General features: G+C 60.7%; 103 protein-coding genes and 7 pseudogenes (1 of these 110 only partly in view). 44 read left to right on the top strand and 66 right to left on the bottom strand.

What is annotated here, in order from left to right; genetic code table 11:
- Positions 1 to 418, top strand: the end of a protein-coding gene (gene htpX, locus M1B34_RS21665; RefSeq protein ID WP_123328227.1) for a protease HtpX. 470 nt of this gene lie to the left of the window's left edge; 418 of the gene's 888 nt are visible here — the last part of the coding sequence; its start codon lies off the left edge, out of view; its stop codon occupies positions 416 to 418.
- Positions 419 to 492: 74 nt separating this feature from the next.
- Here htpX and M1B34_RS21660 read toward each other — a convergent pair whose 3' ends face one another.
- Positions 493 to 1,161 carry a thiopurine S-methyltransferase gene (locus M1B34_RS21660; protein WP_268266184.1) on the bottom strand — a complete coding sequence of 223 codons (669 nt, stop codon included), beginning with the start codon at positions 1,159 to 1,161 and terminating at the stop codon, positions 493 to 495.
- Between the two features lie 102 nt (positions 1,162 to 1,263).
- Here M1B34_RS21660 and M1B34_RS21655 point away from each other — a divergent pair, with 102 nt between their 5' ends.
- On the top strand, positions 1,264 to 2,031 hold the full coding sequence (locus M1B34_RS21655) for a DODA-type extradiol aromatic ring-opening family dioxygenase (RefSeq protein ID WP_268266183.1): 768 nt from the start codon (positions 1,264 to 1,266) through the stop codon (positions 2,029 to 2,031).
- A 111-nt stretch (positions 2,032 to 2,142) separates the two neighbouring features.
- Here M1B34_RS21655 and M1B34_RS21650 read toward each other — a convergent pair whose 3' ends face one another.
- On the bottom strand, positions 2,143 to 3,816 hold the full coding sequence (locus M1B34_RS21650) for a DEAD/DEAH box helicase (protein WP_123328230.1): 1,674 nt from the start codon (positions 3,814 to 3,816) through the stop codon (positions 2,143 to 2,145).
- Between the two features lie 110 nt (positions 3,817 to 3,926).
- On the opposite strand from M1B34_RS21650, the gene M1B34_RS21645 reads away from it, so the two are divergent.
- Positions 3,927 to 4,238: a hypothetical protein gene (locus M1B34_RS21645; RefSeq protein WP_185039059.1), complete on the top strand. Its 312-nt coding sequence runs from the start codon at positions 3,927 to 3,929 to the stop codon at positions 4,236 to 4,238.
- The gene (locus tag M1B34_RS21640) at positions 4,235 to 5,026 is read left to right on the top strand and encodes a crotonase/enoyl-CoA hydratase family protein (protein WP_268266182.1); all 792 of its coding nucleotides are present in this window, start codon (positions 4,235 to 4,237) and stop codon (positions 5,024 to 5,026) included. The genes M1B34_RS21645 and M1B34_RS21640 overlap by 4 nt, the downstream gene beginning before the upstream one ends.
- Positions 5,027 to 5,073: 47 nt before the next feature.
- Here the strand turns inward: M1B34_RS21640 and M1B34_RS21635 are convergent, their stop codons facing one another.
- On the bottom strand, positions 5,074 to 5,829 hold the full coding sequence (locus M1B34_RS21635; RefSeq protein WP_123328232.1) for a spermidine synthase: 756 nt from the start codon (positions 5,827 to 5,829) through the stop codon (positions 5,074 to 5,076).
- Positions 5,830 to 5,990: 161 nt separating this feature from the next.
- Here M1B34_RS21635 and M1B34_RS21630 point away from each other — a divergent pair, with 161 nt between their 5' ends.
- Positions 5,991 to 7,337 (top strand): class II 3-deoxy-7-phosphoheptulonate synthase, encoded by a 1,347-nt coding sequence (locus M1B34_RS21630; protein WP_123328233.1) that lies wholly within the window; start codon positions 5,991 to 5,993, stop codon positions 7,335 to 7,337.
- A 34-nt stretch (positions 7,338 to 7,371) separates the two neighbouring features.
- On the opposite strand, the gene M1B34_RS21625 is transcribed toward M1B34_RS21630, so the two are convergent.
- Both M1B34_RS21625 and M1B34_RS21620 read right to left on the bottom strand, forming a co-directional pair.
- A complete protein-coding gene (locus M1B34_RS21625; protein ID WP_268266181.1) occupies positions 7,372 to 8,586 on the bottom strand; it encodes a winged helix-turn-helix domain-containing protein in 1,215 nt (404 codons plus the stop codon).
- 64 nt (positions 8,587 to 8,650) lie between these two features.
- Positions 8,651 to 8,872 carry a DUF1127 domain-containing protein gene (locus M1B34_RS21620; RefSeq protein ID WP_123328797.1) on the bottom strand — a complete coding sequence of 74 codons (222 nt, stop codon included), beginning with the start codon at positions 8,870 to 8,872 and terminating at the stop codon, positions 8,651 to 8,653.
- A gap of 96 nt (positions 8,873 to 8,968) precedes the next feature.
- On the opposite strand from M1B34_RS21620, the gene M1B34_RS21615 reads away from it, so the two are divergent.
- Positions 8,969 to 9,823: a LysR substrate-binding domain-containing protein gene (locus M1B34_RS21615; RefSeq protein WP_268261590.1), complete on the top strand. Its 855-nt coding sequence runs from the start codon at positions 8,969 to 8,971 to the stop codon at positions 9,821 to 9,823.
- Here the strand turns inward: M1B34_RS21615 and M1B34_RS21610 are convergent.
- On the bottom strand, positions 9,813 to 10,562 hold the full coding sequence (locus M1B34_RS21610; RefSeq protein WP_123328236.1) for a sulfite exporter TauE/SafE family protein: 750 nt from the start codon (positions 10,560 to 10,562) through the stop codon (positions 9,813 to 9,815). The two genes, M1B34_RS21615 and M1B34_RS21610, sit on opposite strands and share 11 nt — an antisense overlap.
- 104 nt (positions 10,563 to 10,666) lie before the next feature.
- Here M1B34_RS21610 and M1B34_RS21605 point away from each other — a divergent pair, with 104 nt between their 5' ends.
- The 3 genes from M1B34_RS21605 (at position 10,667) to M1B34_RS21595 (ending at position 12,820) form a co-directional block, all read left to right on the top strand.
- The gene (locus M1B34_RS21605) at positions 10,667 to 11,632 is read left to right on the top strand and encodes a LysR family transcriptional regulator (RefSeq protein WP_123328237.1); all 966 of its coding nucleotides are present in this window, start codon (positions 10,667 to 10,669) and stop codon (positions 11,630 to 11,632) included.
- Positions 11,633 to 11,716: 84 nt separating this feature from the next.
- Complete coding sequence (locus M1B34_RS21600; RefSeq protein ID WP_268266180.1) at positions 11,717 to 12,178, top strand: MarR family winged helix-turn-helix transcriptional regulator; 462 nt, start codon at positions 11,717 to 11,719, stop codon at positions 12,176 to 12,178.
- 222 nt (positions 12,179 to 12,400) lie between these two features.
- Positions 12,401 to 12,820, top strand: a complete 420-nt coding sequence (locus tag M1B34_RS21595; RefSeq protein WP_268266179.1) for an organic hydroperoxide resistance protein — start codon at positions 12,401 to 12,403, stop codon at positions 12,818 to 12,820.
- 84 nt (positions 12,821 to 12,904) lie between these two features.
- Here M1B34_RS21595 and M1B34_RS21590 read toward each other — a convergent pair whose 3' ends face one another.
- Entirely contained in the window at positions 12,905 to 13,477 is a 573-nt protein-coding gene (locus M1B34_RS21590) for an elongation factor P (protein ID WP_123328240.1), read from the bottom strand.
- 48 nt (positions 13,478 to 13,525) lie between these two features.
- Positions 13,526 to 14,659 (bottom strand): elongation factor P maturation arginine rhamnosyltransferase EarP, encoded by a 1,134-nt coding sequence (gene earP, locus M1B34_RS21585; RefSeq protein WP_268266178.1) that lies wholly within the window; start codon positions 14,657 to 14,659, stop codon positions 13,526 to 13,528.
- A 124-nt stretch (positions 14,660 to 14,783) separates the two neighbouring features.
- On the opposite strand from earP, the gene M1B34_RS21580 reads away from it, so the two are divergent.
- Positions 14,784 to 15,182, top strand: coding sequence for a hypothetical protein (locus M1B34_RS21580; protein ID WP_123328242.1), 399 nt, complete (start codon positions 14,784 to 14,786; stop codon positions 15,180 to 15,182).
- Between the two features lie 2 nt (positions 15,183 to 15,184).
- Positions 15,185 to 15,667: a GreA/GreB family elongation factor gene (locus M1B34_RS21575; protein WP_268266177.1), complete on the top strand. Its 483-nt coding sequence runs from the start codon at positions 15,185 to 15,187 to the stop codon at positions 15,665 to 15,667.
- 12 nt (positions 15,668 to 15,679) lie between these two features.
- On the opposite strand, the gene cysB is transcribed toward M1B34_RS21575, so the two are convergent.
- The 5 genes from cysB to M1B34_RS21550 form a co-directional block, all read right to left on the bottom strand.
- Positions 15,680 to 16,654 carry an HTH-type transcriptional regulator CysB gene (gene cysB, locus M1B34_RS21570; protein WP_123328244.1) on the bottom strand — a complete coding sequence of 325 codons (975 nt, stop codon included), beginning with the start codon at positions 16,652 to 16,654 and terminating at the stop codon, positions 15,680 to 15,682.
- Positions 16,655 to 16,766: 112 nt separating this feature from the next.
- Positions 16,767 to 17,267: a universal stress protein gene (locus M1B34_RS21565; RefSeq protein WP_123328245.1), complete on the bottom strand. Its 501-nt coding sequence runs from the start codon at positions 17,265 to 17,267 to the stop codon at positions 16,767 to 16,769.
- 96 nt (positions 17,268 to 17,363) lie between these two features.
- A complete protein-coding gene (locus tag M1B34_RS21560; protein WP_123328246.1) occupies positions 17,364 to 18,269 on the bottom strand; it encodes a 5'-nucleotidase in 906 nt (301 codons plus the stop codon).
- Positions 18,270 to 18,292: 23 nt separating this feature from the next.
- A complete protein-coding gene (locus M1B34_RS21555) occupies positions 18,293 to 19,249 on the bottom strand; it encodes a putative 2-dehydropantoate 2-reductase (protein ID WP_268266176.1) in 957 nt (318 codons plus the stop codon).
- Positions 19,249 to 19,635 (bottom strand): thioredoxin family protein, encoded by a 387-nt coding sequence (locus tag M1B34_RS21550; protein ID WP_268266175.1) that lies wholly within the window; start codon positions 19,633 to 19,635, stop codon positions 19,249 to 19,251. Before M1B34_RS21550 ends, M1B34_RS21555 begins: the two co-directional genes overlap by 1 nt.
- Between M1B34_RS21550 and M1B34_RS21545 the strand changes: the two genes are divergently transcribed.
- Together M1B34_RS21545 and M1B34_RS21540 are read left to right on the top strand one after the other, a co-directional pair.
- On the top strand, positions 19,634 to 20,068 hold the full coding sequence (locus M1B34_RS21545; protein ID WP_268266189.1) for a PilZ domain-containing protein: 435 nt from the start codon (positions 19,634 to 19,636) through the stop codon (positions 20,066 to 20,068). The genes M1B34_RS21550 and M1B34_RS21545 overlap by 2 nt on opposite strands.
- A gap of 140 nt (positions 20,069 to 20,208) precedes the next feature.
- A complete protein-coding gene (locus M1B34_RS21540; protein ID WP_123328250.1) occupies positions 20,209 to 21,285 on the top strand; it encodes a 3-deoxy-7-phosphoheptulonate synthase in 1,077 nt (358 codons plus the stop codon).
- A gap of 62 nt (positions 21,286 to 21,347) precedes the next feature.
- Here the strand turns inward: M1B34_RS21540 and M1B34_RS21535 are convergent, their stop codons facing one another.
- Complete coding sequence (locus tag M1B34_RS21535; RefSeq protein ID WP_123328251.1) at positions 21,348 to 21,629, bottom strand: GNAT family N-acetyltransferase; 282 nt, start codon at positions 21,627 to 21,629, stop codon at positions 21,348 to 21,350.
- Between the two features lie 656 nt (positions 21,630 to 22,285).
- Here M1B34_RS21535 and oprI point away from each other — a divergent pair.
- The gene (gene oprI / locus M1B34_RS21530; RefSeq protein ID WP_013791646.1) at positions 22,286 to 22,537 is read left to right on the top strand and encodes an outer membrane lipoprotei OprI; all 252 of its coding nucleotides are present in this window, start codon (positions 22,286 to 22,288) and stop codon (positions 22,535 to 22,537) included.
- Between the two features lie 127 nt (positions 22,538 to 22,664).
- Here the strand turns inward: oprI and M1B34_RS21525 are convergent, their stop codons facing one another.
- The 3 genes from M1B34_RS21525 to M1B34_RS21515 form a co-directional block, all read right to left on the bottom strand.
- Entirely contained in the window at positions 22,665 to 23,633 is a 969-nt protein-coding gene (locus M1B34_RS21525) for a L,D-transpeptidase family protein (protein ID WP_123328252.1), read from the bottom strand.
- Positions 23,634 to 23,763: 130 nt separating this feature from the next.
- Positions 23,764 to 24,057: a hypothetical protein gene (locus M1B34_RS21520; protein ID WP_025127171.1), complete on the bottom strand. Its 294-nt coding sequence runs from the start codon at positions 24,055 to 24,057 to the stop codon at positions 23,764 to 23,766.
- Positions 24,058 to 24,112: 55 nt separating this feature from the next.
- Complete coding sequence (locus tag M1B34_RS21515; RefSeq protein ID WP_268266174.1) at positions 24,113 to 24,718, bottom strand: arylesterase; 606 nt, start codon at positions 24,716 to 24,718, stop codon at positions 24,113 to 24,115.
- 10 nt (positions 24,719 to 24,728) lie between these two features.
- On the opposite strand from M1B34_RS21515, the gene M1B34_RS21510 reads away from it, so the two are divergent.
- Together M1B34_RS21510 and M1B34_RS21505 are read left to right on the top strand one after the other, a co-directional pair.
- Positions 24,729 to 25,412: an ABC transporter ATP-binding protein gene (locus M1B34_RS21510; protein ID WP_268266173.1), complete on the top strand. Its 684-nt coding sequence runs from the start codon at positions 24,729 to 24,731 to the stop codon at positions 25,410 to 25,412.
- Positions 25,412 to 27,916, top strand: a complete 2,505-nt coding sequence (locus M1B34_RS21505) for an ABC transporter permease (RefSeq protein ID WP_268266172.1) — start codon at positions 25,412 to 25,414, stop codon at positions 27,914 to 27,916. Before M1B34_RS21510 ends, M1B34_RS21505 begins: the two co-directional genes overlap by 1 nt.
- A 31-nt stretch (positions 27,917 to 27,947) precedes the next feature.
- Here M1B34_RS21505 and greB read toward each other — a convergent pair whose 3' ends face one another.
- Positions 27,948 to 28,421: a transcription elongation factor GreB gene (gene greB / locus M1B34_RS21500; protein WP_268266171.1), complete on the bottom strand. Its 474-nt coding sequence runs from the start codon at positions 28,419 to 28,421 to the stop codon at positions 27,948 to 27,950.
- Positions 28,422 to 28,845: 424 nt separating this feature from the next.
- Between greB and M1B34_RS21495 the strand changes: the two genes are divergently transcribed.
- Positions 28,846 to 29,475, top strand: coding sequence for a response regulator transcription factor (locus M1B34_RS21495; protein WP_123328256.1), 630 nt, complete (start codon positions 28,846 to 28,848; stop codon positions 29,473 to 29,475).
- A gap of 75 nt (positions 29,476 to 29,550) precedes the next feature.
- Here M1B34_RS21495 and M1B34_RS21490 read toward each other — a convergent pair whose 3' ends face one another.
- The 3 genes from M1B34_RS21490 to M1B34_RS21480 all read right to left on the bottom strand — a co-directional run bounded on the left by M1B34_RS21490 (position 29,551) and on the right by M1B34_RS21480 (position 32,065).
- Positions 29,551 to 29,859 carry a class I SAM-dependent methyltransferase gene (locus tag M1B34_RS21490; RefSeq protein ID WP_123328257.1) on the bottom strand — a complete coding sequence of 103 codons (309 nt, stop codon included), beginning with the start codon at positions 29,857 to 29,859 and terminating at the stop codon, positions 29,551 to 29,553.
- Positions 29,860 to 30,108: 249 nt separating this feature from the next.
- Entirely contained in the window at positions 30,109 to 30,543 is a 435-nt protein-coding gene (locus M1B34_RS21485; protein ID WP_123328258.1) for a DoxX family protein, read from the bottom strand.
- 100 nt (positions 30,544 to 30,643) lie between these two features.
- Positions 30,644 to 32,065, bottom strand: coding sequence for an MltF family protein (locus M1B34_RS21480; protein ID WP_268266170.1), 1,422 nt, complete (start codon positions 32,063 to 32,065; stop codon positions 30,644 to 30,646).
- Positions 32,066 to 32,300: 235 nt separating this feature from the next.
- On the opposite strand from M1B34_RS21480, the gene M1B34_RS21475 reads away from it, so the two are divergent.
- The 3 genes from M1B34_RS21475 to M1B34_RS21465 all read left to right on the top strand — a co-directional run bounded on the left by M1B34_RS21475 (position 32,301) and on the right by M1B34_RS21465 (position 35,165).
- On the top strand, positions 32,301 to 33,107 hold the full coding sequence (locus tag M1B34_RS21475) for a TatD family hydrolase (RefSeq protein WP_123328260.1): 807 nt from the start codon (positions 32,301 to 32,303) through the stop codon (positions 33,105 to 33,107).
- 85 nt (positions 33,108 to 33,192) lie between these two features.
- Positions 33,193 to 34,674, top strand: coding sequence for a methyl-accepting chemotaxis protein (locus M1B34_RS21470; RefSeq protein ID WP_268266169.1), 1,482 nt, complete (start codon positions 33,193 to 33,195; stop codon positions 34,672 to 34,674).
- A gap of 128 nt (positions 34,675 to 34,802) precedes the next feature.
- A complete protein-coding gene (locus tag M1B34_RS21465) occupies positions 34,803 to 35,165 on the top strand; it encodes a terminase (RefSeq protein WP_268261598.1) in 363 nt (120 codons plus the stop codon).
- Between the two features lie 8 nt (positions 35,166 to 35,173).
- On the opposite strand, the gene M1B34_RS21460 is transcribed toward M1B34_RS21465, so the two are convergent.
- The 3 genes from M1B34_RS21460 to M1B34_RS21450 form a co-directional block, all read right to left on the bottom strand.
- The gene (locus M1B34_RS21460) at positions 35,174 to 35,971 is read right to left on the bottom strand and encodes an acyl-CoA thioesterase (protein WP_268266168.1); all 798 of its coding nucleotides are present in this window, start codon (positions 35,969 to 35,971) and stop codon (positions 35,174 to 35,176) included.
- A 103-nt stretch (positions 35,972 to 36,074) separates the two neighbouring features.
- Positions 36,075 to 36,842, bottom strand: a complete 768-nt coding sequence (locus M1B34_RS21455) for a CHAD domain-containing protein (protein WP_268266167.1) — start codon at positions 36,840 to 36,842, stop codon at positions 36,075 to 36,077.
- A 147-nt stretch (positions 36,843 to 36,989) separates the two neighbouring features.
- Positions 36,990 to 37,268 carry a hypothetical protein gene (locus M1B34_RS21450; protein ID WP_268266166.1) on the bottom strand — a complete coding sequence of 93 codons (279 nt, stop codon included), beginning with the start codon at positions 37,266 to 37,268 and terminating at the stop codon, positions 36,990 to 36,992.
- A 212-nt stretch (positions 37,269 to 37,480) separates the two neighbouring features.
- On the opposite strand from M1B34_RS21450, the gene M1B34_RS21445 reads away from it, so the two are divergent.
- Positions 37,481 to 38,518: a patatin-like phospholipase family protein gene (locus M1B34_RS21445; protein ID WP_123328265.1), complete on the top strand. Its 1,038-nt coding sequence runs from the start codon at positions 37,481 to 37,483 to the stop codon at positions 38,516 to 38,518.
- A 66-nt stretch (positions 38,519 to 38,584) separates the two neighbouring features.
- Here M1B34_RS21445 and M1B34_RS21440 read toward each other — a convergent pair.
- The 6 genes and pseudogenes from M1B34_RS21440 to kdpF all read right to left on the bottom strand — a co-directional run bounded on the left by M1B34_RS21440 (position 38,585) and on the right by kdpF (position 46,597).
- Positions 38,585 to 39,279: pseudogene (locus M1B34_RS21440) on the bottom strand (response regulator).
- 67 nt (positions 39,280 to 39,346) lie between these two features.
- Positions 39,347 to 41,998: a sensor histidine kinase gene (locus M1B34_RS21435; RefSeq protein ID WP_268266165.1), complete on the bottom strand. Its 2,652-nt coding sequence runs from the start codon at positions 41,996 to 41,998 to the stop codon at positions 39,347 to 39,349.
- 79 nt (positions 41,999 to 42,077) lie between these two features.
- Positions 42,078 to 42,629: a potassium-transporting ATPase subunit KdpC gene (gene kdpC, locus M1B34_RS21430; RefSeq protein WP_268266164.1), complete on the bottom strand. Its 552-nt coding sequence runs from the start codon at positions 42,627 to 42,629 to the stop codon at positions 42,078 to 42,080.
- 62 nt (positions 42,630 to 42,691) lie between these two features.
- Positions 42,692 to 44,791, bottom strand: coding sequence for a potassium-transporting ATPase subunit KdpB (kdpB, locus tag M1B34_RS21425; protein ID WP_123328269.1), 2,100 nt, complete (start codon positions 44,789 to 44,791; stop codon positions 42,692 to 42,694).
- A gap of 10 nt (positions 44,792 to 44,801) precedes the next feature.
- The gene (gene kdpA / locus M1B34_RS21420) at positions 44,802 to 46,496 is read right to left on the bottom strand and encodes a potassium-transporting ATPase subunit KdpA (protein ID WP_123328270.1); all 1,695 of its coding nucleotides are present in this window, start codon (positions 46,494 to 46,496) and stop codon (positions 44,802 to 44,804) included.
- Between the two features lie 11 nt (positions 46,497 to 46,507).
- Positions 46,508 to 46,597 (bottom strand): K(+)-transporting ATPase subunit F, encoded by a 90-nt coding sequence (gene kdpF / locus M1B34_RS21415; RefSeq protein ID WP_123328800.1) that lies wholly within the window; start codon positions 46,595 to 46,597, stop codon positions 46,508 to 46,510.
- Positions 46,598 to 46,931: 334 nt separating this feature from the next.
- Between kdpF and eat the strand changes: the two are divergent.
- A pseudogene (gene eat / locus M1B34_RS21410) lies at positions 46,932 to 48,295 on the top strand (ethanolamine permease).
- Positions 48,296 to 48,425: 130 nt separating this feature from the next.
- Complete coding sequence (locus M1B34_RS21405) at positions 48,426 to 48,593, top strand: DUF2897 family protein (RefSeq protein WP_123328272.1); 168 nt, start codon at positions 48,426 to 48,428, stop codon at positions 48,591 to 48,593.
- Positions 48,594 to 48,757: 164 nt separating this feature from the next.
- Here the strand turns inward: M1B34_RS21405 and M1B34_RS21400 are convergent, their stop codons facing one another.
- The 12 genes and pseudogenes from M1B34_RS21400 to mtnA form a co-directional block, all read right to left on the bottom strand.
- Positions 48,758 to 49,090: a ComEA family DNA-binding protein gene (locus M1B34_RS21400; RefSeq protein ID WP_123328273.1), complete on the bottom strand. Its 333-nt coding sequence runs from the start codon at positions 49,088 to 49,090 to the stop codon at positions 48,758 to 48,760.
- A 111-nt stretch (positions 49,091 to 49,201) separates the two neighbouring features.
- The gene (locus M1B34_RS21395; protein WP_268266163.1) at positions 49,202 to 51,196 is read right to left on the bottom strand and encodes a polysaccharide biosynthesis protein; all 1,995 of its coding nucleotides are present in this window, start codon (positions 51,194 to 51,196) and stop codon (positions 49,202 to 49,204) included.
- Positions 51,197 to 52,035: 839 nt separating this feature from the next.
- The gene (gene ihfB / locus M1B34_RS21390; RefSeq protein ID WP_268266162.1) at positions 52,036 to 52,341 is read right to left on the bottom strand and encodes an integration host factor subunit beta; all 306 of its coding nucleotides are present in this window, start codon (positions 52,339 to 52,341) and stop codon (positions 52,036 to 52,038) included.
- Positions 52,342 to 52,495: 154 nt separating this feature from the next.
- On the bottom strand, positions 52,496 to 52,777 hold the full coding sequence (locus M1B34_RS21385; RefSeq protein WP_268261606.1) for a hypothetical protein: 282 nt from the start codon (positions 52,775 to 52,777) through the stop codon (positions 52,496 to 52,498).
- Between the two features lie 160 nt (positions 52,778 to 52,937).
- Positions 52,938 to 54,632, bottom strand: a complete 1,695-nt coding sequence (gene rpsA, locus M1B34_RS21380; RefSeq protein WP_123328275.1) for a 30S ribosomal protein S1 — start codon at positions 54,630 to 54,632, stop codon at positions 52,938 to 52,940.
- Positions 54,633 to 54,753: 121 nt separating this feature from the next.
- Positions 54,754 to 55,442: pseudogene (gene cmk, locus M1B34_RS21375) on the bottom strand ((d)CMP kinase).
- A complete protein-coding gene (locus tag M1B34_RS21370) occupies positions 55,439 to 57,646 on the bottom strand; it encodes a bifunctional prephenate dehydrogenase/3-phosphoshikimate 1-carboxyvinyltransferase (RefSeq protein WP_259740343.1) in 2,208 nt (735 codons plus the stop codon). Before M1B34_RS21370 ends, cmk begins: the two are co-directional and overlap by 4 nt.
- Before the next feature lie 28 nt (positions 57,647 to 57,674).
- Complete coding sequence (gene hisC, locus M1B34_RS21365; RefSeq protein WP_268266161.1) at positions 57,675 to 58,787, bottom strand: histidinol-phosphate transaminase; 1,113 nt, start codon at positions 58,785 to 58,787, stop codon at positions 57,675 to 57,677.
- Between the two features lie 10 nt (positions 58,788 to 58,797).
- Positions 58,798 to 59,892: a prephenate dehydratase gene (gene pheA, locus M1B34_RS21360; RefSeq protein ID WP_123328279.1), complete on the bottom strand. Its 1,095-nt coding sequence runs from the start codon at positions 59,890 to 59,892 to the stop codon at positions 58,798 to 58,800.
- Positions 59,892 to 60,977, bottom strand: coding sequence for a 3-phosphoserine/phosphohydroxythreonine transaminase (gene serC, locus M1B34_RS21355; RefSeq protein WP_123328802.1), 1,086 nt, complete (start codon positions 60,975 to 60,977; stop codon positions 59,892 to 59,894). The genes pheA and serC overlap by 1 nt, the downstream gene beginning before the upstream one ends.
- A gap of 64 nt (positions 60,978 to 61,041) precedes the next feature.
- Positions 61,042 to 63,709, bottom strand: a pseudogene (gene gyrA, locus M1B34_RS21350) (DNA gyrase subunit A).
- Between the two features lie 354 nt (positions 63,710 to 64,063).
- Positions 64,064 to 65,140 carry an S-methyl-5-thioribose-1-phosphate isomerase gene (mtnA, locus tag M1B34_RS21345; protein ID WP_268266160.1) on the bottom strand — a complete coding sequence of 359 codons (1,077 nt, stop codon included), beginning with the start codon at positions 65,138 to 65,140 and terminating at the stop codon, positions 64,064 to 64,066.
- Positions 65,141 to 65,248: 108 nt separating this feature from the next.
- On the opposite strand from mtnA, the gene M1B34_RS21340 reads away from it, so the two are divergent.
- The 5 genes from M1B34_RS21340 (at position 65,249) to M1B34_RS21320 (ending at position 70,179) form a co-directional block, all read left to right on the top strand.
- On the top strand, positions 65,249 to 66,580 hold the full coding sequence (locus M1B34_RS21340) for a TRZ/ATZ family hydrolase (protein WP_268266159.1): 1,332 nt from the start codon (positions 65,249 to 65,251) through the stop codon (positions 66,578 to 66,580).
- Positions 66,581 to 66,643: 63 nt separating this feature from the next.
- Positions 66,644 to 67,342, top strand: a complete 699-nt coding sequence (ubiG, locus tag M1B34_RS21335; RefSeq protein ID WP_045881902.1) for a bifunctional 2-polyprenyl-6-hydroxyphenol methylase/3-demethylubiquinol 3-O-methyltransferase UbiG — start codon at positions 66,644 to 66,646, stop codon at positions 67,340 to 67,342.
- 3 nt (positions 67,343 to 67,345) lie between these two features.
- Positions 67,346 to 68,017, top strand: a complete 672-nt coding sequence (gene mupP, locus M1B34_RS21330) for an N-acetylmuramic acid 6-phosphate phosphatase MupP (RefSeq protein WP_268261608.1) — start codon at positions 67,346 to 67,348, stop codon at positions 68,015 to 68,017.
- A 119-nt stretch (positions 68,018 to 68,136) separates the two neighbouring features.
- Positions 68,137 to 68,877 carry a YciK family oxidoreductase gene (locus tag M1B34_RS21325; protein ID WP_123328803.1) on the top strand — a complete coding sequence of 247 codons (741 nt, stop codon included), beginning with the start codon at positions 68,137 to 68,139 and terminating at the stop codon, positions 68,875 to 68,877.
- Between the two features lie 369 nt (positions 68,878 to 69,246).
- Positions 69,247 to 70,179, top strand: coding sequence for a GGDEF domain-containing protein (locus M1B34_RS21320; protein WP_268266158.1), 933 nt, complete (start codon positions 69,247 to 69,249; stop codon positions 70,177 to 70,179).
- 81 nt (positions 70,180 to 70,260) lie between these two features.
- Here M1B34_RS21320 and M1B34_RS21315 read toward each other — a convergent pair whose 3' ends face one another.
- From M1B34_RS21315 to M1B34_RS21285, 7 genes are all read right to left on the bottom strand, one after another.
- Positions 70,261 to 71,013 carry an iron-containing redox enzyme family protein gene (locus M1B34_RS21315; protein ID WP_279653402.1) on the bottom strand — a complete coding sequence of 251 codons (753 nt, stop codon included), beginning with the start codon at positions 71,011 to 71,013 and terminating at the stop codon, positions 70,261 to 70,263.
- A 76-nt stretch (positions 71,014 to 71,089) separates the two neighbouring features.
- Positions 71,090 to 73,549, bottom strand: coding sequence for an EAL domain-containing protein (locus M1B34_RS21310; protein ID WP_268266157.1), 2,460 nt, complete (start codon positions 73,547 to 73,549; stop codon positions 71,090 to 71,092).
- Between the two features lie 200 nt (positions 73,550 to 73,749).
- Positions 73,750 to 75,621 carry an ABC transporter ATP-binding protein gene (locus M1B34_RS21305; protein ID WP_425273396.1) on the bottom strand — a complete coding sequence of 624 codons (1,872 nt, stop codon included), beginning with the start codon at positions 75,619 to 75,621 and terminating at the stop codon, positions 73,750 to 73,752.
- Positions 75,569 to 76,204 (bottom strand): DsbA family protein, encoded by a 636-nt coding sequence (locus M1B34_RS21300; protein ID WP_123328288.1) that lies wholly within the window; start codon positions 76,202 to 76,204, stop codon positions 75,569 to 75,571. Before M1B34_RS21300 ends, M1B34_RS21305 begins: the two co-directional genes overlap by 53 nt.
- 3 nt (positions 76,205 to 76,207) lie before the next feature.
- Positions 76,208 to 77,149 (bottom strand): oxygen-dependent tRNA uridine(34) hydroxylase TrhO, encoded by a 942-nt coding sequence (gene trhO / locus M1B34_RS21295; RefSeq protein WP_123328289.1) that lies wholly within the window; start codon positions 77,147 to 77,149, stop codon positions 76,208 to 76,210.
- A gap of 188 nt (positions 77,150 to 77,337) precedes the next feature.
- The gene (locus tag M1B34_RS21290) at positions 77,338 to 77,640 is read right to left on the bottom strand and encodes a BolA family protein (RefSeq protein ID WP_123328290.1); all 303 of its coding nucleotides are present in this window, start codon (positions 77,638 to 77,640) and stop codon (positions 77,338 to 77,340) included.
- Between the two features lie 12 nt (positions 77,641 to 77,652).
- Entirely contained in the window at positions 77,653 to 78,168 is a 516-nt protein-coding gene (locus M1B34_RS21285; protein WP_123328291.1) for a DUF2059 domain-containing protein, read from the bottom strand.
- 193 nt (positions 78,169 to 78,361) lie between these two features.
- On the opposite strand from M1B34_RS21285, the pseudogene M1B34_RS21280 reads away from it, so the two are divergent.
- Positions 78,362 to 79,755, top strand: a pseudogene (locus M1B34_RS21280) (class II fumarate hydratase).
- Between the two features lie 61 nt (positions 79,756 to 79,816).
- Here the strand turns inward: M1B34_RS21280 and M1B34_RS21275 are convergent.
- The gene (locus M1B34_RS21275; RefSeq protein WP_268266156.1) at positions 79,817 to 81,001 is read right to left on the bottom strand and encodes a thiolase family protein; all 1,185 of its coding nucleotides are present in this window, start codon (positions 80,999 to 81,001) and stop codon (positions 79,817 to 79,819) included.
- Positions 81,002 to 81,103: 102 nt separating this feature from the next.
- On the bottom strand, positions 81,104 to 82,627 hold the full coding sequence (gene pap / locus M1B34_RS21270; protein WP_123328294.1) for a polyphosphate:AMP phosphotransferase: 1,524 nt from the start codon (positions 82,625 to 82,627) through the stop codon (positions 81,104 to 81,106).
- 199 nt (positions 82,628 to 82,826) lie between these two features.
- Here pap and mnmC point away from each other — a divergent pair, with 199 nt between their 5' ends.
- The 5 genes from mnmC (at position 82,827) to M1B34_RS21245 (ending at position 90,158) form a co-directional block, all read left to right on the top strand.
- Entirely contained in the window at positions 82,827 to 84,806 is a 1,980-nt protein-coding gene (gene mnmC, locus M1B34_RS21265; RefSeq protein WP_268266155.1) for a bifunctional tRNA (5-methylaminomethyl-2-thiouridine)(34)-methyltransferase MnmC2/FAD-dependent 5-carboxymethylaminomethyl-2-thiouridine(34) oxidoreductase MnmC1, read from the top strand.
- 203 nt (positions 84,807 to 85,009) lie between these two features.
- Positions 85,010 to 86,782, top strand: coding sequence for an N-acetylglutaminylglutamine amidotransferase (locus tag M1B34_RS21260; RefSeq protein WP_268261614.1), 1,773 nt, complete (start codon positions 85,010 to 85,012; stop codon positions 86,780 to 86,782).
- A 3-nt stretch (positions 86,783 to 86,785) separates the two neighbouring features.
- Positions 86,786 to 88,531, top strand: coding sequence for an N-acetylglutaminylglutamine synthetase (ngg, locus tag M1B34_RS21255; RefSeq protein WP_268266154.1), 1,746 nt, complete (start codon positions 86,786 to 86,788; stop codon positions 88,529 to 88,531).
- 117 nt (positions 88,532 to 88,648) lie between these two features.
- A complete protein-coding gene (locus tag M1B34_RS21250) occupies positions 88,649 to 89,833 on the top strand; it encodes an osmoprotectant NAGGN system M42 family peptidase (protein WP_268266153.1) in 1,185 nt (394 codons plus the stop codon).
- Positions 89,834 to 89,930: 97 nt separating this feature from the next.
- Positions 89,931 to 90,158, top strand: coding sequence for a YheU family protein (locus M1B34_RS21245; RefSeq protein ID WP_123328299.1), 228 nt, complete (start codon positions 89,931 to 89,933; stop codon positions 90,156 to 90,158).
- Between the two features lie 35 nt (positions 90,159 to 90,193).
- Here M1B34_RS21245 and M1B34_RS21240 read toward each other — a convergent pair.
- Together M1B34_RS21240 and M1B34_RS21235 are read right to left on the bottom strand one after the other, a co-directional pair.
- Positions 90,194 to 90,525: pseudogene (locus M1B34_RS21240) on the bottom strand (YnfA family protein).
- A 64-nt stretch (positions 90,526 to 90,589) separates the two neighbouring features.
- Positions 90,590 to 91,405, bottom strand: a complete 816-nt coding sequence (locus M1B34_RS21235) for an SDR family oxidoreductase (RefSeq protein WP_268266152.1) — start codon at positions 91,403 to 91,405, stop codon at positions 90,590 to 90,592.
- Between the two features lie 325 nt (positions 91,406 to 91,730).
- Here M1B34_RS21235 and M1B34_RS21230 point away from each other — a divergent pair, with 325 nt between their 5' ends.
- Positions 91,731 to 91,889 (top strand): DUF3309 family protein, encoded by a 159-nt coding sequence (locus tag M1B34_RS21230; protein ID WP_177326809.1) that lies wholly within the window; start codon positions 91,731 to 91,733, stop codon positions 91,887 to 91,889.
- Positions 91,890 to 91,969: 80 nt separating this feature from the next.
- Here the strand turns inward: M1B34_RS21230 and M1B34_RS21225 are convergent, their stop codons facing one another.
- The 9 genes from M1B34_RS21225 to M1B34_RS21185 form a co-directional block, all read right to left on the bottom strand.
- Positions 91,970 to 92,917, bottom strand: a complete 948-nt coding sequence (locus M1B34_RS21225) for a fimbrial protein (RefSeq protein ID WP_268266151.1) — start codon at positions 92,915 to 92,917, stop codon at positions 91,970 to 91,972.
- A gap of 185 nt (positions 92,918 to 93,102) precedes the next feature.
- Positions 93,103 to 95,670: a fimbria/pilus outer membrane usher protein gene (locus M1B34_RS21220; protein ID WP_268266150.1), complete on the bottom strand. Its 2,568-nt coding sequence runs from the start codon at positions 95,668 to 95,670 to the stop codon at positions 93,103 to 93,105.
- A 183-nt stretch (positions 95,671 to 95,853) separates the two neighbouring features.
- A complete protein-coding gene (locus tag M1B34_RS21215; RefSeq protein WP_123328804.1) occupies positions 95,854 to 96,594 on the bottom strand; it encodes a fimbrial biogenesis chaperone in 741 nt (246 codons plus the stop codon).
- Positions 96,595 to 96,649: 55 nt separating this feature from the next.
- On the bottom strand, positions 96,650 to 97,189 hold the full coding sequence (locus tag M1B34_RS21210) for a fimbrial protein (protein ID WP_185039062.1): 540 nt from the start codon (positions 97,187 to 97,189) through the stop codon (positions 96,650 to 96,652).
- A 400-nt stretch (positions 97,190 to 97,589) separates the two neighbouring features.
- Positions 97,590 to 99,677, bottom strand: coding sequence for an LTA synthase family protein (locus tag M1B34_RS21205; protein WP_268266149.1), 2,088 nt, complete (start codon positions 99,675 to 99,677; stop codon positions 97,590 to 97,592).
- 339 nt (positions 99,678 to 100,016) lie between these two features.
- On the bottom strand, positions 100,017 to 100,208 hold the full coding sequence (locus tag M1B34_RS21200; protein ID WP_123328306.1) for a PLDc N-terminal domain-containing protein: 192 nt from the start codon (positions 100,206 to 100,208) through the stop codon (positions 100,017 to 100,019).
- A gap of 74 nt (positions 100,209 to 100,282) precedes the next feature.
- Positions 100,283 to 100,813 (bottom strand): hypothetical protein, encoded by a 531-nt coding sequence (locus M1B34_RS21195; RefSeq protein WP_123328307.1) that lies wholly within the window; start codon positions 100,811 to 100,813, stop codon positions 100,283 to 100,285.
- 115 nt (positions 100,814 to 100,928) lie between these two features.
- Entirely contained in the window at positions 100,929 to 101,447 is a 519-nt protein-coding gene (locus M1B34_RS21190) for an ankyrin repeat domain-containing protein (protein WP_123328308.1), read from the bottom strand.
- A gap of 97 nt (positions 101,448 to 101,544) precedes the next feature.
- A complete protein-coding gene (locus M1B34_RS21185) occupies positions 101,545 to 103,383 on the bottom strand; it encodes a long-chain-acyl-CoA synthetase (protein WP_268261618.1) in 1,839 nt (612 codons plus the stop codon).
- Positions 103,384 to 103,577: 194 nt separating this feature from the next.
- On the opposite strand from M1B34_RS21185, the gene M1B34_RS21180 reads away from it, so the two are divergent.
- Both M1B34_RS21180 and M1B34_RS21175 read left to right on the top strand, forming a co-directional pair.
- A complete protein-coding gene (locus M1B34_RS21180) occupies positions 103,578 to 103,811 on the top strand; it encodes a hypothetical protein (protein ID WP_123328310.1) in 234 nt (77 codons plus the stop codon).
- 254 nt (positions 103,812 to 104,065) lie between these two features.
- Positions 104,066 to 104,344 carry a DUF3509 domain-containing protein gene (locus tag M1B34_RS21175; RefSeq protein ID WP_123328311.1) on the top strand — a complete coding sequence of 93 codons (279 nt, stop codon included), beginning with the start codon at positions 104,066 to 104,068 and terminating at the stop codon, positions 104,342 to 104,344.
- A 122-nt stretch (positions 104,345 to 104,466) separates the two neighbouring features.
- Here the strand turns inward: M1B34_RS21175 and M1B34_RS21170 are convergent, their stop codons facing one another.
- The 3 genes from M1B34_RS21170 to aroC all read right to left on the bottom strand — a co-directional run bounded on the left by M1B34_RS21170 (position 104,467) and on the right by aroC (position 107,552).
- On the bottom strand, positions 104,467 to 105,012 hold the full coding sequence (locus M1B34_RS21170; protein WP_123328312.1) for a 1,2-dihydroxy-3-keto-5-methylthiopentene dioxygenase: 546 nt from the start codon (positions 105,010 to 105,012) through the stop codon (positions 104,467 to 104,469).
- A gap of 265 nt (positions 105,013 to 105,277) precedes the next feature.
- Positions 105,278 to 106,426: an MFS transporter gene (locus M1B34_RS21165; protein WP_123328313.1), complete on the bottom strand. Its 1,149-nt coding sequence runs from the start codon at positions 106,424 to 106,426 to the stop codon at positions 105,278 to 105,280.
- 34 nt (positions 106,427 to 106,460) lie between these two features.
- Entirely contained in the window at positions 106,461 to 107,552 is a 1,092-nt protein-coding gene (gene aroC / locus M1B34_RS21160; protein ID WP_123328314.1) for a chorismate synthase, read from the bottom strand.
- Positions 107,553 to 107,693: 141 nt separating this feature from the next.
- On the opposite strand from aroC, the pseudogene M1B34_RS21155 reads away from it, so the two are divergent.
- Together M1B34_RS21155 and M1B34_RS21150 are read left to right on the top strand one after the other, a co-directional pair.
- Positions 107,694 to 108,646, top strand: a pseudogene (locus tag M1B34_RS21155) (alpha/beta hydrolase).
- Between the two features lie 99 nt (positions 108,647 to 108,745).
- Entirely contained in the window at positions 108,746 to 109,537 is a 792-nt protein-coding gene (locus M1B34_RS21150) for a hypothetical protein (RefSeq protein WP_123328316.1), read from the top strand.
- A 51-nt stretch (positions 109,538 to 109,588) separates the two neighbouring features.
- Here the strand turns inward: M1B34_RS21150 and prmB are convergent, their stop codons facing one another.
- Complete coding sequence (prmB, locus tag M1B34_RS21145; RefSeq protein WP_123328317.1) at positions 109,589 to 110,497, bottom strand: 50S ribosomal protein L3 N(5)-glutamine methyltransferase; 909 nt, start codon at positions 110,495 to 110,497, stop codon at positions 109,589 to 109,591.
- Between the two features lie 240 nt (positions 110,498 to 110,737).
- Here prmB and M1B34_RS21140 point away from each other — a divergent pair, with 240 nt between their 5' ends.
- From M1B34_RS21140 to M1B34_RS21120, 5 genes are all read left to right on the top strand, one after another.
- Positions 110,738 to 111,328: a cysteine hydrolase family protein gene (locus M1B34_RS21140; protein ID WP_123328318.1), complete on the top strand. Its 591-nt coding sequence runs from the start codon at positions 110,738 to 110,740 to the stop codon at positions 111,326 to 111,328.
- Between the two features lie 130 nt (positions 111,329 to 111,458).
- A complete protein-coding gene (locus M1B34_RS21135) occupies positions 111,459 to 111,779 on the top strand; it encodes a hypothetical protein (protein ID WP_123328319.1) in 321 nt (106 codons plus the stop codon).
- Between the two features lie 79 nt (positions 111,780 to 111,858).
- A complete protein-coding gene (locus M1B34_RS21130; RefSeq protein ID WP_123328320.1) occupies positions 111,859 to 112,416 on the top strand; it encodes a Smr/MutS family protein in 558 nt (185 codons plus the stop codon).
- A gap of 77 nt (positions 112,417 to 112,493) precedes the next feature.
- Positions 112,494 to 113,039 carry a GTP cyclohydrolase I FolE gene (gene folE, locus M1B34_RS21125; RefSeq protein WP_123328321.1) on the top strand — a complete coding sequence of 182 codons (546 nt, stop codon included), beginning with the start codon at positions 112,494 to 112,496 and terminating at the stop codon, positions 113,037 to 113,039.
- A gap of 101 nt (positions 113,040 to 113,140) precedes the next feature.
- Positions 113,141 to 113,512: a glutathione S-transferase N-terminal domain-containing protein gene (locus M1B34_RS21120; RefSeq protein ID WP_123328322.1), complete on the top strand. Its 372-nt coding sequence runs from the start codon at positions 113,141 to 113,143 to the stop codon at positions 113,510 to 113,512.
- Positions 113,513 to 113,742 lie beyond the last annotated feature (230 nt).

Below are 113,742 nucleotides of genomic sequence, written 5' to 3'. Positions count from 1 at the left end.
GGTGACCCTGGCCCTGGTTCAGGGCGTGGTGAACACCTTCGTGATGTTCTTCGCGCGCATCATCGGCAACTTCGTCGACAAGGTGATCTTCAAGAATGAAGAAGGCCAGGGTATCGCCTACTACGTGGCGACCATCTTCGCCGAACTGGTACTGGGTTTCCTCGCCAGCGCCATCGTCATGTGGTTCTCGCGCAAGCGTGAATACCGCGCGGACGAAGCCGGTGCCCGCCTGGCCGGTACCAGCGCCATGATCGGCGCCCTGCAGCGCCTGCGTTCGGAACAAGGCCTGCCGGTGCATATGCCCGACACCCTGAATGCCTTCGGCATCAACGGTGGCCTGAAACAAGGCCTGGCTCGCATGTTCATGAGCCACCCGCCGCTTGAAGAGCGTATCGAGGCCCTGCGCCGCCGCGGCTGATAGCCACTGGCGCAACACCCAAAAGGGCGACGAAAGTCGCCCTTTTGCATGGCCACCCAAAAACCAGGCGTTGGTTACCCTGCGGCGTGAAGGTCGCCCAGGCGATAGGCCCGCTCTTCCAGACGCGGTACGCCGGCTTGCAGAAACTTCCCGCTCTCGCCCAGGATGTCGCGCTGCCCCTGGACCACCACCTGCCAGCGCGCGCTCAATAGACGCTCGACTTCCTCATCGAGCACGGCAAAGGGTGGTCCCTCGATCAACGCCTGGTCGTAGTCCATGGTAATCAGCAGGCCATCACAGCCCCGGGGAAGAATGGTGCGCAGGTGCGCGGCATAGCGCTCACGCATCTCAGGAGGCAAGGCAATCAGCGCCGCGCGGTCATAGAAGCCGGCAACGCCCGCAACATCCTCTGCGCGCAAGGCAAAGACGTCACCGCACCACAACTGGATCAAACCGTCCTGGTAGACCTTGAACGCCCCCTGTTGAGTGACCGTTGGCGCCAACCCTTGTTCGTGGAAGAAGCCTTCCACCGCTTTCTCCGAGAGCTCTACGCCCAGTACGCGATGCCCGCGATTGGCCAGCCACATCAGGTCCAGGCTTTTGCCGCACAGTGGCACCAACACCTGCGCCCCTTGGGCCACGGCCAACGACGGCCATAACGACTGCAAATAAGGGTTCACCTGCGCCAAGTGGAAGCCGATCTGGTCGCTCGCCCAACGCTTGTGCCAAAACTCCGGCTGCATAAATCCTCCCGTGAATTCGATTAAAAAGCCCTGAAACTTATATTAGATTTAGATCAATGATCTGATTGAAGATGGCGCATCTTAACGCTCAGGACCTTATTCATGCTGCCCAGCCTGTTTATCTCTCACGGTTCACCGATGCTGGCCCTGGAGCCCGGCGCCAGCGGCCCTGCCCTGGCCAACCTGGCAGCACAGTTGCCACGACCCAAGGCGATCCTGGTGGTTTCAGCCCACTGGGAAAGCCAGGACCTGCGGGTCAGCGCCCACCCTCAGCCAGAAACCTGGCACGACTTCGGTGGTTTCCCCCCTGCCCTGTTCGCCGTGCAGTACCCGGCCCCGGGAAGCCCCGAGCTGGCGGCGCAGGTGGTGGAGTTGCTCCAGGCGGATGGCCTACCCGCACAGCTTGATCACACGCGCCCCTTCGACCACGGCGCCTGGGTGCCGCTGTCGCTGATGTACCCGCAGGCGGATATCCCGGTGATTCAGCTGTCGCTGCCCAGCCACCTGGGTCCTGCCCTGCAGACTCGCGTCGGTCACGCCCTGACCAGCCTGAGGGAACAAGGCGTACTGCTGATCGGTTCCGGCAGCATCACCCACAACTTGCGGGAGCTGGATTGGCACGCTGGCCCGGAAAGCATCGAATCCTGGGCCAAGGCCTTTCGCGACTGGATGATCGAGCATCTGGCGGCCAACGATGAGCCGGCCCTGCACGACTACCGGAAACGGGCGCCCCATGCCGTGCGCAGTCACCCCAGCGATGAACACCTGCTGCCGCTGTATTTCGCCCGGGGTGCCGGGGGTGACTTCAGTGTTGCCCACCAAGGTTTCACCCTGGGAGCGTTGGGGATGGACATCTACCGCTTTGGCTGACGATTCACCTGTACAAACCCACTTACTGCCTGGCTGGGCAAACCCCAGGCAAAAAAAATCCCCGAACCAGTCGGGGATTTTTTATGTTCGATCAATCAGCCCGTGGGCGGATCAATCTTCGCGGTAGCGACGCAGCTTCAACTGCTTACCGGCAACGCGAGTGTCCTTCAGCTTGGTCAGCAGTTTCTCCAGACCATCTTCCGGCAGCTCCACCAGGGAGAAGCTGTCACGCACCTGGATGCGACCGATCGCTTCACGTGCCAGGCCACCTTCGTTGAGGATGGCGCCCAGCAGGTTCTTGGCAGCGATACCGTCACGCGCGCCTAGCGCGGTACGGCAGCGAGCACGGCCTTCAGCCAGCGGGATCGGCGCACGACGCTCACGATCACCACGGTCCGGACGATCACCGGTACGCTCAGGACGGTCACCACGTGGTGCGTTGTTCGGCACCAGTGGGCGTTCCTTCTCGATGGCCGCCAGGTTCAGCGCTTGGCCATTGGTGGCCTTGCGCAGCAGCGCAGCGGCCAGGGCACGCGGGCTGCAACCGATGTCGGCGGTCAAGCGATCCAGCAGCTCACCGTGGGTCGATTCAGCATCAGCGACCAGCGGCGACAGGCTGTTGGTCAGCTTCTTGATGCGAGCATCAAGAACGGCCTGGGCGTCCGGCAGGCGAACTTCAGCAACCTTCTGACCGGTTACACGCTCGATCACTTGCAGCATGCGGCGCTCACGTGGAGTCACCAGCAGCAGCGCACGACCTTCGCGACCGGCACGGCCGGTACGGCCGATACGGTGAACGTAGGATTCCGGGTCGTACGGCATGTCCACGTTGAATACGTGGGTGATGCGCGGTACGTCCAGGCCACGAGCAGCAACGTCAGTCGCCACAACGATGTCCAGACGGCCATCCTTGAGGGAATCGATCACACGCTCACGCTGGTTCTGGGCAATGTCACCGTTCAGCGCAGCGGCTTTGTAGCCTTTGGCTTCCAGGGCGCTGGCCAGGTCCAGGGTCGCTTGCTTGGTGCGCACGAACATGATCAGGGCGTCGAAATCTTCCACTTCCAGCAAGCTGAGAACGGCAGAAGTCTTCTGATCAGCGTGAACCAGCAAGTGAGCCTGCTCAATCGCGGTCACGGTCTGGGTCTTGCTCTGGATCTTCACGTGCTTCGGATCGCGCAGGTGGCGCTCAGCGATGGCACGAATCGATTGCGGCAGAGTGGCCGAGAACAATACAGTCTGGCGGGACTCAGGCATGGCCTTGAAGATGACTTCCAGGTCATCCATGAAGCCCAGCTTGAGCATTTCGTCCGCTTCGTCGAGAACCAGGTGGTTCACAGTAGCGAGGACTTTTTCGTCGCGACGCAGGTGGTCGCACAGACGGCCCGGGGTGGCGACAACAATCTGTGCGCCATTACGGATTGCTTTCAATTGTGGGCCCATCGGCGCGCCGCCGTAGACAGCCACAACAGTTACGCCCGGCATTTGCTTGGCGTAGGTTTCGAAAGCGGTTGCAACTTGCAGCGCCAACTCACGGGTTGGGGCCAGGATCAGAGCTTGCGGCTCGCGCTTGGACGGATCGATGCGGTGCAGGATAGGCAGGGCGAACGCGGCGGTTTTACCGGTACCGGTTTGCGCCTGGCCAATCATATCGTGACCGGCAAGGATGATCGGGATCGACTGCTGCTGAATGGCCGAAGGCTCTTCATAGCCGGTAGCGACTACTGCAGCGACAATATTGGGATGAAGTTCAAGAGCGGCGAAGCCGCCGATTTCCTGGGTCATGGGTCTGCCTCTAAGTGCATCCGCAAAGACCCATGCTCCAAAGCTGCGCATGCCGTGTAAGACTCAAGAGTCGCCCTGGCAGCTTTGTCGGCGGGGATTTGCGAAAACGATTGAATGAATGGATCGTCAAGGATAGCCCGCGCAGCGGACAAGCAGCCGAAGCTGACTTCGGGGAATTGCAATACCTAAACGTGGCCCGTCTAAAGGCCGGCGCGCACTATACCGGAATTACTCAAAAAAGGGAGTTTTTTTTATCGGAAAAATCCGCTGAACGCCTCTGTGGAACGGGCTTTGCGCAGCGTCCGGCAAAGGTCTATTTTGCAAAGGCCCGCCCCTGTTGGTCATCAAGCTTAAACGGTTCACCCAGTAGCCTGGAACCGTCGGTCCGAACCCTCTCCGCCACCCGAGGAAATGCGCCATGAGTCAGCCCAGCAGCAGTCGCGTCAGCCGTGAACAGCAGGGTCATCTGTTCCTCATTGGCCTGGACCGGGTCGCCAAACGCAACGCTTTCGACCTGGCGTTGCTGAACCAGCTAAGCCTGGCCTATGGCGAGTTCGAGGCCAGCAGCGAAGCACGGGTGGCGGTGGTGTTCGGCCACGGTGAGCATTTTACCGCTGGGCTGGACTTGGCCAATGTTGGCGCCGCCATGGCCGAAGGCTGGCAGGCGCCGACCGGCGGTTGCGACCCCTGGGGCGTATTTGCCGGGCCCAGGGTCAGCAAGCCGGTGATTGTTGCGGTGCAGGGCTACTGCCTGACCATTGGCATCGAGTTGATGCTCGCTGCCGATATCAACCTGTGTGCCAGTAATACGCGCTTTGCCCAGATGGAGGTCCAGCGGGGGATTTTTCCGTTTGGCGGTGCGACGCTGCGCCTGCATCAGATTGCCGGCTGGGGCAATGCCATGCGCTGGCTGCTCACCGGTGACGAATTCGACGCCCATGACGCCCTGCGCCTCGGGCTGGTCCAGGAGGTTATGGCCAGCGAGGACTTGCTGCCGCGGGCCATTGAACTGGCCGAGCGAATCGCCCGCCAGGCCCCGCTGGGGGTGCAGGCCACCTTGATGTCCGCGCGCCAGGCCCGGCTGGAGGGCGAAACCGCCGCCGCCCAAGGGTTACCGCCCCTGGTGAAAAAACTGCTCAACAGCGAGGACGCCAAGGAAGGCGTGCGGGCCATGGTCGAGAGACGGCCCGGGGTGTTCAAAGGCTGTTGATCGGCGCAACGGGTCATTAAGCTGCGCCAGCCAATCGACGACGGGTATCAGGTGGCCGGACGAATGGCCTTGATCAGTGGCAGCAACGAATAACCCAGGCGCGGGGCCAGGATCTCGGCACGCTCAATCAAGGCCGCTCGGTCCAGTTCCTGGTCCAGATCGGCGGGCACGATCAGGATCACATTACCCTCCTTCACCGGCAGCTCCCAGTAGTGCCGGTGATACAACCCGCGCAACAAGGCCGCCCCCAGCGGCTTGCCATCATCGGTGGCCCACTGGTTGATCACCAGCCAGCCACCCGGGTTGAGGCGTTTCTGGCAGTTTTCCAGGAACCCCCACGCCAAGTGCCCGACGCCCGGACCGACGTCGGTGTACAGGTCGACAAAGATCAGATCGGCAGACTCGGCGCTGTCCAGCAGCTCCAGGGCATCCCCGACTCTTATATAGAGACGTGGATCGTCATCCAGCCCCAAATATTCGATGGCCAGACGCGGCACATCCGGGCGCAGCTCAATGGCTTCAACGTCTTCCAGGGGCAGGAACTTCAGGCACGCCTGAGTCAGGGTGCCGGCGCCCAGGCCGAGGAACAGCGCACTCTCCGGCGCCTCGTGGCACAGGGCGCCAATCAGCATGGCGCGGGTGTAGTCGTACTCCAGCCAGCTCGGGTCGGCAGTGAACACACAGCTTTGCTCGATGGCATCGCCAAACTCGAGAAAGCGGTAGTCCGCCACTTCCAGCACCCGGATCATGCCGAACTCATCATGCACTTCGGCGAGCAGGCGCTCGACGCGCTCCTCAGTCATGTCATCTCCTAGCTGCGATGGGGCTCAACCTCGCCATCGCGATCAACCAGCCGCTCGACCGTGAGCGGGAAAGGCGCGATTGTCGGCCAACCAAGCGGAGCAGGTCACGCACTAAATTACTGCTAACATGCCTGCCCCCACCGTAAACACTTGAGCCGACGATGAGCCAACCCTGGAGTCCTGACAGCTGGCGCGCCTTGCCGATCCAGCAGCAACCCCACTACCCGGACGCTGCACATTTGCTGCAGGTCGAGCAGACCCTGGCCAGCTATCCGCCGCTGGTGTTTGCCGGTGAGGCGCGGGAGCTGCGCCGCCAGTTTGCCGAGGTCACCCAGGGCCGCGCCTTTCTCTTGCAGGGCGGTGATTGCGCAGAAAGCTTCGCCGAGTTCTCGGCGGCCAAAATCCGCGACACCTTCAAGGTCCTGCTGCAAATGGCGATTGTCATGACCTTTGCCGCCGGCTGCCCGGTGGTCAAGGTGGGGCGCATGGCCGGCCAGTTTGCCAAGCCGCGCTCGGCCAACGATGAAACCATCAATGGCGTGACCCTGCCGGCGTACCGTGGCGACATCGTCAACGGTATCGGTTTCGACGAAAAGAGTCGGGTGCCCGATCCGGACCGCCTGCTGCAGTCGTACCACCAGGCCACGGCCACCCTGAACCTGCTGCGGGCCTTCGCCCAGGGCGGCTTTGCCGACCTGCATCAAGTGCATAAATGGAACCTGGACTTTATCGCCAACTCGGCCCTGGCCGAGAAGTACAGCCAGTTGGCCGACCGCATCGATGAAACCCTGGCCTTCATGCGCGCCTGCGGCATGGACAGTTCGCCACAACTGCGTGAGACCAGCTTCTTCACCGCCCACGAAGCGCTGCTGCTGAATTACGAAGAAGCCTTCGTGCGCCGTGACAGCCTGACCAACGACTACTACGACTGCTCGGCCCACATGCTGTGGATCGGCGACCGCACCCGTCAGTTGGACGGTGCCCATGTGGAGTTCCTGCGCGGGGTGCACAACCCGATCGGGGTCAAGGTCGGCCCGAGCATGAACACCGAGGAGTTGCTGCGCCTGATCGACATCCTCAACCCGGACAATGACCCTGGGCGCCTCAACCTGATCGTGCGCATGGGCGCCAACAAGGTCGGCGATCACCTGCCACAGCTGATCCGCGCCGTGGAAGGTGAAGGCAAAAAGGTGCTGTGGAGCTCCGACCCGATGCACGGCAACACCATCAAGGCCAGTAGTGGCTACAAGACCCGGGACTTTGCGCAAATCCTCAATGAGGTGAAGCAGTTCTTCCAGGTGCACCAGGCCGAGGGCAGCTACGCCGGCGGCATCCATATCGAGATGACCGGGCAAAACGTCACCGAGTGCATCGGCGGCGCACGGCCGATCACCGAAGACGGCCTATCAGACCGCTACCACACCCATTGCGACCCAAGGATGAACGCCGACCAGTCCCTGGAACTGGCGTTCCTGATTGCCGAGACCTTGAAGCAGGTCAAGCGCTGAGAGCCCGGCCCGCGCCTGTCGGAAGCGGGCCGGTTTAAACCAGTAGCCCACGCAAACGCTGGGCACTGGCCCGCTGGCAATTGAGCTGGATGTCCGCCAGCCCCAGCCAGTCGGCCAGTTGCCGCAGGTTCAAGGCCAGCGCCTGCATCCCGGCGTCATCCAGCCCAGGCACTTCTTCATGCACCGCGTGCACCGCCAGACGGCCCTGGGCCCGTTCGGCGCGCAGGTCGACACGTGCGGCAATGCGCTCGTGGTACAGGAACGGCAGCACGTAGTAGCCGTAGACCCGCTTGTGCTGCGGGGTATAGATCTCCAGCCGATAGCGGAAGTCGAACAGCCGCTCGGTTCGGCTGCGCTCCCAGATCAACGAGTCAAAGGGTGACAGCAGGGCACTGGCCTCGACCTTGCGCGGCACCTTGGGCGCTGGCAGGCAATAAGCCGGCTGCCGCCAACCTTGCACATTACAGAGTTGCAGTTGGCCATCCTCCAGCAGCTCAGCCAGGCGCGCCCCACTCTCAGCCGGCGTCAGGCGAAAGTAATCGCGCAAGTCCTTTTCCGTGGCCACGCCCAACGCCGTCGCCGCGTGCAGTAGCAAACCGCGCTGCGCCTCAGCCTCGCTAAGGGAGGAACGCTGCAGAATCCGCTGGGGAATCACGCGTTCGGGCACGTCATACAAGCGCTCGAAACCACGACGCCCGGCCACCGTGACTTCGCCGGCGGCAAAGAGCCATTCCAGGGCCATTTTTTCCGCGCTCCAGTCCCACCAGGGCCCGGCCCGTTCCTGCCGGGTCGACAGGCTGCCAGCCCCCAATGCCCCTTGGGTCTCGACCGCTGCCAATACCTGGCGAATGGTCGCCTGCTGCTCAAGGCCAAAACGCGCCAACTGGCCATAAATGCCCTGCCCTTGGCGTGCCTGCTGCATGCGCCAGCCCATCAGCGGGTACATCTCCAGCGGCAAGAGCGACGCCTCGTGCCCCCAATACTCGAAAAGCGTGCGCTGGCGTCCCTGGCTCCAGGCGGCCTGGTCGAGCAACTGCGGTGCGTAGTGGCCCAGTCGCGAGAACAATGGCAGGTAGTGCGAGCGCACCAAGGCGTTGACCGAATCGATCTGCAGCACGCCCAAACGCTCGATCAGGCGGTTGACCTGGGCCGACTTGATCGTTGCCGGCGGCTGGCGCCCGGAAAACCCTTGGGCTGCCAAGGCCAGTCGCCGAGCCTGTTTGAGGGAAAAAGACAGTTCTGCGGGCATCGCATTCTCCTGGTCAGCCCGCAAACTACCTCAGCAAGAAGCGGCTTGTGTAGCGCTTTCGTGCTCATTTTTGCAGCGGGTCATCCCAAAACCGGCGCACCGCTTCATGCTCCACATCGGCCCGACTCAGGCCCAAATCCTTGAGTGCGTCATCGCTCAAGCTGGCCAGCATGGCCCGCTCATTATTGAGCTGATGCCAACGCCACACCCTGTGCCACAACCGGCTGAGGGAGAAGCCCTGAAGCGAGAATTTCTGTGCCAGCACATAACCTTTTTGACCTTTCATCATCTTGCCCTCCGTTGGGGATGACGAAAGTCTCTCGCGAGGAATAAGATCAATCCAACGAATGTTTCTTATGCAATACATCTCGGAGCTTGATGAGTGTCCCAGTTCCCCAGTATCGATACCGACGTCCTGCGCACCTTTGTCGCCATTGCCGATCAAGGCGGCTTCACCAAGGCCGGGGAGCACGTCAATCGCACCCAATCGGCAGTGAGCATGCAGATGAAGCGCCTGGAGGAGGACGTCCTGCAGCGCCAGCTGTTCCAGCGCGATGGCCGTCAGGTCAAGTTGACTGCCGAGGGCCAGGTGCTGCTGGGGTACGCGCGTCGCATCCTGAAACTGCACAGCGAGGTGTTCAATACCCTGCGCGAACCACACATGATCGGCACCGTGCGCATCGGCACCCCGGATGATTATGTAATGCGCTTCCTGCCGGGCATCCTCTCGCGCTTCGCCCAGTCCTACCCGCTGATCCAGATCGAAGTGCATTGCGAGTCTTCCAAGCAACTGCTGCAACGCCAGGACCTGGACCTGTCCATCGTCACCCGAGAGCCGGGCAGTGAAATCGGCCAACTGCTGCGCAAGGAGCGTTTTGTCTGGGCCCAGGCCCAGGGTTTCTGCGCCCACGAGCAAACGCCCCTGCCCCTGGCGATGTTCAACAGCGACTGCTTTTGCCGAGCTTGGGCGTGCAATGCCCTGGATGCCGCCGGGCGCGATTATCGGGTGGCTTACAACAGCTCCAGCCTGTCCGCACTCATGGCAGTGGTCAGCGCCGGGCTGGCGATCACCGCCCAGCTGGAAAGCCTGATCACCCCGGACATGCGCATCCTTGGCGAAGCCGAAGGCCTGCCCCTGTTGCCTGAGGCCAGCATCATGCTGCTGCGTAACCTCAACCACCCTTCGCCCATCACTGAATGCCTGGCCGAGCACATCGTCGAAGGCTTCAAACTTTAAAGGCGAGCATCACCGCGCAGAGCACCAGGAAGCCGCAGAACAGGCCGCGCAGCAGGCGCTCGGGCATTCCATGAGCGACTTTCACCCCCCAACTGATGCTCAGCAGGCCGCCGATGGCCAAGGGCAAGCCGATGGACCAGTCCACCTGATGGTGCACACCGTAGGTCACCAGGGTCACCCCAGTGCTCGGCAGGGCCAGGGCCAGGGACAAGCCCTGGGCAACCACCTGGGTGGTGCCGAAAATACTGGTCAGCACCGGCGTGGCCACCACCGCACCACCCACACCAAACAGCCCGCCCATGGCGCCGGAAGCGGCCCCGAGCACACCCAGCCAGGGCCACGAATAGCGCATCTGTGCCGACGCCGGACGATTACCCACGAACATCCGCACCAGGTTGTATGCCGACAGGACCACCAAAAACACCACAAAACCGATGCGCATCAATTGGGCATCGATGCCGACCGCCCAGATCGAACCGAGCCAGGCAAAGGTGAAGCCCATCACGGCCAGAGGCAAGGCATGCCGCAACTCGATGCGATTGCGCTGGTGGTAGCGCCACAGCGCCAACATGACGTTGGGTACCACCATCACCAGGGCCGTCCCCTGGGCAATTTGCTGGTCCAGGCCAAACCAGACGCCCAGCACCGGAATTGCGATCAAACCGCCGCCAATCCCGAACAAGCCACCCACGGTGCCCAGCGCCGCGCCCAGTAACAAATACATCACTAACTCAATCAATGTCGCACTCCTCGCCTCAAGCCTCGCATGCTACCCAGTCAGCACTGGTGCGGAAACGCACAGCAACGCACAATGGCTGTGCCAATCTCGCACAAGCACATGCCATGAACCCCAATACCCTTACCGATCAGCTCGGGCTGTTCCTTGATGTCATGGAGGCCGGCAGCTTTTCCGCGGCGGCCCGCCGCCACCCGCTGACCCCTTCGGCGGTGGCTCGGCGCATCGACACCCTGGAAAACGCACTGGGCAGCAAGCTGTTCATGCGCACCACCCATGCGGTGGTCCCAACGCCCGCTGGCCAGGCCTTCGCCGAACGAGCACGACGGATTGTCGCCGAGTTGCAGTTGGCCCGGGCAGAGGCGGTTTCCCTGAGCCATGCGCCGGAAGGGCTGATCCGCGTGGACGCACCGGCAGCGTTCGGTCGCCGCCACCTGGCGCCCGCCATTGCCGACTTTCTTGGGGTTTACCCCGGGCTGGACGTACACCTGCACCTGATCGATAGCTTCGTCGACATGCAGGGCTCGCATTTGGGCAAGGTCGACCTGGTGCTGCGCGCCGGGCAAATGGTCGACACGCGGATGATCGCCACCCCGCTGGCGAGCATTGTGCGTATCGCCTGCGCCAGCCCGGAGTACCTGAAACGCCGCGGCACGCCGGCTCATCCAGGCGAGTTACGGGAACATGACGGCCTCGACTGGGATGGCCTGGCCCCGCTGTTCGCCTGGCGTTTCGAGCGCGATGGGCAACTGCACAGTCATCGCCCGAACCGCATCCGCATGAGCGCCAACAACGCCGAAGCCTTGCTCTCCGGGGCCTTGGCGGGTCTGGGCATTGCCCACCTGCCCACCTGGCTGGCCAGCGAGTACCTGCTGCGGGGCGAATTGCTGCCTCTGTTTTGTGACAACGGCCTGCCCAAGCCCGAAAGCGCCGGCATCTACGCTTTGCGCCTGGAACAACACACCAACGCCCGCAGCCGTTTGCTGCTTGAGTACCTCAAGACCCGCTTCAGCCCCATTCCCCCCTGGGACTTGGCCCTGCAAAGCAGCATGGGCGGAAACGGTGAGCAATGAGCGACGAACACCGCCGGTAGAATTACCTGGCGCATTAAAGATTTGCCCGCTAGATTCAGGACGCTTAATGATCAAGGCCCTCAGATGACCACTGAACGTTCCACCCCGGATAACTGCGACGACCTGCTGCTGGATAATCAGGTGTGCTTTGCCCTGCACTCCACCTCACTGTTGATGACCAAAGTCTACAAACCTCTGCTCCAGGCCCTGGGACTGACTTATCCACAGTACCTGGCGATGATGGTGCTCTGGGAGCGAGACGGACTGACCGTCGGCGAGATCAGCAGCCGCTTGCTCACCGATCCCGGATCTCTGACCCCGCTGCTCAAGCGCCTGGAAGCCGAAGGCCTGCTCAGCCGCACCCGCAGCCGTGAAGATGAACGGGTGGTGATTGTTGAACTGACAGACCAGGGACGAGCCCTGCGAGACAAAGCCCGTGGCATTCCGCAGTGCATCCTGGGCGCCAGCGGTCAGACCCTGGAGCAATTGCGCCAATTGCAGGCCGACCTGCTGACCCTGCGCAGCCATCTGCAAGGCAGCCTTTAAGCCAGGCGGTTACTCCGTGACCGACCAAACAGGGTCGATCGACAAAATAGTGCTTTTTAAAAACATATATAAATCAATTACCTGTAACGATTTTCAGGCCATGGCGAGGCGATTTCAAAAAATATATCTTGCGCACTAAATATTAGCGCTATATATTTTCTTCGTACTTACTTAGCGCACAAACATTTAGCGCAAATAATCACACTGACAGAGGTTACCGCCATGCAAACTCTCTACACCGCCGTCGCTACTGCTACAGGTGGCCGTGATGGTCGCGCCGTTTCCAACGACAACATCCTCGACGTCAAACTCGCTACTCCCAAAGAACTGGGCGGCGCAGGTGGCCAGGCCACCAATCCCGAGCAGTTGTTTGCCGCTGGCTACTCGGCCTGCTTTATCGGCGCCCTGAAATTCGTCGCCAGCCAAAGCAAACGCAAGATCCCGGATGACGCCTCGATCACTGCCCATGTGGGTATCGGTCAGATCCCTGGCGGTTTCGGCCTGGACATCGACCTGCACGTCAGCCTGCCCGGCCTGGAACAAGCCGACGCACAAAGCCTGGTGGACGCCGCCCACCAAGTCTGCCCGTACTCCAACGCCACCCGTGGCAATGTCGATGTACGCCTGCACGTCAGCGTCTGATCCTGATTGCAAACGGCAAACGCCAGGCACAAAAAAGCCCGACTCAATGGTCGGGCTTTTTCGTTCGCGCGGTTTAAGCCAGGCTTAGACCTTGGCGCGGCCCTTGTAGGAGCCACCTTCGCGGGTATCGATCTCGATCCAGTCGCCGATTTCAACGAAATCTGCAACGCTCAGCTCGGTACCGTTTTTCAGTTTGGCAGGCTTCATCACCTTGCCCGAAGTGTCGCCGCGAGCGGAACCTTCGGTGTAGTCAACCTGACGCACGATGGTGGTCGGCAGGTCAACGGAAACCAGACGGTCGTCGAAGAACACCGCTTCGCACACGTCAGTCATGCCTTCTTCGATGAACGGCAGAACCGCTTCGATGTCTTCGGCGTTCAGCTCGTACATGGTGTAGTCAGTGGTATCCATGAACGTGTAGGTGTCGCCGCTGATGAACGACAGGGTCGCTTCTTTGCGATCCAGGATCACGTCGTCCAGTTTGTCGTCCGCACCGTAAACGGTTTCGGTCTTGTAACCGGTCAGCAGGTTCTTCAGCTTGGTCTTCATGATCGCGCTGTTACGACCGGACTTGGTGAATTCAGCTTTCTGAACCAGCCAAGGATCGTTGTCGATACGGATCACGGTACCGGGTTTGAGTTCTTTACCAGTTTTCATTGCGAATATCCGAATTTGGATGGGATTTACAAAAATCTAGGCCGCGTATCATATCCAATTTAGGTAAAACTGCACCAGCGCCGCAGCAAGATCGGCCTGCAAGGCTTGTTCCAGACACCACTGTTCACTGTGGGCAGCGACTTCGGGCCAGTGTTGCAGCAGGTTTTTCCAGCTCGCCGCCATGTTTGCCTCGGTGTTCCACGCCTGCCACAGGGCGAGCACTGCACTCTTGGCTTCTGCCGATAAACCCCGTGTGTAGCGTTCAAGAAAGGCGTCGAGCTTGTCCAGGTGGATGTCGTCGTCCTGCCGATAGATGTGCCACAGCATGGGGCGCCCCGCCCATTGCGCACGGACGAACGAGTCTTCGCCGCGCACGGCGTTGAACTCGCAGCACCATAGCAGCCGGTCGTAATCGTCCTGACGGACGAATGGCAGCACTTGCACGGTCAGGGCGTCGCGCGTTTGCAGGGTGCCGACGGCAACCTCCCCCTCCCCCAGCCAGCGCTGCACATCCGCGAGAATCCGCCCCTCGGGCACCAGCAGATGAGTGGGACGACTGTCAGCGGCCAACGCATCCAGCCAACTGGCCAGGCCGCCATTCTCATAGGCGAACAACGAGATCAGGCGCGCTTGCGCGGCGGGGAAAACCTGCAAACCCGCCAAGAATGCCTGCTGCTGTGAAAGGTCTTGTTGAAAGCTGCGACGCCGCTCAAGCAACCCGGCCTCACGCAGCAATCCACCGGTTCCCGGCTGGAAGCCGGGGAAAAAGAAGTACTTTTGTACCTGCTTGTATTTGACCGACGGCAAGCCGTGGCAACCGCTGACCCACTCCTCGGCGCTGAGGTAGTCCAGGTTCAACCACAACGGGCTCTGCGCGCGCGCGGCCATGGCTTCCATATAGACCGAGGGCAATTGGCAAGCGAACGCGGCGATCACCACGTCCGCCGCCGGCACAGCAACCCAATCGGCCGACCAATGGCATACTTCGACGCCGGCCTGCCATTGGCGGGCCAGGTCGGTATCGATCTGCGGGCACATACGCTCGAAGGCACGCAAGTCATCGACCCACAAGCGCACCTGGTATTGATGCTCGGCCACCAACTGTCGGGCCAGGCGCCAGGTCACGCCGATATCGCCGTAGTTATCGACGACACTGCAGAAAATATCCCAGGAGGCTTTCATTCCGGGCTCCGATTGGCAAAGGCGCCGATTGTCCGCATAAATCCCCCTGCGCAGAAGAGCCAACGTCGATTAATCTTCGTGCGACAATCAGGCCTCGCAACCTATCACCCGCCAGGAGGCAGCCATGCCCTATCGCACCCCACCTCGCCGCGCCCTGAGTATCCGCCTGAACGGGCTGGCGCTGAGCGGCAGTATCGCCCTGGGCCTGTGGCTGGGTTTTCTGGCAATCGCCCTGACCTGCTGGCTGGCCTCACGTTTTCTGTTCGAGCAGCAACTGGCTCCGGTGGCTCAGGCGGTGCAACAACTGGCCAAGCCACCAGTCGTGGTGGAACCGCCGGCAGCGAACCCGATGTTCGAGCAGTATCAGGAAAACCTGCGCAAAAACGAGCAACAACAGGCCTTGGATAACGCACGCAATAGCCTGCGTAACCAGTCCAACCCCAAATGCCAGTTCTGGCTGCAGCAGGACCAGACGGCGCCCACCGAAAAAAGCCGGGCCAACGTCCTGCAATTCTGCGACTGACCATGAACAAATCCGCTGTCCATCAACTGATTCTGGAAAAGCTCCGGGACGATCTCGACATTGCCCAGCGCGCGGCGCAAACCGCTTACGAAACCGCGACCCACGAAGAAAACATCGCCGAGAACAAGTACGACACCCTGGGGCTTGAAGCCTCTTACCTAGCGGCCGGTCAGGCCAAACGCGTCGAAGAAATTCGCCAAGCGTTGACCCTCTGCCAGAACCTGACCTTGCGCCCCTACGATGAGCAACAGGGTATTCAAGTCGGTGCGTTATTGGGGTTGGAGGACGAACACGGCCATGAACAATGGCTGTTTCTCGCGCCGGATGGGGCGGGATTGAAAGTCTACGTGGTGGGGCAATTGATCACCGTCATCACCCCGCGCTCGCCGCTGGGTAAAAACCTGCTGGGCAAGTTCGAAGGGGATGACGTGGAGATTGTGGTGGCGGGTACTCGGCAACAGTTTGCTGTCACCGAGGTCAAGTAGGCCCGACGGGAATCAGTGCACCGGCAATTCAACGCCGTCGAACAGCTCTTCCAGTTCCTGCTTGTTGTGGCACTGGATGGCCTTGGCCATCACTTCGCGGGTCAGGTGCGGAGCGAACTTCTCGATGAAGTCGCACATGAAGCCACGCAGGAAGGTGCCGCGACGGAAACCGATCTTGGTGATGCTCGACTCGAACAGCTCGCTGGCATCCAGCACCACCAGGTCATTGTCGAGCTTGGTGTCGACCGCCATCTTGGCGACGATGCCTACGCCCAGTCCAAGGCGTACGTAGGTTTTGATGACGTCGGCGTCGGCGGCGGTAAACACCACTTTCGGGGTCAGGCCGCGATGGCTGAAAGCCTCGTCGAGCTTGGAACGCCCGGTGAAACCGAAAACGTAAGTCACAATCGGGTATTCAGCGAGTGCTTCGAGGGTGAGTTTCGGCAACTTGGTCAGCGGGTGCCCCTGAGGCACGACCACGCAACGGTTCCAGCGGTAGCACGGCATCATCACCAGGTCACCGAACAACTCCAGAGCTTCGGTGGCGATTGCAAAATCCACCGTGCCGTCAGCGGCCATCTCGGCGATCTGCATCGGCGAGCCCTGGTGCATGTGCAAGGCGACATCGGGGTACTGCTTGATAAAGCTGCTGATCACCGGCGGCAGGGCATAACGAGCCTGGGTGTGAGTGGTGGCGATCGACAGGGTGCCCTTCTTCTCGTTGGAGAACTCCTGGGCGATCTGCTTGATGCTTTCGACCTTGCGCAGAATTTCGCCAGCGGTGGTGATGATTCGCTCGCCGGCCGGAGTGACGCGGGTCAGGTGCTTGCCGCTGCGGGCGAAGACTTCGACGCCCAGCTCGTCTTCGAGCAGGCGGATCTGCTTACTGATACCTGGTTGGGAGGTGTAAAGGCTTTGGGCGGTAGCGGAGACGTTGAGGTCGTGGTGCGCCACTTCCCAGATGTAGCGCAATTGTTGAAGCTTCATATGAATCCCTCAAAGCAGGTAGACGCCACGGGTATCAGCGACGAGATATAACTATATTAATGGTTGAATGAATAAATCTAGAACTTTTTTATCAGATTTTTCCAATCCATCCCTATAGATCTCCGAGACGCCGCCGCTGCACCAACGGCACCAGGTACACCGGCACTTTGGCCAGTTGCAAGACCCGTGCGGCGGTTCTGCCCAAAGGCGTTTCAGCCCCTGCGCCATGGGTGTGACTTCCTACGATCAACAAATCCACAGAGAGTTTCGCCGCCTGCTCGAGAATGACCTGGGAAGGATCGCCCTGGAAAACCCGCACAGACTGAATCAGCGTCAGCTCCTGCAAATCCTCACCCAACTCCTCTCGAAAGCTGTCGAGCACTCGCTGCTCGATACTGGCCATGACCGTGCTCAGCCCCTGCTTGTGGAACTCGTTCAGCGCTTGCTCGTCGAGATAGCTCTGCAGCACGGACTCGGCAAATAGCCCCATGGGCTCCACGGCGTGCACCACATGTAAGTCGGCATTGAACGTTCGAGCCAGTTCCAGCGCGTGCTGCATCACATAAGGTGCATACAGACCGAGGTCAGTGGCATACAGCATCGAACGAATCATATGACCTCCTCAACTGCCAAGATGGCGGAGATTGATTCAGCTTAGCAGCGCCCGGAAGACTGCGAGGCCTGGCGCAAAACCTTGTGCTGCGGGGCTTTACGCCTGGCTCTCGTTACTGATGCCGTGGGGCACGTGACCGGTGGCAACCACTTCACGAGCCAACTCGCAGTGACCCGCCTGATCATCGAAAAACACGTCGGCAGCGAATGCCTCAAGAAACGCCGCCTTCTCCAAGCCGCCGAGGAACAGCGACTCATCCAGGCGAATGTCCCACTCACGCAAGGTACGAATCACCCGCTCGTGGGCCGGAGCCGATCGCGCCGTGACCAGGGCCGTGCGAATTGGACAGGCATCGTTGGGAAATTCGCCCTGCAGCAGGTTCAGTGCCGCCAGGAAGCCTTTGAACGGGCCGCCCGGTAACGGCTGGCGTGCCGACTCACGCTCATTGGCCTGAAAGGCTTCCAACCCACCCAGTTGATAGACTCGCTCCGATTCATCGGAGAACAGCACCGCATCGCCGTCGAAGGCGATGCGCAATTCGGCATTGGCCGCCCGTTGTGCGCCGCCGGACAGAATCGTCGCCGCAGCAAACCCCGCACCCAGTGCATTGCGCACATCTTCCGCATGGGTCGACAGAAACAGGTCGCAACCGAACGCCGCCAGATAAGGATAGGGGCTACGCCCGCCGACAAAAGCCGCTCGGGAAATATCCAGGCCGTAGTGCTGGATTGAGTTGAACACCCGCAGACCAGTGTCCGCACTGTTGCGCGAAACCAGCACCACCTCGACCCGTGCGCGCCCCAGGCTGGCATTCAGGCTGAGCAGCTTCTTGACCAGGAGAAAGGCATCGCCAGGCTCGAGGACCTCCTCTTCATGTTCGATCTGATACTGCCGGTAGGCTTCGACCCCCTCGGCCAGATAGACCTTGTGGCTGTCACTCAGATCGAACAAGGCTCGCGATGAAATCGCCACCACCAATTTGCCACCCAAGCCCTTTGCCATGCCTTACTCCCTGCCTGACGGCGTCAAGCGTTGTGTCGATCGATAAAACTCAAGGCCTGGAACAAGGCCTCGATTCTCGGCAACTCGCAGCCCGCCGCCCGAGCAGCCGCCAGGGGCGCCCCATAGATGGCAGCCAACTCCAGCGCACGTTTATGCACATGGTCGTGATACATGCTCGGCCAATAATCAGGCATTTTTTCGGTCATGTTGAACAGCTGCTCCGCATAACCGTCAGGCAGGTGGTGGCCGCAGGCTCTGGCGCCCTGTACCACTTCGTCCATCAAGGCCAGGATCAATGCGCGGCTGCTGGCATCAGCCATCAAGGGCGCCGTGCTGGCCTTGAGCAACACCGACAAGCCGTTGTAAGGCACGTTCCACACCAGCTTTTGCCAGCGCGCCTGTTGCAGGTTGCCCATGGCCAGAGCGTCGACGCCCGCCTGGCGGAACAGCGCAGCGCCCTCCTCGACGATCCCCTGGCGCAGAGGCTCGTTTTCGGCGGCAGGACCGCTGTGGTAACCCAGATGAACCGCCCCCAGCGCCTGATGCTCGATCAGGCCGGCCCCAGAGCGACTCACGCAAATAAAGCACAGACCGCCCAGCAGGTGCAGCGAGTCGGGCAACAGGCGCCGCAGGTCCTCTTCAACATCGAGGCCATTTTGCAGCAACAGCACCTTTGCACCCGGAGCCGATGCCTGAACGATCGTCGGCGCCAAATCGATATTGCCCGTGGTCTTGGTGCCCACCAGCAGCCAATCACAAGGCGGCATGTCTTCAGCAGCGCGGTAGGCCTGGACCGGGTTCAGGTTCAACGCACCATGCACGGCGCTGTTAAGTTGCAGCCCGTACTCGACCACGGCGGAGAAATCACTGCGCAGCAGAAAGTGCACATCGAGACCTGCTCGGGCCAGCATCAGCCCATAAAACCCACCGATCGCACCGGTACCGATAATGCCGATACGCGGCTTCTGGTTTGACTCCATCAAGGCAACTCCTCCGGGGTTCTGTTCAGCGCCTGCTCCAGGGTTTCGCTGAGCTCACGGGCATTCAGCCGCGAATGCACGGCACCGTAAAACTCGCCATCGCGCACCACGAACAACGCGGGCAAATGAAAAACCTGATAACGCTGCACCACGCCACCGTTGTTCCCGGCATCGATCCAGCACAAACGGTCGATTGGCAATTTCAGGCCTGGAAGTTGCTGACGAGCCCAGCGGCAACTGGCACAACCGGGGCTGGTGAAAATCACCAGCGAAACCCCGCTCAACGCCAGCAACCGTTGGTCTGCATCGAAATCAGTCAGTTCCAGTTCGGCCACTATACTGGCTGAAACAATGTCAAATAGCTGAGACTTGGAGTCCACGCTCATGGGACGTTTTTTACCTCATCCTGATGATGTTCCGGTCGAGCTGACCTTACGTAAACACTCGTGTATTTCCCGTCAGCGGCTGCACACTATCAGCCTCGGCGGCATGGCTTGCAATTACCACCGGGCCTGGCGCCGCGGTACGGCGCTGGAGGTACGCATGCCCTCTCTGGGCGAGCACATCTGTTATCACGGTTATGTGGCCTGGTGCCTAAGGCGCAAGCATGGCTACCTGGTGGGCATCGCCTTTGTCGATGAACAGACCCTGTTTGGTGCGCGAATGGGCGAACAGGTTTTCCAGATCGAGCGCTATTGCCGCATGCATGAACCCAAGGCCGAACAACAGCAGATGCAGGCGCTGGCACTGGAGTGGGTTCAGCAGCATGCCGAAGATTTTTCCCATGAACAGGTCCGTCAGGCTTTTGTGCAGCCTTAGCGGGATAAAACCCCTGTCTGCCCATTGTCGAGTCACCGGGTAACGCGCTAAGGTTCGGCTCCCCGACGCGCTTAAATCCGCTGTGCTCCGCCGCGCGGGGATCGCTGGCGGCCGGCACCCGTGACCTGACGAGTAACACGATGGCTGATTTACCGATCAACGACCTTAACGTCGCCTCGAACGAGACTCTGATCACCCCCGATCAGCTCAAGCGAGACATCCCTCTGAGCGACACTGCCCTGCGTACCGTAACCAAAGGTCGCGAGGTGATCCGCAATATTCTCGATGGCACCGATCACCGCCTGTTCGTCGTGATCGGACCGTGCTCGATCCACGATATCAAGGCGGCCCACGAGTACGCCGAGCGATTGAAAGTCCTGGCGGCTGAAGTCTCCGACACGCTCTATATCGTCATGCGCGTCTACTTCGAGAAGCCGCGGACCACCGTCGGCTGGAAAGGCCTGATCAACGACCCGTACCTGGATGACTCGTTCAAGATCCAGGACGGCTTGCACATCGGTCGTCAACTGCTGCTGGACCTCGCGGAAATGGGCCTGCCCACCGCCACCGAGGCCCTGGACCCGATCTCCCCGCAGTACCTGCAGGACCTGATCAGTTGGTCGGCCATCGGCGCACGCACCACCGAATCCCAGACCCACCGTGAAATGGCGTCCGGCCTGTCCTCGGCCGTAGGCTTCAAAAACGGTACCGATGGCGGCCTGACCGTGGCGATCAACGCCCTGCAGTCGGTTTCCAGCCCGCACCGGTTCCTGGGCATCAACCAGGAAGGCGGCGTGTCCATCGTCACCACCAAAGGCAACGCCTATGGCCACGTGGTATTGCGCGGCGGCAACGGCAAGCCGAACTACGACTCGGTCAGTGTCGCCCTGTGCGAGCAGGCCTTGGTCAAGGCCAAGATCAAGCCGAACATCATGGTCGACTGCAGCCACGCCAACTCCAACAAGGACCCGGCACTGCAGCCACTGGTGATGGAGAACGTCGCCAACCAGATTCTCGAAGGCAACCAGTCGATCATCGGTCTGATGGTCGAGAGCCATCTGAATTGGGGCTGCCAGGCCATTCCGAAAGACTTGGCCGAACTGCAATACGGCGTGTCGATTACCGATGCCTGCATCGATTGGGAAAGCACCGAGAAAACCTTGCGCAGCATGCACGCCAAGCTCAAGGACGTGTTGCCGAAACGCAATCGCAGCTGATTGCTTTTGGCAGACACAAAAACGCCGGGCATTGCCCGGCGTTTTTTATGGAGCGGCCTCGATCACAGCTTCGCGGCGTGGCGCTGATGACGCTCCATATAGCGCTCGACATAGGAGCATGACGGAATGACCGTATAGCCCATGCTCTCAGCGTAATCCAGCGCCTGCTCGGTCAGCGCAGCAGCAATGCCGCGGCCACGCAGCGCATTGGGTACAAAGGTCCGATAGATATCCAGGGTCTGCTTACCCAGGTCCATATAGGTCAGGTAGGCACGATGACCGTCCACATTGGTCTCGAACTGATGACCAGCCTGGTCATGGTGGATGGACAACGCCTCGCTCATCACTACTCCTTGCGGGTCTGGAATTATGACCCCTACCTTACCGATGTTTTTCCGGCGAAGGAACAACTACGCCACCCCGTGCCAGTTGGACACCGAGGAGAGCTATCGCTCTCGAACAACGAGCACGATACAAATAGTAGGCGTCATTGGCGCAAATGCTCAAGGCACGCTCGTCTTGGCAATCCATGACACAAGACCGCCAAGCCCCGATCAGCGTGTCACACAGATAGCACAATGAAAGCACTGCCAAATGGCCCACGGTCCAAACATCGCCGGATGTTGAACTTTAAGACGAGCGCACCTTCTTAAAGTCACCTCAACATGGATAAAGATACCTGGAGAGCGGTTGGCAAATCTGAAGAAAAGTGTAGCCCAGGCAATATAAAGCGACTCTAGCCTACACTCCGAAACTGCGACCTGGCTGGCCCGACAGAGCTATCACAGCGCGGGCCACAGCCCCCGGCCAGGCCTTGCCGTTGCATATTTTTTATACAACTGAATGAAAAGTTGCCCTAAAAAGATTCACCGCCTAGAATTTTTTTTGCTTCTTGCGCTACGTCAGTTTACTTACTACAAGTAATGGGTAGTATGTACGCCGGCTATTTCCTCACTCTGGGGTGATAGCTATTAATAGAAAGTCCTTGAAGGGGAACACGATGAACAACGTTCTGAAATTCTCTGCTCTGGCTCTGGCCGCAGTTCTGGCTACCGGTTGCAGCAGCGTAACTAAAGAAACCGAAGCTCGTCTGACTGCTACTGAAGATGCAGCAGCTCGTGCTCAGGCTCGTGCAGACGAAGCCTACCGTAAAGCTGATGAAGCTCTGGCTGCTGCTCAAAAAGCACAACAGACTGCTGACGAAGCTAACGAGCGCGCTCTGCGTATGCTTGAAAAAGCTAGCCGCAAGTAATAGTCCCTCGGGATTGTTATAAAGCCGATCCATTTTATGGGTCGGCTTTTTTATGGCCCGGACTTTCCTCCAGCCATAAAAAAACCCGCCGACACCCTCAGGTATCGACGGGTCTCTGGCCCATCGCTTACTGCTGCAGATCGATAGGTGCGCTAGACACGACTGGCGCATTGTTGGGTATGGCGATCTCTACCGGCAGGCCGTCTTCCGCTGCCACGACGTCACGCACCACGTCCCAATTCATACGCAGGTTATTCGCCAGGTCCTCACGCTTGAGCAAGGCGTTGATCACCGCCGTGTGCTTGTCCACCACCGACGGGTTGCCCTTGTCATCCAGCGGTGTATGGGCTTCCAGATAGACCTTGCCGGCGCTGATGCCGAACTTGTACGGGTCGTTGATAATCCGCACCGACGTACCCACCGGAACCATCCCGGCCATTTCCAGCACGTTGTTGTTGAACATGCGGAAGCAACCATGGCTGGTGCGCATGCCGATACCAAACTTCTTGTTCGAGCCGTGGATCAGGTAGCCAGGCGTACCCAGGGTGAACTTGAAAGGCCCCAGGGGATTGTCCGGGCCCGCCGGCACCACATTCGGCAGAGGATCACCATCGGCCGCATGCTCCGCCTTGATCGATGCAGGTGGCGTCCAGGTCGGGTTCGGCGTCTTGGCGGTGATGCTGGTGTGGGCGATAGGCGAGCCCCAACCTTCGCGACCGATCCCCAAGGGGAAGGTGTAGACCACGTTCCGGCCCTTGGGGAAGTAGTACAAACGGTACTCGGCCAGGTTGATGACAATGCCTTCGCGAGGCCCTGGAGGCAGGATGAAGCGCGTCGGCAACACCACTTCGGTGCCCGCACCGGGCAACCATGGGTCCACCCCCGGGTTGGCCGCGACCATCTCCAGGTAACCCAGGTCGTAGGTCGTGCCCAGGTCAGCAAAGGTGTCTTCGTATTTGGCCTTGATCACCTGCACCTGGCCGACAATGTCTTCGCCAGGCGGTGGTAGAGGCAATTCCAATGCTGCAACGGGGCCGGCCACACACAGTGCAGCAAGGGTCAGGCAGCGGGTGACGGCGGGAAAACGCGGCAACATCCGGAAAATCCTTCGCATGATCAACGGGAAATAAAAACGATTGTACACCGCCACCCAAGGCTGAGGCAGCCGCCTGGGCAGAAGCGCAGTCAGACGAAATCCCTGTCGAAATACCAGCAGTCGCGATGGCCTAGAGTTCGAAGCGCAACTCGGGCCAGATCGGTGGCGTGCCGCGCTTCTGCGATTCCAGAATCGCCCGACACAGTGGGCAGAGTCGCTGGTCCTGGAAAATGGTTCGGTCCACGCTCGACCAGCGAGGTTGCGCCGGCAACAAGGTGCCGCACAAGGTCCGGTCGGCGGACCCACCCAACTCCAACTGCCGCGTGACCAGATGCACCTTAACTTCCTGGCAAGCGAACAGGTCAAGCTGTTCATCAGGCTCGATCAGTTGATAGGCAAACAGGGACCAGGCGGGACGCGGCATCGGGGGCTCCAAATCGGGGCGCCACATTAGCCGAAACACTGCCGCTAGAAAAGCGTCAAAGCAGCGGTTTTAGCGTCGGCCAGACATTTTCCAGCAACTTGCCCTGAGCGACTGCGGCGGGGTGCAGACCATCGGCCTGCATCAGCTCGGGAATCCCGGCAATGCCCTCCAGGAAAAATGGCACCCAAGCGACCTTCTTCTCGTCGGCCAGGTTGCTGTACACCGCCGCAAACGCCTGGGTGTAACGCACGCCATAGTTAGGTGGAATGCGCATGCCCAGCAGCAGCACCTTGGCACCGCTGGCCCGGGAGCTGTCGATCATCGACGCAAGATTTTGTTGCAATTGCTTTGGCGGCTGCCCACGCAGGCCGTCATTGCCCCCCAGCTCCAGGATCACCAGCTCGGGCTTATGCTCTGCAAGCAGCGCCGGCAGGCGCGCCTGGCCTCCTGCACTGGTGTCGCCACTGACCGACGCATTGACCACCTGGTCATCGAAACCTTCGGCCTTGAGCCTCTGTTCGAGCAATGCGACCCAACCTTGTCGGGTATCCAGGCCGAAAGCCGCACTGATACTATCGCCAACGATCAGGACTGTACCCGCCGCTGCGTTATGGGCCATGCACATCAGGGCCAAGCCAGCACTCAAAAACCACACACGCATCGGACTCTCCATGGGCGCAAGCATTCTCACTGCGCGGAACCTTAGCAAAGTGGTTCCCAGCGCGGAAGGTGAACTGACCATCCTGCACGAACTCAGCCTGGACCTGAACCAGGGCGACAGCCTGGCCATCGTCGGCGCCTCGGGCTCCGGCAAATCCACCCTGCTTGGCCTGCTGGCCGGGCTCGACCTTCCCAGCAGCGGCGAAGTCACGCTCGCCGGCCGCGCCCTGAGCACATTGGATGAAGATCAACGAGCGCGAATCAGGGCTGAACATGTGGGGTTCGTCTTTCAGTCCTTCCAGTTGCTCGACAGCCTCAACGCCCTGGAAAACGTCATGTTGCCGCTGGAGCTGGACGGTCGCAAAGATGCCCGGGAACGCGCCACACAACTGCTGCAACGGGTCGGCCTTGGGCAGCGCATGAGCCACTCGCCACGGCAACTCTCCGGCGGCGAACAACAACGCGTCGCCATTGCCCGAGCCTTCGCCGCCGAACCCGACGTGCTGTTTGCCGACGAACCCACTGGCAACCTCGACAGCCATACAGGCGAGCGCATCAGCGATCTGTTGTTCGAGCTCAATCAGGAGCGCGGCACCACCCTGGTGCTGGTCACCCACGATGAACGCCTGGCCCATCGCTGCCGGCGCCTGATCCGTCTTGAAGCGGGCCTGCTGGTCGCCCCTCTGGAGCCTTGATGGCACGCTTGCCACTGTTGCGCCTGTTCAGCCTCGCCCTCCGCCAATTGCTGCGCGACACCCGCGCCGGCGAACTGCGGGTCCTGTTTTTCGCCTTGCTGGTGGCCGTTGCGGCCAGCACCGCCATCGGCTACTTCGGGGCCCGTCTCAACGGCGCGATGCTTTTGCGTGCCACGGAGTTCCTGGGGGCGGACCTGGTGCTTGAAGGCAGTTCGCCGGCGCGCGCTGAGCAGCTTAACAGCGGCCGAGAGCTGGGCCTCGAACACGCCCGCATCGTCGAATTTTCCAGCGTCATCGCCACGGACAACAGCATCCAGCTGTCCAGCATCAAGGCCACCGATGAGGCCTACCCCCTGCGCGGCCAACTAAAAAGCGCTGCCGCCCCTTATGCCGCAGAAGAAGCGGGAGGCGGCCCCAAACCGGGCGAAGCCTGGGTGGAGTCGCGCATATTGACGGCCCTGGACCTGAAGATTGGCGACAGCATCGACGTCGGCATGAAAAGCCTGCGCCTGACCCGGGTCCTGACCTATGAACCCGACCGTGCCGGCAACTTCTACAGCCTGACACCCAGAGTGTTGATCAACCTTTCGGACTTGGACGCCACCGGTGTGGTCCAGCCCGGCAGTCGAGTCAGCTACAAGGAACTGTGGCGCGGCCCCTCATCAGCCCTGGAAACCTACCGGCAATTGCTCAAGCCTGGCCTGGCGGCCAACCAGCGCCTGCAGGATGCCCGGGACGGTAATCAGCAGATCGGCGGTGCTCTGGGCAAAGCCGAGCGCTATCTGAATATGGCCAGCCTGGTGGCCGTGCTGCTTTCCGGGGTTGCGGTCGCGTTGTCGGCCAACCGTTTTGCCGCCCGTCGCTTCGATGCCAGCGCCTTGCTGCGCTGCCTGGGCCTGTCACGGCGGGAAACCCTGCTGCTGTTCAGCATGCAATTGGCCGTTCTCGGTCTACTGGCCAGCCTAAGCGGCGCCCTGCTTGGCTGGCTGGCCCAGTTCGGCCTGTTTTCCCTGCTCCACGACCTGCTGCCCAACGACGTGCCACCCGGCGGTTTACTGCCAGCCATCGCCGGCATCGGCACCGGGCTGGTCGCCCTCGCCGGCTTTGCCTTGCCGCCCTTGGCGGCCTTGGGCCGCGTGCCGCCCCTACGGGTGCTGCGTCGAGACCTGCTGCCGATTCCCTCCAGCACCTGGCTGATCTACGGCGCCGCGCTCTTTGCCCTGGGCCTGATCATGTGGCGCTTGAGTCTGGACCTGGTGTTGACCTTCGCCCTGCTCGGCGGCGGTGTAGTGGCGGCGGTGATCCTGGGCGGGTTGCTGCTGCTTCTGTTGCAAAGCCTGCGACGCTTGCTGGCCCGCTCGTCCCTGCCCTGGCGCTTGGGCCTGGGGCAGTTGTTGCGCTACCCATTGGCCGCAGCCGGACAATCCCTGGCGTTTGGCTTGATCATCTTGTCGATGGCGCTGATTGCCCTGTTGCGCGGCGAGTTGCTGGACACCTGGCAGAACCAGTTGCCGAAAAACGCCCCCAACTATTTCGCCCTGAACATCCTGCCCGCCGACAAACAAGCCTTTACCGAGCGCCTGGTGCAACTCTCCGCACCGTCGGCACCGCTTTACCCGGTGGTGCCGGGAAGGCTGATCAGCATCAACGGTGAGGCCGTCCAGGAAATCGTCAGCAAAGACTCCAGCGGCGATCGCGCCGTGCAGCGCGACCTGAGCCTGACTTGGGCCGCCGACCTGCCGGCGGGCAACAGCATTACCGCAGGCACTTGGTGGTCGGCACAGCCCAGCGCTGATCTGCCTGGCGTCTCGGTGGAAGGCAAGGTTGCAGAGAGCCTGAAGCTGAAACTGGGGGATCGCCTGACGTTCACTGTGGCGGGCGTCAACCGAGAGGCCCAGGTCACCAGCCTGCGCAAGATCAACTGGGATAACTTCCAGCCGAACTTCTTCATGATCTTCCAGCCAGGTACCTTGAAAGACTTGCCGACCACTTACCTGACCAGCTTCTACCTCGGCGCCGGTAACGATCAGCAGATCGTCGAGCTGTCTCGGGCCTTCCCGGCGGTGACCATTCTTCAGGTCGAAGCCTTGCTCGAGCAACTGCGCAGCATCCTCGCCCAGGTCACGCTGGCCGTGGAATACGTGTTGCTGTTTGTCTTGGCGGCGGGGTTGGCTGTGCTGTTTTCCGGCCTGCAAGCCACCCTGGATGAACGTATTCACCAGGGTGCACTGCTGCGGGCACTGGGCGCGGAACGACGGTTGTTGGTCAAGGCACGCCGGATCGAGTTCGGCCTGCTCGGCGCCATGAGCGGCCTGTTGGCAGCCCTGGGTTGTGAGGTAATCAGCCTGGTGCTTTACCGCTTCGCCTTCGACCTGCCGTGGCACCCTCATCCCTGGTTACTGCTATTGCCATTGATCGGCGCATTGCTGGTCGGGAGCGCAGGGGTATTCGGTACACGCCGCGCCCTGAACGCCAGCCCGCTGACGGTGCTGCGCGAAGGCTGAAGAGCTCAGCCCGCCGCACCTCGGGGCGGGCTTAGCGGTTGTACTCGATCAGGTTGATCCACCAGCAGGTCTCCCCCCCTGGCGTCTGAACCAACGCCTCATCGCCCACTTCCTTCTTCAGCAAGGCCCGAGCCATGGGTGCGTCGATAGAGATGTAGTCGTTACGCCCGTAAATCTCGTCGTAACCGACGATGCGAAAACGCTTGGTCTCACCCTCTTCGTTTTCAACTTCGACCCAGGCTCCAAAAAACACCCGTCCCTCCTGCTCAGGGGCATAAGGAACAACTTTCATGTCCTCCAGGCGCTTGCGCAAATAGCGCACCCGGCGGTCAATCTCTCGGAGGAGCTTCTTGTTGTACTGGTAGTCCGCATTCTCACTCCGATCCCCCAAGGAGGCGGCCCACGTGACTTTTTGCGTAATGTCGGGGCGATGTTCCCGCCACAGATAATCGAGCTCTTTCTTCAGAGCTTCGTAACCTTCCTGCGTAATGAGCTTGGTACTCAATTGGCTAACCACCCTGGTGCTTTGAAGTCGCTGTTGCGCTGCCGAAACAAGCCCTTATAACCGATTCGCGCCTCACTTCTGAATGCTCGAAGTCTTGCGCTGCCTTGCTAAAAACCTCAGTCCAGAGCCACCTCGGTTACGCCGCTGGGTAAGTTACCTTGCCGGGCCCGGATAATAAATCAACGCCGCCTGGCCGGCCCGCTTCGACAGCGAAAACCCTACCCGCAACAAGCCTTCCACGACCCTCACGGCCCCTCTCGACAAACCGGACACAACTATCAGATTTGTCCGATTTAGATTTCAGAGAGGTCAGACAATCATAAGCCTGAACAACAGCAACACGTTCAACCCAAGACTTAGCAACGACTTCCCGGCGCAAGCCACGACCACCCAAATGTTCAACCCACCAAAGGGAACGTACTCAATGGGAAACATCATTATCGTCGACGACCACCCGCTGATTCGGCTAGCGATAAGATCCATACTCGAACCCCATCACCACAGGATTATCGCCGAGGCCGACAACGGCGCCGATGCCGTTCAATTGGTGCGCAAGCACCTTCCGGACTTGCTGATACTCGACCTGGGCATCCCCAAGCTTGACGGTTTCTCGGTCATCGCCCACATCAAATCAGCCGGGCTGCAAGTCAAGACCCTGGTCCTGACCTCCAGCGATTCCAAGAACTTCGCGCTGCGCTGCCTTCAAGCGGGTGCGGCAGGGTTTATCTGCAAGACTGAAAACCTGCATGAACTGGCCAGCGCCGTCAAAGCGATTTTGGCGGGTTACAGTTACTTCCCGGAAGACACCATCAACATCCTGCAGCAGAACACCAGTGCCGCAAGCCAGGAAAGCGTCTTGATCTCCCGGCTCACAGACCGAGAAATAACCGTCCTCAAAATGTTGGCCACAGGGCTCAATAACCAACAGATCGCTGAGACGCTGTTAATCAGCCACAAAACCGTCAGCACTTATAAAGTGCGACTGCTCAAACGGTTCAATATCTCCAACTTGGTGGCCCTGGCAGAGTTGGCCAAGCGCAACGCCGTCGTTTGAGGTAGGGATGTTTGCACCACTCGTTCGCTGTGCCGGTGAGCACCGTGCTCACTGGCGAACGATCACCGGGTGATATCAGCGCCGAGTCAGCAATCCCTGGCGAGCAATGCGGGTCAGATGCTTGATGACATCGGCGGCCTGCTCGGCATTGGGTGCCTGAACCACCGCCAGATCGAAGCTGTCGTTGGCAAAGCGCGCCAATGATTCGCCATCTTCGACAAACTGAATCAGAAAGGCCGCCGGGCCTGCATTTCGCCGTGGCCAGCCGTCGAGATAGCGCAGCAGTGTGGGCTGATGAGTGCCCGAGAGAAGGATTTTGGGATTGCGCAAGGCGAGGTTCGCCGTGATCGGCTCAAGACGTACAAAGGGGCGTAGTGCATTCATCGTGTCGTGTCTCTGCCTCAAGTTTCTGCCGGGCAGGTGAGAGGCAACACCGAACCAGCGCTTTAGCGGTATTTCGAAGCCTTGTTCAAGCTTCTATCGGTGGTCTTCTGACTCACCTGGCGCCCCGCAAGTAGCTGTTTAAATCGGCGCATGGGCAGCATCCTAGAGAAACGGGTAGGACAGTGTCAAGAATCTGCTGCAACGAAAAAGGCCCGCATTGGGCGGGCCTTTTTTGTTCAAACTCCGTGTTTACTTAATGATCGCGCCGTCCAGCGACAGCTTGCCAGCGCCTTCGAACAGGACAGCGATGGTGCCCCCCAGCAGAGCCAGGGCGAACTCATAACCGTTGTTGGCCATGAACAGGCCGTTGCTGATATGCACCGAGAAAATCGCCACCAGCAGCGTGAACGACAAGCCCAATGCCGCCGGCCGTGCCAACAGGCCGATGATCAATGCCAGGCCGCCGAAAAACTCTGTACCGCCCGCCAGCAGCGCCATCAAGTAACCCGGCGCCAAGCCGATGCTCTCCATCCATTGCGCGGTCCCGGCCAAGCCATAGCCACCAAACAGACCAAAGAGTTTCTGCCCGCCGTGGGCGGTAAAAATGATACCGACAAAGATTCGCAGGACAGTCAGGCCATAGCCTGCGCGGGTGCTCAACAGCTTAGTGATCAGAGTGCTCATGGGGTGTTCCTTGTGTTTGGAGAAGAATTGGTCGCCATACTAATCAGTTTTTATAATGATAAAAGCCGAAAAAATCCGTCAAAACAATCAGATTTATCGATTATTTGCGTGAGGCAACTTTTCTCTCCTGAGGCTCCAACGAGTCACGCTCCCGATCGAACGCCAAATAGTATTTATTGACGCTATTAACATAGCTGACCGCCCCCATTCCCACCTGCTCCATGGCGATGCGCTCCACCTGGAAGAACCACTGGTTCGGGTTCAAGCCCCTGCGCTTGGCCTCGGTGCGCATCCCTTGTACCCGCTCCGGCCCCATGTTGTAGGCCGCCAGTACAAAGGCCATACGCTCGCGCTCATTAAGCTTGGGACTGGCGAAAAACTTGCGGCGAATCATCGCCAGGTACTTGGCGCCGGCTTGCACGTTGTCATCCAGGGACTGGATATTACTCACCCCCACCCGCTGCGCCGCCGACGGCGTAATCTGCATCAACCCGGTGGGGCCGCTGCCGCTTTTGGCATTGGGTTGCAGCGCTGACTCCTTGAAGGCAAGCGCTGCCAGGTTCAACCAGTCCATGCCCTGTTCACCGGCATGCTTCTGCAACACCGGACGCAGCTTCTCCAAGCGCTGGCGATCAGCCCGAGCCAACGGGTAATGCACTTGGTAGAGACGGCGGTAGATACGCAAGAAAGCCACGTCCAGGTCGGCCGGCGTTTTATAGGTCTTGAGGAAGCGGTCGATACTGGCACGCAACATTGACGCGTCACGCCGCACGAACCAATGCTCCTGCCCCGGTTCACTGATCTTCAGTTGCTTGTCAAAACGCAACTTGGGCAGGATCTTGCTCCAGCGCTCGGCAATCGGTTGCTCAACGATGGTCAGGTGGAATATCCCGCCCTGGACCATTTCCAGAACATCCTCGACCGCCAGGCTGGGATCGACCCACTCCACCTTGATCGGCGCCAACTTGTGCAGGGCCAGTTGTTGATTGAGCAGGCTCACCGAATCACCTGCGGCGCTGCCCGTGGTCAGCGCCAGAGTCTTGCCGGACAACTGCTCGACCCGGGTGTAACGACGCTCGCCCTTTTTCCCCACCAACAACAGTGGAACATTGCTGGCAATGGGGTCACTGGGACTGACAGCCTGCCCGGACTGAGCCTCCAGAAGTTCCCCGGGCGCTACCAGGTCGCCCTCTCCTCGCTGCAAGGCACCCAGCAGTTGGTCCTTGGCTTTGGGAATAATCTTGAGTTTGATGGCCTGGCCGTCACGGGCATACCCATTGAGGTATTGCTCAAAGGCCCTCAAGCGGTGGTACTCGACGCCAATGGCCTGGCCTTGGACCTCGCCGGAGCTGTTGCGACTCTGATTGACCAGCACCCGCAGCACCCGGCTACTGCGAATCTCCGCCAGGTCGCGAACCTGGCCCGCCGCAATGACTTCCGGCGGGCCAGTCAAGCGCGCAACCGCCGGCAAGGGCAGCAGCCACAAAAGGCACAGCACGAGTAAAACAGAGGGTCGGGTCATCCGCTCTCCGGAAGAATACGGGGTCAATCCTTCGTGTTTCTTGAAGAATTGCTCGAAAGAAACAGAGCGCCTGGAGCGCTGGCAACGTGCGAAAGACGGAGCGCGGCACGTGTGGATATCACAGGCAGTGCGTTGTTCCGGCAGCAACAGACAGCTTCAAGTCGTTGTAGTTCTTGGCTTTTCTTATAAATCCACAGCTCTGATATGCTTTCCGGCCGCAGGCGGAGGTAGCACCATGCAACTCATCGATATCGGCGTCAACCTGACCAACTCCAGTTTCGCCGAAAAACACCAAGCCGTTCTCGACCGAGCCTACGCGGCTGGCGTCTGCCAACTGGTCCTGACCGGCACCAGTATCGAAGGCAGCGAGCAGGCCCTGGAACTGTGCCTGCAACTGGACGAAAGCAACCAGCGACTGTTCTCCACCGCCGGTATCCACCCCCACTCCGCCAAGGACTGGAATGCCGACAGCGGCCGACGTCTACGTGGCTTGTTGAGTGAACCGCAAGTGCGGGCAGTGGGCGAATGCGGGCTGGATTTCAACCGCGACTTTTCCCCGCGCGCGCAGCAGGAAAAAGTCCTGGAAGAACACCTGGCCCTGGCCGTCGAGTTGCAATTGCCGGTCTTTCTCCATGAGCGCGACGCCAACCAGCGCATGCTGGAGATTCTGCGGGACTTTCGCGACCGCCTGCCGGCCGCGGTAATTCACTGCTTCACCGGTGAACAGCGAGCCCTGTTCAGCTACCTGGACCTGGACCTGCACATCGGCATCACCGGCTGGATTTGCGATGAGCGCCGAGGCACCCACCTGCACCCGCTGGTACGCGACATTCCTCGTGGACGCCTGATGCTGGAAAGTGATGCGCCCTATCTATTGCCACGCAGCCTGAGGCCCAAGCCTAAGAACGGGCGTAACGAACCGGCCTATCTGACGGAAGTCCTGCGCGAAGTGGCCCTGCATCGTAACGAAAGCCAGGAAGACCTGGCGGCCCACAGCACAGCGTGCTCACGAGCCTTCTTCGGTTTGCCAGAAATAGCTTGACCCATATCAAGATTCGTCTGACTGAGTAGCGGCAAAATAATGGCACCTTGCCAATACTGTTCCGCTCAATCAGAGAAGACCTTCCATGGGTGCCTGGCTTAGCAATATCTCGCTGAAGTACAAATTCTGGGCGGTCAATGCGGTCGCCTTTGTCACCACCCTGCTCCTGGTGCTGTACGCAGTACAGCTTGAACAACAAGCACGCAGCCAGGCCTCGCAACAATCCGCCCAGGCCCAGGCGCGATTGCTCAGTGCCTGGCCAAACGGGCAGCCCTTGCCCACTGCGGACCATCTGCTGAGCATTCATCAGGGCCAGACACCCAGCCTCAACCAACAACCGCTCCCGGAACTGAGCACCGCCAAAGGCTGGGTCGAGCTCAGCTACATGCCGCTGTTCGGCGACAACCCGTTGATGGGGGCCGAAGTGGTCAGCCGAGCCGACGGTCAGCAGGTGGCGGTACTGGCTTACGGTCCTAGCCTGAGCCAGGTGTTCGGCGAGCGTTTTGCCAACTATGCGGTGGCGGTGTTCATCCTGATGCTGGCGATGCTCGGGGCCTCCCAATTACTGATCCGCTTTCTCCTCAGCCAACTCAACACCCTCAAAGACGTGATGCTGCACGTGGAGAAAACCGGCGATCTGTCGGCCCGTGTCCCCCTAGCCTGCAAGGATGAAGTCGGGCAAATGGCCAACGCCTTCAACGCCATGCAGGCCGGTTATCAGCGGGTGGTCAACACCGTGGCCAACACCGCCCGGCAACTGGATCAAGGCGCGGCGCGCCTGGCCTCCAGCATGAACGAGGTGCGCCACGGTATGCTCGGCCAGCAAAGCGAGACCGATCAGGCCGCCACGGCCATCAACGAAATGTCCGCCACCGTCTACCACATCGCACAACACGCGGGCGCCACGCGGGACCTGTCAAAAACCGCCGATACCCTCGCTGGCAGCGGCCAGGAAGTGGTCAGCCGGGTACAAAAGTCCATCGCCGGCCTGTCCAGCGGGGTCCAACAAACCGCAGAAATGATTCAACGCCTGGCCGAAGACAGCCAGAAGATCAACAGCGTGGTCAGCGTGATCCACAGCATCGCCGAGCAAACCAATCTCCTGGCCCTGAACGCCGCGATCGAAGCCGCGCGAGCCGGCGAGATGGGGCGCGGTTTTGCCGTTGTGGCCGACGAGGTGCGAAACCTGGCCAAACGCGTACAAGCCTCCACCGACGAAATCACCACCATGGTGTCGGCGCTGCAAGCCGGAACCCGGGACGCTGTGGACTTCATGCAGGAAAGCTCGTTCAAAGCTGACGATTGCGTGCAACAGGCCCAAGAGGCGGGTGCAGCGCTGGCAGACATTACCGGTGCCGTGGCACAGATGCGTGAAAGCAATACTCAGATTGCGGTCGCCGCCGAGCAGCAAAGCCAGGTCGCGGAGGAAATGAATCGCGCGGTGGTGAGCATTCGCGATGTCACAGAAAACACGGTGCAACAGACCGTCAACTCGGCCACCACCAGCAACGAACTGGCGACCCTGGCCGGCGAATTGAGCAAAGCCATCGGTCAGTTGAAGCTGTAGCGGCATCCCACTCGCCCCGCTCTCTGTCGGGCGGGGCCTATGAACCCGATAGCCAGCCTTGATTCGTCGAGGCCACGGCGGCGAACTATTCTTGGCTCACGAGTTTTCATGAACTAAGGATGATCACCATGGGCAAACGTCACCCCAACCTTCCAGCCTGGCAATGGCGCGCCTACCCGGACAATCACCGCAACCCGACCAACCTGGTGTTGCACCTGATTGCCGTGCCGCTGTTCATCATCGGCTTCCTGTTGATTGCCTCGGGGATCTTCTCGTTGAGTTTCTTGAGCATTGCCATCGGCGTGGTCGGATTGCTCGCTGCACTGGGTTTGCAGCGCCACGGCCACAGCCTGGAGGCGCAAGCAGCCGAGCCTTTCAGCGACCGCAAAGACGCCGTCCAACGCCTGTTGCTGGAGCAGTTCCTGACCTTCCCGCGCTTTGTCCTCAGTGGTGCGTGGTGGCGGGCCTGGCGCCAACGCCACCACCGTTGACTGCGGCTTCAGCCGAAAACCGTCACCGTCTGCCGGCTCAAGGCGATCAGTTGGCCGTCGGGGCTCCACAAGGTGGCAGCGGTGTGTCCATAACCGTCGCGGCCATGTTCGATCTCTACCCGGTACTTGCACCAATCCAGGGTGCTTAACGCCAACAAGGGCTGCACAAACTCAATGGTCCAGGTCAAGGTGCTGCCCGCCGCCGGTTTGTTCAGGTGCGGCAACAGCGCCGGTGGCCAGGCATCCACCAGGGCCAGAAGATGGGCCTCGGTCAGCGGCTCCTCTTTGACGTCACCGCGCAAGCGCACCCAACCGCCCATTTCGCGGGATTGACTGCCGGTAAACGGCAGGTCGCCCAAGCCCCAGCGCATCGCCAGATGACGCAGGAACTCCGGGGTCACGCCCTTGATATAAGGCAGCTCCTGGCATTCATCCCAGTGTTTCATCGCAGGTGCAGGCAGCGCCGGAACCGTGACTTCGGACGGTCTTGAGGCACCAAAACTGCCTTGCACCAAGGTCACCACCTGCTCCTTTTGCATGACCCGTCCCAACACTTGGCTGACTGCTTTGCCTTCGCGCAGCACGTCCACCTCAAAGCTCACCGGCACCTCCGGCTCCACCGGCCCGACAAAGGTAATCGCCAGAGAACGCAATGGCCGATCGAGCGGCACCTTGGCGCGCATCGCCTCGTACTGCAAGGCCACCACCAATCCGCCAAAACTGGCACGGCCCTGGGCCCACTCAGCCGGGATCGACAATGCCGATGGCTGGGCGCGAACAGCTTCGAGCAAATCGTAAAAGCGCATGCAAACCTCATGGCGACAGAAAAAGACCCTGGGATCTTAACCAGCAGCGCACCGCCACACAGCCATTATTCCTGCCAAACCCGCGGACAGATAAGCCGATGTGTCAGCGCTTGAAGCAATCGCGGCTAAGCCTGGCGAGGACCTTATCGGCACGGGCTTCGGCTTTGAGCATGGTGCTGCGCCAGACCGGCACACAGGGCAGCAGGTCGGGTTCGTGTTCGGCTCGCGCCAGCCATTGCCAGCAATCATGCCAATCCCCCAGCGCGCCTTGGGCAGCCTTAAGTCGAGACATGGCTTTGGCGGGCAACTGCCCCAGTTCCGGGTAGGCGTCAGCCGCGTAGCGCACGCGCTTGATCAACAAACGCAGGCGATGGCGATCATGGGCCGGGTCATGCAGGGTCTGGTCCAAGGCGTCCCACTGCTTGGCCAAACGCTTTTCAATGCGCTGGCGCAAGCCCCGCAGTATCTTCTGGCGCTGCGCGGCCCGTAAGAATCGTGGAAACGCGTCCAACACCAAGAGCAATTGTGCCAACTCCGGCCCTTGCGCCACATTCGGATAGGCTTCGGCCATTTGCGCCATGCGCCGTGTGGCTGCCTCATGCTGGCCGTGCTCATGCAGGTAGGCGGCCAGCACCTCTCGGTCGCGCAAAGGCGTGGTCACTTGGCCCACCGCCGACGCGGCCGCTTCCAGTTGCTCCACGCCCGGCAAACCACGCAGCGGGCGCAACAGGCTGCGCAAGCGACGCACCGTAGTGCGCAAGTCATGCAACGCTTCCGGATCGGTGGCCACTGCCAAACGCGCCTGACACGCCAACAAACGGACTTCCAGGCCCAGGACCTGAGCCACCAAACGATCAACCAAGGCAGACATTATTGACCCTCGAATCGAGCAATCCGGAGGACGGCTCCCTGCCGCCGCCCCAGTTGTCTCAAGAATGACACCGCAGGATGCCACAGCATTGCGCTGTGTCATAAAGGCCTGCGGAGCCCACAGCGTGAGCCCGAGGACCGGCCCGCATCAGCGGCCGGCGCGGGATTCGCGAATGTAGAAGCGTGCTTTTTCGGCTTTCTTGGCGCAACCCTCGAACGCCTCGAACTGCTGCTGAGTCTTGGCGCCTGTCAGCAACGACAGGGCTTTGGAGTAGCTGACCGTGCCGGCGAAACCCTCGGCCTTGGCCAGGTCCAGCTCATGCCAGGCCGCGTCCAGCTGGGTGCCGCAGCTGTCACGGTAGGCGGTTTTACCTGCGCAACCTGCCAGGGCCAACGCAATCAGGGGTAAACAGATCCAGGCTTTCATCGATGACACCTCAAAAGAGCAAACAGTCGTACAGCTTAAGACGGTGCCGACACTGAAAAGTGCCTAGCCTCCACAACGGAAAATCCGACAGGCCAGAGCATAGCCGGACGTTGGCATCGCCCCTAGAAAAACCCGCGCTGCTCGCGGCCGGGAATTGAACCCAGGCACCCAATAGGTGCATTGTTGCAAACTGATTGCCGAAGGGATGAGTCATGAAAAAGCGCGTTGCATTGGTCCTGGGCTCTGGCGGCGCCCGGGGATACGCCCATATCGGGGTCATCGAAGAAATCGAAAAGCGCGGTTACGACATTGCCTGCATCGCCGGCTGCTCCATGGGCGCAGTGGTGGGTGGGATCTACGCCGCCGGCAAGCTCAATGAATACCGGGACTGGATCGAAAGCCTGGACTACCTCGACGTGCTGCGCCTAGTGGATGTCAGCTTTCGCCTGGGGGCCATTCGCGGGGAAAAGGTCTTCGGGCAAATCCGCAAGATCGTTGGCGAAATCAACATCGAAGAGCTGCGCATCCCCTACACGGCCGTGGCCACGGACCTGACCAATCAGCAGGAAATCTGGTTCCAGGAGGGCTGCCTGCACCAAGCCATGCGTGCCTCGGCAGCGATTCCCAGCCTGTTCACCCCAGTGATGCAGGGCAACCGCATGTTGGTGGACGGCGGCCTGCTCAACCCACTGCCGATCGTGCCGGTGGTGTCCAGTCATTGCGACTTGATCATTGCCGTCAACCTCAACTCCACCAACCAGCGCCACTATCAACTGCCGGTCATCCAGCGCCCGCCGGCCTTCAAAAGCCGCTTCGACAGCCTGATCAACTCCCTCGGCTCGCACCTGCCGTTCCGCCGCAAGCAGGCCGAGCAATTGTTGCTGCTCGAACAGGAAGCACTGAAGGCCCAAGCTGCCGATATCAACCCATGGATCGAGTCCGCCGAGCCCGAGGCCCAGCAACCGGCCGCGGCTCCGGAGTCCGAAGGCGCGCCGAAGTCGGCCAGTGGCTCGTTCATCATCGATAACGTCGGCCCGGCGTCCCTGCTGGACCTGATCAACCAGAGCTTCGAGGTGATGCAGACGTCATTGGCGCAGTACAAGATCGCCGGTTACCCCCCGGATATCCTGATCAACGTGCCCAAGCGGGTGTGCCGCTTCTTTGAGTTCTACAAGGCCCCGGAGCTGATCGCGCTGGGACGGGAAATTGCCCGCGATACCCTGGACCGCTACGAGAACGATTTGCCTTGAATGCACCGGCGGCCAGCCAGGCCCTGCCATGTTTTGCAGGCCGCGGAGAGCGGGTCATCAATGCCCTCAACCCTCGCCTGCCAACAAGCGGTAACCCACCCCCGCCTCGGTGACAATGAAGCGCGGCTGGGTCGGGTCATCCGCCAGTTTCTGCCGCAGATGGCCCACCACAATCCGCAGGTAATGGCTGTCCTCGGTGTGGGTTGGGCCCCAGATATCCTTGAGCAATTGCTGTTGGGTGATCACCCGCCCCGGGTGCCGGGCCAACTGCGCCAGCACCGCATATTCCTTGCGGGTCAGAGCCACCTCGGCCCCGTCCAGCAACACACGGCGATAGGCCAGGTCCACAGTCAGCGGGCCCACTTGCAACGCCGCTTCCTGGGCCTCGCCCGCCGGTGCCTGACGCAACAAGGCGCGGATCCGCGCCAGGAATTCCTGAATGCCGAAAGGCTTGGTCACATAGTCGTTGGCGCCGCCGTCCAGGGCTTGGACCTTCTGCCCTTCGCTGGCCCGCACCGACAGCACCAGCACCGGCACCGCGGACCACTCGCGAAATTCACGCAGCACTTGCTGCCCGTCCATGTCCGGCAGGCCCAGGTCGAGCACCAGCAAGTCCGGTTTGTTCAGCGCCGCCTGGGCCAGCCCCTCGGTACCGGTACGGCTTCCAGCACTTTGTAGCCCTGGGAGGCCAGGCTGATGCGCAGAAATTTGCGAATCTGCGGTTCGTCGTCGATGACCAGGATGGTCGCGATCTGGCTCATGGTCTGAATTCAACGCTGATAAAGGGCTGCAGAGTAGCGCAGCCAGCGGCGACACGGGGCTTGGCATTCAAGGTTCGCCCTCCAGCCCGGGCTGGGTCGGCAAAGGCAGGTGCAAGGTGATGCAAGTGCCATGACCCTCGATGCCGTCGCCAACACTGATGTGCCCGCCATGGGCACCGACCATGCCCTTGCAGATGGCCAGGCCCAGCCCCGTGCCTTGAGCGCCCCGATCACCTCGCGCCGCCGTATAGAACATGTCGAAAATCTTGCTGCGCTCCTCGGGCGGAATCCCTGGTCCCTCGTCACTCACGGCAAAGCACAGTTCGCCGTCAGCGGCCGCGACCCGCAGTTGCAAGCGCCCCTGGACCGGGGAGAAGCGTGCGGCGTTTTCCAGGACATTGACCAGCGCCTGCTCAATCAGCGCGGCATGCACATAAAGCAGCGGCAACGCGGCCGGCACCTCGGTCGTGACGTGCAGGGGCGCCAACACCGCTCGCAAATGGCCCAGGGCGCTGCCGACAATATCGCCGGGGGCCACCCAATCGCGGGCCAGCTTCAAGGCGCCGTGGCCCAGGCGCGTCATGTCCAGCAGGTTCTGGATGTAGCGATCCAGGCGCTCGGCTTCATCCCGGGTGCCCTCCAGCAATTCGCGACGATCCTCCAGGGGAATTGCCTCGCCCAGGGCCAGTAGGCTGTCGATGCTGCCGCGCATCGAGGTCAACGGCGTGCGCAGATCATGGGACACCGAGGCCAGCAAGGCGCTGCGCAGTTGCTCGGTTTCCCCGTGCAGGCGGGCCGCTTCCAGGTCTTCGGCCAGTTGCGCCCGGGCCAGGGCCTGAGCCAAGGGCTGGCTTAGGGCAGTCAGCAGGCGCCGCCGCTGACCACTGAAGGTCTCGCCCTCTTGGGGACAGACACCCAGCAACCCCAAAGGTCCGTCCTCCACGGACAACGGCCACCACCACCAGCGCCCGGAAGGCAGGGTTCCGGTGCCCAGCCCGGCGGGCTGATCGTGCTGCCAGGCCCAGTCCGCGGCCGCCCGCTCCGACTCGGAAAACACCAAGGGCCCACCGGTTTCCACCTTCCAGCCACCTTGGCCGTCACGGTTGAGCAGGCAGAGCTGCACCTCCTCCCAGCCATTCAAATGCTGGGCGGCGGCGCTGATGACGGCTTGCCGATCCGTGGCGGCAGTCAACTTGCGCGACAGATCCAGCAATTCACTGGTTTCTTCCTGGGTATCACGCAGGGCCTGCAACTGCCGGCGCTGGCGCGCGGCCAGGTTGCCGGTCAACGCCGCCATCATCAGGAAGAACAACAGGGTCAGGACATCCTCTTCGCGCTGGATGGAAAACGAGAAGTTCGGCGGGATAAACAGAAAGTCATAGGTCAGGAACGACAGCGCCGCGCAGGCCAAGGCCGGGCCCAGGCTGCTGCGCACCGCCACCAGCAACACCGCGGCGAGGAACACCAGGGAGATATTGGGCAACGGCAGGACACTGGCCACGCCCCAGGCCAGGGCACTGGCCAAGGCCGTCGCCACCAGGGCCAGGGCGTAATCAAACCAGATCGGGGAAGGTCGCACCCGCAGCCCCGGGGCTTGCTGTTGCAGTTCCGTGTCGAGGACGTTGATTTCCAGGCCCCGAGCATGGCGCAGCAGGCGCTCCGCCAACCCCCCACCGAACCAGCGACGACGAAAGCGTTGCCGCGACTGGCCCACCAGCACCAGGCTGGCGCGGCGCTCAGCGGCGTGTTGGATCAGGGTTTTCGCCACCTCGCCGGCGCGCAACAGCACCACCTCGCCACCCAGGCGCTCGGCCAATTGCTGGGCAGCCTGCAGACGCAAGCGTGACTGCTCATCGGCCGCCCGGCCGTTATCCACGTGCACCAGACTCCAGGGCAGGTGACGCCGCTGGGCCACCCGGCTGGCGTGACGCACCAGGCGTTCGGCCTGGTCATCGCCGTCCACACCCACCAACAGACGCCCACGAACCGCCGGTGCCGCCTGCCCCAACTGGCGATAGCCCTGGGCCAGATCGTTATCAACCTGGGCCGCCGCCGTCTGCATGGCCAACTCACGCAGGGCCGTGAGGTTGGTCTGTGTAAAGAACGCATCGATGGCAGCCCGCGCCTGCTCCGGCACATAGACCTTGCCATCGCGCAGGCGCTCCAGCAGTTCCCGTGGCGGCAGGTCCACCAGCAGCAACTCATAGGCTTCTTGCAGGACCCAGTCGGGCAGGGTTTCCCGCACCTGGACACCGGTGATCCCGCGCACCTGGTCGTTGAGGCTTTCCAGGTGCTGGACGTTGACCGTGGTGAATACATCGATGCCGGCGGCGAGCAGCTCCTGGATGTCTTGCCAGCGCTTGGCGTGGCGGCTCCCCGGGGCGTTGCTGTGGGCCAGTTCGTCCACCAGCACTAGGCTTGGCCGCGCCTTGAGCAGACCGTCGAGGTCCATCTCTTCGAGCATCACGCCGCGGTATTCGGAACGCACCAACGGCTGCTGAGGCAAGCCGCCCAACAGGGCTTCGGTTTCCGCCCGGCCGTGGGTTTCCACCACCCCGGCCAGGAGCTTCACCCCCTGGCGCAATTGGGCATGGGCCGCCTGGAGCATGGCGTAGGTCTTGCCGACGCCGGGGGCGGCGCCCAGAAAGACTTTGAGTCGACCACGACCGTCCCGGGGCAAATCAGCTAACAGCGCATCGGCGCGGTCGGAATCACTCATGCCATTCTCTCTCTGAACTCAAACCTATCCATCCTGCTGCGAGCCTGTGGTTACCTGTGTAGCGCAAGCCTGCCCGCACCTACAACGCTAGCCGTTGCAACGCCATGTTCAGCGCCAGCACATTGACCACCGGTGGCCCCACCAGCGGTTGTTCGGTGTGGGCCGCGACCAGTTGCTGCAAGGTCGCTGGCGGCACGTTACGCGCCGCGGCGACCCGCGCCAGTTGATAGTTAATCGCTGCGGGAGGCAAGTGCGGATCCAGACCGCTGCCCGACGTGGTCAGCAACGCCAGGGGCACCGGCCCCTGACCGGGTACCTGCAACTTGTTGGCGTCGTCGATCACCCGCGTGGCCAGGGCCGGGTTGCTCGGCGCCAGGTTGCTGGCACTGCTGGACACCGTCGCAAAAGCCCCCGCCGAAGGACGCGGGTGAAACCAGGCATCGCCGGTAAAATCCTGGGCGATCAGGGCCGAGCCCCGTACCTTGCCGTCGGCATCTCGCACCAGGCTGCCATTGGCCTGATCCGGGAACGCCACCTGGGCCACACCCGTCACCACCAAGGGGTAGACCACGCCAGTGATCAGGGTCATCAACACCATCAGGCTCAAGGCCGGACGCAATACGCTAGACATCTCTCAATCCTCGATTCAGTCAGTCCCTGCAAGAGCCGGCGAACCGGCCCCTGCAAAAAGGGTTACACCAGATGCAGTGCGGTGAGCAGCATGTCGATCAGCTTGATGCCCACGAACGGCACCACGATCCCGCCCACGCCATAGATCAGCAGGTTGCGCCGCAGCAGATGCGCCGCACTCGCCGCCTGCACCCGCACACCGCGCAGGGCCAGGGGAATCAGCACTACGATGATCAGGGCGTTGAAAACAATGGCCGAGAGAATCGCACTCTGCGGGCTGCTCAAGCCCATGATGTTGAGCACGCCAAGCTGTGGATAAATCGCCGCGAACAGGGCCGGCAAAATGGCAAAGTACTTGGCCACGTCGTTGGCAATGGAAAAGGTGGTCAGGGCGCCACGGGTAACCAGCAGTTCCTTGCCGATCTGCACAACGTCTAGCAACTTGGTCGGATCGCTGTCCAAGTCCACCATATTGGCGGCCTCGCGGGCGGCCTGGGTGCCGTCGTTCATGGCCATGCCCACATCCGCCTGGGCCAGGGCCGGGGCGTCGTTGGCGCCGTCACCGCACATGGCGACCAGGCGCCCGTCGTTTTGCTCATGACGAATCCGTGCCAGCTTCTTCTCCGGAGTGGCTTCGGCCAACACGTCATCCACTCCCGCTTCAGCGGCGATGGCCGCAGCGGTCAAGGGGTTGTCGCCGGTGACCATCACCGTACGAATCCCCAGCTTGCGCAGCTCGGCGAAGCGCTCACGAATCCCGGGCTTGACCACGTCCTTGAGGTGGATGGCGCCCAACAACCGGCCCTCGGCACACACCAGCAACGGGGTGCCGCCACTCTGGGCAATCTTGTCGATTTCCCGCGACAGGGCCGGCGCCAGGTCGCTGCGTTGCTGGCCGACGAAGCTGAGTAGCGAATCCACCGCCCCCTTGCGGTAAACACGGCCTTGGTAATCCACCCCCGACAAACGGGTTTCGGCGCTGAACGGCACACCAATCAATGCATCGGCACCCGGCTCAGGCTGTGGATAAAGTCCGCGCAGGTAGTCAACGATGGATTTGCCTTCCGCCGTGTCGTCGGCCAGGGACGCCAACAAGGCGCCTTCGGCCATTTCCTTGGCGGTCACGCCCGGGGCAGCATGAATCGCCGCACAACGACGGTTGCCAAAGGTGATGGTGCCGGTCTTGTCCAGCAGCAGCACGTGCACGTCCCCCGCCGCTTCCACCGCGCGGCCGGACTTGGCGATCACGTTCAGGCGCACCAGGCGGTCCATGCCGGCGATGCCGATGGCCGACAGCAGGCCACCAATGGTGGTAGGGATCAGGGTCACCAATAAGGCCACCAGAAACACCAGCGGCAGGCTGCCGTTGGCGAAGTGGGCGAAGGGCTGCAGCGTCACGACCACCAGCAGGAAGATCAGAGTCAGGCCGATCAGCAGGATGTCCAGGGCCACTTCATTGGGGGTTTTCTGGCGTTTGGCGCCCTCCACCAGCGCAATCATGCGGTCCAGGGTCGACTCCCCCGGGTTGGCAGTGATCCGCACCAGCAGCCAATCGGACACCAGCCGGGTGTTGCCGGTGACGGCCGAGCGGTCGCCCCCGGACTCACGAATCACCGGCGCAGATTCGCCGGTGATCGCTGCCTCGTTGACCGCCGCGATGCCTTCGATGACTTCGCCGTCACCGGGGATCATCTCCCCGGCCTCAACCCGCACCACATCGTCTTTGCGCAACTGAGCGGCCGGGACAATCTGGAAGCCACCATCGGCTTGCCGACGCCGCGCACTGAGGCCCTCACTGCCCGCTTTAAGGCTGTCGGCACGAGCCTTGCCACGACCTTCGGCCAAGGCTTCGGCGAAGTTGGCGAACAGCACGGTGAACCACAGCCACAGGGCGATCTGCGCCGCGACGAAGGTCGGCACCGCGGTGTCGGGAATAAAGCACAGCACGGTGGTGAGGATCGCCGTCAGCTCGACCACCAGCATCACCGGCGAGCGTTGCAACTGGCGCGGGTCGAGTTTGACGAAGGCTTGCACCAGCGCCGGGCGCCAGAGCGCTGCGATGGAGGTTTTCTGTTGCTCGGAGGCGCCGTGCCTGGCGTTGGTGCGCTGGCCCTCGGCAACCTGGGAAGCGGCCTTGTTCGAGGCTGGAATCTGCATATTCATGTTGGAATCCTCAGAAGCCCATGCTCAGGTGTTCGGCGATCGGGCCCAACGCCAGGGTCGGCAGGAAGGTCAAGCCGCCCACCAGCAAGATGGTCACCGTCAGCAACGCCACGAACAGCGGGCCATGGGTGGGAAAACTGTTCTGGCCGATGGGCGCGGTTTTCTTCAACGCCAGGCTGCCGGCCAGGGCCAGTACCGGAAGGATGTAACCGAAACGGCCAATCAACATGCCCAACCCCAGCATCAGGTTATGAAAGGGCGTGTTAGCGCCAAAGCCGCCAAACGCCGAACCGTTGTTGGCACTGGCAGAGGTGTAGGCGTAGAGCAACTGGCTGAAGCCGTGGGCCCCGGGATTGCTGACTGCGGCCACCGGCCCAGGCAGGCTGGCGGCAATCGCACCCAGCACCAGCACGCCGATCGGCATCACCATCAGGGTCAACACCAGCAGTTGCACTTCCTTGGCCTGAAGCTTCTTGCCCAGGTATTCGGGGGTACGACCGATCATCAAGCCGGCCAGGAACACCGCGATCAGCACGTTGAGCAACATGCCGTAAAGACCGGCCCCAACACCGCCGAAGATCACCTCGCCAACCATCATGTTGATCAACGCCACCATTCCGCTGAGGGGGTTGAGGCTGTCGTGCATGCCGTTGACCGAACCGTTGGACGCCGCCGTGGTGGTCACCGACCAGAGCACGGTGGCGGTGGTTCCGAAGCGTGACTCCTTGCCTTCCAGCGGCGCCGCTTGCTCGACCGCCGGGTTATTCAGCGCCGGGTTGGGCTGGTATTCGGCCCACAGCGAAGTGGCACCGCCAATCAGGAACAAGGCCAGCATGCAGGCGACGATGGCCCTGCTCTGCCGCAGGTCTTTCACGTAGTGACCAAAGGTGAAAACCAGGGCCACCGGAATGAGGATGATCGAGGCCAGTTCGAACAGGTTGCTCCAGGCGGTCGGGTTCTCGAAGGGATGGGCCGAGTTGACACCGAAAAAGCCCCCGCCATTGGTGCCCAGTTGCTTGATCGCAATCTGACTGGCTGCCGGCCCCAACGGGATCACTTGATCGGCGCCCTGCACCGTCAACGCATTCACATACTGGGCAAAGGTTTGTGGCACCCCCTGCCAGACCAGGAACAGCGCCAACAACAGACACAGAGGCAACAGCCCATAAAGAGTGGCGCGAGTCATGTCGACCCAGAAGTTACCCAGGGTCTGTGCCGAACGCCGGCCGATACCGCGACACAGGGCCACCAGCACCGCAAGCCCGGTGGCAGCGCTGACAAAGTTCTGCACCGTCAGGCCGGCCATCTGGCTGAGGTAGCTCAGGGACGCCTCACCGCTGTAGGACTGCCAGTTGGTGTTGGTCATGAAGCTGACCGCCGTGTTGAAGGCCAAGGTCCACTCCTGGCCCGGCAAGTGCTGCGGGTTGAGGGGCAGGTGATCTTGAAACAACAACATCGCGAACAGCAGGAGAAAACCTGCAAGGTTGAACGCGAGCAAGGCCAGCGTGTACTTCTGCCAGCTCTGTTCAGCCTGCGGATCAACCCCGGCCAGCCGATAACAGCCCCGCTCCACAGGACCGAGCAACGGACTCAGCCAGGTGCGCTGCCCCTCCATGACCCGGTAATAAAAACGCCCCAGGAAAGGGGCCGGCAACAGCACCAGGGCAAAGAAGGCGAGGATCAGCCAATAGTCATTACTGTGCATAACCGCAGCTCCTAGTTCCGATCCGCGCGCAACAGCGCAACCAGTAGATAAACGAACAGCCCCACTGCCAGCAGCAGTGACACCCCGTCCAGAACGCTCATGGAATTTCTCCGTCGTACGGCGATTGCCGCGTGTAGGGGGATTGTCCCCAGGAGCGCCGTAAAGGAACGAGAGCGAGGCCGCGCACAGGGCATAAAGAAAGCGTAAAGACTGGCCGCATTGCCCGGCCTGTCGGCGATCTGAGAGCGATGGGCGTTGATCACGATGCCCTTGGGCGTTGCATGCCCCTGCACCACGCTGAGCGCTTTTTCCTGGGAAATAGCGCTGAACATCCTCGATACGACAGCTTTTCAGCCTTTGCGACGCTTTTTTGCAGACTGGCACAGCCGATGCACAGCCCCTTTGGAGCACTTCAAACCGTTCAGGGAGCAACCGATGAACACACAACTAAAACCCACCTTGGGGACGTTGCATTTATGGGGCATCGCGGTCGGCCTGGTGATCTCCGGGGAATACTTCGGCTGGAGTTATGGCTGGGGCGTCGCCGGGACATTGGGCTTTCTGCTCACGTCACTGATGGTCGCGGCCATGTACACCTGCTTTATCTTCAGCTTCACCGAACTGACCACGGCGATTCCTCACGCAGGTGGCCCATTTGCCTATAGCCGCCGGGCTTTCGGCGAAAAAGGCGGGCTGATTGCCGGGCTCGCGACCCTGATTGAATTCGTCTTCGCCCCACCAGCCATTGCCCTGGCCATCGGCGCCTACCTGAACGTGCAGTTCCCCGCCCTGGACCCAAAGCACGCCGCGGTTGGCGCCTATTTCGTGTTTATGGGCCTGAACATCCTCGGGGTAAAACTGGCCGCTACCTTTGAGTTGGTGGTGTGCGTGTTGGCCGTGGCCGAACTGCTGGTGTTCATGGGAGTGGTGGCGCCGGCCTTCAGCTTCAGCAATTTCGCCCTCAATGGATGGGCCGGCTCCGATACTTTTGGTGCCCCGGCGATTGCCGGCATGTTTGCCGCCATTCCCTTTGCCATCTGGTTCTTCCTGGCCATCGAAGGCGCCGCGATGGCGCCGAAGAAGCCAAGGACCCTAAACGCACCATTCCCAAAGCCTACATCAGCGGCATCCTGACCCTGGTTTTCCTGGCGATGGGGGTGATGTTCTTCGCCGGCGGCGTGGGTGACTGGCGAACCTTGTCGAACATCAACGATCCCCTGCCCCAGGCCATGAAAACCGTGGTCGGCGACAGTTCCGGCTGGCTGCACATGCTGGTGTGGATTGGCCTGTTCGGCCTGGTGGCCAGCTTCCACGGGATCATTCTTGGTTACTCACGGCAATTCTTCGCCCTGGCCCGCGCAGGCTACCTGCCGGCCTCGCTGGCCAAGTTATCGCGATTCCAGACCCCGCACCGCGCCATCATTGCCGGCGGGCTGATCGGTATCGCGGCGATCTACAGCGACGGCCTGATCAACCTCGGCGGCATGACCCTGACCGCGGCGATGATCACCATGGCAGTCTTCGGCGCCATCGTGATGTACATCATGAGCATGCTCAGCCTGTTCAAACTGCGGAAGACCGAACCCGATTTGGAACGCACCTTCCGCGCTCCAGGCTACCCGCTGGTACCGGCCATCGCCTTGGTCCTGGCCGTGGTGTGCCTGGTCGCCATGGCTTGGTTCAACACCCTGATCGGCCTGATTTTCCTGGGTTTCATGGCCGCAGGCTTCGTCTACTTCCAACTCACTGCCCAGTTGCGTGCCGATGCGCCGGCAGACGCCATGTTGACCGGGCTGTAAACCGCGCCAAAGCGGGGCCAAAGGATCAGGCATACAATGGAACCACTGTGAAATACCTTCACTCAAAGTGGTACAGGCAGGCCCGCGAGCGAACCCCTTCGCCACCCGGCCTGCTGTTAAGGAGAGCCCTATGCCCTGGTATGCCTGGTTGATTCTGGTGATTGCAATCGGTTCGATTGTCGGCGGCTTGATGATGTTGCGTGATACCGCCAACAAGGTAGAGCTGACCGATGAGCAACGTAAGCGCGTGGCCGAACGCAACGCACAAATGGACGCCAAGGAAGCGCAAGACCGTTAACCTGCAAAGCCCCTGGCTGCAATGGCCAAGGGGCTTCTGGATACTTCAAGGCAAGGCTTGAAGCTTTAACGACACTCCAGACACTTGAACAATGTGTAACGCACAAGACGCTTAAACGGTTGAAGGCCGGTCATTGACCGGCCTCCGCCCAAACCAACGCTCCGTCAATTGACCTCGAGTTTGTCCCGGTTGCGCTCCAGGAGCGTCTTGCCAATGCCTTTGACCTCCAGCAACTCATCCACGGAGGCAAAAGGCCCATGGCTATCGCGATAGTCGACGATTGCCTTGGCCTTGGCCGCACCAATACCGAACAGCTCACGCTGCAGCGTCGGCAAATCTGCGGTGTTCAGGTTGACCTTGTTTACCCGGTCGGCGGCAGTGGGCGCCTCGATCACGGCGGGGCTTGTCTGAGCCGAAACAGCAGGGGCAGCGTTAACGACCAGGGAAGTGCTGGCCAACAGAGCGAAGATCAGCGAGGAAAAATAAGGGATACGCATAGGTGACACTCCATGACATCGATTGGGAAAGCAGCTTTTCCAAAGCTGCCTCCCTAACCTAGGTGATGCCACGAGCAAGTCAAAAACCACTGAGTTACAGCTTATGTAGGCTCAAGGTTCCAAACGGCGCTGCTGATGAATCCAGTCGACAATTTCCCCGTCAGGCGAGTAACCGCTGACCGTTTCCCGAAGCAACTGACGCACCCTCGGATAGTCGTCTTGATCAATGGCAGCAAGGAGTTCGCTCAACTTAGCCTTCAAGACCTCCCACGGCAGGTGATCTTCGTTGGCGCTCATGATCATCGGGTGCTGAGTGGCAGAAACGTTGTCGCCAATCAGTAACTCCTCGTAAAGCTTTTCACCAGGGCGCAGGCCGGTGAACTCAATGGCGATATCGCCTTGCGGATTCTTTTCCGAGCGCAGGCTAAGTCCGGACAGATGAATCATTTTCTCTGCCAACTCAGCTATTTTCACCGGTTCGCCCATGTCCAGGACAAATACGTCTCCGCCCTGCCCCATGGAACCAGCCTGGATGACCAGTTGCGCCGCTTCGGGGATGGTCATGAAGTAGCGGGTGATCTTGGGGTGCGTGACTGTCAGCGGCCCTCCAGAGGTGATCTGTTTGTGAAACAGCGGAATCACCGACCCGGAAGAACCCAATACATTGCCAAAGCGCACCATGGTGAAACGGGTTTTGTTGACTCGGGAAACATTGAACCTGTCACCAAAAAAAACCGGGGCAACTTCACGACTAAGCGCCTGCAATGTGAGTTCGGCGAGGCGCTTGGTGCTACCCATAACATTGGTGGGGCGTACTGCTTTATCCGTAGAGATCAACACAAAATTCGCCACTCCAGCCTGCAAGGCGGCTTGTGCGGTACTCAGCGTGCCAATCACATTATTAAGCACGCCCTCGGCAATATTGTGCTCGACCATAGGCACATGTTTGTAAGCCGCTGCGTGATAAACGGTATCAACTCTCCACGTTTTCATAATATCCAACAACTTATTCTGATCTCTTACAGAGCCGAGAATAGGTAGTAGTCGAACAGGCAAAGACTCCCGCGAGATACGGGGCTCGAGCTCAGAAAGAATATTATAAAGATTGTATTCACTGTGCTCATACAGCAGCAGCGTTTTAGGCTTGAGAGAGAGAATCTGGCGGCAAAGTTCAGACCCTATCGAACCACCAGCGCCTGTCACTAAAACGGTTTGATCGACAACGCAAAGTTCTAGTAAATCCGCTTGAGCTGGCACAGCGTCCCGTCCAAGCAGGTCAGCAATGTCCACCTCTTGAATGTCATCGACCTTCACTCGACCACTGGCCAGATCCATAAATCCGGGAACACTGCGAACGTGCAAGGGAAATTGTTCGAGCAACGTCAAAATTTCACGTCGACGCCCTCTCGAGGATGAGGGGACAGCCAGGAGGATTTCCTCCGCACCGGTTACATCGATCATCTGCTGGATGTACTTCGGCTTGTACACCTGCAAACCTGAAATCACCCGGTCTGCAATACTGCTGTCATCGTCGATAAACGCCACCGGCCGCATCACTCGCCCCATTCGCAAAGCGGCGACTAATTGATTACCGGCGGCTCCTGCGCCGTAAATCGCGACTTTGGTCAGACCATTGTCGCGATTGGCAAAAGGAACATATTGAGAGGCAGTAAACCAATCGCCCAGAAAATACTGGCGCATCATCAATCGCAGGCCACCGATCATGACAAGGCTGAGCCACCAGTAGTTGAATACGATGGAACGAGGCACCACGGCTTCGTGATTGCTATACCAGAACACCACCAACGCCAGTAGCAAGGCTGAAAGGCTGACAGCTTTGCAAATGGTAATCAGTGCATCATTGCCAAAATACCGCATGACGGCACGGTACATGCCAAACCGGATAAAGATAGGTATGGCAACGACCGGTGCAGACATAAAGAGCCAAAAATGGGTTTTTATAGGCCCTAGCAAATCCTCAATCCCAAGACGAACGAGGAACGCCAACCACAGGGCAAGCCAAACCAGTAGAACATCCGTGACCACCTGAACTGCACGCTTGTGGCGCTTAGGTAATCCCAACATGCCTGCTCGTAGCTTATCCATTAACCCTTCCTGCACCAGCCCTCTCCTAAAGTAAAATCAGCATTTGCAACGCTATCGCGCTTGAATCCCACAGCGACGCCTGCCGCTTAACGTCGTCATATTTTAAACCGTTCTGAAGCCCTCAAGCATGAAACTTCACGACTAAAACCACTGACGCCCCTCAAAGCAAGGTTCAGGATCGACTTAGCCCCATCCAACTTTTTTGGTCATTTTGTGGTCATTGGATCAACATGATGGCACCTCGGCGATGCACCACCGTCAATTTTATTTCCTACTTAGCCCCCCAAAACTTGATTTTTTGGTTACACCTTTATTAGGCGATAGCTTTGCTGTAATCACCGACGAACAGCGGATATAGGAATAGCCACTTTTAATCCTACACGAAAACCACGACCTACACTTAAACTCAACTGAAGGTAACGATTCAATCAGAAATTCTAAACTTCCAAATAGAGAGCGCTTTAGTAAAAAATCTTTATTAAATTAATTTAGAAAAAATCTAAAAAACAACCAAAAGAATTAAAAATAAATTTTCAGAAAACGAAGAAAAAAACCAAAAATTAGATATTAAAAAACAACAAACCCCAAAAAATTAAAATATTAAAACTACAGACCACCCAATAAACACCTCTAAACAGATCAAACAACCCGACAAGAAGCTTATTAAAATGCAGACCCACTATTTTTTTGCATCAATGACTTTTAAATTCGCCAAGAGCAACCTAAGAACCAGCCACTACAAAAATTAAAAAAACTGCCAAGCAATCACTAGCAGCGTTATAACTTACGAGTTCACTTATCGTAAGCACAACTGACCTACATCGACACCAAGCAGGTGATTAATGAAAATCCACACCCTCTTCCTCATCCTCATTCACTCGATCCCTGAGCTCCTTTCCTGGCTTGAAGTGAGGAACAAACTTGCCATCAAGGCTAACGGACTCTCCGGTCTTTGGGTTGCGGCCGACTCGCGGTGCTCGGTAATGCAAAGAGAAACTGCCAAACCCGCGAATCTCGATGCGATCCCCCGTCGCTAGACATTGAGACATCTGCTCAAGCATCGTCTTGATAGCAAGTTCAACATCCTTGGATGAAAGCAGCCCCTGATGGGTAACAATTCGCTCAATCAACTCCGACTTGGTCATATTTTTCCCTTCTTTTTCAAGCAGCTAGGAAAGTTCTCAAAAGGTTTTAGCATGCCGAGACGACTTTGAACAGCCCACCTATTGACTTATCTTCACTTAACCAGCTTGTACCTCCAACACCCCGGCTGAAGCTCTAGAAAGCCCTAAACTTCTACTACTTACACATGACCAGCATGGTGCGAGTCAGGTATCCCGCCGGGTTCCAGCCAAAGGGGTAGTCTCCCTCCTCTTCTTTTGCGTCATCAGACCGGGTAATGACCTTATAGCCCTGAAGCTTGCATTCGCGTGCTGCACGCTTGTGACACTGCTCCCAGGTGCCCCCCAGGCCTGAACAATCAACCTCTATACCGCTCACCCCGCGCACCGCATGGGTCTTTACATTGGTCGTGCACCCCACCAAGAGAGCCAAGACAACAACGACACTTAGCTTGCTCATTCTCATCCCTATGCAGCAGGCGCTGCTCTGCCATCACTCAGGTGAAGCCTAGACTTGAATGAGCAATTAGCTCATGGATAAAAGCGCGTTCCGATCCCGCAAAAAATTCCAGGCACAAAAAAGGGCGACCGAAGTCGCCCTTTTTATGGTCTGACAGAACTTAGTTCTGTTTTTCCATCTGTGCACGCAGCAGGTCGCCCAGAGTGGTAGGACCAGCAGCGATATCCGAAGTGGCTGGCTTGTCGCGCAGGCTTTGGATAGCTTCTTTCTCGTCTTCAACGTCTTTCGACTTGATCGAGAGCTGGATTACGCGGCTCTTACGGTCAACGCTGATGATCTTGGCTTCAACTTCTTCGCCTTCTTTCAGAACGTTACGCGCATCTTCGATGCGGTCACGGCTGATTTCGGAGGCTTTCAGAGTAGCTTCGATATCGTTGGCCAGGGTGATGATGGCGCCTTTAGCGTCAACTTCTTTTACAACCCCCTTAACGATTGCGCCTTTGTCGTTCTCTTGTACGTACTCGGAGAACGGATCGCTTTCCAGCTGCTTGATACCCAGGGAGATACGCTCACGCTCTGGATCAACAGACAGGATGACGGTGTCGAGCTCGTCGCCCTTCTTGAAGCGACGGACGGCTTCTTCGCCCACTTCGTTCCAAGAGATGTCGGACAGGTGAACCAGGCCGTCGATGCCGCCGTCCAGACCAATGAAGATACCGAAATCGGTGATCGACTTGATGGTGCCGGAGATTTTATCGCCCTTGTTGAACTGGCCAGAGAAATCTTCCCATGGGTTAGATTTGCACTGCTTGATGCCGAGGGAGATACGACGACGCTCTTCGTCGATGTCCAGAACCATAACTTCCACTTCGTCGCCGACTTGTACGACTTTCGAAGGGTGGATGTTCTTGTTGGTCCAGTCCATTTCGGAAACGTGTACCAGACCTTCAACGCCTTCTTCCAGCTCAGCGAAGCAGCCGTAGTCGGTCAGGTTGGTTACACGAGCGGTAACGCGGGTGCTTTCTGGGTAACGAGCCTTGATAGCGACCCATGGATCTTCGCCCAGTTGCTTCAGGCCCAGGGAAACACGATTGCGTTCGCGATCGTACTTCAGAACCTTGACATCGATCTCGTCGCCAACGTTGACGATTTCGGAAGGATGCTTGATACGTTTCCAAGCCATGTCGGTGATGTGCAGCAGGCCATCGACGCCACCCAGATCGACGAATGCGCCGTAATCGGTGAGGTTTTTGACGATACCTTTGACTTGCTGACCTTCCTGCAGGGATTCCAGCAGAGCTTCACGCTCAGCGGAGTTCTCGGCTTCGAGGACGCTACGGCGGGAAACGACAACGTTGTTGCGCTTCTGGTCGAGTTTGATGACTTTAAACTCGAGCTCTTTGCCTTCCAGGTGCGTGGTGTCGCGCACTGGACGGACGTCAACCAGAGAACCTGGCAGGAACGCACGGATGCCGTTAACGTCGACAGTGAAGCCGCCTTTAACCTTACCGTTGATAACGCCCTTGACCACTTCTTCGGCTGCGAAGGCTGCTTCCAGAACGATCCAGCATTCAGCGCGCTTGGCTTTTTCACGGGACAGCTTGGTTTCACCAAAGCCATCTTCAACCGAGTCCAGCGCAACGTGAACTTCGTCACCGACGTTGATAGTCAGGTCGCCAGCGTCGTTGTAGAACTGCTCAAGCGGGATGAGTGCTTCAGACTTCAGGCCAGCGTGAACGGTTACCCAGCGAGCTTGGTAATCGATATCAACGATAACACCGGTGATGATGGAGCCTGCCTGAAGGTTCAGGGTTTTTAGGCTTTCTTCAAAGAGTTCCGCAAAGCTTTCGCTCATTTTAATTCCTGTTGATAAGGGCGAAGAATACGCCCATCTGCCACATCCCAGACGATGTGGGTTACGTTCATATAAAAGAAAGACCGCAGGACTATGACTGGTCCCCTGCGCCCTTTCTTGTTCATCCGGCGATATCGCGAATGGCGATTTCACTCATGATGCGTTCAAGCACCTGATCGATGGACAACTCCGTAGAATCCAGCAGTATGGCGTCAGCCGCCGGCTTGAGCGGGGCTACTGCGCGCTGGGTATCACGCTCGTCGCGTGCACGGATCTCATCTAGCAGACTCGACAGACTAACACCATCGACTTTTCCCTTCAACTGCAAGTAACGGCGACGGGCACGTTCCTCGGCGCTGGCGGTCAGGAAAATCTTCAATGGAGCGCCGGGAAACACCACGGTGCCCATATCGCGACCATCAGCCACCAACCCAGGGGGCTCTTGAAAGGCCCGCTGACGCTGCAGCAGTGCGTCACGCACTGCCGGCAGCGCCGCCACTTGGGATGCCCAGGCACCAACCTGCTCATTGCGCAGGTCGTCGGTTACATCATCCCCTTCAAGATGATGCGTTGCGGATGACCTTCGGTCGCCCCAAGAAATTGCACGTCCAGATGAGCCGCCAGCAGCTTCAGCGATTCCTCATTGGTCAGATCCACACCGTGATTCCGGGCAGCGAACGCCAGCAGGCGATACAGGGCACCGGAGTCCAGCAGGCACCAGCCCAAACGCTTGGCGAGAATGCCGGCGATAGTGCCTTTGCCAGACCCGCTTGGCCCATCGATGGTGATCACGGGTGCCTTGATGTTCACGACTTGGCCTCTTGCGCAACGCGGATACCGACTTGGGCGCACAAGGCGAGGAAGTTCGGGAAAGAGGTGGCAACGTTGGCGCAGTCGTGAATACGGATCGGCGCATTGGCCCGCAACGAGGCCACACTGAACGCCATGGCAATACGGTGATCGCCGTGACCGTGTACTTCACCACCGCCAATCTGGCTACCGTCGATGATGATCCCGTCCGGGGTTGGCTCGCACTTGACGCCCAAGGCCAGCAGGCCATCAGCCATCACCTGAATACGATCCGACTCTTTTACCCGCAACTCTTCCGCGCCGCGCAGCACGGTACGGCCTTCAGCGCAGGCCGCCGCCACGAACAGCACCGGGAATTCGTCAATCGCCAATGGAACCAGCTCTTCGGGAATCTCGATCCCCTTGAGCTTAGCCGCCCGAACCCGCAGGTCCGCTACTGGCTCGCCACCGACTTCGCGCTGGTTTTCCAGGCTGATATCCGCGCCCATCAAGCGCAGGATGTCGATCACCCCGGTACGAGTCGGGTTGATGCCGACGTGCTCAAGCACCAACTCGGAACCTTCAGCAATGGAAGCAGCCACCAGGAAGAATGCCGCGGAGGAAATGTCCGCCGGCACTTCAATATGGGTCGCCTTCAGCTTGCCGCCAGACTCGACCGACGCCGTAGCGCCCTCGACGGTTACCGGGTAGCCGAAACCACGCAACATGCGCTCGGTATGGTCCCGCGTCGGCGCAGGCTCAGTGACCGTAGTCTTGCCTTCAGCGTACAAACCAGCCAACAGCAGGCAGGATTTCACCTGGGCGCTGGCCATCGGCATGGTGTAAGTCAGGCCCTTGAGCTTGTGACCACCGCGAATGACCATCGGTGGACGGCCCTCCGGTGCGGTTTCGATGACCGCGCCCATTTCTCGCAACGGGTTGGCTACGCGATTCATTGGACGCTTGGACAGCGAGGCATCCCCGGTCAGGGTGCTGTCGAAGTTCTGTGCGGCCAGCAGGCCCGACAACAGACGCATCGAAGTGCCGGAGTTACCCAGATAGATCGGGCCCGGAGCAGGCTTGAGGCCGTGCAGGCCAACGCCGTGAATGGTCACGCGACCATGGTGCGGGCCTTCGATCACCACCCCCATATCACGGAACGCCTGGAGCGTTGCCAAGGCATCTTCACCCTCGAGGAAGCCTTCGACTTCGGTAGTGCCTTCAGCCAGGGAGCCGAGCATGATCGAGCGGTGAGAAATCGATTTGTCGCCTGGTACACGAATCCGCCCATTGAGGCGGCCACCAGGATTTGCCAGGAAAATCAGGTCGTTGGAATTCATAGCGTCCACATAGGCCCGGCGGGCCAGGATTTTACTGAAATGCTCGCGGGCAACCCGGGCGCGAGTGAATACGCCCAACAGCTGGTGCCCGTCCCCTGCATCGACCGCGTCGCGCAAGGCGTCGAGGTCGTTGCGAAATGTATCGAGTGTGCGCAAAACCGCTTCGCGATTGGCGAGGAAGATGTCATGCCACATGACCGGGTCACTGCCGGCGATTCTCGTGAAATCGCGGAAACCGCCAGCAGCGTAACGGAAGATGTCGAGATTTTCACTGCGCTTGGCCAAGGAGTCGACCAAACCAAACGCCAACAAGTGCGGCAGATGACTGGTCGCGGCCAACACTTCATCGTGACGCTCAACCTGCATGTGCTCGACATCCGCCCCCAGCTCGCGCCAAAGCCGGTCGACCACGGCCAGTGCGGTCGGATCCGTCTGCGCCAGCGGCGTCAGAATCACCTTATGTCGACGGAACAACTGGGGGTTGGAGGCTTCGACACCGCTCTGCTCGGAGCCGGCGATCGGATGCCCGGGCACGAAGTTCGCGGGCATGGCACCAAAGGCTTCGCGGGCAGCACGCACCACGTTGCCCTTGGCACTGCCGACGTCGGTCAGGATCGCCTGCCCCAGATCCATGCCCGCCAATAGGGCCAGCAACTTTTCCATGGCAAGGATCGGCACCGCCAGCTGAATCACGTCAGCCCCCTGGCACGCTAGCGCCAGGTCTTCCTCACATCGGTCCACCACCCCCAGCTCAACCGCCAACTGACGGGATTGCGGGTCGAGATCGACGCCGACCACTTCACGACAAACACCGCTTTCACGCAGGCCTTTGGCAAAGGAGCCGCCAATCAGCCCCAGGCCGACCACCACTAGGCGACCGATCATAGGCTTGGCAGATTGCATTGAAATGACATCACCCACGAGCCAGAACCTTGGTCAGCGCTTCGAGGAAGCGGCTGTTCTCCGCCGGCAGCCCGACGGTTATACGCAAGTGGTTCGGCATGCCGTAGTTGGCCACCGGCCGCACGATCACGCCCTCACGCAACAGGCCCTGAAACACCGGCGCCGCCACCTGCCCCAGGTCCACAGCAATGAAGTTGCCCTTGGAAGGGATCCAGCTCAGGCCCAGCGCCAGGAAGCCGGCCTCCAACTGCTGCATGCCCGCCTCGTTCAGGCGCCGACTTTCCGCCAGGTAATCAGCGTCCTGCAATGCTGCACAGGCGGCAGCCAGGGCCAGGCTGTTGACGTTGAAAGGCTGGCGCACGCGGTTCAGCACATCGGCCACCACCGGCGTCGACAAGCCATAACCCACACGCAAAGCGGCCAAGCCATAGGCCTTGGAGAAGGTTCGCGAGACCAGCAGGTTCGGGTAGGCCGCGAGGAAATCCAGGCCGTCCGGCAGGTCGCTGCCCTCGGCATACTCGATATAAGCCTCATCCAGCACCACCAATACGTGGGCGGGCACGTCTTGCAGGAATTCGTCCAGCGCCTCGGCACCGAACCAGGTCCCGGTCGGGTTGTTCGGGTTGGCGATGAAGACTACGCGGGTGTTGGCGTCGATGGCCTGGAGCATGGCCGGCAGGTCGTGCCCCCACGCCTTGGCAGGCACTACGCGCACGTCAGCCCCGACGGCCTGAGTCACGATCGGATACACCGCAAACGCGTGTTCGCTGAATACCGCATTCAAACCAGGAGCCAGGTAGGCACGGGCCACCAACTCGAGGATGTCATTGGAACCGTTGCCCAAGGTCACCTGGTCAAGCTCTACCCCACAGCGCTCGGCCAGCAGGGTCTTGAGGGCGAAGCCGTTGCCATCCGGATAGCGGGTCAGCTCCGCCAGCTCATCACGAATCGCCGCCAACGCCCGCGGGCTGGCGCCCAGAGGGTTTTCATTGCTCGCCAGCTTGACGATCCGCGACGGATCGATGTCCAGCTCACGCGCCAGTTCGTCCACAGGCTTGCCCGGAACGTAAGGCGAAAGTTGTTGCACGCCTGGCTGGGCCAGCGCGAGGAAGTCGCCACTCATTGTCAAAGCCTCAGAGAACCGCTTTCGGGTAGGAACCCAGCACCTTGAGTGCCACTGCTTCCTGACTGATCTTCTCCAGCACACCCTTGATCAACGGATCACGGTGATGGCCAACGAAGTCGATAAAGAACACATAGGTCCATTTGCCGCTGCGCGAAGGTCGAGTCTCGATCCGCGTCAGGTCGATGCCATTGTCATGAAACGGCACCAGCAGTTCGTGCAGCGCACCCGGTTTGTTGCTCATGGAAACGATGATCGAGGTTTTGTCGTCGCCCGTGGGCGGTACTTCCTGATTGCCGATCATCAAGAACCGCGTGGAGTTGTCCGGACGGTCTTCGATTTTCTCGGCCAGGCGAATCAGACCGTACAAGCCTGCAGCCATGTCGCCGGCGATTGCCGCGGAGTTCCACTCGCCCTTGACCCGCTTCGCTGCCTCGGCATTGCTGGACACCGCCACGCGTTCGACATTCGGGTAATGAGCGTCCAGCCACTTGCGGCACTGCGCCAGGGACTGAGCGTGGGAGTAGATCCGGCTGATGCTGTCGGTCTTGGTGTTTTCACCCACCAGCAGGTGGTGGTGAATGCGCAGCTCGACTTCGCCACAGATCACCATGTCGTGCTCAAGGAAGCTGTCGAGGGTGTGGTTGACCGCGCCCTCGGTGGAGTTTTCCACCGGAACAACGCCAAAATTCACCGCACCGGCCGCCACTTCGCGGAACACTTCATCGATCGCCGCCATCGGCTTGCTGATCACCGCGTGGCCGAAATGCTTCATGGCCGCCGCTTGGGTGAAGGTGCCTTCCGGGCCGAGATAAGCCACTTTCAGCGGCTGTTCCAGCGCCAGGCACGAGGACATGATTTCGCGGAACAACCGCGCCATCTCTTCGTTGCCCAGCGGCCCCTGGTTGCGCTCCATCACCCGCTTGAGCACCTGAGCTTCACGCTCAGGACGATAGAACACCGGCACTTCGCCTTCGGCCAGCGAGGCCATCTTGACTCGCGCGACTTCCTGGGCGCAGCGCGCACGCTCACTGATCAGCTCCAGGACTTTGGCGTCCAGAGCATCAATGCGTACGCGCAGTGCCTTGAGTTCTTGCTCAGACATTAGCCGTGTTCCTTCTCGAACTCTGCCATGTACGCCACCAGCGCGTTGACCGCGTTGATGTCGACGGCGTTGTAGATGGAGGCGCGCATGCCGCCGACCGAGCGGTGGCCCTTGAGGTTCAGCAGGCCGCGAGCTTCAGCACCGACCAGGAATGGCTTGTCCAGACGATCATCAGCCAGACGGAACGGCACGTTCATCCACGAGCGATCCGACTTGTTGATCGGGTTGCTGTACAGGCCGCTGGCGTCGATGAAGTCGTACAGCGTGCGCTGCTTGACGTCATTGAGCTTGCCGATGGCCTCTACGCCGCCCTGCTCCTTGAGCCACTCGAACACCAGGCCCGAGAGGTACCAGGCCAGGGTTGGCGGAGTGTTGTACATGGAGCCATTGTCGGCCGCGACCTTGTAATCGAGCATGGTCGGGCACAACGAACGGGCACGACCCAGCAGGTCCTCGCGAATGATGTTCACCAGGATGCCGCTCGGGCCGATGTTTTTCTGGGCACCGGCGTAGATCATGCCGAAACGCGAGATATCCACAGGACGGGAGAGGATGTCCGAAGACATGTCGGCCACCAGCGGTACATCGCCGGTTTCCGGGATCCAGTTGAATTCCAGGCCGCCGATGGTTTCGTTCGGTGCGTAATGCACGTAAGCCGCGTCCTTGGACAGCTGCCATTCGTTCTGGCCAGGAATGGCGAAATAGTCGTAAGGCTTGGCCGTCGCCGCCACATTCACGTGGCCGTAGCGCGAGGCTTCTTCGATGGCTTTCTGCGACCAGATACCGGTGTCGATATAGTCGGCCTTGCCAGTTTCGGGCAACAGGTTCAGAGGGATCTGAGCAAATTGCTGGCTGGCGCCACCTTGCAGAAACAGCACTTTATAGTTCGAGGGGATATTCAGCAGGTCACGCAGATCCTGCTCGGCCTTGGTGGCAATGGACACGAACTCATCACTGCGATGGCTCATCTCCATGACCGACAGACCCTTGCCATGCCAGTCCAGCAACTCGGCCTGGGCACGCGACAGGACAGCTTCAGGTAGCGCAGCGGGACCTGCGCAGAAGTTATAGGCTCGTTTGCTCACATCCACTCTCGCTATGCATTCACGGTAGCGGACAGAGCAAACACTCTGCCCTGCTACGATTTAATTAGTCTTGCGACTCTTCTTCGCCTGCGGCATCTGCCTGTTGGCCTTCGGTTGCGTCATCCGCATCGGTCACCGCATCCAGCACGGCTCCTTCGAATTCGGCACCCTCTTCGCCTTCCAGCTCGTCGCCTTCGACTTCCGATGGCTCCTGCACCCGCTCCAGGCCCACCAGGGTTTCATCACTGGCCAACTTGATCAGGGTCACGCCCTGAGTGTTGCGACCCAGGCTGGACACTTCGCCCACACGAGTACGCACCAGAGTGCCCTGGTCGGAAATCAGCATGATCTCTTCGCCATCCAGCACTTGGACCGCACCGACCAGACGGCCGTTACGCTCGTTGCTGACCATGGCGATCACACCCTGGCCGCCACGCTTGTACTCTGGGAACTCGCTGATAGCCGTACGCTTGCCGTAACCACGCGCCGAGGCGGTGAGGATCTGGCTGCCTTCTTCCGGGATCAGCATGGAAATCAGCTTCTGCCCTTCCGGCAGGCGCATACCGCGCACACCGCGAGCGGTACGGCCCATGGCACGGACGTCGGACTCTTTGAAACGAGTGACCTTGCCGCCATCGGAGAACAGCATGACTTCACGCTCGCCATCGGTGATGGCGCCGAGATCAGTACGTCACCTTCATCCAGCTCCAGGGCGATCAGGCCCACGCTGCGCTGACGGCTGAAGGATTCCAGCGGGGTCTTCTTCACGGTGCCCTTGGCGGTGGCCATGAAGATGAAGTGACCTTCGGTGTACTCGTCGACCGGCAGCATGGTGGTGATGTACTCATCACTGTCCAGCGGCAACAGGTTGACCAGCGGACGACCGCGAGCGGCACGGGATGCTTCGGGAATTTCGTAAGTCTTCAGCCAATACACCTTGCCCTTGCTGGAGAACAGCAGCAGCGTGGTGTGGCTGTTGGCGACCAGCAGGTGAGCGATGTAGTCCTCATCCTTGACGCCAGTAGCCGACTTACCTTTACCGCCACGACGCTGGGCCTGGTACGCAGCCAGTGGCTGGGTCTTGGCATAACCACCGTGGGAGATGGTCACTACGCGCTCTTCTTCCGGGATCATGTCACCCAGGGTCAGGTCGAGACGGGCATCGAGAATTTCGGTGCGACGCACATCGCCATACTCCGCACGGATCACTTCCAGCTCTTCGCGGATCACTTCCATCAGGCGCGTGGCGCTGTTTAGGATGCGGATCAGCTCGCCGATCTGATTGAGAATCTCCTGGTACTCGGCCAGCAGTTTTTCATGCTCGAGGCCGGTCAGGCGGTGCAGGCGCAGTTCCAGGATGGCTTGCGCCTGCTCCGGGGACAGGAAGTACTTACCGTCGCGCAGACCGTATTGCGGGTCGAGGTTTTCCGGACGGCAGGAGTCGGCGCCGGCGCGCTCGACCATGGTCATCACCGCACTGGATTCCCAAGGGGTGCTGATCAGCGCTTCCTTGGCTTCCGACGGCGTTGGCGAGGCTTTGATCAGGGCGATGACCGGGTCGATGTTGGACAGGGCAACGGCCTGGCCTTCAAGGATGTGGCCACGCTCACGCGCCTTGCGCAGTTCGAACACGGTACGACGGGTCACCACTTCGCGACGGTGACGAACGAAGGCTTCCAACAGATCCTTGAGGTTAAGGATCCGTGGGCGGCCATCGATCAGCGCGACGATGTTGATACCGAATACAGCTTGCAGTTGGGTCTGGGCGTAGAGGTTGTTGAGGATCACCTCCGGCACTTCGCCACGACGCAGCTCGATCACAACGCGCATACCGTCTTTGTCGGACTCGTCGCGCAGCTCGGTGATGCCTTCGAGCTTCTTCTCTTTCACCAGCTCGGCGATCTTCTCGATCAGACGGGCCTTGTTCAGTTGGTACGGCAACTCGGTGATGACGATCTGCTGGCGGCCGCCGACCTTGTCGATGTCTTCGATAATCGAGCGGGCGCGCATATAGATGCGACCACGGCCGGTGCGATAGGCCTCGATGATGCCTTCACGACCGTTGATGATCGCCGCGGTCGGGAAGTCCGGACCGGGGATGTACTGCATCAGGTCGTCGACAGTCAGTTCGGGGTTGTCGATCAGCGCCAGACAACCGTCGATGACTTCACCGAGGTTGTGCGGCGGGATGTTGGTCGCCATGCCCACGGCGATACCGCTGGAGCCGTTGACCAACAGGTTGGGGATCTTGGTCGGCATGACCGCCGGGATCATTTCAGTGCCGTCGTAGTTCGGCACCCAGTCCACGGTTTCTTTATGCAGGTCGCCAGCAGCTCGTGCGCCAGCTTGGTCATGCGCACTTCGGTGTATCGCATGGCCGCCGCGTTGTCGCCGTCGACCGAACCGAAGTTGCCCTGGCCGTCTACCAGCAGGTAGCGCAAGGAAAATGGCTGGGCCATCCGAACGATGGTGTCGTACACCGCGGTATCACCGTGAGGGTGATACTTACCGATCACGTCACCGACAACACGGGCAGATTTCTTGTACGGCTTGTTCCAGTCGTTACCGAGCTCGCTCATCGCGAACAGCACACGCCGGTGCACGGGCTTCAAGCCATCGCGCGCATCAGGCAGTGCCCGCCCGACAATTACGCTCATCGCGTAGTCGAGGTAGGACTGTTTCAGCTCGTCTTCGATATTGACCGGGAGGATTTCTTTGGCCAGTTCGCCCATGAGAAGCCTGATTCCTTTTTCTGGTGAAACTTCGTCACATCCATATGGGACGAACGAAGCTCGCCGCTGCAGGCTTAGTGCCATGCACCGACTTACGACAAATCAACAAGTTAGACCATGGATTTGCGCAGTGAAGGCAACCCCGCAGGGCTGCCTTGGAAACCGCCGGATGTTATCACAATCGCCGCCACGCACCTATCCCCCTGACAAGCATGGAACATAGTTAGTTGACCGGTGACAGCCTTATAGGCGGCCAGAGAAGCTCAGAGGCGGATTTCGCGATAAAATGCCGGTTTTTTCCTGACCGAACGACCTGCCAAAGGAGCAATCAGCGAAGCCTTTCGAGGAAAAACCTCAATGCAGGCGCTTGCGGCACATCAATTGGGCCATTTTTGCAGTATCGGGACGCTCGACAATGCCCTTTTCAGTGACGATCACATCAATCAGATCGGCCGGCGTGACATCGAAGACTGGATTGAAGGCCTCGACCTCTGCCCCCAGGCGCTTGCCGCCGACTTCCAGCAACTCAATGCCGTCACGCTCTTCCAGAGGAATTTCATCGCCACTGACCAGGCTCATGTCGATGGTGGAGCTGGGGGCGACAACCATGAAGCGCACGCCGTGGTGCATGGCATTGACCGCCAGTTGGTAGGTGCCGATCTTGTTCGCCACATCGCCGTTGGCGGCAATCCGGTCGGCACCGACGATCACCCAAGTAATGCCCTTGGTCTTCATGATATGGGCCGCGGCGGAGTCGGCATTCAGGGTCACAGGAATGCCTTCATTGACCAGCTCCCAGGCGGTCAGCCGTGAACCTTGCAACCAGGGCCGGGTTTCGTCGGCGTAGACCCGCTCCACCATGCCTTCCAGCCAGGCGCCGCGAATCACCCCCAGGGCCGTGCCAAACCCGCCAGTGGCCAAGGCTCCGGCATTGCAATGAGTCAACAGCGCCTGGGCATTGCCTTGATGACGGCGGATCAGGTCGACACCCAGTTGGGCCATGGTCAAGTTGGCCTCACGATCGCTTTCGTGAATCGCCAGGGCTTCGGCCTCCAGAACCGCCAACGGGTCGGTGTGATCCCGAGCACGCTCCAGGCGCTCGCGCATGCGATTCAAGGCCCAGAACAGGTTGACCGCAGTCGGACGCGAACCGGCCAGCAGGGTGAAGTCTTCCTCCAGCGCCGTCTGCCAGTCACCGCCGGCTGCGCGGCGCGCTCGTGCCGCCAGCACCATGCCATAAGCGGCGCTGATGCCGATCGCCGGAGCGCCGCGCACCACCATCGTGCGGATGGCCTCGGCCACCTCGGCGGCACTGGTGCAGGGAATCCAGGTTTCCTCAAACGGCAAAATGCGCTGATCGAGCAGATACAGGGCGTTGTCCCGCCAATCGATGGCTTTCACCTTCTCCGCCGCCAACAGTCGATCGCGCATCCTTCACCCCGCACTCATGAACAAAAGCCGCCGATTATAGCGATCCCCCGGCGAAGACGCTCGGGTATACTTCGCCATCCCTCACAAAAGCACTGGACCCGATCTTCGATGCCAAACCCTGTCGTTGCGCTCGACTTACTGCTGTTGCCGACTTGGTTGGTGCCTGTCGAACCCGCCGGCGTGGTCCTCAAAGAACACGGGCTGGGTATTCGTGACGGGCGCATTGCCTATATCGGTCCACGCGCAGAAGCCTTGAAGCTCGCCGCCAGTGAAGTCCGAGAGCTGCCGGGCATGCTGCTCAGCCCCGGGCTGATCAACGCCCACGGCCACGCGGCGATGACGCTGTTCCGCGGCCTGGCCGATGACCTGCCGCTGATGACCTGGCTCGAAAACCATATCTGGCCCGCCGAAGCCAAGTGGGTCGACGAGGCCTTCGTCCGCGACGGCACCGACCTGGCCATCGCCGAGCAGCTCAAAGGCGGCATCACCTGTTTCTCTGACATGTATTTCTTCCCGAAGGTCGCCAGCGAGCGGGTGCATAACAGCGGTATTCGCGCACAGATCGCCATTCCAATCCTGGACTTCCCCATTCCAGGCGCAGCCAGCGCTGACGAGGCCATCCGTCAGGGGGTGGAATTGTTCGGCGACCTCAAGCATCACCCGCGGATCAGCATCACCTTCGGCCCTCATGCACCCTACACCGTCGGTGATGAGAACCTGGAGAAAATCCGCGTGATCGCCGAGGAGCTGGACGCCTCGATTCATATGCACGTTCACGAAACCGCCTTCGAAGTGCAACAAGCGGTGGAGCAGCATGGCGAACGCCCGCTGGACCGCCTGGCACGCCTGGGTTTGCTGGGGCCGCGCTTCCAGGCCGTGCACATGACCCAGATCAGCGATGACGACCTGGCTTTGCTGGTAGAAACCAACAGCAGCGTCATCCATTGCCCGGAATCCAACCTCAAACTGGCCAGCGGCTTCTGCCCGGTGGAGCGTTTGTGGCTAGCCGGGGTCAACGTAGCCATAGGCACCGATGGCGCCGCCAGCAACAACGACCTGGACCTGCTCGGAGAAACCCGTACCGCCGCCCTGTTGGCCAAGGCAGTAGCTGGTTCGGCCACAGCGCTGGATGCCCATAGGGCCCTGCGTATGGCCACACTCAATGGCGCCCGAGCCATGGGCCTGGAAAGTGAAGTGGGCTCGCTGGAAGTGGGCAAGGCCGCTGACCTGGTGGCCTTCGACCTCTCCGGGCTGGCCCAGCAACCGATTTATGACCCGGTGTCGCAGTTGATCTATGCCACCGGCCGTGACTGCGTGAAACACCTGTGGGTCGCCGGCAAGCAATTGCTCGACGACCACCGCCTGACCCGCCTGGACGAAGAGCAGCTGTGCGCCACCGCCAGCGCCTGGGGCCGACGCATCAGCGGGCATGCCGAATAGAACCTCCCCTTGAGCCCTGCCTCAAGGCTGACAGCCGATTTTTTTAGATTTAGAGGATGACCCATGAGCAACGTCGACCACGCTGAAATCGCCAAATTCGAAGCCCTGGCCCATCGCTGGTGGGACCGCGAAAGCGAGTTCAAACCCCTGCACGACATCAACCCGCTGCGGGTCAACTGGATTGACGAGCGCGTCAACCTGGCTGGCAAGAAGGTCCTCGATGTCGGCTGCGGCGGCGGCATCCTCAGCGAAGCCATGGCCCAGCGTGGCGCCACGGTCATGGGTATCGACATGGGCGAAGCGCCCCTGGCCGTGGCCCAACTGCACCAGCTGGAATCCGGGGTCAGCGTCGAATACCGGCAGATCACCGCCGAAGCCCTGGCCGAAGAGATGCCTGAGCAATTCGACGTCGTCACCTGCCTGGAAATGCTCGAGCACGTTCCCGACCCGTCGTCGGTGATCCGTGCGTGCTTCCGCATGGTCAAGCCCGGTGGCCAGGTGTTCTTCTCCACCATCAACCGCAACCCCAAGGCCTATCTGTTCGCCATCATCGGTGCGGAATACATCATGAAGCTGCTGCCGCGCGGCACCCATGACTTCAAGAAATTCATCCGCCCTTCCGAACTCGGCGCCTGGAGCCGCTCGGCCGGCCTGACCGTCAAGGACATCATCGGCCTGACCTACAACCCCCTGACCAAGCACTACAAGCTGGCGGCGGACGTGGACGTCAACTACATGATCCAGACCCTGCGGGAGGAATAAGCCATGGCCATCAGAGCAGTTCTTTTCGACATGGACGGCACCCTGCTCGACACCGCGCCGGACTTTATCGCGGTCTGCCAGGCCATGCGCGCCGATCGCGGCCTGGCGCCGATCAACGACCAGCACATCCGCGACGAAATCTCCGGTGGCGCCAAGGCCATGGTGGCCGTGACCTTCTCCATGGACCCCGAATCCCCAGGGTTCGAGGAGCTGCGCCAGGAGTTTCTCGAGCGCTACCTCAAGCATTGCGCCGTCGACAGCAAGCTCTTCGACGGCATGGCCGAACTGCTGGCCGATATCGAAAACGCCAAGCTGATCTGGGGCGTGGTGACCAACAAGCCTTTGCGCTTCGCCGAACCGATCATGCAGCAACTGGGGCTGGCGGAGCGCTCGGCCCTGCTGATCTGCCCGGACCACGTGAAAAACAGCAAGCCGGACCCTGAACCCCTGATCCTCGCGTGCAAGATGCTCGACCTGGACCCGGCCAGCGTGCTGTTTGTCGGTGATGACCTGCGAGACATCGAGTCCGGGCGCGATGCCGGCACCAAAACCGCGGCAGTCACCTACGGCTACATCCACCCCGACGACAACCCCAAGCACTGGGGCGCCGACGTGGTCGTCGATCACCCGCTGGAACTGCGCAAGGTGCTGGATAACGCACTCTGCAGCTGCTGACCCTGCCCCTGCAGGAGCTGGCTTGCCCACGCTGGCGCCTTTGCCTTTGAATGAGCCTCATGGCTCAAGGGCCTCAGCACCAGCAAGCGGCTTCCTGCCATGAATTCTTGAGGTTGTTTATGTTTGATTACTCCGCACGCCCAGAACTGCTCAAAGGCCGGGTGATCCTGGTGACCGGGGCCGGTCGCGGGATCGGCGCAGCCGCGGCAAAAACCTATGCCGCCCACGGCGCCACCGTCCTGTTGCTGGGCAAGACCGAAGCCAACCTGACCCAGGTCTACGATGAGATCGAGGCGGCCGGCCACCCGCAGCCGGCAGTGATCCCCTTCAACCTGGAAACCGCTCAGCCCCACCAGTACGACGAACTGGCCGCCATGATCGAGACCGAGTTCGGCCACCTCGACGGGCTGTTGCACAACGCCTCGATCATCGGCCCGCGTACACCGCTGGAGCAGTTGTCCGGGGAAAACTTCATGCGGGTCATGCAAGTCAACGTCAACGCCATGTTCATGTTGACCAGCACCCTGTTGCCGCTACTGAAGCTGAGCCAGGACGCTTCGGTGGTGTTCACCTCCAGCAGTGTCGGCCGCAAAGGCCGCGCCTATTGGGGCGCCTACGGTGTGTCCAAGTTCGCCACCGAAGGCCTGATGCAAACCCTGGCGGACGAACTGGACGGCGTAGCGCCGGTACGTGCCAACAGCATCAACCCCGGCGCTACCCGCACCAGCATGCGCGCCCTGGCTTACCCGGGGGAAAACCCCAGCAACAACCCGGCGCCCGAAGCAATCATGCCGGTCTACCTGTACCTGATGGGCCCCGACAGCACCGGAATCAACGGCCAAGCCTTCGACGCTCAGTAACACCCTCCGTTCGTCGCGACGGAATACCGTCGCGACGCGCCACCATCCGTCTTTTAGCCCCCAGCCCCTGCCAAATAAATGACCGTCCACGGTAAAAGCCCGCCTGGACCGCCATTCAAGCATCTGAATTAAAAGACATTTCTATTTCAAGCTAACGAATGGCACGACTTTCGCTCTGGCTTCGCTCAGACACGCAGCCGATTGGCGCAGAGGGCATCCCCGCTGAACCGGGGCTTATAAGAGGCAGTAAAGCGGCATAGACTGTTCAGAAATGTCCTATGGGACTGATGGAACAGTACGACGCGCTGCCCCGAGCCGCTCTCACCCAGCCAGTCAGACTGCATTCAGTGCTCAGGGGGCTCACGCGGTATGAAAACACCCACCCAGACCAACGCCATTGATTTCGATAGCGCCAAGTTACAGCGCCTGGGTTTTGGCCAGCAGTCTTCCTCGCCACTGCTGCAGCGCCCGATCACTCCAGCTCAACTGCGCCAGCAACTGGGCCTGCAATTGCAAGCCAGCCTGGACCCACAACGCATCCTGGGGCAGTTTTTCCGTGAGGTTCAGCGCCTGGTTCCCCTCGACGCCCTGTCCTACCAGTACAAACCCAGCGACTTGCGCCTGGATTTCGGTCAACGCGGCCATCACTCCATCAGTTACAACCTGAGCCATGAAGGCGAGCCCATGGGCGAGCTGGTGTTCAAGCGCTACCAACGCTTCAGTGATGTCGAACAGGGTTATCTGGAGTCTCTGCTGTGCGCCCTGCTCTACCCCATGCGCAATGCCTTGCTCTATCGCGCCGCGACCCGCAGCGCCCTGCGTGACCCGCTGACCGAGACCGGCAATCGCGTGGCCATGGACCAGACCCTGCAACGGGAAATCGACATGTCCCGACGCCACCAGCAGCCGTTGTCGCTGCTGATGCTGGACATCGACCACTTCAAGAAGATCAACGACAGCCACGGCCACAGCGCCGGCGATGATGTGCTCAAAGCCGTGGCGGCCGCCATCAAAGGTCAGCTACGCAATGTGGATATGGTCTTTCGCTTTGGCGGGGAAGAGTTTCTGATCCTGCTCTCCAACACTGGACGCGAGGCCGCGGCCCTGGTGGGGGAGCGCCTGCGCCATGCGGCACAGGCTCAGGATTACAGCGCGGACGGCAACCTGATCGAACTCACGGTGAGCCTGGGTTGCTCAACACTGTTACCGGGGGAGTCCGCCGAAAGTCTATTGCGCCGGGCTGACAGCGCGCTGTACGTGGCCAAGCGCGAAGGCCGCAATCGACTGGCCATGGCGGGCTGACTCCGACTTCAACGGCCCTCTTCGGAGCCCCTCGGTTACGATCCTGAATCCCGGCAGGCCATGGCTGGCCCACCGGTGCCATCAACCTTCCGCCAATGCCAGTCGCTCACGGCTCACAGTGGACTTTTCCTGTTGCATGCAGCGCTCAAGGAACAAGTACATATAGTCGTAGCTCTTGCACACCGCTTGGCGCAGCTCGGCCTGCAACGCCTTGCTCGGGTTCATCCCGGCCAGGGTGCAGATGATTTCCAGAGCCTCCCAAGGATGGGCATCGTCATACTGGGCATGCATCTTCAGCCACTTCATGGCGCGCTTGCGTTCCTCTTCCGGGAAAGCCGCTGCATACAGACCGTTGGAGCAGACCAGCGCCGACCACTCACCCGTCGCCCCTTCAATGGCGTAGTTGGTGGCCGCGACCGCCACAATCAACGAGTCCGATGAGCTGGTGTGCCAGCACCAGTGACTCAGCGCGTGCAGCTCCGGCGCCACGTGCTGGGCTTGCAGATCCTCCAGGGTCACGCCGTGGGCGCGACTCCAATTCACCCAGTAGTCCGCATGGTTGAGTTCCACACGAATGTTGCGCATCAACCAGCGTCGCGCCATGTCCTCACCCGGGTGCCGGGCAAAACGGGTCTTGGTCAGGTTCTGGGCCATGTACAAGGCAAACTGCTCCACCACAGGCCAGCCACCAATCAGGTACTGGCGCATGGTCTTGGCACTGAGTTTGTTGTCGCGCATGCGCTGATACAGCTCATGTTCCACCACACGACGCTTGCTCTCGCTGCAATCCTGGATCAGTTGCTGAGCCCAGGCGGGGTAACTTGCGGCTTCCATGAGCGGGCCGGTTCGGTTGAATGTATCGATCACTGTCGGGCTCCTTTTTATGTGATTGGCTGATCAGTAAGAGATTTCAACGGAACGTGCCAGGCGCCTTGAATAACAGGGGCTGTGGTCGTACGGGTCGACATTGCAAGCTGTCACAGGTAAACAATTGCGGGCGTTCGATAACGTACCCTTGAGCGTAATCCACGCCGATCTCCAGCAATGCCTGCTCAATCTGCGGTGTTTCAACAAACTCGGCAATCGTGCGCTTACCCATGACATGGCCAATATGGTTGATCACCTCGACCATGGCACGGTTAATCGGGTCGTCCAGCATATCCTTTACGAAACTTCCATCGATCTTTAGGAAGTCTACAGGCAAATGTTTGAGATAAGCGAACGACGACATTCCCGCACAAAAGTCATCCAGCGAAAAGTGGCATCCCAAGCCTTTGAGTTCATTAATAAAACGGATCGCACTCCCCAAATTAGTGATCGCGCTGGTTTCAGTAATTTCAAAACAGATCATCTCTGGCGGAACGCCATAGGCGGAAAACTGGCTCCGCAAGAAGCCCAGAAAGTCGTCATCGCCGATGGTCGTGCCCGATAGATTGATGGCGCACATGGCCGTCGGCCCTTTACGCCCCTCGGCCATGCACTGGGCAATGATCTTGAACACGTTCTCTACCACCCAACGGTCCAGCGAGGTCATCAGGCCGTAACGCTCCGCCGCCGGGATGAAGCTGTCCGGCAGGATCATCCGACCGGCCTCGTCATGCAGGCGCAGCAGAATCTCGATGTGCCCGCCGCCGCTCTCGGTGTGGCCAAGGGCAAAAATCTCCTGGGCATAGAGACAGAAACGGTTCTCTTCCAGGGCCATATGCAACCGTTGGACCCAGGCCATTTCACCAAAGCGCAGGGACAACTCCGAATCGTCGGCATGGTAGACCTGCACCCGGTTGCGGCCTTTTTCCTTAGCCATGTAGCAGGCCATGTCGGCGGCCCGCAGCGAGGCTTCCAGCGTCGTAGGCGTCTGGGCCACGTGCACCAGGCCGATACTCACGGTGGTCACGAACGGCCTGCCCTTCCAGACAAAATGCAGGTTCTGCACAGTCTGGCGCAGGGCCTCGGCAATCTTTTCCGCCGCATCCGGCGGGCAGTTCTCCAGAAGGATGCCGAACTCATCGCCACCGAGGCGCGCCAGGGTGTCGCCCTCACGCAGGCCGGATTGCAGCAGTGCGCAGATATGCCGCAGCAGTTCGTCACCCGCCGCATGGCCGCAGGTATCGTTGACCAGCTTGAACTGATCCAGGTCCAGGAACATCAGCGAATGCCTGCCCGGCTGGCGCACCAGGTTCTGCAGGGCCTGTTCGAGGCGGAACTCGAACTCGCGCCGGTTGGCCAGCCCGGTCAAAGCATCATGGGTCGCTTGCCAGGACAGGTTGGCGATGTACTGCCGCTCCTGGGTCATGTCATGCAATACCAGCACAGTGCCGCTGACCTTGCCGGCATTCTGGATCGGCGCACCGACCAGGGTCACAGACACCGTGCTGCCATCAAGCCGCTGGATCAGCTTGGAATGCTCGCTGCCGCCACTGAGCTGGCCGCTGAGGATGTGCTCGATCAGGGTGAACCCGTCGGTCTGGGCGTTTTCATCCAACAGGTTGAACAACGAGGCCAGCGGCAACCCCGTGGCCTGCTCGGCTTTCCAGTGGGTCAGCGCCTCGGCCGCCGGGTTCATATAGGCGATAGCACCTTCGACATCGGTGGTAATCACCGCATCGCCAATGGACTGCAGGGTGATTTGCGCGCGCTCTTTTTCCAGTTGCAGCGCATCGGCAAAGGCATGGCGCTGGGCCAACAATTTGTGGGTACGCAGCAACGCCAGGGCGATCAGAATCAGCGCCGTGGCCAGGTTGGTGACCAGCAGAAGACGCAGGATCACCCGCGACCCCTCGCCCAGGGCGTCACTGAAGGCCTTGGCCGCCGGGGTCACGCCGTCGTTGATGGCCAGTATCTGGCTCTTCCAGCGATTGATATCGGCAGGGTCGGCACGACCGCTGGTAATACTCCGGTGCATCTCCTGCGCCACGTCATCCAGCTGCACCAGGTAGCTGTCACCTACGGTCCATAGGTCGATGGCCTTCTCCAGGTAACTGAAGTGGCGAAAGTTGAGGTACAGCCAGATCAGGCTGGAAACGTCATCCGGGTGGTTGCCGCCCTTGAGAATGCCCAGGCGCGCGGCTTCAAGGTCCGGCGGGTGACGGTCCAGCGCCAGGCGCAACTCGTGCCCACCCTGGGGCACGGCGATCGCGTTCTGGTATTTGAGGAACGTCGACTCGTCACGACCGTCGGCGTAAAGGTTGAGGTAGTAGATGGCATCTTTCTGCCCCTTGGACCACAGGCTTTCGCCGGCCACATAGCCGCGCACAGCCGATAGCACATAGAGACTGAGACCACCCAACAACGCTTGAAACACCACCACGGCGATAAAAGGCCAAACGATGCCCAATAACCGTGGGGTTCCGAGAGTTCGCTTTTGCTTCATGAGGCCCCTTGCATAAGCACTGCCAGATGAACACCCGAGTGATCCCACTCCTGAACCAACAGATTAGGCTACTTTGCATCTAGCAGAAGGCCAGCCTGTAAAGCGCTATAGGTTGTCGACGGGGGAAACTGCGACAGTGCCGAATTGAGTGGTCGTCCCCAGAGGAGACTTCATCATCAAGCCGATGAAAACGGCAGTATTCAGGGTTGCTGTACTTGCTGCAAATGCCCGTAAAGCTTGGCGTAGAGGCCACCATCGGCAATCAACTGTTGGTGATCGCCATCTTCGGCAATCTGCCCGCCATCGAACACCAACACCCGATCAGCCTGTTTTACCGCAGACAAGCGGTGGGCAATGATCAGGGTAGTCCGCCCTCGCAAAAAGCGCGTCAGGGCCTGGTGCAAGTTGTACTCGGTGGCAGCGTCCAGGGCCGACGTGGCCTCGTCGAGAATCACCACTTTGGGCTCGGCCAGGACCATGCGCGCAATGGCCAGGCGCTGGCGCTGGCCTCCGGAAAGTCGCACACCAGAACGCCCGACAACGCTGTCCAGGCCCTGGGGCAGGGCCCGGACCGTGGCATCCAACTGGGCAATTTCCAGCGCCAGCCAACAGGCGGCGTCGGTCCGCTCCCGGCCCATGGTCAGGTTGGCGCGGATGCTGTCGTTGAACAGGGCCGGATGCTGCAGGACCACGGCGACGTTTTCCCGAACGGTTTCCAGGCCAATGTCCTGCTGGCTCGCACCGCCAAAGCGGATCACCCCGGCGCGCGGGGTATAGAGCCCCAGCAGCAGTTGCACCAGGGTACTTTTGCCACCGCCGCTGGCGCCCACGATGGCGACCTTTTCACCCGGCGCGATGGACATGTCCAGGTGGTTGAGCACCAGTTCATCGCCATAACCGAAGCTCAGGCCGCGCACGTCGATGCCGACGGTTTCCCGGCCCTGAAACGGGTTGCTGCCACCGGCGTATTGCGGCTCGTCGGCGCGGGCCAGCAATTCGTTGATCCGTGTCAGAGCGCCACCCGCCGCGTAAAAGGCGTATTGCAGGTTCAGCAACTGCTCCACCGGGCCGATCATGAACCACAGGTAGCTGAACACGGCCAGCATCTGCCCGATGGACAAGTCCGAGAACAACACCGTAAGCATCGCCGCGGCGCGAAAGATATCGATACCGAACTGAAACAACAGCCCCGTGGCGCGGCTCGAGGCGTCGCTTTTCCACTGCGAGGCCACCGCATAATCACGCACTTCCCGGGCCCGCTGCCCCAATCGCCCAAGGAAGTAGCCCTGGCGATTGCCGGCACGCACTTCCTGGATCGCATCCAGGGTTTCAGTCAGGGCCTGGGTGAAACGCGAGGTGCTGTCGTTTTCCAGCTTCTTCAGGTGCTTGACCCGCTTGCCCAACTGCACGGTGGCGTAGATCACCAACGGGTTGAACAGCAGAATCAACAGCGCCAGTTGCCAGTGCATCCACAGCAAAATCCCCGCAGTGCCCACCAGGGTCAGCATGGCCACCAGGAAGCGACTGAGGGTTTCACCGACAAACTTGTCCACCGTGTCCAGGTCGGTGACCAAGTGGGTGGTCACGGTGCCACTTCCGAGGCTTTCGTATTCCCCCAGGGAAATACGCTTGAGGCGCTCGATCAGCCGGGTGCGGATCCGATAGACGATGTCCTTGGCCAGGCCGGCAAACAATCGGGCCTGCACCACGTTGAACACCAAGGCACAGCAGCGCAGGCCCAGGGTCGCCAGCAGCATCAGGCCGATGTAACCCGGGGCGCTCTGCCACGCGAGCGGCAGCGCCCGGTTCATCACCTGCAGCGCGGCGTCACCGTGGCCCAACAGGACTTCATCTACCAGCAAGGGCAACAGCAAAGGGATCGGCACACTGCACAGAGTAGCCAGGACCGCCACGGCGTTGGCCACCCACAAACCTTTGCGATGGTGCAACGCCAGCCGGCGAATTTCCGCCCAGGTCAGGCGATCGACAGGCTTGGCAGGCGCGGACGTCTCGGTCGGGTCATACACAGGCAGCCCGCTCCAGCCAACGGCCGAGCAACGGGGACAGCACATCAAGTGGCTGGTAGCCGTTGGTCAACAGCGCCAACTGGCCGTTGCGCTCGGCGAGCAAGGTGGGGAACCCGGCAATCCCCAGGTCCTGGACCCAGGTGAAGTCTGCTGCGGTGGCGGCGTGCTGCTCGGCACGGTCAAAGGCTTCGGCGAACTCGATACGCGGCACGCCCGCCTGCTCTGCCAACTCCACCAGTACGCTGGCGTGGGTGACATCGCGCCCCTCTACATAGAACGCCTGCTGGATCAGCTTCAACAGGTTCCAGGCGCAATCGGCCGCCAGGCTGCGGGCCGTGACGATTGCCCGGCAGGCCGGTTCGGTGTCGTAGACAAAGCCTTCGGGCAAGGCGCCCTCGAAGCTGAACGGCTGACCGGTGGTCTCGTTGACCGCCTGCCAGTGTTCAAGAATGTAGCGCCGGGTCGTGGGTTCGAGGGCCGAACCGCTGCCCGTGCGCAAGCCGCCCACCACCAGGTGCACTTCCACACCGGCAGCCTGGGCCTGCTCGACCAGCGCCTGCGCCACTGGTGCAAAGCCCCAGCACCAGGAACACATCGGATCCATTACGTAGAGCAGGCGGGCAGACATGGCTCAGGCCTCGGAGGGTGATTGCTTGTAGTTGAAACCGATCGGGTGCGGCTGGTTACGCGCCTTGGCCAACTCGATCTGCTTCTGCCGGTCGATGGCACTGCGGCGAGTCTTTTCGCTCAGCTTGTCCCAACAATGGGGGCAACTGATTCCGGGCACATAGTGCTCGGACGCACGATCCTCGACACTCACCGGCGTGCGGCAGGCATGACATTGATCGTAGTCGCCTTCACTCAAGTCGTGACGCACAGTGACCCGGTTATCGAAGACGAAGCAGTCGCCCTGCCATTTACTCTCTTCCTGCGGCACCTCTTCGAGGTACTTGAGAATCCCACCCTTAAGGTGGAATACCTCATCGAAGCCTTCACTGAGCATGAAGCTGGAGGCTTTTTCGCAACGAATGCCGCCGGTACAGAACATGGCGACTTTCTTGTGCTTGCTCGGGTCGAAGTGGGCTTTGATGTAGTCGGGGAATTCGCGAAAACTGGTGGTCTTCGGATCGATGGCGCCCTCAAAGGTACCGATCGACACTTCGTAATCATTGCGGGTATCGATCAACAGCACTTGCGGATCGCTGATCAACGCATTCCAGTCCTGTGGATCGACATAGGTCCCCACCTGTTTGTTGGGGTCGACGCCCGGCACCCCCAGGGTGACGATTTCTTTCTTCAGTTTGACCTTGGTGCGGTAGAACGGCTGCTCGTCGCAATACGACTCTTTGTGGTCGATGTCGTCCATGCGCGGATCGTTCTTGAGCCAGGCCATCAGCCCGTCAATGCCTTCGCGGCTGCCGGAAACCGTGCCGTTGATGCCTTCTTCGGCGATCAGCAAGGTGCCTTTGATGCCGTTGTCGAGCATCGCCTGCAGCAGGGGCTCACGCAGGGCGACGTAATCTTCGAGAGTGACGAACTTGTACAGTGCCGCCACGACAATGGGTTGTGTCATGGGTAATCTCCAGGTGGCTACCCTCGTAAAGGGTGAACCGGATACGGCAGATGCGAGCTTTTCGCTGCACGCTGCAAATAGAGGCAAAAAAAAACGCGCCGACTTGAGCGGCGCGTTGCGGATTGTAGCAGGAAGGCGGTGCTGAGCTCCAAGCGACAAGCTCAAAGCCTCAAGCTTGCCGCTGCGGCTTATCGCTTGCCGCTACCCCCCGCACACGTCGGCGAAGCTGGAGCCGCGCCGATTTTGAGCCATTCTTCCGGCGTATAGGTGTGCAGCGCCAACGCATGAAACTCACTCATCAGATCGCCCAGGGTGGCGTAGACCTTCTGATGGCGCTTGACGCTGTTGAGCCCGGCAAACTGCTCGCTCACCAGCACCGCCTTGAAGTGGGTCTGCAGGCCGCGGCTGTGCATATGACTTTCGTCCAGCACTTGCAGATGCTCGGGCTGCAAGGCCCCAAGGGCCGATTCAATACGTTGTTGCATGGTCATTCCTGGCTCCGCTTACTTCTTCTTGGCCGGTGCAGCCTTAGGCTCGAGTTCGGTGGTCATGTCCGCCAGCAGCTTGTTGACCACGGGCACGGCGCTTTCCAGCTTGGCCTGGGTCATTTGCGCCGATTGCTGAGTCAGCTGGGGCATTTTTTCCAGGACTTTCTTGCCCAGTGGCGACTGGTAGAACGCCACCAGGTCCTTGAGCTCGGATTCGCTGAAGTTGGTGGTGTAGAGCTTGACCATGTCCGGCTTCAGCTTGTTCCAGCCAATGGCTTGGTCCAGGGCGGCGTTGGCCTTGGCCTGGTAGGTTTCCAGCAGGGCGCGTTTCGACTCGGGGGCTTTGGTTTGCTCAAAACGCTGGGCAAACATTTGCTGCACTTGCATGTACACCGGGGTACCCAGCTTGTCGGCGTGGGCCAGGGTCAGGAAGGCTTCGGCACTGGCGTTGTGGCTGGCGGTATCGGCAAGAACCTGGCCGCTGGCGCATACCAGAACAACCGCGGTACAGATGGCACGAAGACGGGTCATCGAGTTTCCTTTTCTAGCAGGCGAGGTAAAACCCCAAGGGCGACCATTCTGCGCCTAATAAACTCCGGGGCTCAACCCCAGGCCTGATGCCGCCTGGTTTTGCTCGACCAAAGGAAGCAAAACACGCTTTACGGAACCCGGGCCACGGATCACGACCTAAACTTCGCAATCAGCCCAACAGGAGAGTGAACCGATGAGCCGTATCGAAACCGACAGCCTTGGCCAGGTCGAAGTCCCGGATGACGCCTACTGGGGGGCACAGACCCAACGTTCGCTGGTGAACTTCGCCATCGGCAACGAGCGCATGCCGCTGTCGGTCCTGCACAGCCTGGCGCTGATCAAGAAAGCCGCCGCGCGGGTCAATGACCGCAATGGCGACCTGCCCGCCGACATCGCCCGGCTGATCGAACAGGCCGCCGACGAAGTCCTGGCAGGCGAACATGACGACCAGTTCCCACTGGTGGTCTGGCAGACCGGCAGCGGCACCCAGAGCAACATGAACGTCAACGAAGTGCTCGCCGGGCGGGCCAACGAACTGGCCGGTAACCCTCGCGGCGGCAAGACCCCGGTGCACCCCAACGACCATGTGAACCGCTCGCAAAGCTCCAACGACTGCTTCCCCACCGCCATGCACATCGCTGCGGCCCAGGCCGTGCAGTCCAAGCTGCTGCCGGCGATTGCCGAACTGTCCGGCGGCCTTGCCGAGCTTTCGGCCCGGCACATGCATCTGGTGAAAACCGGGCGCACCCATATGATGGACGCCACCCCCATCACCTTCGGCCAGGAACTCTCGGCCTTCATTGCCCAACTGGGTTACGCCGAGCGCGCCATCCGCGGGGCCTTGCCGGCGGTGTACGAACTGGCCCAGGGCGGCACCGCCGTGGGCACCGGGCTCAACTCGCCCCACGGTTTTGGTGAGGCCATTGCCGCCGAACTGGCGGCGCTGTCCGGCTTGCCTTTCGTCACCGCACCGAACAAATTCGCCGCCCTGGCCGGGCACGAGCCGCTGACGACTCTCTCCGGCGCCTTGAAAACCCTGGCCGTGTGCCTGATGAAAATCGCCAACGACCTGCGCCTGCTCGGCTCGGCCCGCGGGCCGGCCTGGCCGAAGTGCGCTTGCCGGCCAACGAGCCCGGTAGTTCGATCATGCCCGGCAAGGTCAACCCGACCCAATGTGAAGCGCTGTCCATGCTGGCCTGCCAGGTCATGGGCAACGATGTAGCGATCGGCTTTGCCGCCAGCCAGGGGCACCTGCAGCTCAACGTGTTCAAACCGGTGATCATCCACAACCTGCTGCAATCCATCACCTTGCTGGCCGATGGCTGCAGTAACTTCCAGGCCCATTGCATTGCCGGCCTGGAGCCCGATGCCGGGCAGATGGCCGCACACCTGGAACGTGGCTTGATGCTGGTGACCGCGCTCAACACCCACATCGGCTACGACAAGGCGGCAGAAATTGCCAAGAAGGCCTATGCGGAAAACCTGACCCTGCGTGAATCCGCGCTGGCCTTGGGTTACCTGACGGATGAGCAATTCGACGCCTGGGTCCGTCCCGAAAACATGCTGGAGGCCGGAAAGCAGGGCTAGAAACAACACCGGCGCCTACCCAAACCTGGGTAGACGCCGGCCTGATAAAAGGACTGGCCGCCTAACGCACCGCCTCGAACAGCCCGGTGGCGCCCATGCCTCCGCCCACGCACATGGTGACGATGCCGTAGCGCAGGTTGCGCCGTTGCAGCTCGCGCACCAAATGGCCGACCTGACGCGACCCGGTCATGCCGAACGGATGGCCGATGGAAATCGAACCGCCATTGACGTTGTAGCGTGCGTTATCGATTTCCAGGCGATTGCGGCTGTACAGGCACTGGGAAGCAAAGGCTTCGTTCAACTCCCACAAATCGATATCGGCCACGCTCAGTCCCTTCGCCTTGAGCAGCTTGGGCACCGAAAACACCGGGCCGATGCCCATTTCGTCCGGCTCGCAACCGGCCACGGTAAAGCCGCGGAAAAACGCCTTGGGCTTGAGCCCCAGTTCCAGGGCCTTTTCCAGGCTCATCACCAGGGTCATCGAGGCCCCATCAGACAACTGCGACGAGTTGCCCGCCGTCACCGAACCGTCCTCGGCAAACACCGGTTTCAGCCCGGCCAGGCTCTCCAGGGTGGTGTCCGGGCGATTGCAGTCGTCACGATCGACCACACCGTCAAGCACCTGCACCTGGCCGGTGTTCTTGTCCTCGACCTTGTACTTGACCGCCATGGCGACGATTTCATCATCGAACAGCCCGGCCGCCTGGGCCTGTGCGGTGCGCTGCTGGCTTTGCAGGGCATAGAGGTCCTGTTCTTCGCGGCTGACGTTGTAGCGTCGAGCAACGATCTCGGCGGTCTGGCCCATGGGGAAGTAAATACCCGGCACCTGCTCCTTGAGCAGCGGGTTGACGAGGTTGTCTGTGTTGACGCTTTTCATCGTCAGGCTGATGGACTCGACGCCCCCGGCGACAATGATGTCGCTGCAGCCGGAGGCAATCTGGTTGGCGGCAATGGCAATCGCCTGCAACCCCGAGGAACAGAAGCGGTTGAGGGTCATGCCCGCCGTGCCGGTGCCCAGTTGCGAGAGCACCGCTACGTTGCGCCCAATGTTGTAACCCTGGGCGCCTTCGTTGGAGCCGGCGCCGACGATGCAATCCTCGACGCTGGCCGGGTCGATGCCGTTGCGGCTCAGCAGCGCATTGACGCAATGGGCGGCCATGTCATCCGGACGGGTCTGGTTGAACTTGCCGCGAAAGGACTTGGCCAGGCCAGTCCGCACGCTATCGACGATCACCACTTCACGCATGGCACACCTCATTGTTGTTGTCGGTTGGAAGTGGGCCGAGCATAAGTCTGCCCCTTCACCGACCGCGACAATCATTCACCCCGCGTATGCGCGACCATCGCTCTATTTCTTGTCCTTCTTGCGTTTTTTATCGTCCTTGTCGGACTTTTCGAACGCCTCTTCCAGGGCGCGGTTGAGGGTGCGCAATACCTTGATCCGGGCCCAGCGCTTGTCATTGGCTTCCACCAGGGTCCAGGGCGACACCTCAGTACTGGTACGGTCAACCATGTCGCCGACAGCGGCGCGGTAGTCGTCCCATTTTTCGCGGTTGCGCCAGTCGTCTTCAGTGATTTTGAAGCGTTTGAAGGGGATCTCTTCCCGGGCCTGGAAGCGCTCCAGCTGGGTCTGTTTGTCGATCGCCAGCCAGAACTTGACCACGATCACCCCTGCATCGGCGATCTGCTCCTCAAAGTCATTGATCTCGCCATAGGCCCGCAGCCAGTCGGCCGGGGAACAGAAACCCTCGACACGTTCCACCAACACCCGACCGTACCAGGAGCGGTCGAACACGGTGAATTTGCCCCGGGCCGGAAGGTGCCGCCAGAAACGCCAAAGATAAGGCTGCGCGCGCTCTTCTTCAGTGGGCGCGGCAATCGGCACGATGCTGTATTGGCGTGGGTCCAGTGCTGCCGCCACCCGCCGGATCGCCCCGCCCTTGCCCGCCGCATCGTTGCCTTCGAACACCGCCACCAGGGCGTGCTTGCGCATGCGTTTGTCCCGCAGCAGCCCGGACAGGCGCGCCTGCTCGGTAATCAGCTGTTCCTCGTAATCGTCCTTGTCCAGGCGTTGGGTCATGTCCAGGCTGCCAATCAGGGTCACCTGATCGACGCTGGACGGCAGCGGTGCAGCGGTCACCAAAGCCGTCTTGCCAACGGGGCGGTTCAGTGCGTTCTGCAACCCCTCCAGCAGGATCTTGCCCACGGTCAGGCTGCGGTAATAAGGGTCCACGCCCTCGATCACGTGCCAGGGTGCATAGTCGCGGCTGGTGCGGCGTAACACCCGCTCACCGTATTTGACGAACTTGTCGTAGGTTTCTGACTGCTGCCAATCCAGGGGGCTGATGCGCCAGCTGTGCAACGGGTCGTCCTGCAGGGCCTTGAGCCGGGCCTTCATTTGTTTCTTGGACAGATGAAACCAGAACTTGAAGATCAGCGCGCCTTCGTCACAGAGCATTTTCTCCAGGCGTTCGGCGGCGTTGATTGCCTGATCCAGGCGCGCGTCCTTGAACAGACCATGGACCCGCCCCTGCAACATCTGGCTGTACCAATTGCCGAAAAATACCCCCATGCGCCCCTTGGCGGGAAGCATCCGCCAATAGCGCCAGGCCGGAGGACGGGCGAGCTCTTCATCGGTCTGCTGGTCGAAGGTGCGCACTTCGATCAGCCGCGGGTCCATCCATTCGTTGAGCAGCTTGACCGTCTCGCCCTTGCCTGCGCCTTCGATCCCGTTGATCAGCACAATCACCGGAAACCCGGCCCTCTGCTGCAACTCGAACTGCGCTTCCAGCAACGCCTCGCGCAAGGCAGGCACTTCGGCTTCGTAGGTGTCTTTGTCGATGGCGTGACCGATTTCGGCAGATTCAAACATGGACGGCTCCCTTCCAAGAATTTTCCAAGACTAGCGGATCGACAACGGCCGCAGGAAACAAATCCCCGGGCAACCCGAGGCTGGCCAGCAAAAGCCGGCGGCGGATTTTCCGCGCCCCGGAGGCAGCGGGCCTTGTCATGGGTCAATCGCACCCGCGGCGATCAGCTAGAATGGCCGCCTTGCCGATTTCGAGCCGAACATGACTCCCGTATTGCCCCATGCCCAACTCGACTGGGACGACCAAGGTCGCCCGCGTTCCAAGGTCTTCGACGATGTGTATTTCTCCACCGAGTCGGGCCTGGCCGAAACACGCCACGTGTTTATCGAGCAGAACCGCCTGACGGAACGCTTTGCCGCGCTCCAGCCGGGCGAGCGCTTTGTGATCGGTGAAACCGGCTTCGGCACCGGGCTGAATTTTCTCTGCGCCTGGCAGTTGTTCGAGGCCCAGGCCGATGCGGATGCCCGCTTGCATTTCGTCAGCGTGGAAAAGTACCCCCTCAGCCCCGACGACCTGCGACGCGCCCTGGCCCTATGGCCGGAACTGGCGAGCTTCGCCGAGCGCTTGCTGGCGTCCTATGTGGCGGTGCACCAGGGGTTCCAGCGCATCGTGCTGGATGCCGGCCGGGTCACCCTGACCCTGCTGATCGGCGATGCCCTGGAACAGTTGCCGCAACTGGATGCGCAGATCGACGCCTGGTTTCTCGACGGTTTTGCACCGGCGAAAAACCCCGACATGTGGACCGCGGAACTGTTCGCCGAACTGGCCCGCCTGGCGGCGCCCGGCTCGACCATCAGCACCTTCACCAGCACTGGCTGGGTTCGACGCCTGTTGAACGCCGCCGGGTTCAAGATGAAACGCACCCCGGGCATCGGCCACAAATGGGAGGTGCTGCGCGGCGCATTTCTCGGCTGGCCCGAGGACGCAGCGCCGACACCGGCCGTCAAACCCTGGTTCGCCCGGCCCTCGGCACCGCAAGAGAAAACCGCCCTGGTGATCGGCGGTGGCCTGGCCGGCTGCGCCAGCGCCGCCAGCCTGGCGGCTCGGGGCTGGCAGGTCAGCCTGCTGGAGCGCCACGAGCAACTGGCCCAGGAAGCCTCGGGCAACCCCCAGGGCGTGCTCTACCTCAAGCTATCGGCCCACGGCACCGCGCTGTCGCAGATGATCCTCAGCGGTTTTGGCTACACCCGGCGGCAGCTTGAACAACTGCAACGGGGCCAGGACTGGGACAACTGCGGCGTGCTGCAACTGGCCTTCAACCCCAAGGAAGACGAGCGCCAGGCCCAATTGGCCGACGCCTTCCCCACTGATCTGCTGCAACGGCTGGACCAGCCCCAGGCCCAGGCGCGCGCTGGCGTCGACCTGGCCTGGGGCGGCCTGTTCTACCCCGAAGGGGGCTGGGTGCATCCGCCGGCCCTGTGCCAGTGGCAAGCCCGCCATCCGAAAATCCAGGTCTTGCAACGGCACAACGCCCTGGAACTGCGCCAGGTCGATGGGCGCTGGCAAGCCTGGGACGGCGAACACTTGCTGGCCAGCGCGGCAGTGGTGATCCTCGCCGGCGCGGCCGACATCAAGCACTTTCCAGCCAGTGCCGAGTTGCCCCTCAAACGCATTCGCGGGCAGATCACCCGCTTGCCGCAAACCCCGCGCAGCCAGAGCCTGGCCACCGTGGTGTGCGCCGAAGGTTATGTCGCACCACCGCGCTTGGGCGAGCACACCTTGGGTGCCAGCTTCGATTTCAAGAGTGACGACCTGACGGCCACGGTCGCCGAGCATATCGGCAACCTGGCCATGCTGCGGGAAATTTCCAGCGACCTCAGCGAACGCCTCGGCGCCGAGCAACTGCCGCTGGAAACCTTGCAGGGCCGTGCTGCGTTTCGCTGCACCAGCCCGGACTATTTGCCCATCGTCGGGCCCCTGGCCGACCCGGCCCTGTTCGCCGACACCTACGCCGCGCTGGCCAAGGATGCGCGGCAAGTACCGGACCTGCCCTGCCCCTGGCTCGACGGCCTGTATATCAACAGTGGCCATGGCTCCCGCGGCCTGATCACCGCACCGCTGTCCGGTGAGTTGCTGGCCGCCTGGCTGGAAAACGAACCCCTGCCCCTGCCCAGAAGCGTGGCCGAAGCGTGCCACCCCAACCGCTTCGCCCTGCGTCGGCTGATTCGCGGCAAAGCCTGATAGACACTGGCGGCGCGTCGCAAAAACGCGCCGCCAAAGTCAGGCAAATCAGCAGCTTGACCAGCCCAGCAACGCACTTGAACCCACTTTCTTATAACCGATCGATCTAAAACTCCCGAGTTATGCACAGGTCAGTTTCCTGGTACCCGCCCTTTTGGTGGCTACGGATTGACTCTCCCCAACGGAAAAACCGGTAAGGACTTATGTGCGGACTAGCTGGCGAACTACGCTTTGATCATCAACCTGCCGACCTGGCAGCGGTTGAACGAATCACCCATCACCTGGCCCCCCGTGGCCCCGACGCCTGGGGCTTTCACAGCCAGGGCCCGATCGCCCTGGGCCATCGACGCCTGAAAATCATGGACCTGTCGGACGGCTCGGCGCAGCCGATGATCGACAACGCCCTGGGCCTGTCCCTGGCGTTCAACGGGGCCATCTACAACTTCCCCGAACTGCGGGCCGAGCTGGAAAAACTGGGTTACGCCTTCCATTCCGGCGGTGACACCGAAGTGCTGCTCAAGGGCTATCACGCCTGGGGCACCGACCTGTTGCCCAAGCTCAATGGCATGTTTGCCTTCGCCATCTGGGAGCGCGATGCCCAGCGCCTGTTCATCGCCCGCGACCGCCTCGGGGTCAAACCCCTGTACTTGTCACGCACCGGCCAGCGCCTGCGCTTCGCCTCAGCGTTGCCGGCGCTGCTCAAGGGCGGTGATATCAACCCGATCCTCGATCCAGTGGCGCTCAATCATTACTTGAACTTCCATGCCGTGGTGCCGGCGCCGCGTACCTTGCTGGCCGGCGTTGAAAAACTGCCGCCGGCCACCTGGATGCGCATCGAAGCCGATGGCCGCACCGAGCAACAAACCTGGTGGACCCTGCCCTACGGCCCCCGCGCCGACGAGCTCAACCTGACCTTGGAAGACTGGCGCGACCGCGTGCTCGACAGCACCCGTGAAGCGGTGGCGATTCGTCAACGGGCGGCGGTGGATGTCGGTGTGCTGCTTTCCGGCGGCGTCGACTCCAGCCTGTTGGTGGGCCTGCTGCGGGAAGTCGGGGTGGAAAACCTCTCAACCTTCTCCATTGGCTTCCAGGATGCCGGTGGCGAGCGCGGCGACGAGTTCCAGTATTCGGACCTGATCGCCAAACATTACGGCACCCAGCATCACCAGTTGCGCATCGACGAGCGCGAAATCATCGAGCAGTTGCCGGCCGCCTTCCGCGCCATGAGCGAGCCGATGGTCAGCCACGACTGCATCGCCTTCTACCTGCTGTCGCGGGAAGTGGCCAAGCACTGCAAAGTGGTGCAAAGCGGCCAAGGCGCCGACGAACTGTTCGCCGGCTACCACTGGTACCCGCAAGTGGACGGCGCCAGCGACCCGTACGCGGCCTACCGAGCGGCGTTCTTCGACCGCAGTTACGACGACTACGCCGCCACCGTGCAACCCAAGTGGCTGACCGCCAACGATGCTGCCGGCGACTTTGTCCGTGAGCATTTTGCCCAGCCCGGTGCCGACGCACCTGTGGATAAAGCCCTGCGCCTGGACAGCACCGTGATGCTGGTCGACGATCCGGTCAAGCGTGTGGATAACATGACCATGGCCTGGGGCCTGGAGGCGCGCACGCCGTTCCTCGACTACCGCCTGGTGGAGTTGTCGGCCCGGGTGCCAGCCCAGTTCAAGCTGCCCGACGGCGGCAAGCAAGTGCTGAAAGAAGCCGCGCGCCTGGTGATCCCCAGCGAGGTGATCGACCGCAAAAAAGGCTACTTCCCAGTGCCGGGCCTCAAGCATTTGCAGGGCGACACCCTGAACTGGGTACGTGAACTGCTGCTGGACCCGAGCCAGGACCGTGGCCTGTTCAACCCCGCCATGCTCGACCGCCTGCTGACCGACCCGCAAGGCCAGTTGACCCCATTGCGCGGCTCCAAGCTCTGGCAGTTGGCGGCACTGAACCTGTGGCTCAGCGAACAAGGAATCTGACCGATGAAAGCCCATGCCACGGCTTACAGCCAACGCTTGCTGCGCGGCCAGGCGCCTTCTTACGAACGCTTGCAGGCACGCTTCGCCGAGGACGGCAGCGAACTCGGCGCCGCGCCCATTGCCGTGCATTGCGGGTGGGGGCGGCTGCTGATCGGCCACACCTTCCCGGACCCGGCGAGCCTGGCCGAAGAGCTGCTCAACGAGCAGCCCGGCGAGCGCGACATCGCCCTCTATGTCGCCGCACCGCAACAGGTGCTGGGCCTGGAGCCCGCGCAGCTGTTTCTCGACCCTTCCGACACCTTGCGCCTGTGGTTCAGCGATTACCGCCAAGCCACCCGGGTATTCCGCGGTTTCCGTATCCGCCGGGCGCAGAATGAAAGCGATTGGCAGGCCATCAACCAGCTGTACCAGGCCCGGGGCATGCTGCCCATCGACCCGAACCTGCTGACCCCGCGTCACCAAGGCGGGCCGGTGTACTGGCTGGCGGAAGATGAAGACAGCGGCGCGGTGATCGGCAGCGTCATGGGCCTCAATCACCACAAGGCCTACCAGGACCCGGAACACGGCAGCAGCCTCTGGTGCCTGGCGGTGGACCCCCACTGCACCCGCCCGGGGGTAGGTGAAGTGCTGGTGCGCCACCTGATCGAGCACTTTATGAGCCGCGGCCTGAGCTACCTCGACCTGTCGGTGTTGCACGACAACCGCCAGGCCAAGAACCTCTACGCCAAGCTGGGTTTCCGAACCCTGTCGACCTTCGCCATCAAGCGCAAGAACGGCATCAACCAGCCGCTGTTTCTCGGCCCCGGCCCCCAGGCGGACTTCAACCCCTACGCACGAATCATTGTCGAGGAAGCCCATCGCCGCGGCATCGACGTGCAGGTGGATGACGCCGATGCCGGGCTGTTCACCCTTAGCCACGGCGGGCGCCGTGTGCGCTGCCGGGAGTCCCTGAGCGACCTGACCAGCGCCATCAGCATGAGCCTGTGCCAGGACAAGAGCCTGACCCATAAAGTCTTGAAAGGCGCCGGGCTGCGCTTGCCCGCGCAGCAACGTGCAGGCAACGCCGACGACAACCTGGCGTTCCTCGACGAGCACCAGCGGGTGGTGGTCAAGCCTCTGGACGGCGAACAGGGCCAGGGGGTCGCCGTGGACCTGCGCAGCATTGAAGACGTCCAGCAGGCCATCGAACACGCCCGGCAGTTCGACAGCCGGGTGCTGCTGGAAAGCTTCCATGAAGGCCTGGACCTGCGCATCCTGGTGATCGGCTTCGACGTGGTGGCCGCCGCCATTCGGCGCCCGGCCGAAGTGATCGGCGACGGGCAACACTCCATCGGCGCCCTGATCGAAGCCCAGAGCCGCCGACGCCAGGCGGCCACGGGGGGCGAGAGCAAAATCCCTCTGGATCACGAAACCCAACGCACCCTGCACGCCGCCGGTTTCGATTACAGCGACGTATTGCCGGCAGGCCAGCGTCTGTTCGTGCGGCGCACCGCCAACCTGCACACCGGCGGCACCCTGGAGGACGTCACCGGCATCCTCCACCCGACCCTGGTGGATGCCGCCATCCGCGCAGCCCGGGCCCTGGACATCCCCATGGTCGGCCTGGACCTGATGGTGCCGGCGGCGGACCAGCCGGAGTACGTGTTTATCGAAGCCAACGAGCGCGCCGGGCTGGCCAACCACGAACCGCAGCCCACGGCGGAGCGTTTTGTCGACTTGCTGTTTCCCCACAGCCAACCGGCGCCTTGAGCCTTCGCCCACAAGCCCGCTCCTACGCGTCTGACGCTAGGAGCGGGCTGGCCAGCGAAAGCGTCCGAACACCCCTTCATCGAAACCATCGATGCCCTCTTCCCATCAGGAGTTTCCATGACCCGTACAATCCCCGAACCGGACCTCAACTACCTGCAGAAAGTCCTCCTGGAAATGCTCGCCATTCCCAGCCCCACAGGCTTTACCGACACCATCGTGCGCTACGTCGCCGAGCGTCTGGAAGAGTTGGGCATTCCCTTTGAACTGACACGCCGCGGCACCATCCGCGCCACCCTCAAGGGCAAGAAAAACAGCCCGGATCGAGCCGTGTCAGCCCACCTGGACACCATTGGCGCCAGCGTGCGTGCGGTCAAAGACAACGGCCGCCTGACCCTCGCGCCCGTAGGCTGCTGGTCCAGCCGCTTTGCCGAGGGCAGCCGCGTCAGCCTGTTCACCGACAACGGCGTGCTGCGCGGCAGCGTCTTGCCGCTGATGGCTTCCGGGCATGCCTTCAATACCGCAGTGGATGAAATGCCCATCAGTTGGGACCACATCGAACTGCGCCTGGACGCCTACTGCACCACCCGCGCCGATTGCGATTCCCTGGGCATTGGCGTCGGTGACTTCGTGGCCTTCGACCCCTTGCCCGAATTCACCGACAGCGGACACATTAGCGCCCGTCACCTGGACGATAAAGCCGGCGTCGCAGCCTTGCTCGCAGCGCTCAAGGCCATCGTCGACAGCGGCGAGCCCTTGATGATCGACTGCCACCCGCTGTTCACCATTACCGAGGAAACCGGCAGCGGCGCGGCGGCGGCCCTGCCCTGGGACGTCAGCGAGTTTGTCGGCATCGACATCGCCCCGGTCGCACCCGGCCAGCACTCCAGCGAACATGCGGTGAGCGTGGCCATGCAGGATTCCGGCGGGCCCTACGACTATCACCTGTCCCGACACTTGCTGCGCCTGGCCGCGGAACATGAACTGCCGGTGCGCCGTGACCTGTTCCGCTACTACTTCAGCGACGCTCACTCCGCCGTCACCGCCGGCCACGACATTCGTACCGCGCTGCTGGCCTTCGGCTGTGATGCGACCCACGGTTACGAACGGACCCATATCGACAGCCTGGCCGCCCTGAGCCGCCTGCTCGGCGCCTACATCCTCAGCCCGCCGGTGTTCGCCAGCGATGCCCAGCCGGCCCAGGGTTCGCTGGACCGCTTCAGCCATCAACTGGAGCACGATGCACAAATGGAGAGCGACACCCGGGTGCCGTCGGTGGACAGCCTGGTAGGCAATAAAGCGTGAAGCCACCAGGCATGACGCAACGGGGCCTGGGCAGCGGTTTGGCTGGCGGCACAGGCCCCGGCGCAGTAGCATCCGGGATTGTTTGCCGGAGGCCCCCATGCTGATTCCCCACGACCAACTTGAAGTCGACACCCTGACCCGTCTGATCGAGGACTTTGTCACCCGTGACGGCACCGACAATGGCGATGACACGCCCCTGGAAACCCGCGTATTGCGCGTGCGCCAGGCGCTGACCAAGGGCCAGGCGCTGATCGTGTTCGATCCGGACAGCGAGCAGTGCCAGTTGATGCTCAAGCACGATGTGCCCAAGGAGCTGTTTGACTGAATGCCGACGGGCTCATGACCTGAGTCCGTTGCAGATTACGGCGCGGAAAAACGCGGCCCGAACAGAATGACGCTGGCGCCGATCACACAGAGCGCCACGCCCAGCCAGTCAGATGTCAGCGGACGAACCCGCTCGACCATTCCCAACCAGGCAATCGACGCCACCACGTAAATACCGCCGTAGGCCGCATAGCACGACCGGCGTAGGTGGACTCGACCTTGGTCAGCAACAGCGCAAAAAGCGTCAGGCTGAGCAACGCCGGGACGATCCACCAGGCGCTCTTGCCCTGGCGCAACCACATCCAGAAGCCATAGCAGCCAGCGATTTCAAACAGCGCCGCAAGGAAAAACCACAGGTAGTTGAGCATGCAAGGTCTCGTCAGGATGGCTGGATGCCGGCCATCCTGACGACGGCCTCGCGCGGGGGCAAGTTCAACTGGCGTTTTGCTTGGCCTTGGCGCGCATCTTGTCGGCCATCAGGGTCATTTCGTTGTACAGCGCTTGAGGGTTCTGCTGCTTGAGTGCCCACGCCATGCGGCCCTGCTCATGGGGCAGGATCATGAACTCTCCGGCGCCGACCTGGGTGTAGATGTAGTCCGCGATATCGGCGGCACTGATCGGCGAGCTTTCCAGCAACTTGCCCACCTGGGCCTTCATCGCCGGGGTCGGGCCGCGGAAGGAGTCCAGCAGGTTGGTCTGGAAGAACGACGGGCAGACAACGTGCACACCGATTTCCTGCTGTGCCAGTTCAATCAACAGGCTTTCGGACAGCGCCACCACACCGGCCTTGGCCACGTTGTAGTTGCTCATCGCCGGGCCCTGCATCAGGGCCGCCATGGATGCAATGTTGATGATCCGACCGCGGCTCTGTTCCAACAACGGCAGGAAGGCTTTGCAGCCCTTGACCACGCCCATCAGGTTAATTGCGATCTGCCAGTCCCAATCCTCCAGGGACAACTCGCTGAAAAAACCGCCCGAGGCTACACCGGCGTTATTGACGATGATATCGATGCCACCCAACTTCACCTCGCAGGCTTGGGCAAACGCCGTCAGTTGGCTGTAATCACGCACATCGCAGCGCTGGATAAAACCATCGCCACCCGCCTCGCGAACAAGTTTCAGGGTTTCCTGAAGGCCCGGTTCGCTGACATCGGACAAGGCCAACTGCCAACCTTCACGCGCCCAGCGCAGAGCGATTTCACGACCCAGGCCGGAACCGGCGCCAGTGATCATCATGCGATTTTGCATAGGAGTTGCCTTGTTGTTCTGGGGAAGATCGGCCGAGTGTAGCGAAGGACCCAGCCCGACCCACGCACCATCAGACTGCTGAATGCCCCAGGCAAACTTGAGCCTCGGTGCGACGTTGCCCCGTATCAATAGTTCCGTACGGGAGCAACTTGTACAGGCCGCGGAAAGTAAATAAAACGGAATAACCCAAGCCGCAAAAAACTTTAAAAAAACTTGGAATTATCTCGCTGTGCCCAGAGTCGGAATTATTAAGCGGCTCGCTCATTAGTTAAAACGAGCCCGTCATTAAACCAGCCACGTACGTGATTAAAACTTTAATAAGGAAATCGACATGGGCACCATTCTCATCGTTATTCTGATTTTGCTACTGGTCGGCGGCCTGCCAGTCTTCCCACACTCCAGAAGTTGGGGTTACGGGCCATCGGGCATCATCGGCGTGGTGCTGGTAGTGCTGCTGGTACTGCTTCTGCTCGGCAGGATATAACGCTGCGGCTCGATTGAGTGCGCCATAAAAAACGCCAGTGTTGTCACTGGCGTTTTTTTGTACTGCCTTTGGGTCGCACCTTACTCGTAGATCAAGGTCACCGTGGCACGGGTAGCAATAAGCCCGGCCTTGAGATCGGGCGAGGTTCGATAGTACCTGGCAGCCAGCGGGATAGAGACCGCCTGGCCGTCCTCTGTAGTCGGCACCGTGATGACGTCGGTGCGTGCACCCAGCAATTGCAGCGTGGTACTGGCGGCGTCCCCTCGCAGCAACTGCAAGCCAACGCCTTGCGCCATACCGGCTCCTGCGTCATTGAGCAGGATGTGATCACGGCTGTTGATGCCGTCGACCCGGTAGGCAATCTTGACGCCTTTATCGCAGGTCAATTTAATCGCAAACCCCTTCGCTCCCGCCGACGAACCAACGCTGGGCAAGGCGCGCTGGTGAATCGGGTCAAGTTCGACTGACTGAACGGGCTCCGCCACTTTGCAGCCCATGTTGCTGATCGTCAGTTGGGTGTTGCTGAAGCTGATCTTGTGCACCAGGGCATCGCTGTACCAGATATCAACGGCCAGGTCCTTTGAGTGGCCGGAAGACATCGGGCCGGTCTTGATCAGTTCGAAGGTGAAACGGTGGGGCGAGAAATACTCATTGAGCCCGCGGCCCAGCGGCACGGACTTGAACGGCCCCATGTAAATGCCTCCCAAGGGACCAGCCTCTTTAGGGTTATCCCAGAGCACACGCATGCCTACGCCCGGGATCCCGGTCGCGTATACATGGTTCCCCAAGTCCGTCAAAGGACCAGTCAGTGCCATACTCAGGTTGTAATTACCCAGCCGGCTGCACACCACACGGATGGGAGCCTTGGTGATTTCTTCCTTGAAAAATGTGCTGTTGACCGGGAGGTCACGAGCGATCGAAAGACTCAGATTGACGTAGTTTTTGTGTTCTCTCGCGCTCTCGCAGGTAGCCGCACGACTGACCCCGGAAAACAGCAACAGCCCCAAAACCAAAAGGATGATGTTCATCGTAAGTTCCTGTGCCCTGCGGCTTGTGTATTGACCACGCGGGCCCAAGCAGCGGGTGAGTAGGAAAGATCCGCAACGCCTAAGGCGTTGCTCGTGAAAAACGTTCGCGGGGGCAGCGGGACGATAGGACGCAAGCACCCTAAGGCCCGCACCCAGCCTCCAGCACCGGGTGATCGAGAACCGCGTCATGGGCTGTCCACCCGCTTTTGAGCCTCGCTCAGCAACTCGCACGACAACTCCACCTGTTGGTAATACGCGTCCTTGTCCGGCTCGGTGGCCGGCAGCCGGTAGGGCGCAAGGCACTGCTGGTCCTGAAGCGCTCCCCACCTGACCCGCAACCGCCCTTGGGCCTGCAAACCGCGTAGGAAGGCTCGACCGCCCTGCCCCACCTGGCTCAGGGATTCATCCTCGGCATTGAGAATCTGCGCCCCCAGAGGAATGGGCTCGCCGTCGCTACGTCGTAGTTTGAGCAAGGTGGGCCGCCCGACCACCGTCGGGTAATTGAGCATCACCACCGCCCCCGCCCGGGGCGCTACTTGCTGGGAGGTCATCTCCAGCTCTACATCCGGAGAGGTGCCTTTGGGGTCGAGGGCCACTTCGTTGCGGCGATAGGGCGTCAAACCGGCGACCACTGCGTAGCCACTGCCGGCAATCCTCCCCGACGCACTGCTGAGTACCTGGGCGCCTTCGGCCCCCGGCGCAACCAGCACTGCCATAGTTTCACCCTGGTCCTGGGTGGCACTGAGCCCGCCCGGGTGTGCAACCAACGTGCCCTGCATGCCGAAGTTGGCCTGACGATAGTTTTCCCCACGACTGGCCCCGACGTGATAGCTGGCCTGTGCGGTGTCGTAGTGCAGGCTGCCCCCGTAGTTATGACTGGACTGGCCTTCACCGTTGTCGCTCGCGCCATAGAGGCTGTAGCCGATTTGATCTTCTTCACCGGCTCGCCCACTCAGCGTGCTGTTGATGCCGTGGCTGCGACGCCCGTCGTAACTGATCGACGAGTTCAGGTAAGGCGAGTGCCGGGAGCGCCCCAGGGGCACGCTGACGCTCAGCAGGTATTGAGTGTCCAGCCGACCGTTGGCACTGCGTGTACGACTGGCGTTAAGGCCGAAACTGCCCCAGTTGAACCCGTTGGAGTACCCCACTTGAAAGGTGATGTCGCTGCCCTGCTCACGGCTCCAATAGTTCTGGGCCATGCCGGAGAACGTCAGGTGGCCGCGCTGCTCGCCAATGGGCTGGCTGAGGTTCAACTGGAGACGACTGCGTTGTTTGTACAGCGTGGTTGCCGGCTCGGTGCTGCGCAGACGGGCGAACTCACCAAAGTCCAGGTAACCCTCGCTGGAAAAACGGTAGGCGGCGAGGCTGAAGTTGGTCGCCGTGGGCTCGATCAGCTTGCTGTAGGTCAGGCGCAGACTGCGTCCACTCATGTGCGCCTGACTACTTGGCAACTCGTGGTTGAGCCCGGACGCCTGGGAATGGGTCAGGTCGGCAGCCACCGCGCCCAACAAGGTGCTCAGCGCCAGCCCACCCTGCAGCGCCCGGTAGTCTTGCCCGACCACCGTGCCGCCATAACCGGTCAACATATTGGACAGGCCACGCTGGTACGTGCCCTGGAGAAAATCGGGAGGTGCCCGAAGGCTTTCATCCCGATAGCGACCCGCGCTGAAACTGAAACGAGAACTGTCCGGGCGCAGCAGTTGCGCCACCGAGGCATAAGGCATCACAAAGCGCTTGATGCGCCCGTCCGCCTCCGTGATGGTCACGTTCAGATCGCCGGCATACCCGGTGTTGTACAGGTCGTCGATGGCAAAAGGACCGGGCGCCACGGTGGTTTCGTAGAGTAGGTTCTGCCCCTGACTGACACTGACCTTGGCCGTGGTGTCGGCGACACCTCGCACCACCGGGGCAAAACCACGCATGGAGTCCGGCAGCATGCGTTCATCGCTGCTCAGTTGGAGGCCGCTGTAAGGCATGCTGTCGAAGAAGTTGCCCGGTGTGTAGTACTGCCCCAGGGTCAACTGCGCACTCAGCGGCGTGACATCACGCTGCACGTAGCTGCTCAGCGCGGTGTAGTGACTGTTCTGGCGAGTGTCTGGCTGGTCGTCGTAACGGTAAGACCCGTTGTGCCTCAAGCGCCAATCCCCCAGGTTCAGGCCGCCATTCAGGCTGCTATAGAACTGACGATTGATTTGCCCGCTGAAGCGGTTGTCGGAGAGGTTGTTCGAGTACCCGAGAAAGCCCGCATTGACCCCTGAGTCCCAATCCTTGGGTGACACGTAGCCGCGCTTGCTCAGGTTCAGGTACAGCTGCGGAATCGAAAGGTCAGCCTGCAGCTCTGACATGTCCACATCAAACCGGCTGTGGGGCGGCAAGCCGTCGACCGAGAGGCATTCAGCCGCCAGGGCCGCGTCGCCTTGCTCGGCTGGCAACTTGCGAAAGTCCACCCCCAGTTGTACCAGCACACTGGGCGGCAGGCAGGGCTGCGGCGGTTGCCCTTCCTCGACGGCGGCGCGGATACGGATGTCCTGGCGCCCCACCCAGTTTTGGTTGAGGTACAGATCAAGGCGATAGGTGCCTGGCTCCAGCGGGTTGCTGCGCTGGAACTTGGACAGGTCCACGGCTTGCCCTCGGCTGTTGCCAAAAAACGCCGGGTTGAACTCGACCAGCTCGCTGGCCTCACTGAACGAACAGCCCAGGCTCGACAGCAGCAGGGCCAGACCACTGGAAAGCCGCCAGGCACTCCCTGCCACATCAGATGTTTCTGCGGACGAATACCCAGGTCGAATAAAGAAGAAAAAACACAATGAGCTCATGAGACCTACCCGGACGTTGAACAGGATGGGCCAGCAGCAACCAATGCACGGCTGTCGTCGCTGCACAAAAGGGTCTGGACGGCTAAATCAGTCAGTGCCCAATCACCGGACCTGCTCGGTCTAGGGAGCAAGCCGGGTTTCCTGAAGGACGGTGGCGCCGTAGTCGTTGATCCACTCGTACACCACACGGCCTTCAGCGCCGGACAGGCCCTGGGCCTGTTCAAGCGCAAAATCCGCAGTGGAGCGTGGGGCGAGCATGCGGCTGTGCACCTTAAAACTGCGGCCATCCCTGAGCTTCAACAGCACCGTGTTGAAGGACACGTGAAAGGCACCGTCGTTACGCACCTGCAAGGCCATGCCCGTGGCTGACTTGACCAGGCGCCAATGGAGCTGTTCTGCCGTATCAATGGCACTGCCTGGCAGTTCGAGCGGGCGAAAAAACACTTTCAGGCGACTGCGAAAAGCCAGTTGCATATGGTTCGTTGTTTGCACACTGGGCAGAGGTGGAACGTCGAGAATGTTGAGCCAGAACACCGACTCCCGGTCCTTGGGTATTCCCGGTTGCGGTGTATAGGCCAAACGCAAAGCCTGACCTTTACCCGGATCAATCCGCACCATGGGGGGCATGACAATAAAGGGCACGTCCGCATCATCCGGCTTGCCATCGGGGTTGCCGGCATCGATCCAAGCCTGGACCAAGGCAGGCTGCGCCCCCTGGTTGGTGAGCCTGACGCTGACTTCACGCTCCTTGGCCGGATAAACCACACGGGTTCCGCCCACCACGACATTGGCCTGGACGCCAAGGGACTGAAAAAGGATGGCGCTACAGAAAAATAAAAAAGACCAGAAACGACGGGACATGGTGTTCATCACTCGCAACAAACGGCCCCGGAGCTTTCGCTCCGAGGCAACGGCTTCACTCGTAGATCAAGTCCATCGAGACGCTGGTCGAAACATCACCGGCCGTGGTGCCCGCCGTTGATGCGAAGTACTGGGCGTAGAACTCAAGGACTGCGCTCTGGTCGACGATGCTGACCGTGTCCAACAGCGGCCCCTGATTGAGATTGAGCGGCTGATGCTTGCTGTCGAGCAGTTGCACCTGAACGTTGGAGCCCGATGGGGTTTGGTTGATCAAGGCGCCGCTCTGCGGATCCACCGTCTCACCGGTGTTGAACTTGGCCGTCACCTTACTGCCGCTGCAGTCCTTCAGTTTGAGGTGGACCAGGGTTTTACCCGCAACGTCATCCTTCTGGCTCAAGGCCCGGGTACTAACGCTTTTGAGGGGCACGTTCTTGACCATGCTGCTGCCACTGCCCGAGGTCGTGTCATCCTGGACGATGTCGCAGGTTTCCGGATTGACCTTCCCCGTGAAGTTCAGCGTTATATCCACGGCCCAGGCGCTACTCGCCGCCAAAACCAGGCTGGAAGCCATAGCCGCCACAAATAGGTTTTTCATTTCACTCTCCATTGACCGACATCGTGGCGCACTGTCTGACGCACACTTATTGATTCGACGCTTGCGAGCCTGATCCGAAGGATGTGTAGGCCGAAGCGGAGAGGGATCATTACAGTCTGTTAGGGACGCTGGAATCAGATGAATCCTAAAAACCAGGGCTCCCCACTGCCGCACCAGCGGCCTTTCTTGATGCGCGCAAGCAATGTCTGACGATCACCACTGAAACCGCCTGGACTCAACCGAGCCACGTCCCCCTAGTGCTGATAAGTGCCCGTATCCCGCCTCCCGCAGACTTTTCTCAGGGCAAAAAAACACCCCTGCGAGAGGGGTGTTCAGAATGACGCGCGGTGCAGGCCTTGAGCCTAGGGTCCGTCAGCAGGCCGCTAGGCTCTGGCCCCCATCAGTCGGGCTTGCCGTCGATCACACCGGCGGTGTTATCCAGCAGGCTCTTGGTCGCGGTCTGCAGGAAGGACTCCAGCTTCTGCTTGAGCTCGGCTTCATCGGGTGAAGCAGGAATCAGCTCGCCCTTGGGGTTCGCACCCAGCTCATACTGGTAGAGCTTGGCCGGCATTTCCTTGGGCAGCACCAGCACCCGGTCAGCGGTCAGCAGGGCCACCGTCTGATCGCTACCGGAAGGCTTGATCACGCCGAAGCCCTTGTCGCCTTCCGGCAGGTTCAGCAGGTCACGACCCCAGCACTGATGCAGTACATCGCCCCCCAGGCGACCCATGATGGTCGGCACGATGTCGATCTGGGTGCCGACGGTGTGGTCACGCTGACCAAACTTGTCCTGAATGCCCGGGGCGATCATCAGCATTGGTACGTTGAAACGCCCCAGGTCCATTTCAGTGATCTGCTGTTCGTTGCCGAAACCATGGTCACCGACTACCACGAACAGGGTTTCCTTGAAGTAAGGCTCCTTGCGGGCCTTCTCGAAAAACTGGCCCAGGGCCCAGTCGGAGTAGCGCATGGCGGTCAGGTGTTCATTCAGCCTGCCGCGGTCAGTAACGGGTTCCACCGGCAACGGCGTCGGCAAGGCGTAAGGCGTGTGGTTGGACAAGGTCTGCAGCAAGGCATAGAACGGCTTCTTGCCCTCCCGAGCCTTGAGCTCTTCGAGCCCGCGATTGAACATGTCCTGGTCGGATACACCCCAGGTAGGGTCGGAGAACACCGGATCAACGAAATCATTGCGACCAATGAAGTTGGTCATGCCCTGGTTGCTGAAGAAGCCCGCCTGGTTGTCCCAGGCAAAATCGCCGTTATAGACATACACGTCGTCGTAGTTGCGCGCGCTGAGCAGCTGCGGCAGGCCGGACAGTTTGTGGCTGCCTTCCGGGGTCTGCATCAGGTATTCGAAGCCCGGCAGGTTGGGGAAGCACGCCATGGTGGCGAACATGCCCTGGTGGGTATGGGTGCCGTTGGAGAAGAAGCGGTCGAACAACAGGCCCTCTTTCGACAGCTTGTCGAAGTACGGCGTGATCTCGCCTGGACGTCCCAGTGCACCGACCGAATGCCCGGCGAAGCTCTCCATCAGGATCACCACGACGTTCTTGATCGGCAGGGTCTTGTCGGCGTTCGGCGTGTAATCGCGGCGCACGGCCGCAGTGTCGGCATCCACCAATTTGTCGCTCGGGGTCAGCAGCATGTCACGCACGGTCTGCTGGGCCTGAGGCTGGGGCAAGGTGGCCTTCCAGACATTGTCACGGTCTTCGGACATCCGGCTCTTGGCCGCAGCGACCAGTTGCAGGGTGCCGTTAAGGCCCAACTGGTTGGCGAAGTTCGAGTCGGTGGTATAGACGTCACCCCAGCGCAACGGCGGGCCCTGGCGCAAGGTGCCGCGAGCGGCGACCACACAGATCAACAGGCAGACCACGAATACGCCGGCACGGACATACCAGGGCGCAACCTGGCGAGTGCTGATGCTGCCGCCACTGAATGGGCCACGGGGACGGGTCGCGCGGTCGGCGCCCTTGAAGGCCAGGCTGAGGATCCAGGTACCCACGGCCCAGGCCAGCAGATAACGCACCACGGGGAAACCGTACCAGAGCATGCTCATCACGGTTTTCGGGTCTTCCTTCACGTACTGGAAGACCAGGCCGTTGAGGCGCTGGTGGAATTCGCGGTAGAAGTCCATCTCCATCAGGCCCAGGAACAGGGCAATACTCGAAGTCACGGTCAACCAGAAGCGGAACAGACCGCGAGCGGCCATGGCCCGGGCGCTGAACAGCGACAGTAACAGCGGGATGCTGAGGTAGACCACCAGGCGCAGGTCGAACCGCAGGCCGTTGGCGAACGCCTCGAGAAAGGTCGAGGCCGGCGTGTCGAGGATCATGTCCCGGTTGTAGACCAGCAGCGCAACGCGCAGCAAAGAGAACATCACCATCATGACCAACGCACACAGCAGCGTATAAGCCAGATGGGATTTGACGGTCGGTTGCAGCAGGCGATTAGAAGCTCGCTGCTGACTCAGGGCGTCCGGGTTTGCCATGTCGTTTTAGGACCCATTGGAAGTTTAAGTTTCAAAAATACAGCGGCGCTCTACCCTCTTATGGCCCTTTGGGGGCTCTGGGGATTGCGCGGTGCGCAAATGTTGCACGATCACTCACGGCATTGCCATTGATTAGTGGCAAGCACGCCCCCACGAACCGGCAAAGGCTCTGGGACAAGAGATGACAGGGCTGAAACAGAGGAAAAAGCGCGAGGCGGATTGTCTTAGAGACTTTGTGAAAATTTCGTGCAACGCATATCTGGTCACATAAAAAAGGGCCTTGCGGCCCTTTTCCAAGTCAGCGTTCACTCATTGCAGACGCCGCAGCGAGCGACTCACTCAGAGCCGCACATCACCGCGAGGACCGGCAATCGCCCAGATGATCAGGCCCAGGACCGGCAACAGCACAATCAGCAGGACCCAGAGGATTTTCATCCCGGTCTCAGCGCCGCTTTTAAGCACGTTGATAATCGCCCAGATATCCAGGGCCAGAATGATCAGGCCAACCAAGCCATTGAAGGTAGAACCCATGGTGTCGCTCCCAGAGAGTGGTGTGCACCTTTAGGATAGTCGCCGTGTCGCAGGGTTCCGTTTTATTCCGCGGCTCAAACGTGAACGGCGATCTTCAAGGCTTCCAGGGCCGGTGCGGCGGCAATCCCGACTTCACTGCACAACGCCAGCACCCGCGGCAGGTCGTTGCCGTAGACCAGCACCATTTGCAACTCGTCATCCAGCAACTGGCTGAAGTTCATCAGCACGTAACCGCCGTGTTCCGGACTCATGCTGCTCATCTGGATCTGGATGCGGTTGAGCGCCGTCAGCGCGTCGATCTTCGCCAACTGCTTGGGCTTGATATTGAAGGCCACATCCGGTCCAAAGGAAGCAACGATCTGGGTGAACAGCTCTACATAGCTGTCGGCCTGGAACAGCACGGTCTCGGGCAGGCTGCCGACCACCACCCACTCGCCCAGCGGGATGGGAAAGGTGTCGTCGTAATTGATGTCCGGATTGGCCGCCAGGAACGCTTCGGGGTCGGCGTAGGCCTGGGCCGCTTCATCGGCGATCTGCTGGATCTCGGCATCGCCCATGCAGCCCGAGCTGATTTTGCTGATGAGTTCGATAAGGGCGGTGGTCATGGCGCGCATCCTGAGACGTGGGAATTTTCAAGGGCGCGAAGGATAGCCTAAAGCAGGCGCGGCGACCTATGGCGATGGCCCGAAAGGTCGTTCCGGGCCATCGACTGTTGCAGGGTCAGGCCAAAAGTTTTTCCAACTGGGCCGTGGTGTCCTTGGCCCCCATGGTCTTGGCGGCCTCCAGGGCGCCGATGCCATTGGCATCCTTGGCCCGGGGGTCGGCGCCTTGACTGATCAAGTAGTCGACGATGGCGGTGCGGTTGAACATCGCGGCCATCATCAGCGCTGTGCGGCCATCGAAGGACGAGCCTTCCACTTCCGCACCGCCCTCCACCAGGGCCTTGACCATCGCCAGGTCACCCTTGAAGGCGGCCCCGGCAATCGGGCTCTGGCCATTGTCATTGCGGATTTCAGGATCGGCCTTGTGCTTGAGCAACACTTGCACCGCATCCAGGTGCCCGTGATAGGCCGCCAGCATCAGCAAGGTGTCGCCCTTGTGATTGCGCAGATTGACCGGCAGACCGCTGCTCGCCAGCTTGTCGAGCATGGGTGCATCACCCTGACGGGCAACGTTGAAAACCTGCTCGGCAAACTGCGCAGCCTCGTCTTCGGTCATCTGGCGGCTATTGTCTGACATCGGAAACTCCACATTCGGCAAATCGGAAAGACGCTAGTTTCCCCAAGCCGTCCGTGGCCTGTCATCCCTTTTTTCTCAAGGGCGGCCATAGCCATAATCAATAGCGGTGGCGACCGGCCTGAATGTCATCCAGTACCTCGGCAGTCACCTGCACGTAGGTCTCGGAGCCGGGCAGCCAGGCATAGATCGGATCGTCGGCCGACCTGGCCGGGTCGAAACCGTCTTCCTTGAGCCGGGTTTTCTGATACTTGAAGGTCCCGGTGGTGTCCATCTTGACCTTGACCCGCAAAAACAACGGCACCGCATAGGCAGGGAGTTGGCGCCGGGCAAATTGCAGCAACTCGGCAAAATCCAGGGTGGCCAGGGACTCGGCCGGGGTAATCGCCGCCATCCCGGCGCGACCATTGGTGTTGTGGATTTCCACGCCGTAGGCCACCACTTCGGCAATCTGTGGATGCTGCAGGAACAGGTTCTCCACTTCCGTGGTGGAGACGTTCTCGCCCTTCCAGCGATAGGTATCGCCCAGGCGATCGACGAACTGGGCGTGGCCGAAGCCCAAGTCCCGCAGCAGGTCACCGGTATTGAAATAACGGTCGCCGGTCTCGAACACATCGTGCAATACGACCTTGCGGTTCTTTTCCGGCTCGGTGTAACCGTCCAGCGGCGACTTGTCGTCGATCTTCGCCAACAACAAGCCCTGTCCACCCTTGGCGACCTTCTGCATAAAGCCTTGGCTGTTGCGGATCGGCTCCCCGCTGTCGTGGGCGTATTCCACCAAGGCCCAGGGAATCAGGGAAAAGCCCACGGTGTTGTCGAAATTGAGCACATTGGTGAAGCCGATATTACCGTCGCTGGCGGCGTACAACTCGCACACATGTTCAATCGCAAAACGCCGCTTGAACTCGCTCCAGACGCCGGGGCGCAAGCCATTGCCGATCATCTTGCGCACCGGGTTATCGGCATCCCGCTCGCTGGCCGGCGGGTCGATCAGGTAGCGGCAGAGTTCGCCGACATAACCGATGGTGGTCGCCCGGTACTTGCGCACATCGTCCCAGAAGCGACTGGCGCTGAACTTGCGGCGAATGGCAAAGCCCGAGGCCCCCGTGACGGCCGCCCCCCAGCACACACACAGCCCCGTGGCGTGGTACAGCGGCAAGGTGCAATAAACAACATCCTCGGGCTGCATATTCAGGGCGATCATGCCGAAGCTGACGGAGGTACGCATCCAGCGCCCGTGCTTGAAAATCCCGGCCTTGGGCAAACCAGTGGTGCCGGAGGTATAGATGTAGAAACACGGATCATCGAGGAAAACCTGCTGAGTACATGCCAGGTTGTCCGACGGCTGCCCGGCACTGAGGGTCATCAGGTTGACCATATCGGCTGGGGTTTGCCCCGGATCATTGAAGGTGTCCTGGTCCGCGACGAACCAGGTTCGCTGCGCCGCGATCCCCACCTGTTGGCGTACCGCAGCAAAGGCTTCGAACAGCTCACCGCCGACCACCATCGCCGCAGGCTTCACCAGGGTCAGGCTATGAACCAGCGTGGTATGGGTCTGGGCGGTGTTGAGCATCGCGGCAATGGCCCCGAGTTTGGCCACGGCCAACACGCTGACCAGCAACTCGGGGCGATTTTCAAGAAAAATCGCCACCACATCGCCCTTGCCGATGCCCTCGCCTTGCAACGCATGGGCAATGCGGTTGGCCCACTGATTGACCTGTGCATAACTCAGCACTCGATCCTCATACAGCAAGGCCTGGCCATGGGGATTGCGCAAGGTTGCCTGCTCGAAGGACCAACCCAGGCCGCACGGCTGGTCGGCCTTTTCAACGTTGGCGGCTTTCATGCCCCTAACCACCCGAGGCAGAGCACGGGCAATGGAAGGCAACTTGCGCAGCATCATGCCCCAGGTGATTGTGTCGCTCTGATTGCTACTCATGACGGCTCCTGTTCGACGCAAAAGAACACGGCCCAGGCCATGCCCCACGTGGTGTGGATCGGGTCGTGACTGAGGTTCAACGGCAAGGTGCGATAGAAGCGAGGGGCAATGACACGCTGAGGTCGGCTAGCACCAGGCTGCACGCCTGGACGTAAAACGCTGTGTTGACTGCCTTGATAACGAGTGTGCCGTTCATGACAGAAGTCCCTTTTCTTATTATCGGGCGCTCGGGGGCGTTGCATGCCGTCTTCGGGTCTGCGGAGCATCTGGCGATGGCGCTGAAATGGCCTGCAGACGACCGCGATGAAGAGCTGGCAGAGGCCGAAAGTACGTCAGCCGCGCGCGGGCTGTACACGGAGTTTTTGCAATGTTTTGTATCCACTGGGGGCCCGCAAAAATACTCAACGCCGCGCTTGCCAGGCGCCTGAACGGCTGCGGAATTTTTCTCAACGCCGCGTGGTCAGAAGAGCAATGCCCTCCCTCAGCCAGCAGGTTGGTGCATGCGCCGACCACGCAAAATGCAGGATGCACGATGGCCTTTCATGCAAATTGCACGAAACCCAAAAATTCCATTTTTTATAAACTATTGATTTATAAGGATTTTTAAAAACAGCAATGCTGGCACAATCGCTGCAACTCTCAGTTCACGCTTGCCATTCAAGAGCTAACGGAGCTGATAGACATGAACCTGATCCAAGAAAAATTTTCGTCCCTGTTCTCCAACTTCGAAGTCACCACCCAGCCTCGTCCGGACGGTGGCATTCTGCTTACCCTGCGCAATAGCGACGGCAAACAGCTCAAGCGTTCGATCTCTTACGCACAACTGCACGCCGGTGACCAACTGTCCTGGGTGATCAGTGCGATTCGTCGCGACCTGGCCGAACAAGCCAGTGAGCTGCCACAGATTTCCATGCTGCAAAGCCAACACCGCTTCGCCCTGCCGACCTATCACTCGGCGTAAGCACAGACTCATCTTCATCACCCCGTGCCAGCCTTGCGCTGGCACGGGCATTTAACGTTCCGCCGTTCACTCCCTGCGTCCCAGCCCTGCAACGTTGCAAGCGATGTGGCGCATAGGCGTGCTCAATCCTCCAAGCGCGGGAAATGCTCGGCAATCTCGGCGCCACTGAAGTGGGCAACCCCACCTTGCGGGTCCTTGAACAGGCGGATGGCAATCACCCGCGGCTGCTCACCCAGGTCGAACCATTGGGGGGTGCCAGCCGGCACCGAGATCAGATCATTTCTCTCGCAGAGCACGGCGTAGACGTACTCGCCGATGTGCAAGTTAAGCAAGCCACGACCGGCGACAAAAAAGCGCATTTCATCTGCCGCGTGATGGTGTTCTGCAAGGAACCGGGCCTGCTGCGGGTCTTGCTGCGGGTGTTCCCATTTAACGCTAAGGACCTCAATGGCGGCATAACCATGGGCGGTCATCAGTTGATCGATCGGCCCTTGATAGGCGGCAATCACCTCTTCCGGGCTGGCACCGGGCTCGACACGAATCGTCGCCTGCCCGCGCTCGAAGCGCACTCCCTGTTCAGCCAGGGTCGCGGCGATATCGTCGAAATGGGTCAGCACCTTGTTCGGCAGGTCCGGGCTGGATACGTGGTAAACGGACAGGCTGCTCATCTTGGCAACTCCTTGGTTTCAGCACCCCCGCTCGGCTATTAAAGGCCGGTCAGGCAGCGCACATCATCAGGCGGAAAGCGATTTCGTATGAAGAGCGCCTTCTGGGTTTAACAGGCTTGGTTTAACAGGTTTCAGGGTTTCGGCCCGCATTCGAATACACCCTCAAAGGCCTCGATTGGCTGCAGTGCCTTGCTCAAACAAGCGCCTCCAGGCATGCAGGCTGTGTCACAGATCAGGTTGCCGGCACGCGCGCGGCCGCCAGGGCTCATGGCCTGTGCTCTTGCATGCGTGTGCCAATGATAAAGGCTGCAGCCAGGGCAGCGACGCTGGCCATACTAAAGGTGAAGGTCGCCCCCAGGGCGTTCCAGCTGTACCCCGAATACAACGCCCCCAGCGCACCGCCGGTGCCGGCCAGCGCGGCATACAGCGCTTGGCCCTGGCCCTGTTGCCGCGCACCGAAGCTGCGTTGCACAAAATGAATCGCCGCCGCATGAAAGCTGCCGAAGGTCGCCGCGTGCAGCAACTGAGCCAACAGCAACACCCAGAGAAACTCGGCACAGGCCCCCAGCAGCAACCAACGCAGGGCCGCCAGGAGAAAACTCGCCAGCAACACCCGACGCACCGAAAACCGCGAGAGGATCCGGCTCATGGCCAGGAACATCAGCACCTCGGCCACCACCCCCACTGCCCAGAGCATGCCGATCAGCCCACGGCTGTAGCCCAAGCGCTCCAGGTGCAAGGTCAGGAAGGTGTAATAAGGACCGTGGCTCATCTGCATCAAGGCCACGCACACATAGAACGCCAGCACCCCGGGACCGCGCAGTTGCTTGAGAAAGCCGCCGGACGCCGGACGATCGTCCTGGGCCGGCGGCTGGGCATTGGGCACCCAGGCGCTGCTGAGGACGATGCCGGCCATGATCACCACCAGGGTGATGGGGTAGATATCTAGGCTCAGCCCTTCAAACAATCGGCCCAGCAGCACCACCGCGAGGATAAAACCAATCGAGCCCCAGAGACGGATCTGGCTGTAGCGCGAGGTCTGGCCTTGCAGATGAGCCAGGGTGATGACTTCGAACTGCGGCAGCACCGCGTGCCAGAAGAAGGCGTGCAAGGCCATGACCATCGCCAGCCAGGCGTAGGTCTTGCTGACAAAAATCAACGAGAACGAGAGCAAGGTGCAGAAGGCGCCAAAACGCACGATGGCCAGGCGCCGGCCGGTGTAATCCCCCAGCCAGCCCCAGATATTCGGCGCCACGCAACGCATCAGCATGGGAATGGCCACCAGCTCGCCAATGCGCGCGCTGGAAAAACCCAAATGATCGAAGTACAACGCCAGAAATGGCGCCGTAGAGCCCAGCAGGGCGAAATAGAACAGATAGAAGCTGGAGAGCCGCCAATACGGAAGCGCCGCCACGGCCGTCAGACCGTGGCGACTGGCAGAGCCGGCATTACAGCTGGCCCAGCACCGGCGTGCTGACGCGCACGTCGGCATTCTGGCCGCGATGACGCAGCAGGTGATCCATCAGCACAATGGCCATCATGGCTTCGGCGATCGGGGTCGCGCGAATGCCCACGCACGGGTCGTGACGACCTTTGGTGATGACGTCCACCGGGTTGCCGTCCACATCAATGGAACGACCCGGAGTGGTGATGCTGGAGGTCGGTTTCAAGGCCAGGTGGGCCACAATCGGCTGCCCGGAGGAAATGCCGCCGAGAATGCCGCCGGCGTTGTTGCTGAGGAACCCTTCCGGGGTCAGCTCGTCACGATGCTCGGTGCCACGCTGGGCGACGCTGGCGAAGCCGGCGCCGATTTCCACGCCCTTGACCGCATTGATGCTCATCAGCGCATGGGCCAGTTCGGCGTCCAGACGATCGAAAATCGGCTCGCCCAGGCCGGGCATCACGCCTTCGGCAACCACGGTGATCTTCGCCCCCACGGAGTCCTGATCCCGGCGCAACTGGTCCATATAGGCTTCCAGCTCCGGCACCTTGTCCGGATCCGGGCTGAAGAAGGCGTTGTCTTCCACCGAATCCCAGGTCTTGAACGGGATTTCGATCGGCCCCAGCTGGCTCATATAGCCGCGCACCACGATGCCCTGGCTGGCCAGGAACTTCTTGGCAATGGCACCAGCCGCCACCCGCATGGCAGTTTCCCGCGCCGAGCTGCGACCGCCGCCGCGATAGTCGCGCAAGCCGTATTTGTGGTGGTAGGTGTAATCGGCGTGGGCCGGACGGAACAGATCCTTGATCGCCGAGTAATCCTTGGATTTCTGGTCGGTGTTGCGGATCAGCAGGCCGATGGCGCAACCGGTGGTCTTGCCTTCGAACACGCCAGAGAGGATTTCAACTTCATCGGCTTCCTGGCGCTGGGTGGTATGACGGCTAGTTCCGGGCTTGCGCCGGTCCAGGTCACGCTGCAGGTCGTCCAGGGACAGCTCGAGGCCCGGCGGACAGCCGTCGACAATGGCGACCAACGCCGGACCATGGCTTTCGCCCGCGGTGGTGACAGTGAACAGCTTGCCGTAGGTATTGCCGGACATGCGGGGAGCTCCGTGAAATCAGCCGAAATAACTCAATCTGGATTACTGAGCGCGCCAGTATACGCAGGCTACCCAACTAGTTCATCCTCGAACCTTATCCGTGACGGGAAGTCCAACCGGCACCTTATTCATGATGGCGTGATGATGCTGCGAGTTCTTCTCTTGAGCCTTACCCTGTTCAGCGGCCTGGTCCATGCGGTCGTCCTGCAACGCCCTATCAGCCTGGACACCGGCAGCGGTGAACTGTACGGCTCGTTATTACTGCCCAAGTCCGAACAACCGGTGCCCGTGGTGCTGATTGTGTCCGGCTCGGGCCCCACCGATCGCGACGGCAACAACCCCGACGGCGGGCGCAACGACAGCCTCAAGCGCCTGGCCTGGGTGCTGGCCAAGCACAATATCGCCAGCGTGCGTTACGACAAACGCGGGGTCGCTGCCAGCCTCGCCGCCACCCCCGACGAACGCAACCTGAGCCTTGACGCCTACGTCGCCGACACCGTGGCCTGGGGTGAAAAACTCAAGGCGACCCGCGCTTCGGCCCACTGATTCTCCTGGGCCACAGCGAAGGCGCGCTGATCGCCACCCTGGCCGCGCCAAAACTGGACGCCGCGGCGCTGATCTCGATCTCCGGCACCGCACGCCCGGTGGACCAAGTGTTGCGCCAACAGTTGAGCGATCGCCTGCCGCCCGCGTTGATGTTGCGCAGCAATCAATTACTCGACAGCCTCAAGGCCGGCCAGGTGGATCGCGACGTGCCCGAGCCGTTGCAGGTGATCTTCCGCCCCAGCGTCCAGCCTTACCTCATCACCCTGTTCCGCGAAGACCCCGCTGCGGCCTTTGCCCGACTGAAGATGCCGGCGCTGATCATCCAGGGCAGCAACGACATCCAGGTCGGCGTCGGCGATGCGCGGATGCTCAAGGCGGCCAAACCGGATGCGCAACTGGCATTGATCGAAGGCATGAACCACGTGATGCGCATCGTGCCCAACGACATCAAGCGCCAAGTGGCCTCCTACAAGGATCCGCAACTGCCGCTTGCTGCCGAATTGGGCAGCCGGATCATCAGCTTTATTGACGGACTTCACACCCGTTAAGCTGTTTTTACCCTCCAGTCCTGCAAAAAACGGCCGATAAGTCTTTGCCGGCCGTTCAATTGCTGCCGGCAAGCAGCGCTTGGACAGGACCTCGCCGTTATGACTGATACCCCGAATTCACCCGAAACCGAGCTGGAGAAGCCCGCACCGGAAACGGTCGAGCTGCCTTGGGCCGACGTGCATGCCGAGCATCACAAGATGCTTCGCCTGGCGCCCCTGCAAACCGATCGGGCCACAGGCGTGAGGCCTCTGCGCTTTGTCGAATTCGGCTACGCCGAACGCAACCACAAAGAACGCAGCCTGCTGCGCATGAGCATCTCGCTGCCCGGCCAGCGGGTGCGCAAAGAGCAGAACACCCTGGATGTGTGGGTCGACCACACCCAGCATCTCGTGCATTTCCAGCCGGAAAACGGCTTGCAAATCGAACCGTATAACCGTGGTATCGGGCGTTTCCTGATGGCTCAGGGTGCACTCTGGGCGCAGAAGAAATGGTCCCACTACCGAGTGGAAGGTTTTGACCTGGCCAACAAGGACGCCCTCAACGAAGACACCCGTCTACGCCGCGACCATGTGCTGCGCGTCCAGGGCTTCGATGTGGTGTACGCCGATGCCCAGCACCTGAAAGGCAGCGTCAAGGATGTTCAAGTCGGCGAACTGCACAGCCAGTGGAACACTGAAAAACTGCAGTTCGTGGAAATCCTCGAAGCGGCGCAGATGCTCCAGCAAGCCGAACAGAACCTCGCGGAACTGGAAGTCAAACTGCGCAAGCAGGACGAAAAAGTCACCAAGTACAAACGTGAAGACACAGGGCTGCGTTTCACCATCACCTGCCTGGTGGCTTTCGCCGTATTCCAGGCCGGCCTGCTGATCTGGATCGCGACCCACCGCTGAGACGCGACGCAGACCAGCGCGGGGCCCGCCCTGACACGGGCCCCGGCTGATTCAGACCCTGGAAGCGAACAGCGCCTGATGCTGACGGCACTGCTCTGCGGTCAGCATGAACACCCCATGACCACCGCGCTCGAAGTCGAGCCAGGCGAAGTCCACTTCCGGGTACAGGGCTTCCACGTGCACCTGGCTGTTGCCGACTTCGACAATCATCAGACCCTTTTCGGTCAGATGATCCGCCGCTTCGGCAAGCATCCGACGAACCAGATTCAAGCCATCTTCGCCACAGGCCAGCCCCAACTCCGGCTCATGTTGGTACTCGTCCGGCATGTCGGCAAAATCTTCGGCATCTACGTAGGGCGGGTTCGACACGATCAAGTCGAAACGCTGCCCCGGCAACCCATCGAAACCATCGCCCTGGACCGTGTACACACGTTCATCGACGCCATGGCGCTCAATGTTCTGGTTGGCCACTTCAAGGGCCTCGAACGACAGGTCGGCCAACACCACTTCGGCGTTCTGGAATTCGTAGGCGCATGCAATACCGATGCAACCGGACCCGGTGCACAGATCGAGGATCCGCGCCGGCTCGGCCCCCAGCCAGGGTTCAAAACGTTTCTCGATCAGCTCGCCAATCGGCGAACGGGGAATCAACACCCGCTCATCAACGATGAACGACATGCCGCAGAACCAGGCCTCGCCCAGCAGGTAAGCGGTGGGCACACGGTCGGTGATACGCCGCTTGAGCAGGCGCTGCAGGTTGACCAATTCGTCTTCTTCAAGCGCGCAGTCCAGGTAGCTGTCGGCGATTTCCCATGGCAGGTGCAGGGCCCCGAGCACCAACTGACGGGCTTCGTCCCAGGCATTGTCGGTACCATGGCCGAAGAACAGATCCTCCCCATGAAAGCGGCTGACAGCCCAGCGGATATGGTCACGCAAGGTGCGAAGGCGGGAAGTGATCACGGGGAAAAGACTCCTGAAAAAAACGACCGCCAAGTCTACCAGCCAAAACACCTACCGACGACGCATGAAAAAACCGCGTTCGGGAGCACGATCATGGCTTTTTGCCCTGTCGCGGCCAATCCCAGGCCCCTCTTGACACGGCTGTAAGCCAACAACCACGTACCTTACGTTAGTAGCGATTCACAGATGCGCTCCGCCAGAGGACAATGTCGCAAAAGCCCCACTCACAGGAGCCCCAGAATGTCCGTTCCAAAGACGATGTTTCAACTCAGCGGTCGTGGTTATGCAGCGGCCAATTTGAGCCACGCGACCCTTGTGATCATCGACGCCCAGAAAGAGTACCTCAGCGGTCCGCTGGCCCTGTCCGGCATGGACGCGGCCGTCGAACATATCAAGCAACTGGTGGCCGCAGCCCGTGCCGCCGGTCGCCCTATCGTGCATGTGCGCCATCTCGGCACCGTGGGCGGTCTGTTTGACCCCCAGGGCGAACGTGGCCAATTCATCCCCGGGCTCGAACCCCAAGGCGATGAAACCGTCATCGGCAAACTGCTGCCCAGCGCCTTCCACGGCACCGAACTGGAAAAACGCCTGCAGGACCTCGGCTCCCTGGATCTGATCGTCGCCGGCTTCATGAGCCATTCCAGCGTCAGCACCACCGTGCGTGCCGCCAAGAACCTGGGCTTCCGCTGCACCCTGGTGGAAGACGCCTGCGCAACCCGCGACCTGCCTTACAAGGGCGGCATCCTCAGCGCCGAGCATGTGCAGCAGACTGAAATGGCCATCATGGCCGACAACTTCGCCACCCTCGCCCTGACCAAAGACCTGATCTGATTGCACCTCGATGAGCGGCTGGCCGGCCGCTCATCCGTAAAGAACGGTCATTTGCCGCAATTGCCTTAGCCTCAGGAACCACCCGGCCAAGTCCCGGTCGAAGGGCCGATACCCATTGAGGAAGGTCGGAATGAAGATATCCGATGGTTTTGACGCACGCCGTTTGCGGCCCAAAGGCCCGCGAAACTGGCGCTTGCGCCTGGGCGCGGCATTTTCTGCACTGTTGGCGACCTGTGGCGTACTGCTGGCCATGGCCGGCGCCGCCAGCCTGTTGGGACGCCCTCCGGCGCTTGGGGAACTGAACGCCAGCCCCCTGGGTTCGGCGGTGATTCTGGCAATCGGCCTGTTGTTGCTGTACTTCGGCGTCTGGTTATGGCGTCGCTGCCGTCGGCGCATGCGCCAGCCCCAGGCCTTGAACATGGCGCCACACCTGATGAAAAAACATGACTGACTGACGTTCGCCGAGCGCGTTTTCCCACGTGCCTCAGGCGCCGAGTTGGGTAAACTGGCCGCCCTTCGCGGAGGCTGACATGCAAGACGACGATTTTTCCCTATTCAAAAGCGCGATCCAAGGCGTCAAGCCGATCAAGCATGATCGCGCCGAAACCGGCAAACCCAAGGCCGATCGCGCACAGATTGCCAAGCTGCGCCTGGCCGCCACGGTGCGAACCGAAAACACCACGGTGGATGGGCTGTCCGATCAGTTCGTGATCGACGTCGGTCCGGAAGATGAGCTGATGTGGGCCCGCGACGGTGTCCAGGACAGCCAGATGCGCAAGCTGAAAATCGGCCAGATCCCCTTCGAAGGCAGCCTCGACCTGCACGGCATGACCGTGGAGAAGGCCCGGGAAACCCTGTGGGCCTTTCTTGCCGAAGCCACAAAATTCGAAATCCGCTGCGTCCGCGTGACCCATGGCAAGGCCGTGCGCCTGGACGGCAAGCGGCCGATGATCAAGAGCCACGTCAACACCTGGCTGCGCCAGCATCCCCAGGTCCTGGGCTTCGCTTCGTGCCAGGCCAAGCATGGCGGTGCCGGCGCCCTTTACGTGATGCTCAAGCGCACCATGATGGAAGGCCGCGACGAATAAAGCCGGTGCGTCGCGCTTGCAGCGCCGAGTCCGCCACCGTACCCTTGCCCTTTGCGTAAAATCCCACAGGTAGTTTCATGTCCCTGGAACAGAATTACACCGCGATCCTCGGCCAACTGGGCGAAGACGTTACCCGCGAGGGCCTGCTCGACACGCCAAAACGTGCCGCCAAAGCCATGCAGTACCTTTGCCGCGGTTATGAACAAACGCTGGAAGAAGTCACCAACGGTGCCTTGTTCAGCTCCGACAACAGTGAAATGGTGCTGGTCAAGGACATCGAGCTCTACTCGCTGTGCGAACACCACCTGCTGCCTTTCATCGGCAAGGCCCACGTCGCCTACATCCCTAGCGGCAAGGTCCTGGGGCTGTCGAAAGTCGCGCGCATCGTTGATATGTACGCCCGGCGCCTGCAGATCCAGGAAAACCTCAGCCGGCAGATCGCCGACGCGGTCCAGCAAGTGACCGGCGCCCTGGGCGTGGCCGTGGTGATCGAAGCCAAGCACATGTGCATGATGATGCGCGGTGTCGAGAAGCAGAACTCGTCGATGATCACCTCGGTGATGCTGGGCGAATTCCGCGAGAATGCGGCCACCCGCAGCGAGTTCCTCAGCCTGATCAAGTAAGGCGGCGGAACCCGAAAACCGGCGTTTATCGCCGGTTTTTTTTCGCCTGGTAAAAATCAGGTAAGCTGCCGCCCCTTCATTCATGGGCAAGAGGTAATACCGTGATCGTCAAAGCGCTTCGAGTCGGCCTGGGCCAACTCATTATTTTCCTCGATTTCATCACCCGCCCGCGCAAACAGCAGCGCCCTGCCGCCGACCAGGCCCAGGTTGAACAAGCGGCCAAGGGCCTGACCCTGTACCAGTTCCATGCCTGCCCGTTCTGCGTAAAGACCCGCCGCACCCTGCACCGCCTGAACGTGCCCGTTGCCCTGCGCGACGCGAAGAACAACGAGCAGGATCGCCAGACCCTGCTGGAACAAGGCGGCAAGATCAAAGTGCCGTGCCTGCGCATCGAAGAAAACGGCCAGACCACCTGGATGTACGAATCCAAGGTCATCATCGATTACCTGGACAAGCGCTTCGCCGCGATCTGAACCCCTGCCGACGAAGAGGCGTTGGTTTGGTAGGCGATCCCCCAACCGCCATCGCCTCCCTGTGCAGGAGCCGGCTTGCCGGCGAGACGGCCTTGAATTGGGCGGTCTTATCTGGCTGTTCCTGGCGTTTGCCCTGGGCGCCCTGGCGCTGTGGCTGACCTGGCGCAAACGCTCCCTGGGCACGCCGCAGAAGGTCAACCGTAGCCGTGGCGTGCTGCACAGCGTGACAC

The organism is Pseudomonas morbosilactucae, assembly GCF_023241715.1.
Lineage (GTDB): Bacteria > Pseudomonadota > Gammaproteobacteria > Pseudomonadales > Pseudomonadaceae > Aquipseudomonas > Aquipseudomonas morbosilactucae.
This window is presented reverse-complemented; position numbering and strand designations above follow the sequence as displayed.

Coding starts and splice junctions, on each gene's coding strand:
- M1B34_RS21660 (WP_268266184.1), bottom strand. CDS start 1,161: ATGCAGCCGGAGTTTTGGCACAAGCGTTGGGCGAGCGACCAGATCGGC.
- M1B34_RS21655 (WP_268266183.1), top strand. CDS start 1,264: ATGCTGCCCAGCCTGTTTATCTCTCACGGTTCACCGATGCTGGCCCTG.
- M1B34_RS21650 (WP_123328230.1), bottom strand. CDS start 3,816: ATGACCCAGGAAATCGGCGGCTTCGCCGCTCTTGAACTTCATCCCAAT.
- M1B34_RS21640 (WP_268266182.1), top strand. CDS start 4,235: ATGAGTCAGCCCAGCAGCAGTCGCGTCAGCCGTGAACAGCAGGGTCAT.
- M1B34_RS21635 (WP_123328232.1), bottom strand. CDS start 5,829: ATGACTGAGGAGCGCGTCGAGCGCCTGCTCGCCGAAGTGCATGATGAG.
- M1B34_RS21630 (WP_123328233.1), top strand. CDS start 5,991: ATGAGCCAACCCTGGAGTCCTGACAGCTGGCGCGCCTTGCCGATCCAG.
- M1B34_RS21625 (WP_268266181.1), bottom strand. CDS start 8,586: ATGCCCGCAGAACTGTCTTTTTCCCTCAAACAGGCTCGGCGACTGGCC.
- M1B34_RS21620 (WP_123328797.1), bottom strand. CDS start 8,872: ATGAAAGGTCAAAAAGGTTATGTGCTGGCACAGAAATTCTCGCTTCAG.
- M1B34_RS21605 (WP_123328237.1), top strand. CDS start 10,667: ATGAACCCCAATACCCTTACCGATCAGCTCGGGCTGTTCCTTGATGTC.
- M1B34_RS21600 (WP_268266180.1), top strand. CDS start 11,717: ATGACCACTGAACGTTCCACCCCGGATAACTGCGACGACCTGCTGCTG.
- M1B34_RS21595 (WP_268266179.1), top strand. CDS start 12,401: ATGCAAACTCTCTACACCGCCGTCGCTACTGCTACAGGTGGCCGTGAT.
- M1B34_RS21590 (WP_123328240.1), bottom strand. CDS start 13,477: ATGAAAACTGGTAAAGAACTCAAACCCGGTACCGTGATCCGTATCGAC.
- earP (WP_268266178.1), bottom strand. CDS start 14,659: ATGAAAGCCTCCTGGGATATTTTCTGCAGTGTCGTCGATAACTACGGC.
- M1B34_RS21580 (WP_123328242.1), top strand. CDS start 14,784: ATGCCCTATCGCACCCCACCTCGCCGCGCCCTGAGTATCCGCCTGAAC.
- M1B34_RS21575 (WP_268266177.1), top strand. CDS start 15,185: ATGAACAAATCCGCTGTCCATCAACTGATTCTGGAAAAGCTCCGGGAC.
- cysB (WP_123328244.1), bottom strand. CDS start 16,654: ATGAAGCTTCAACAATTGCGCTACATCTGGGAAGTGGCGCACCACGAC.
- M1B34_RS21565 (WP_123328245.1), bottom strand. CDS start 17,267: ATGATTCGTTCGATGCTGTATGCCACTGACCTCGGTCTGTATGCACCT.
- M1B34_RS21560 (WP_123328246.1), bottom strand. CDS start 18,269: ATGGCAAAGGGCTTGGGTGGCAAATTGGTGGTGGCGATTTCATCGCGA.
- M1B34_RS21555 (WP_268266176.1), bottom strand. CDS start 19,249: ATGGAGTCAAACCAGAAGCCGCGTATCGGCATTATCGGTACCGGTGCG.
- M1B34_RS21545 (WP_268266189.1), top strand. CDS start 19,634: ATGGGACGTTTTTTACCTCATCCTGATGATGTTCCGGTCGAGCTGACC.
- M1B34_RS21550 (WP_268266175.1), bottom strand. CDS start 19,635: ATGAGCGTGGACTCCAAGTCTCAGCTATTTGACATTGTTTCAGCCAGT.
- M1B34_RS21540 (WP_123328250.1), top strand. CDS start 20,209: ATGGCTGATTTACCGATCAACGACCTTAACGTCGCCTCGAACGAGACT.
- M1B34_RS21535 (WP_123328251.1), bottom strand. CDS start 21,629: ATGAGCGAGGCGTTGTCCATCCACCATGACCAGGCTGGTCATCAGTTC.
- oprI (WP_013791646.1), top strand. CDS start 22,286: ATGAACAACGTTCTGAAATTCTCTGCTCTGGCTCTGGCCGCAGTTCTG.
- M1B34_RS21525 (WP_123328252.1), bottom strand. CDS start 23,633: ATGTTGCCGCGTTTTCCCGCCGTCACCCGCTGCCTGACCCTTGCTGCA.
- M1B34_RS21520 (WP_025127171.1), bottom strand. CDS start 24,057: ATGCCGCGTCCCGCCTGGTCCCTGTTTGCCTATCAACTGATCGAGCCT.
- M1B34_RS21515 (WP_268266174.1), bottom strand. CDS start 24,718: ATGCGTGTGTGGTTTTTGAGTGCTGGCTTGGCCCTGATGTGCATGGCC.
- M1B34_RS21510 (WP_268266173.1), top strand. CDS start 24,729: ATGGGCGCAAGCATTCTCACTGCGCGGAACCTTAGCAAAGTGGTTCCC.
- M1B34_RS21505 (WP_268266172.1), top strand. CDS start 25,412: ATGGCACGCTTGCCACTGTTGCGCCTGTTCAGCCTCGCCCTCCGCCAA.
- M1B34_RS21495 (WP_123328256.1), top strand. CDS start 28,846: ATGGGAAACATCATTATCGTCGACGACCACCCGCTGATTCGGCTAGCG.
- M1B34_RS21490 (WP_123328257.1), bottom strand. CDS start 29,859: ATGAATGCACTACGCCCCTTTGTACGTCTTGAGCCGATCACGGCGAAC.
- M1B34_RS21485 (WP_123328258.1), bottom strand. CDS start 30,543: ATGAGCACTCTGATCACTAAGCTGTTGAGCACCCGCGCAGGCTATGGC.
- M1B34_RS21480 (WP_268266170.1), bottom strand. CDS start 32,065: ATGACCCGACCCTCTGTTTTACTCGTGCTGTGCCTTTTGTGGCTGCTG.
- M1B34_RS21475 (WP_123328260.1), top strand. CDS start 32,301: ATGCAACTCATCGATATCGGCGTCAACCTGACCAACTCCAGTTTCGCC.
- M1B34_RS21470 (WP_268266169.1), top strand. CDS start 33,193: ATGGGTGCCTGGCTTAGCAATATCTCGCTGAAGTACAAATTCTGGGCG.
- M1B34_RS21465 (WP_268261598.1), top strand. CDS start 34,803: ATGGGCAAACGTCACCCCAACCTTCCAGCCTGGCAATGGCGCGCCTAC.
- M1B34_RS21460 (WP_268266168.1), bottom strand. CDS start 35,971: ATGCGCTTTTACGATTTGCTCGAAGCTGTTCGCGCCCAGCCATCGGCA.
- M1B34_RS21455 (WP_268266167.1), bottom strand. CDS start 36,842: ATGTCTGCCTTGGTTGATCGTTTGGTGGCTCAGGTCCTGGGCCTGGAA.
- M1B34_RS21450 (WP_268266166.1), bottom strand. CDS start 37,268: ATGAAAGCCTGGATCTGTTTACCCCTGATTGCGTTGGCCCTGGCAGGT.
- M1B34_RS21445 (WP_123328265.1), top strand. CDS start 37,481: ATGAAAAAGCGCGTTGCATTGGTCCTGGGCTCTGGCGGCGCCCGGGGA.
- M1B34_RS21435 (WP_268266165.1), bottom strand. CDS start 41,998: ATGAGTGATTCCGACCGCGCCGATGCGCTGTTAGCTGATTTGCCCCGG.
- kdpC (WP_268266164.1), bottom strand. CDS start 42,629: ATGTCTAGCGTATTGCGTCCGGCCTTGAGCCTGATGGTGTTGATGACC.
- kdpB (WP_123328269.1), bottom strand. CDS start 44,791: ATGAATATGCAGATTCCAGCCTCGAACAAGGCCGCTTCCCAGGTTGCC.
- kdpA (WP_123328270.1), bottom strand. CDS start 46,496: ATGCACAGTAATGACTATTGGCTGATCCTCGCCTTCTTTGCCCTGGTG.
- kdpF (WP_123328800.1), bottom strand. CDS start 46,597: ATGAGCGTTCTGGACGGGGTGTCACTGCTGCTGGCAGTGGGGCTGTTC.
- M1B34_RS21405 (WP_123328272.1), top strand. CDS start 48,426: ATGCCCTGGTATGCCTGGTTGATTCTGGTGATTGCAATCGGTTCGATT.
- M1B34_RS21400 (WP_123328273.1), bottom strand. CDS start 49,090: ATGCGTATCCCTTATTTTTCCTCGCTGATCTTCGCTCTGTTGGCCAGC.
- M1B34_RS21395 (WP_268266163.1), bottom strand. CDS start 51,196: ATGGATAAGCTACGAGCAGGCATGTTGGGATTACCTAAGCGCCACAAG.
- ihfB (WP_268266162.1), bottom strand. CDS start 52,341: ATGACCAAGTCGGAGTTGATTGAGCGAATTGTTACCCATCAGGGGCTG.
- M1B34_RS21385 (WP_268261606.1), bottom strand. CDS start 52,777: ATGAGCAAGCTAAGTGTCGTTGTTGTCTTGGCTCTCTTGGTGGGGTGC.
- rpsA (WP_123328275.1), bottom strand. CDS start 54,632: ATGAGCGAAAGCTTTGCGGAACTCTTTGAAGAAAGCCTAAAAACCCTG.
- M1B34_RS21370 (WP_259740343.1), bottom strand. CDS start 57,646: ATGATCGGTCGCCTAGTGGTGGTCGGCCTGGGGCTGATTGGCGGCTCC.
- hisC (WP_268266161.1), bottom strand. CDS start 58,787: ATGAGTGGCGACTTCCTCGCGCTGGCCCAGCCAGGCGTGCAACAACTT.
- pheA (WP_123328279.1), bottom strand. CDS start 59,892: ATGTCTGAGCAAGAACTCAAGGCACTGCGCGTACGCATTGATGCTCTG.
- mtnA (WP_268266160.1), bottom strand. CDS start 65,140: ATGCGCGATCGACTGTTGGCGGCGGAGAAGGTGAAAGCCATCGATTGG.
- M1B34_RS21340 (WP_268266159.1), top strand. CDS start 65,249: ATGCCAAACCCTGTCGTTGCGCTCGACTTACTGCTGTTGCCGACTTGG.
- ubiG (WP_045881902.1), top strand. CDS start 66,644: ATGAGCAACGTCGACCACGCTGAAATCGCCAAATTCGAAGCCCTGGCC.
- mupP (WP_268261608.1), top strand. CDS start 67,346: ATGGCCATCAGAGCAGTTCTTTTCGACATGGACGGCACCCTGCTCGAC.
- M1B34_RS21325 (WP_123328803.1), top strand. CDS start 68,137: ATGTTTGATTACTCCGCACGCCCAGAACTGCTCAAAGGCCGGGTGATC.
- M1B34_RS21320 (WP_268266158.1), top strand. CDS start 69,247: ATGAAAACACCCACCCAGACCAACGCCATTGATTTCGATAGCGCCAAG.
- M1B34_RS21315 (WP_279653402.1), bottom strand. CDS start 71,013: ATGGAAGCCGCAAGTTACCCCGCCTGGGCTCAGCAACTGATCCAGGAT.
- M1B34_RS21310 (WP_268266157.1), bottom strand. CDS start 73,549: ATGAAGCAAAAGCGAACTCTCGGAACCCCACGGTTATTGGGCATCGTT.
- M1B34_RS21305 (WP_425273396.1), bottom strand. CDS start 75,621: ATGTGCTGTCCCCGTTGCTCGGCCGTTGGCTGGAGCGGGCTGCCTGTG.
- M1B34_RS21300 (WP_123328288.1), bottom strand. CDS start 76,204: ATGTCTGCCCGCCTGCTCTACGTAATGGATCCGATGTGTTCCTGGTGC.
- trhO (WP_123328289.1), bottom strand. CDS start 77,149: ATGACACAACCCATTGTCGTGGCGGCACTGTACAAGTTCGTCACTCTC.
- M1B34_RS21290 (WP_123328290.1), bottom strand. CDS start 77,640: ATGACCATGCAACAACGTATTGAATCGGCCCTTGGGGCCTTGCAGCCC.
- M1B34_RS21285 (WP_123328291.1), bottom strand. CDS start 78,168: ATGACCCGTCTTCGTGCCATCTGTACCGCGGTTGTTCTGGTATGCGCC.
- M1B34_RS21275 (WP_268266156.1), bottom strand. CDS start 81,001: ATGCGTGAAGTGGTGATCGTCGATAGCGTGCGGACTGGCCTGGCCAAG.
- pap (WP_123328294.1), bottom strand. CDS start 82,627: ATGTTTGAATCTGCCGAAATCGGTCACGCCATCGACAAAGACACCTAC.
- mnmC (WP_268266155.1), top strand. CDS start 82,827: ATGACTCCCGTATTGCCCCATGCCCAACTCGACTGGGACGACCAAGGT.
- M1B34_RS21260 (WP_268261614.1), top strand. CDS start 85,010: ATGTGCGGACTAGCTGGCGAACTACGCTTTGATCATCAACCTGCCGAC.
- ngg (WP_268266154.1), top strand. CDS start 86,786: ATGAAAGCCCATGCCACGGCTTACAGCCAACGCTTGCTGCGCGGCCAG.
- M1B34_RS21250 (WP_268266153.1), top strand. CDS start 88,649: ATGACCCGTACAATCCCCGAACCGGACCTCAACTACCTGCAGAAAGTC.
- M1B34_RS21245 (WP_123328299.1), top strand. CDS start 89,931: ATGCTGATTCCCCACGACCAACTTGAAGTCGACACCCTGACCCGTCTG.
- M1B34_RS21235 (WP_268266152.1), bottom strand. CDS start 91,405: ATGCAAAATCGCATGATGATCACTGGCGCCGGTTCCGGCCTGGGTCGT.
- M1B34_RS21225 (WP_268266151.1), bottom strand. CDS start 92,917: ATGAACATCATCCTTTTGGTTTTGGGGCTGTTGCTGTTTTCCGGGGTC.
- M1B34_RS21215 (WP_123328804.1), bottom strand. CDS start 96,594: ATGTCCCGTCGTTTCTGGTCTTTTTTATTTTTCTGTAGCGCCATCCTT.
- M1B34_RS21210 (WP_185039062.1), bottom strand. CDS start 97,189: ATGAAAAACCTATTTGTGGCGGCTATGGCTTCCAGCCTGGTTTTGGCG.
- M1B34_RS21205 (WP_268266149.1), bottom strand. CDS start 99,677: ATGGCAAACCCGGACGCCCTGAGTCAGCAGCGAGCTTCTAATCGCCTG.
- M1B34_RS21200 (WP_123328306.1), bottom strand. CDS start 100,208: ATGGGTTCTACCTTCAATGGCTTGGTTGGCCTGATCATTCTGGCCCTG.
- M1B34_RS21195 (WP_123328307.1), bottom strand. CDS start 100,813: ATGACCACCGCCCTTATCGAACTCATCAGCAAAATCAGCTCGGGCTGC.
- M1B34_RS21190 (WP_123328308.1), bottom strand. CDS start 101,447: ATGTCAGACAATAGCCGCCAGATGACCGAAGACGAGGCTGCGCAGTTT.
- M1B34_RS21185 (WP_268261618.1), bottom strand. CDS start 103,383: ATGAGTAGCAATCAGAGCGACACAATCACCTGGGGCATGATGCTGCGC.
- M1B34_RS21180 (WP_123328310.1), top strand. CDS start 103,578: ATGACAGAAGTCCCTTTTCTTATTATCGGGCGCTCGGGGGCGTTGCAT.
- M1B34_RS21175 (WP_123328311.1), top strand. CDS start 104,066: ATGAACCTGATCCAAGAAAAATTTTCGTCCCTGTTCTCCAACTTCGAA.
- M1B34_RS21170 (WP_123328312.1), bottom strand. CDS start 105,012: ATGAGCAGCCTGTCCGTTTACCACGTATCCAGCCCGGACCTGCCGAAC.
- aroC (WP_123328314.1), bottom strand. CDS start 107,552: ATGTCCGGCAATACCTACGGCAAGCTGTTCACTGTCACCACCGCGGGC.
- M1B34_RS21150 (WP_123328316.1), top strand. CDS start 108,746: ATGACTGATACCCCGAATTCACCCGAAACCGAGCTGGAGAAGCCCGCA.
- M1B34_RS21140 (WP_123328318.1), top strand. CDS start 110,738: ATGTCCGTTCCAAAGACGATGTTTCAACTCAGCGGTCGTGGTTATGCA.
- M1B34_RS21135 (WP_123328319.1), top strand. CDS start 111,459: ATGAAGATATCCGATGGTTTTGACGCACGCCGTTTGCGGCCCAAAGGC.
- M1B34_RS21130 (WP_123328320.1), top strand. CDS start 111,859: ATGCAAGACGACGATTTTTCCCTATTCAAAAGCGCGATCCAAGGCGTC.
- folE (WP_123328321.1), top strand. CDS start 112,494: ATGTCCCTGGAACAGAATTACACCGCGATCCTCGGCCAACTGGGCGAA.